Source organism: Sorangium sp. So ce1504 (genome assembly GCF_051521635.1).
Taxonomy (GTDB): domain Bacteria; phylum Myxococcota_A; class Polyangia; order Polyangiales; family Polyangiaceae; genus Sorangium; species Sorangium cellulosum_B.
The window spans coordinates 8,265,541-8,379,470 of record NZ_CP150365.1 but is presented as its reverse complement, the minus strand read 5'-3'; the positions used below and the strand labels follow the sequence as shown (position 1 = coordinate 8,379,470).

Annotated in this window: 101 protein-coding genes and 1 pseudogene (2 of these 102 only partly in view); 54 read left to right on the top strand and 48 right to left on the bottom strand. The window is 71.6% G+C overall.

Features of this window, described 5'->3' with window-relative positions:
• The 5 genes from WMF39_RS31530 to WMF39_RS31510 all read right to left on the bottom strand — a co-directional run.
• Positions 1-670, bottom strand: partial view of an SDR family NAD(P)-dependent oxidoreductase gene (locus WMF39_RS31530; protein WP_437740182.1) — the 5' portion only. It extends 383 nt beyond the left edge of the window; 670 of the gene's 1,053 nt are visible here — the first part of the coding sequence; it begins with the start codon at positions 668-670; the stop codon falls past the left edge of the window.
• 85 nt (positions 671-755) lie between these two features.
• Positions 756-2,078: a bifunctional folylpolyglutamate synthase/dihydrofolate synthase gene (locus tag WMF39_RS31525; RefSeq protein ID WP_437740181.1), complete on the bottom strand. Its 1,323-nt coding sequence runs from the start codon at positions 2,076-2,078 to the stop codon at positions 756-758.
• Entirely contained in the window at positions 2,075-2,932 is an 858-nt protein-coding gene (gene accD, locus WMF39_RS31520) for an acetyl-CoA carboxylase, carboxyltransferase subunit beta (protein WP_437740180.1), read from the bottom strand. Before accD ends, WMF39_RS31525 begins: the two co-directional genes overlap by 4 nt.
• Before the next feature lie 10 nt (positions 2,933-2,942).
• On the bottom strand, positions 2,943-3,608 hold the full coding sequence (locus WMF39_RS31515) for a CoA transferase subunit B (RefSeq protein WP_012238413.1): 666 nt from the start codon (positions 3,606-3,608) through the stop codon (positions 2,943-2,945).
• Between the two features lie 23 nt (positions 3,609-3,631).
• Complete coding sequence (locus WMF39_RS31510; protein ID WP_437740179.1) at positions 3,632-4,390, bottom strand: CoA transferase subunit A; 759 nt, start codon at positions 4,388-4,390, stop codon at positions 3,632-3,634.
• A 353-nt stretch (positions 4,391-4,743) separates the two neighbouring features.
• On the opposite strand from WMF39_RS31510, the gene WMF39_RS31505 reads away from it, so the two are divergent.
• Together WMF39_RS31505 and WMF39_RS31500 are read left to right on the top strand one after the other, a co-directional pair.
• Positions 4,744-6,069, top strand: a complete 1,326-nt coding sequence (locus tag WMF39_RS31505) for a penicillin-insensitive murein endopeptidase (protein WP_437740178.1) — start codon at positions 4,744-4,746, stop codon at positions 6,067-6,069.
• 150 nt (positions 6,070-6,219) lie between these two features.
• Positions 6,220-6,846 (top strand): hypothetical protein, encoded by a 627-nt coding sequence (locus tag WMF39_RS31500; RefSeq protein ID WP_437740177.1) that lies wholly within the window; start codon positions 6,220-6,222, stop codon positions 6,844-6,846.
• A 16-nt stretch (positions 6,847-6,862) separates the two neighbouring features.
• Here the strand turns inward: WMF39_RS31500 and WMF39_RS31495 are convergent, their stop codons facing one another.
• Positions 6,863-8,038 carry a hypothetical protein gene (locus WMF39_RS31495; RefSeq protein ID WP_437740176.1) on the bottom strand — a complete coding sequence of 392 codons (1,176 nt, stop codon included), beginning with the start codon at positions 8,036-8,038 and terminating at the stop codon, positions 6,863-6,865.
• 42 nt (positions 8,039-8,080) lie between these two features.
• Between WMF39_RS31495 and WMF39_RS31490 the strand changes: the two genes are divergently transcribed.
• Both WMF39_RS31490 and WMF39_RS31485 read left to right on the top strand, forming a co-directional pair.
• On the top strand, positions 8,081-10,951 hold the full coding sequence (locus tag WMF39_RS31490) for an ATP-binding protein (RefSeq protein WP_437740175.1): 2,871 nt from the start codon (positions 8,081-8,083) through the stop codon (positions 10,949-10,951).
• Positions 10,952-11,007: 56 nt separating this feature from the next.
• Positions 11,008-11,496, top strand: a complete 489-nt coding sequence (locus WMF39_RS31485; RefSeq protein ID WP_437293682.1) for an acyl-CoA thioesterase — start codon at positions 11,008-11,010, stop codon at positions 11,494-11,496.
• Between the two features lie 16 nt (positions 11,497-11,512).
• On the opposite strand, the gene WMF39_RS31480 is transcribed toward WMF39_RS31485, so the two are convergent.
• Positions 11,513-12,250, bottom strand: a complete 738-nt coding sequence (locus WMF39_RS31480; RefSeq protein ID WP_437740174.1) for a M15 family metallopeptidase — start codon at positions 12,248-12,250, stop codon at positions 11,513-11,515.
• Positions 12,251-12,438: 188 nt separating this feature from the next.
• Positions 12,439-12,834 carry a VOC family protein gene (locus WMF39_RS31475; protein ID WP_437740173.1) on the bottom strand — a complete coding sequence of 132 codons (396 nt, stop codon included), beginning with the start codon at positions 12,832-12,834 and terminating at the stop codon, positions 12,439-12,441.
• A gap of 146 nt (positions 12,835-12,980) precedes the next feature.
• On the opposite strand from WMF39_RS31475, the gene WMF39_RS31470 reads away from it, so the two are divergent.
• The 4 genes from WMF39_RS31470 to WMF39_RS31455 all read left to right on the top strand — a co-directional run bounded on the left by WMF39_RS31470 (position 12,981) and on the right by WMF39_RS31455 (position 17,587).
• The gene (locus WMF39_RS31470; protein WP_437740172.1) at positions 12,981-13,226 is read left to right on the top strand and encodes a hypothetical protein; all 246 of its coding nucleotides are present in this window, start codon (positions 12,981-12,983) and stop codon (positions 13,224-13,226) included.
• 588 nt (positions 13,227-13,814) lie between these two features.
• Complete coding sequence (locus WMF39_RS31465; RefSeq protein WP_231864307.1) at positions 13,815-14,399, top strand: DUF2378 family protein; 585 nt, start codon at positions 13,815-13,817, stop codon at positions 14,397-14,399.
• Positions 14,400-15,218: 819 nt separating this feature from the next.
• Positions 15,219-15,662 (top strand): gamma-glutamylcyclotransferase family protein, encoded by a 444-nt coding sequence (locus tag WMF39_RS31460; RefSeq protein ID WP_437740171.1) that lies wholly within the window; start codon positions 15,219-15,221, stop codon positions 15,660-15,662.
• A 191-nt stretch (positions 15,663-15,853) separates the two neighbouring features.
• On the top strand, positions 15,854-17,587 hold the full coding sequence (locus WMF39_RS31455; protein WP_437740170.1) for an ATP-binding protein: 1,734 nt from the start codon (positions 15,854-15,856) through the stop codon (positions 17,585-17,587).
• A 66-nt stretch (positions 17,588-17,653) separates the two neighbouring features.
• On the opposite strand, the gene WMF39_RS31450 is transcribed toward WMF39_RS31455, so the two are convergent.
• A complete protein-coding gene (locus tag WMF39_RS31450; RefSeq protein ID WP_437740169.1) occupies positions 17,654-18,685 on the bottom strand; it encodes an isocitrate/isopropylmalate dehydrogenase family protein in 1,032 nt (343 codons plus the stop codon).
• Positions 18,686-18,850: 165 nt separating this feature from the next.
• Here WMF39_RS31450 and WMF39_RS31445 point away from each other — a divergent pair, with 165 nt between their 5' ends.
• Positions 18,851-19,909: a serine/threonine-protein kinase gene (locus WMF39_RS31445; RefSeq protein WP_437740168.1), complete on the top strand. Its 1,059-nt coding sequence runs from the start codon at positions 18,851-18,853 to the stop codon at positions 19,907-19,909.
• Positions 19,910-20,027: 118 nt separating this feature from the next.
• On the opposite strand, the gene WMF39_RS31440 is transcribed toward WMF39_RS31445, so the two are convergent.
• Positions 20,028-20,894 carry an oxygenase MpaB family protein gene (locus WMF39_RS31440; protein ID WP_437740167.1) on the bottom strand — a complete coding sequence of 289 codons (867 nt, stop codon included), beginning with the start codon at positions 20,892-20,894 and terminating at the stop codon, positions 20,028-20,030.
• Between the two features lie 344 nt (positions 20,895-21,238).
• On the opposite strand from WMF39_RS31440, the gene WMF39_RS31435 reads away from it, so the two are divergent.
• The 10 genes from WMF39_RS31435 (at position 21,239) to WMF39_RS31390 (ending at position 33,296) form a co-directional block, all read left to right on the top strand.
• Complete coding sequence (locus WMF39_RS31435) at positions 21,239-21,583, top strand: sigma-70 domain-containing protein (protein WP_437708868.1); 345 nt, start codon at positions 21,239-21,241, stop codon at positions 21,581-21,583.
• A gap of 281 nt (positions 21,584-21,864) precedes the next feature.
• Positions 21,865-22,233, top strand: a complete 369-nt coding sequence (hpf, locus tag WMF39_RS31430) for a ribosome hibernation-promoting factor, HPF/YfiA family (RefSeq protein ID WP_437740166.1) — start codon at positions 21,865-21,867, stop codon at positions 22,231-22,233.
• Between the two features lie 442 nt (positions 22,234-22,675).
• Positions 22,676-23,155: a PTS sugar transporter subunit IIA gene (locus WMF39_RS31425; RefSeq protein WP_437740165.1), complete on the top strand. Its 480-nt coding sequence runs from the start codon at positions 22,676-22,678 to the stop codon at positions 23,153-23,155.
• Positions 23,152-24,453: an HPr(Ser) kinase/phosphatase gene (hprK, locus tag WMF39_RS31420; RefSeq protein ID WP_437740164.1), complete on the top strand. Its 1,302-nt coding sequence runs from the start codon at positions 23,152-23,154 to the stop codon at positions 24,451-24,453. The genes WMF39_RS31425 and hprK overlap by 4 nt, the downstream gene beginning before the upstream one ends.
• On the top strand, positions 24,450-25,511 hold the full coding sequence (rapZ, locus tag WMF39_RS31415) for an RNase adapter RapZ (protein ID WP_437740163.1): 1,062 nt from the start codon (positions 24,450-24,452) through the stop codon (positions 25,509-25,511). Before hprK ends, rapZ begins: the two co-directional genes overlap by 4 nt.
• Entirely contained in the window at positions 25,508-25,792 is a 285-nt protein-coding gene (locus tag WMF39_RS31410; protein ID WP_272094687.1) for an HPr family phosphocarrier protein, read from the top strand. Before rapZ ends, WMF39_RS31410 begins: the two co-directional genes overlap by 4 nt.
• Complete coding sequence (gene ptsP / locus WMF39_RS31405; protein WP_437740162.1) at positions 25,789-27,759, top strand: phosphoenolpyruvate--protein phosphotransferase; 1,971 nt, start codon at positions 25,789-25,791, stop codon at positions 27,757-27,759. The genes WMF39_RS31410 and ptsP overlap by 4 nt, the downstream gene beginning before the upstream one ends.
• A complete protein-coding gene (locus tag WMF39_RS31400; RefSeq protein ID WP_437740161.1) occupies positions 27,756-29,975 on the top strand; it encodes a bifunctional metallophosphatase/5'-nucleotidase in 2,220 nt (739 codons plus the stop codon). The genes ptsP and WMF39_RS31400 overlap by 4 nt, the downstream gene beginning before the upstream one ends.
• Entirely contained in the window at positions 29,972-31,417 is a 1,446-nt protein-coding gene (locus tag WMF39_RS31395; RefSeq protein WP_437740160.1) for a hypothetical protein, read from the top strand. Before WMF39_RS31400 ends, WMF39_RS31395 begins: the two co-directional genes overlap by 4 nt.
• 73 nt (positions 31,418-31,490) lie before the next feature.
• On the top strand, positions 31,491-33,296 hold the full coding sequence (locus WMF39_RS31390) for a hypothetical protein (RefSeq protein WP_437740159.1): 1,806 nt from the start codon (positions 31,491-31,493) through the stop codon (positions 33,294-33,296).
• 54 nt (positions 33,297-33,350) lie between these two features.
• Here WMF39_RS31390 and WMF39_RS31385 read toward each other — a convergent pair whose 3' ends face one another.
• Together WMF39_RS31385 and WMF39_RS31380 are read right to left on the bottom strand one after the other, a co-directional pair.
• Complete coding sequence (locus WMF39_RS31385) at positions 33,351-34,157, bottom strand: helix-turn-helix domain-containing protein (RefSeq protein WP_437740158.1); 807 nt, start codon at positions 34,155-34,157, stop codon at positions 33,351-33,353.
• A 505-nt stretch (positions 34,158-34,662) separates the two neighbouring features.
• Positions 34,663-36,351 (bottom strand): acyl-CoA dehydrogenase family protein, encoded by a 1,689-nt coding sequence (locus WMF39_RS31380; RefSeq protein WP_437740157.1) that lies wholly within the window; start codon positions 36,349-36,351, stop codon positions 34,663-34,665.
• 297 nt (positions 36,352-36,648) lie between these two features.
• Here WMF39_RS31380 and WMF39_RS31375 point away from each other — a divergent pair, with 297 nt between their 5' ends.
• From WMF39_RS31375 to WMF39_RS31335, 9 genes are all read left to right on the top strand, one after another.
• Positions 36,649-37,128: an RrF2 family transcriptional regulator gene (locus WMF39_RS31375; RefSeq protein ID WP_437740156.1), complete on the top strand. Its 480-nt coding sequence runs from the start codon at positions 36,649-36,651 to the stop codon at positions 37,126-37,128.
• 9 nt (positions 37,129-37,137) lie between these two features.
• Complete coding sequence (gene cysK / locus WMF39_RS31370; protein ID WP_437740155.1) at positions 37,138-38,199, top strand: cysteine synthase A; 1,062 nt, start codon at positions 37,138-37,140, stop codon at positions 38,197-38,199.
• Positions 38,196-39,086 carry a HesA/MoeB/ThiF family protein gene (locus WMF39_RS31365; RefSeq protein ID WP_437740154.1) on the top strand — a complete coding sequence of 297 codons (891 nt, stop codon included), beginning with the start codon at positions 38,196-38,198 and terminating at the stop codon, positions 39,084-39,086. Before cysK ends, WMF39_RS31365 begins: the two co-directional genes overlap by 4 nt.
• The gene (locus WMF39_RS31360; RefSeq protein WP_437303463.1) at positions 39,079-39,357 is read left to right on the top strand and encodes a MoaD/ThiS family protein; all 279 of its coding nucleotides are present in this window, start codon (positions 39,079-39,081) and stop codon (positions 39,355-39,357) included. The genes WMF39_RS31365 and WMF39_RS31360 overlap by 8 nt, the downstream gene beginning before the upstream one ends.
• 1 nt (position 39,358) lies before the next feature.
• The gene (locus WMF39_RS31355; protein WP_012238382.1) at positions 39,359-39,709 is read left to right on the top strand and encodes a thiamine biosynthesis protein ThiF; all 351 of its coding nucleotides are present in this window, start codon (positions 39,359-39,361) and stop codon (positions 39,707-39,709) included.
• On the top strand, positions 39,706-40,656 hold the full coding sequence (locus tag WMF39_RS31350; protein WP_437740153.1) for a PLP-dependent cysteine synthase family protein: 951 nt from the start codon (positions 39,706-39,708) through the stop codon (positions 40,654-40,656). Before WMF39_RS31355 ends, WMF39_RS31350 begins: the two co-directional genes overlap by 4 nt.
• Complete coding sequence (locus WMF39_RS31345; protein WP_437740152.1) at positions 40,650-41,222, top strand: Mov34/MPN/PAD-1 family protein; 573 nt, start codon at positions 40,650-40,652, stop codon at positions 41,220-41,222. The genes WMF39_RS31350 and WMF39_RS31345 overlap by 7 nt, the downstream gene beginning before the upstream one ends.
• Before the next feature lie 129 nt (positions 41,223-41,351).
• Positions 41,352-43,097: a sulfate adenylyltransferase gene (sat, locus tag WMF39_RS31340; protein WP_437740151.1), complete on the top strand. Its 1,746-nt coding sequence runs from the start codon at positions 41,352-41,354 to the stop codon at positions 43,095-43,097.
• A gap of 70 nt (positions 43,098-43,167) precedes the next feature.
• On the top strand, positions 43,168-44,511 hold the full coding sequence (locus tag WMF39_RS31335) for a hypothetical protein (RefSeq protein ID WP_437740150.1): 1,344 nt from the start codon (positions 43,168-43,170) through the stop codon (positions 44,509-44,511).
• 6 nt (positions 44,512-44,517) lie between these two features.
• Here the strand turns inward: WMF39_RS31335 and WMF39_RS31330 are convergent, their stop codons facing one another.
• From WMF39_RS31330 to WMF39_RS31310, 5 genes are all read right to left on the bottom strand, one after another.
• Entirely contained in the window at positions 44,518-46,491 is a 1,974-nt protein-coding gene (locus WMF39_RS31330; protein ID WP_437740149.1) for a serine/threonine protein kinase, read from the bottom strand.
• Positions 46,492-46,894: 403 nt separating this feature from the next.
• Complete coding sequence (gene trxA, locus WMF39_RS31325) at positions 46,895-47,218, bottom strand: thioredoxin (RefSeq protein WP_437522675.1); 324 nt, start codon at positions 47,216-47,218, stop codon at positions 46,895-46,897.
• 221 nt (positions 47,219-47,439) lie between these two features.
• Positions 47,440-47,886 carry an Rrf2 family transcriptional regulator gene (locus WMF39_RS31320; RefSeq protein WP_437740148.1) on the bottom strand — a complete coding sequence of 149 codons (447 nt, stop codon included), beginning with the start codon at positions 47,884-47,886 and terminating at the stop codon, positions 47,440-47,442.
• A gap of 94 nt (positions 47,887-47,980) precedes the next feature.
• Positions 47,981-49,777 carry a hypothetical protein gene (locus WMF39_RS31315; RefSeq protein WP_437740147.1) on the bottom strand — a complete coding sequence of 599 codons (1,797 nt, stop codon included), beginning with the start codon at positions 49,775-49,777 and terminating at the stop codon, positions 47,981-47,983.
• A 112-nt stretch (positions 49,778-49,889) separates the two neighbouring features.
• Positions 49,890-51,344 carry a PLP-dependent aminotransferase family protein gene (locus tag WMF39_RS31310; protein ID WP_437740146.1) on the bottom strand — a complete coding sequence of 485 codons (1,455 nt, stop codon included), beginning with the start codon at positions 51,342-51,344 and terminating at the stop codon, positions 49,890-49,892.
• Between the two features lie 160 nt (positions 51,345-51,504).
• On the opposite strand from WMF39_RS31310, the gene yedA reads away from it, so the two are divergent.
• Complete coding sequence (yedA, locus tag WMF39_RS31305) at positions 51,505-52,683, top strand: drug/metabolite exporter YedA (protein ID WP_437740145.1); 1,179 nt, start codon at positions 51,505-51,507, stop codon at positions 52,681-52,683.
• A 149-nt stretch (positions 52,684-52,832) separates the two neighbouring features.
• On the top strand, positions 52,833-53,930 hold the full coding sequence (locus tag WMF39_RS31300; protein ID WP_437740144.1) for an SMP-30/gluconolactonase/LRE family protein: 1,098 nt from the start codon (positions 52,833-52,835) through the stop codon (positions 53,928-53,930).
• A 34-nt stretch (positions 53,931-53,964) separates the two neighbouring features.
• Here the strand turns inward: WMF39_RS31300 and WMF39_RS31295 are convergent, their stop codons facing one another.
• Positions 53,965-54,249: a hypothetical protein gene (locus WMF39_RS31295; RefSeq protein WP_437740143.1), complete on the bottom strand. Its 285-nt coding sequence runs from the start codon at positions 54,247-54,249 to the stop codon at positions 53,965-53,967.
• A 347-nt stretch (positions 54,250-54,596) separates the two neighbouring features.
• Here WMF39_RS31295 and WMF39_RS31290 point away from each other — a divergent pair, with 347 nt between their 5' ends.
• Positions 54,597-56,858: a hypothetical protein gene (locus tag WMF39_RS31290; RefSeq protein WP_437740142.1), complete on the top strand. Its 2,262-nt coding sequence runs from the start codon at positions 54,597-54,599 to the stop codon at positions 56,856-56,858.
• A gap of 15 nt (positions 56,859-56,873) precedes the next feature.
• A complete protein-coding gene (locus WMF39_RS31285) occupies positions 56,874-59,165 on the top strand; it encodes a M20/M25/M40 family metallo-hydrolase (RefSeq protein WP_437740141.1) in 2,292 nt (763 codons plus the stop codon).
• Between the two features lie 87 nt (positions 59,166-59,252).
• On the opposite strand, the gene WMF39_RS31280 is transcribed toward WMF39_RS31285, so the two are convergent.
• The 4 genes from WMF39_RS31280 to WMF39_RS31265 form a co-directional block, all read right to left on the bottom strand.
• A complete protein-coding gene (locus tag WMF39_RS31280; RefSeq protein WP_437740140.1) occupies positions 59,253-60,065 on the bottom strand; it encodes a fibro-slime domain-containing protein in 813 nt (270 codons plus the stop codon).
• Positions 60,066-60,390: 325 nt separating this feature from the next.
• Positions 60,391-61,431 (bottom strand): 1-aminocyclopropane-1-carboxylate deaminase/D-cysteine desulfhydrase, encoded by a 1,041-nt coding sequence (locus WMF39_RS31275; RefSeq protein ID WP_437740139.1) that lies wholly within the window; start codon positions 61,429-61,431, stop codon positions 60,391-60,393.
• 165 nt (positions 61,432-61,596) lie between these two features.
• Positions 61,597-62,058 (bottom strand): PaaI family thioesterase, encoded by a 462-nt coding sequence (locus WMF39_RS31270; protein ID WP_437740138.1) that lies wholly within the window; start codon positions 62,056-62,058, stop codon positions 61,597-61,599.
• A gap of 73 nt (positions 62,059-62,131) precedes the next feature.
• A complete protein-coding gene (locus WMF39_RS31265; protein ID WP_437740137.1) occupies positions 62,132-63,778 on the bottom strand; it encodes a long-chain fatty acid--CoA ligase in 1,647 nt (548 codons plus the stop codon).
• Positions 63,779-64,113: 335 nt separating this feature from the next.
• On the opposite strand from WMF39_RS31265, the gene WMF39_RS31260 reads away from it, so the two are divergent.
• Positions 64,114-65,025 (top strand): glutathione S-transferase family protein, encoded by a 912-nt coding sequence (locus WMF39_RS31260; protein WP_437740136.1) that lies wholly within the window; start codon positions 64,114-64,116, stop codon positions 65,023-65,025.
• Positions 65,026-65,076: 51 nt separating this feature from the next.
• On the opposite strand, the gene WMF39_RS31255 is transcribed toward WMF39_RS31260, so the two are convergent.
• Together WMF39_RS31255 and WMF39_RS31250 are read right to left on the bottom strand one after the other, a co-directional pair.
• Positions 65,077-65,766 carry a hypothetical protein gene (locus tag WMF39_RS31255; protein WP_437740135.1) on the bottom strand — a complete coding sequence of 230 codons (690 nt, stop codon included), beginning with the start codon at positions 65,764-65,766 and terminating at the stop codon, positions 65,077-65,079.
• Between the two features lie 51 nt (positions 65,767-65,817).
• The gene (locus WMF39_RS31250) at positions 65,818-66,894 is read right to left on the bottom strand and encodes a GH12 family glycosyl hydrolase domain-containing protein (RefSeq protein WP_437740134.1); all 1,077 of its coding nucleotides are present in this window, start codon (positions 66,892-66,894) and stop codon (positions 65,818-65,820) included.
• Between the two features lie 558 nt (positions 66,895-67,452).
• On the opposite strand from WMF39_RS31250, the gene WMF39_RS31245 reads away from it, so the two are divergent.
• The 4 genes from WMF39_RS31245 to WMF39_RS31230 all read left to right on the top strand — a co-directional run bounded on the left by WMF39_RS31245 (position 67,453) and on the right by WMF39_RS31230 (position 70,761).
• Complete coding sequence (locus WMF39_RS31245; RefSeq protein WP_437740133.1) at positions 67,453-68,142, top strand: RibD family protein; 690 nt, start codon at positions 67,453-67,455, stop codon at positions 68,140-68,142.
• A 91-nt stretch (positions 68,143-68,233) separates the two neighbouring features.
• The gene (locus WMF39_RS31240; protein ID WP_437740132.1) at positions 68,234-69,202 is read left to right on the top strand and encodes a zinc-dependent alcohol dehydrogenase; all 969 of its coding nucleotides are present in this window, start codon (positions 68,234-68,236) and stop codon (positions 69,200-69,202) included.
• A gap of 22 nt (positions 69,203-69,224) precedes the next feature.
• Positions 69,225-69,623, top strand: a complete 399-nt coding sequence (locus tag WMF39_RS31235; RefSeq protein WP_437293635.1) for a 6-pyruvoyl trahydropterin synthase family protein — start codon at positions 69,225-69,227, stop codon at positions 69,621-69,623.
• A gap of 94 nt (positions 69,624-69,717) precedes the next feature.
• Positions 69,718-70,761, top strand: coding sequence for a glycosyltransferase family 4 protein (locus WMF39_RS31230; RefSeq protein WP_437740131.1), 1,044 nt, complete (start codon positions 69,718-69,720; stop codon positions 70,759-70,761).
• 67 nt (positions 70,762-70,828) lie between these two features.
• Here the strand turns inward: WMF39_RS31230 and WMF39_RS31225 are convergent, their stop codons facing one another.
• Complete coding sequence (locus WMF39_RS31225; protein ID WP_437740130.1) at positions 70,829-71,707, bottom strand: 1-acyl-sn-glycerol-3-phosphate acyltransferase; 879 nt, start codon at positions 71,705-71,707, stop codon at positions 70,829-70,831.
• A gap of 139 nt (positions 71,708-71,846) precedes the next feature.
• Between WMF39_RS31225 and WMF39_RS31220 the strand changes: the two genes are divergently transcribed.
• Positions 71,847-73,316 (top strand): cytochrome P450, encoded by a 1,470-nt coding sequence (locus WMF39_RS31220; protein ID WP_437740129.1) that lies wholly within the window; start codon positions 71,847-71,849, stop codon positions 73,314-73,316.
• A 148-nt stretch (positions 73,317-73,464) separates the two neighbouring features.
• Here WMF39_RS31220 and tpx read toward each other — a convergent pair whose 3' ends face one another.
• The 6 genes from tpx to WMF39_RS31190 form a co-directional block, all read right to left on the bottom strand.
• A complete protein-coding gene (gene tpx / locus WMF39_RS31215) occupies positions 73,465-73,959 on the bottom strand; it encodes a thiol peroxidase (protein ID WP_437323736.1) in 495 nt (164 codons plus the stop codon).
• Between the two features lie 192 nt (positions 73,960-74,151).
• Complete coding sequence (locus tag WMF39_RS31210; protein WP_437740128.1) at positions 74,152-74,523, bottom strand: hypothetical protein; 372 nt, start codon at positions 74,521-74,523, stop codon at positions 74,152-74,154.
• 252 nt (positions 74,524-74,775) lie between these two features.
• Positions 74,776-76,077, bottom strand: coding sequence for an SGNH/GDSL hydrolase family protein (locus WMF39_RS31205; protein ID WP_437740127.1), 1,302 nt, complete (start codon positions 76,075-76,077; stop codon positions 74,776-74,778).
• A gap of 106 nt (positions 76,078-76,183) precedes the next feature.
• A complete protein-coding gene (locus WMF39_RS31200) occupies positions 76,184-77,398 on the bottom strand; it encodes a hypothetical protein (protein ID WP_437740126.1) in 1,215 nt (404 codons plus the stop codon).
• A 357-nt stretch (positions 77,399-77,755) separates the two neighbouring features.
• Positions 77,756-79,126 carry an endo-1,4-beta-glucanase gene (locus WMF39_RS31195; RefSeq protein ID WP_437740125.1) on the bottom strand — a complete coding sequence of 457 codons (1,371 nt, stop codon included), beginning with the start codon at positions 79,124-79,126 and terminating at the stop codon, positions 77,756-77,758.
• Positions 79,127-79,282: 156 nt separating this feature from the next.
• Positions 79,283-79,822, bottom strand: a complete 540-nt coding sequence (locus WMF39_RS31190) for a tetratricopeptide repeat protein (protein WP_437740124.1) — start codon at positions 79,820-79,822, stop codon at positions 79,283-79,285.
• A gap of 85 nt (positions 79,823-79,907) precedes the next feature.
• On the opposite strand from WMF39_RS31190, the gene WMF39_RS31185 reads away from it, so the two are divergent.
• Together WMF39_RS31185 and WMF39_RS31180 are read left to right on the top strand one after the other, a co-directional pair.
• Positions 79,908-80,252, top strand: coding sequence for a phage integrase N-terminal SAM-like domain-containing protein (locus tag WMF39_RS31185; protein WP_437740123.1), 345 nt, complete (start codon positions 79,908-79,910; stop codon positions 80,250-80,252).
• Between the two features lie 13 nt (positions 80,253-80,265).
• The gene (locus WMF39_RS31180; RefSeq protein ID WP_437740122.1) at positions 80,266-80,844 is read left to right on the top strand and encodes a DUF6000 family protein; all 579 of its coding nucleotides are present in this window, start codon (positions 80,266-80,268) and stop codon (positions 80,842-80,844) included.
• A gap of 62 nt (positions 80,845-80,906) precedes the next feature.
• Here the strand turns inward: WMF39_RS31180 and WMF39_RS31175 are convergent, their stop codons facing one another.
• The 5 genes from WMF39_RS31175 to WMF39_RS31155 form a co-directional block, all read right to left on the bottom strand.
• Positions 80,907-81,749 (bottom strand): SRPBCC domain-containing protein, encoded by an 843-nt coding sequence (locus WMF39_RS31175; protein ID WP_437740121.1) that lies wholly within the window; start codon positions 81,747-81,749, stop codon positions 80,907-80,909.
• The gene (locus WMF39_RS31170; protein ID WP_437740120.1) at positions 81,677-82,045 is read right to left on the bottom strand and encodes an ArsR/SmtB family transcription factor; all 369 of its coding nucleotides are present in this window, start codon (positions 82,043-82,045) and stop codon (positions 81,677-81,679) included. Before WMF39_RS31170 ends, WMF39_RS31175 begins: the two co-directional genes overlap by 73 nt.
• 1,099 nt (positions 82,046-83,144) lie before the next feature.
• Positions 83,145-83,333: a hypothetical protein gene (locus WMF39_RS31165; RefSeq protein WP_437740119.1), complete on the bottom strand. Its 189-nt coding sequence runs from the start codon at positions 83,331-83,333 to the stop codon at positions 83,145-83,147.
• Positions 83,334-83,552: 219 nt separating this feature from the next.
• On the bottom strand, positions 83,553-84,782 hold the full coding sequence (locus WMF39_RS31160) for a DNRLRE domain-containing protein (RefSeq protein ID WP_437740118.1): 1,230 nt from the start codon (positions 84,780-84,782) through the stop codon (positions 83,553-83,555).
• 1,134 nt (positions 84,783-85,916) lie between these two features.
• Positions 85,917-86,045: a hypothetical protein gene (locus WMF39_RS31155; RefSeq protein ID WP_437740117.1), complete on the bottom strand. Its 129-nt coding sequence runs from the start codon at positions 86,043-86,045 to the stop codon at positions 85,917-85,919.
• A 140-nt stretch (positions 86,046-86,185) separates the two neighbouring features.
• On the opposite strand from WMF39_RS31155, the gene WMF39_RS31150 reads away from it, so the two are divergent.
• On the top strand, positions 86,186-86,368 hold the full coding sequence (locus WMF39_RS31150) for a S46 family peptidase (protein ID WP_437740116.1): 183 nt from the start codon (positions 86,186-86,188) through the stop codon (positions 86,366-86,368).
• A gap of 850 nt (positions 86,369-87,218) precedes the next feature.
• On the opposite strand, the gene WMF39_RS31145 is transcribed toward WMF39_RS31150, so the two are convergent.
• The 3 genes from WMF39_RS31145 to WMF39_RS31135 are packed head-to-tail and all read right to left on the bottom strand — an operon-like array spanning position 87,219 to position 89,975.
• Positions 87,219-88,151 carry a tetratricopeptide repeat protein gene (locus WMF39_RS31145; RefSeq protein WP_437740115.1) on the bottom strand — a complete coding sequence of 311 codons (933 nt, stop codon included), beginning with the start codon at positions 88,149-88,151 and terminating at the stop codon, positions 87,219-87,221.
• Positions 88,151-88,627 carry a hypothetical protein gene (locus WMF39_RS31140; protein WP_437740114.1) on the bottom strand — a complete coding sequence of 159 codons (477 nt, stop codon included), beginning with the start codon at positions 88,625-88,627 and terminating at the stop codon, positions 88,151-88,153. The genes WMF39_RS31145 and WMF39_RS31140 overlap by 1 nt, the downstream gene beginning before the upstream one ends.
• Position 88,628: 1 nt before the next feature.
• A complete protein-coding gene (locus WMF39_RS31135; RefSeq protein WP_437740113.1) occupies positions 88,629-89,975 on the bottom strand; it encodes an AAA family ATPase in 1,347 nt (448 codons plus the stop codon).
• 621 nt (positions 89,976-90,596) lie between these two features.
• On the opposite strand from WMF39_RS31135, the gene WMF39_RS31130 reads away from it, so the two are divergent.
• From WMF39_RS31130 to WMF39_RS31095, 8 genes are all read left to right on the top strand, one after another.
• Entirely contained in the window at positions 90,597-91,169 is a 573-nt protein-coding gene (locus tag WMF39_RS31130) for a hypothetical protein (RefSeq protein WP_437740112.1), read from the top strand.
• 248 nt (positions 91,170-91,417) lie between these two features.
• Entirely contained in the window at positions 91,418-91,942 is a 525-nt protein-coding gene (locus WMF39_RS31125; RefSeq protein ID WP_437740111.1) for an alpha-ketoglutarate-dependent dioxygenase AlkB, read from the top strand.
• A 42-nt stretch (positions 91,943-91,984) separates the two neighbouring features.
• Positions 91,985-92,626 (top strand): hypothetical protein, encoded by a 642-nt coding sequence (locus tag WMF39_RS31120; RefSeq protein ID WP_437740110.1) that lies wholly within the window; start codon positions 91,985-91,987, stop codon positions 92,624-92,626.
• Between the two features lie 101 nt (positions 92,627-92,727).
• Positions 92,728-93,207 carry a hypothetical protein gene (locus tag WMF39_RS31115; RefSeq protein ID WP_437740109.1) on the top strand — a complete coding sequence of 160 codons (480 nt, stop codon included), beginning with the start codon at positions 92,728-92,730 and terminating at the stop codon, positions 93,205-93,207.
• Positions 93,208-93,400: 193 nt separating this feature from the next.
• Positions 93,401-93,874 (top strand): hypothetical protein, encoded by a 474-nt coding sequence (locus tag WMF39_RS31110; RefSeq protein WP_437740108.1) that lies wholly within the window; start codon positions 93,401-93,403, stop codon positions 93,872-93,874.
• Between the two features lie 181 nt (positions 93,875-94,055).
• The gene (locus WMF39_RS31105; RefSeq protein WP_437740107.1) at positions 94,056-94,784 is read left to right on the top strand and encodes a hypothetical protein; all 729 of its coding nucleotides are present in this window, start codon (positions 94,056-94,058) and stop codon (positions 94,782-94,784) included.
• A gap of 241 nt (positions 94,785-95,025) precedes the next feature.
• Positions 95,026-95,535: a hypothetical protein gene (locus WMF39_RS31100; RefSeq protein WP_437740106.1), complete on the top strand. Its 510-nt coding sequence runs from the start codon at positions 95,026-95,028 to the stop codon at positions 95,533-95,535.
• A 64-nt stretch (positions 95,536-95,599) separates the two neighbouring features.
• Positions 95,600-96,457, top strand: coding sequence for a class I SAM-dependent methyltransferase (locus WMF39_RS31095; RefSeq protein ID WP_437748053.1), 858 nt, complete (start codon positions 95,600-95,602; stop codon positions 96,455-96,457).
• Positions 96,458-96,499: 42 nt separating this feature from the next.
• Here WMF39_RS31095 and WMF39_RS31090 read toward each other — a convergent pair whose 3' ends face one another.
• Positions 96,500-96,991: a DUF6368 family protein gene (locus tag WMF39_RS31090; protein ID WP_437740105.1), complete on the bottom strand. Its 492-nt coding sequence runs from the start codon at positions 96,989-96,991 to the stop codon at positions 96,500-96,502.
• 116 nt (positions 96,992-97,107) lie between these two features.
• Between WMF39_RS31090 and WMF39_RS31085 the strand changes: the two are divergent.
• Positions 97,108-97,440, top strand: a pseudogene (locus tag WMF39_RS31085) (hypothetical protein); the annotation flags it as partial.
• A gap of 311 nt (positions 97,441-97,751) precedes the next feature.
• Here WMF39_RS31085 and WMF39_RS31080 read toward each other — a convergent pair.
• Entirely contained in the window at positions 97,752-98,006 is a 255-nt protein-coding gene (locus WMF39_RS31080) for a hypothetical protein (protein WP_437748153.1), read from the bottom strand.
• A 212-nt stretch (positions 98,007-98,218) separates the two neighbouring features.
• Between WMF39_RS31080 and WMF39_RS31075 the strand changes: the two genes are divergently transcribed.
• Positions 98,219-99,400 (top strand): hypothetical protein, encoded by a 1,182-nt coding sequence (locus WMF39_RS31075; protein WP_437748152.1) that lies wholly within the window; start codon positions 98,219-98,221, stop codon positions 99,398-99,400.
• 353 nt (positions 99,401-99,753) lie between these two features.
• Positions 99,754-101,487: a CotH kinase family protein gene (locus WMF39_RS31070; protein ID WP_437740104.1), complete on the top strand. Its 1,734-nt coding sequence runs from the start codon at positions 99,754-99,756 to the stop codon at positions 101,485-101,487.
• Positions 101,488-101,533: 46 nt separating this feature from the next.
• On the opposite strand, the gene WMF39_RS31065 is transcribed toward WMF39_RS31070, so the two are convergent.
• Both WMF39_RS31065 and WMF39_RS31060 read right to left on the bottom strand, forming a co-directional pair.
• On the bottom strand, positions 101,534-102,958 hold the full coding sequence (locus WMF39_RS31065; protein ID WP_437740103.1) for a proteinase inhibitor: 1,425 nt from the start codon (positions 102,956-102,958) through the stop codon (positions 101,534-101,536).
• A 245-nt stretch (positions 102,959-103,203) separates the two neighbouring features.
• Positions 103,204-104,337, bottom strand: a complete 1,134-nt coding sequence (locus tag WMF39_RS31060) for a hypothetical protein (RefSeq protein WP_437740102.1) — start codon at positions 104,335-104,337, stop codon at positions 103,204-103,206.
• 501 nt (positions 104,338-104,838) lie between these two features.
• Between WMF39_RS31060 and WMF39_RS31055 the strand changes: the two genes are divergently transcribed.
• Positions 104,839-106,263, top strand: coding sequence for a peptide MFS transporter (locus tag WMF39_RS31055; RefSeq protein WP_437740101.1), 1,425 nt, complete (start codon positions 104,839-104,841; stop codon positions 106,261-106,263).
• Positions 106,264-106,318: 55 nt separating this feature from the next.
• Here WMF39_RS31055 and speD read toward each other — a convergent pair whose 3' ends face one another.
• From speD to WMF39_RS31035, 4 genes are all read right to left on the bottom strand, one after another.
• Positions 106,319-106,678 (bottom strand): S-adenosylmethionine decarboxylase, encoded by a 360-nt coding sequence (gene speD, locus WMF39_RS31050; protein ID WP_437293597.1) that lies wholly within the window; start codon positions 106,676-106,678, stop codon positions 106,319-106,321.
• Between the two features lie 141 nt (positions 106,679-106,819).
• Positions 106,820-107,590: a hypothetical protein gene (locus WMF39_RS31045; protein WP_437740100.1), complete on the bottom strand. Its 771-nt coding sequence runs from the start codon at positions 107,588-107,590 to the stop codon at positions 106,820-106,822.
• A 219-nt stretch (positions 107,591-107,809) separates the two neighbouring features.
• Positions 107,810-108,280, bottom strand: coding sequence for a PaaI family thioesterase (locus tag WMF39_RS31040; RefSeq protein ID WP_012238299.1), 471 nt, complete (start codon positions 108,278-108,280; stop codon positions 107,810-107,812).
• Positions 108,277-111,216 (bottom strand): 2-oxoglutarate dehydrogenase E1 component, encoded by a 2,940-nt coding sequence (locus WMF39_RS31035; RefSeq protein WP_437740099.1) that lies wholly within the window; start codon positions 111,214-111,216, stop codon positions 108,277-108,279. Before WMF39_RS31035 ends, WMF39_RS31040 begins: the two co-directional genes overlap by 4 nt.
• Positions 111,217-111,359: 143 nt before the next feature.
• Here WMF39_RS31035 and WMF39_RS31030 point away from each other — a divergent pair, with 143 nt between their 5' ends.
• Positions 111,360-112,997 (top strand): glucose-6-phosphate isomerase, encoded by a 1,638-nt coding sequence (locus WMF39_RS31030; RefSeq protein ID WP_437740098.1) that lies wholly within the window; start codon positions 111,360-111,362, stop codon positions 112,995-112,997.
• A gap of 861 nt (positions 112,998-113,858) precedes the next feature.
• Here WMF39_RS31030 and WMF39_RS31025 read toward each other — a convergent pair.
• Positions 113,859-113,930, bottom strand: partial view of a hypothetical protein gene (locus WMF39_RS31025; protein WP_437740097.1) — the end only. 627 nt of this gene lie beyond the right edge of the window; only the last 72 of its 699 coding nucleotides appear in the window; its start codon lies off the right edge, out of view; the stop codon is at positions 113,859-113,861.

Genomic DNA, 113,930 nt, shown 5'->3' with positions numbered 1-113,930 from the left:
GCATCGGCCCCGGGATCACCGTCGTGACGCGCGGACCCCTCGCGCCGCCGTGTGTGAGCTCCGCCTGCACGCTCTCCGAGAAGCCCATCATCGCGAACTTCGACGCGTTGTACCCGAGCAGGTGCGGCACGGCGACGCGCCCGCCGATGGACACCACGTTCACGATGCGCGCCGCCCGCCCATGCCGCCTCAGGTGCGGCAGCGCGCGCAGCGTCGCGTGGACCGCGCTCCAGAAGTTCGAGCGCATCGCCTCGTCGAGCTCCTCCACCCGGAGGTCCTGCATCGGCGCGACCTGGATCACACCGGCGTTGTTGACGAGCACGTCGATCCGGCCGAACGCCCTCGCCACGCCGTCGATGAACGCCTCGGCCGCGGCGCGGTCGCCGAGATCGCACGCCGCCGCGTGCACCTCGACGCCGAGCGCCTGCAGCCGCTGCTCCGCCCGGTAGAGCGCCTCCGCGTCGCGGCCGGCGATCGCCACCCGGGCGCCGTGCCGGCCGAACTCCTCGGCCAGCAGCAATCCCAGGCCGCGAGAGCCGCCCGTGATGACCACGACCCGGCCGCGCAGATCGAGCTGCCGCAGGGCGCGGAACGCCGTCCGCGCGAGCGCGGCCGCCACGAGGGCCGCCGCAGAGAAGAGCACCGGAGAACGCCGCTTTCTGAACGCCATGCCGCGGAGGACGGCATCGCCCGTGCCACCCGCCGCGCGCGGGCGGGCAGCGACGCGCCTGCACAGCGCGCCGCTCGCGCCCGCTTCAGAGCGTGACGACCGGATCCGCCACGATGCCGAGCAGCGCCGAGCGCACCTCGCCGACCAGGTAGATCGAGCCGGCCACGACCACGAGCCCGCCCGGCGCGGTGGCCTCGATAGCGCGCGCCACCGCGGCGCGCGGATCGCCGATCGCCTCGCCCGGCGCGACCCCGCGCAGCGCATCGAGCGGCGCGGCCGCGCGGCCCTTCGGCGTCACATAGAGCCGACGGTGCGCTCGTGGCGCGAGCACCTGTAGCATTTCGCCCCACCCCTTGTCGGCCATCGCCCCGAACACGAGCGTGGTGAGCGCCGCCCCCGGACCCTCGTCGTCGAGCCACGCCGCCAGCGCCTGCGCGCCGTGCGGGTTGTGCGCACAGTCGAGCAGGACATGGGCGCCGCCCGCGTCGATCCGCTCCAGGCGACCGGGCCAGCGGGCCGCGGCGAGCCCACCCGCGAGCGCCCGCTCGACCTCGGGCCACCGCCCGGCGAGCTGCCACGCGATGCCGCACGCCACGCCCGCGTTCTCGGCCTGGTGCGCGCCGCGGAGGCCGAGCTCCACCTCGATCTCGCGGCGCCCCGGCCCGGCGACGCGCGCCGTGCCCGTCCCGCGTCCGCCGCGCCCCACCGCGATCTCGCCCGCGCTCCCGCCCCGCTCCGCCGGCGCGACGCGGAGGCGAAGCCCGGCGCCGATCGCCTGCGCGGCCGCCTCGATCGCGGCGTCGGCCTCCGGATCGAGGGGGCCGAGCACCGCGGGCGCGCCCGCCTTGAGGATGCCCGCCTTCTCCCGGGCGATGTCCGTCAGCGTCGGGCCGAGCACGGCCTGGTGGTCGAGCGCGATCGACGTGATCGCCGTGCAGAGCGGCGCCGAGATCACGTTCGTGGCGTCGAGCCGCCCGCCGAGGCCCACCTCGAGGATCGCGAGGTCGACGTCCGCCTCGCGGAAGGCCACGAACGCGGCGACCGTCAGCGCCTCGAAGAACGTGAGCGGCGAGGGGACACGCTCGAGCGCGGCGGCGAGCGCGCGCTCGAGCGCCGCGTCGCCGATCATCTCTCCCCCGACGCGGATGCGCTCGGCGAAGCGAGACAGGTGCGGCGACGTGTACAGGCCGGTCCGGAGCCCGGCCTCGCGCGCGATCGACTCGACCATCGCGCACACGCTGCCCTTGCCGTTCGTGCCGGCGACGTGCACCGCCGGGAGGCCTTCGTGGGGATCGCCGAGCGCGGAGAGCGCCTCGCGGACCCGGCCGAGCCCGAGCTCCATCCCCCGCGGCGCCCGCTGCCCGAGCGCCTCGAGCAGCGCGGGCAGCCGCGGCGCCGCCGAGGTCATCGCCGCGCCCGGCGGCTGGCCGTGAGGTGCTGGAGCAGCGTCCCGATGTACGCCTTCATCTCGGGGCGCGGGACGATGGCGTCGACCATCCCGTGGTCGAGCAGGAACTCGGACCGCTGGAAGCCCGCCGGCAGCGTCTGCCGGATCGTGTTCTCGATGACCCGCGGGCCGGCGAAGCCGATGAGCGCCTTGGGCTCGGCGATGTTCGCGTCGCCCAGGAAGGCGAAGCTCGCCGCGACGCCGCCCGTCGTCGGGTGGAGCAGCACCGACAGGAACGGCAGCCGCGCCTTGCGGTACCGCTCGAGCGCGGACACGCTCTTCGCCATCTGCATCAGCGAGAGGATGCCCTCCTGCATCCGCGCGCCGCCCGACGCCTGGAGGAGCACCACGGGGAGCTCCTCGCGCGTCGCGCGCTCGAACAGGCGGGTGATCTTCTCGCCGACGACCGAGCCCATGCTCCCGCCCATGAAGGCGAAGACGAACGCGCCGTAAGCGATGTCGCGGCCGCCCAGCCTGCCGCGGCCGATCTCGATCGCCTCCTTCGCGCGGCCCTTCTTGTGGAGCGCCGCGACGCGGTCCCGGTAGCTCTTGCCGTCGCTGAACCGGAGCGGGTCGTTCGGGACGAGGTGCTCGTCCCACGCGGCGAGCTCGCCGTCGTCGAGCAGGAGCCTCCGCCACCCGTCGGCGTCGAGCTTGTGGTGGTGGCCGCACTGCGAGCATACCTCGAAGGTGCGCGCGAGCTCGGCGGCGTCGTGCGTGTGCGAGCAGCCGTCGCAGCGACGGAACACGCCCGCTCCCAGCGAGCGCTTCTCGCTCGCGTCGGTCGTCGGCAGGGTCTTTTCAGGCCAGGTCATCGGCGAGCCCTCAGGCGCTCCGCAGGTCCATCTCGTTCACGTCGGAGGGGACCCGGAGCGTTGGTTGTGTCTTCTCCTGCACCTCTCGGGCGCTCACGCCGGGCGCGAGCTCGCGCAGCACGAGCCCCTCGGGCGTCACATCGAGCACGGCGAGATCGGTGATGATCCGGTGGACGACGCCCCGGCCGGTGAGGGGCAGCGCGCACTCGTTCAGGATCTTCGGCGCGCCGTTCTTCGCCGCGTGATCCATGATCACGACGACGCGCTTCGCGCTCACCACGAGATCCATCGCCCCGCCCATCCCCTTCACCATCTTGCCGGGGATCATCCAGTTGGCGAGATCGCCCTTCTCGGAGACCTCCATGGCCCCGAGGATCGCGAGATCGATGTGGCCGCCCCGGATCTGCGCGAACGACTCGGCGCTCGAGAAGATCGCGGAGCCGGCGAGCATCGTCACGGTCTCCTTGCCGGCGTTGATGAGATCCGGGTCCTCCGCGCCCTCGATCGGGTAGGGGCCGATGCCGAGCAGCCCGTTCTCGCTCTGGAGCACCACCTCGATCCCCGCGGGGATGTAGTTGGCGACGAGCGTCGGCATCCCGATGCCGAGGTTGACGTAGTAGCCGTCCTTGAGCTCCAGCGCGGCGCGCTGCGCGATCTGTTCCCGCGTAAGTCCCATCGTGTCCCCTGTCCCCGCGCCGCCTAGGCGGCCGACGCCTTGCGCACCGTCCGCCGCTCGATCCGCTTCTCGAAGCGCTCGCCCTGGAAGATCCGGTGCACGAAGATCCCGGGCGTGTGGATGTGGTCCGGGTCGAGCGAGCCGACGTCGACGAGCTCCTCCACCTCGGCGATCGTCACCTTCGCGGCCATCGCCATCATCGGGTTGAAGTTCATGGCGGTGTGGCGGTAGACGAGGTTGCCGAACCGGTCGCCCTTCCAGGCCTTCACGAGCGCGTAGTCGCCGCGGATGGCGGGCTCGAGCACGTAGTCGCGGCCGTCGAACTGGCGCACCTCCTTCTTCTCGGAGTACCTCTTCACCGCGCCGTCCGGGCCATAGAGCACGGGCAGCCCGCCCTCGCTGATGGCCGTGCCTGCCCCGGTCGGGGTGTAGAACGCAGGGATCCCGGCGCCTCCGGCGCGGATGCGCTCGGCCAGCGTGCCCTGCGGCGTGAGCTCGACCTCGAGCTCGCCGCTCAGGTACTGGCGCTCGAACTCCTTGTTCTCGCCGACGTACGACGAGATCATCTTCCGGATCTGCCGGTTCTGAAGGAGGATCCCGAGGCCGAAGGCGTCGACTCCGCAGTTGTTGGACACGACCACGAGATCCTTCGTGCCGAGCTCCCGGAGCGCCGCGATGCAGTTCTCCGGGATGCCGCAGAGGCCGAAGCCGCCCGAGAGGATCGTGGCGCCGCCCGGGATGTCCCTCACGGCATCCAGCGCGCTCTTGTAGACCTTGTCCATGGCCGACCGAGAGGTAGCCCAACTGGCCGCGAGGCAAAAGCCTCCGCTGCCGCTGCGACATGCCGTGGCGCCGGCGCCGCAGCGCGGCACAGGGGCCGGGCGGCGCCGGCCGCGGCGCGGCGCCGCGAGGTGATCCGCGCTTCTCGGCCGCGCTTCCGGCGGGCGACGGGAACCTCGCGTGTGTCCGGGGTGCATGAGGCGCTCGTCGCGTCCGCCTGCGCTCGTTCACCGCACCTGCCAGCGCAAATTCGGCGCACGCTCTCGGCGCAGGTCTCGGGAGCGGCCCTCGGAGGGCGCGGCCAGGCGGCGCCGGCTTCTTGGCCCGGCCCGCGGAAACCCCGTAACGCACCGGTGTGCCTCGACCGCTCTCCGTGCTGTTCACGATCCTGGCGCTCTCCCTGTCCGGCTCCCGGGCGGCCGCCGCGGCGCCGGATGCGCCGGCGCGCTCGCACGCGCGCTCCACCGCGGAAGCAAAGCCGCGGGACGCCGCCGCTGCCGCCAGGGCGCGCGGGACGACGAAGCGCGCGCCGCGCGCGCGGCTCGCGAAGGACGACAGCAAGGGCCACCGCCCCCGCGCCGGCGACGCGGGCCCGCGATCGTCCGAGCCGGCCAGAGAGAAGGCCGCGCCCCAGGCGCCCGCCTCGTCGGTCGGCCATCCCAACGAAGGGCGCCTCGATGGCGGCGTGCGGCTCGACACCTCGCGCAAGGACGTGCGCGTCGTGCCCGCCTACGCCGGCGCCGACGTCCGCTGGGGGCTACCGGCGCTCGTGGGCATGATCGAGCGCGCGGCGCGCGGCGTGGCCAAGCGCTTCCCGGGCGCCGTGCTCGACGTCGGCGACCTGTCGCGCCAGCGCGGCGGCGAGGTCCACCGCCACAACTCCCACGAGAGCGGCCGCGACGTCGACCTCGGCTTCTACGCGCTCGACGCGCGCGGCAAGCAGGTCCACGCGCCGATCTTCCTCCGGTTCGACGCCCGGCTCGCCTCGACCAACGTGCCCGGGGCGCGCTTCGACCTGCCGCGCAACTGGCTGCTCGTCCAGCACCTGCTCACCGATCCTCGCGCCCGCGTGAGCCACATCTTCATCGCCGATCCGCTCCGGTCCGCGCTGATCGCGCACGCCAAGCGGATCGGCGTCTCCCGCGCGCTGCTCGTCCGCGCGCAGCTCGCGATGATGCAGCCCACGGGCGCCGAGGCGCACGACGACCACATGCACGTGCGCATCTCCTGCCCGGCGGCCATGCACGGCAGCTGCATCGAGCTCGCGAAGAACGCCCCCTCCCGCGCCCGCGCGCGCATGGCGAGGAAGACGGACAGGGCGCTCCGGACACCGCCGCCGTCCGCGCGCGCGGAGGCCGCGCGCCCGCCGAAGGCCGCCGCGGCGCCAGCGCCGGAGCGGCCCCGCGAGCCCGGCGCCGGCCGGCGCGACCCAGCGCAGCCCTCGCGCCGCGACGACAAGCGACCTGAACGGGAAGCGCGCCGCGCCGCCCCGCACGCCGCTGCCGACGCCGAGGCGCTGCCGCTCGCTGCCACGCGCGCGGCGGCGCAGCAGCCCATGGGCGGCCTCGATCTGTCGTTCCTGCGTCCCGCTTCGTCCGAGGCGGAGATCGAGGCAGATTCGGACGGCGCCGACGCGAGCGGCGCGCTCGACGACAGCGGCGTGCTCAAGATCACGGACTGAGATCCGTTGCGCGCCGTTCACTACAAAAGCGGCAAAGAGCCGGTAACGCGACGCATTGCAGGAAGTTCCGCAATCTCCGACCGGGGCGCCATCACGCCTGGACCCCGAGAGAAGACCTCGGGCAGACTGGGGCAGAGCAAAGGGGTGTTCATGCCGCAAGAGGACTCCCACACCTCGATTCCCACGCTGCCGTCCGCGGTATCGCTCGTCGCCAGCGATCACGAGCGCCGCGCGCTGCTCGCGGCGCTCACGTTCGTCGGCAGGCCTCCCCGGAGCGCGGCGGCGCTCGGGATCTGGTTCGAGAAGCACCTCGTGGCCGCCGGGAGGATGCAGCGACCGGGCTACGTGACCGAGGGCTTCTCCAAGCAGGTGGCGCTCGGCCATCAGGCCCCGACGGCCCCGGATGCGTCCGAGATCGAGCAGCTCGTCGACGCGGCGCGGCTCCGGGTGCTCGCCTCGCTTCGCGCCTTCATGCCGCCCACCGCGGACGATCGCTTCCTCGCAGCGGCCATCGACAGCGGGCGCGTGCGCCGCGCCGGAGGCCTCGGGCCGTGGGAGCCGTGCCCGCGCGAGGAAGACCTGCTCAGCGACATCGTCCTCAGCCTCTTCGCCGCGGACATCCTCAACTTCCGCGCGTTCCACGACGCCTATCTCTGCGTCTGCAAGACCTGCTTTCGCATCGACTTCGACCCGAGCCAGGCCGGTCGCACCGGCTGCCCCGAGCACGAGCCGACCGTCACGGTCAACGTGATGCGCCGCAGCCGACCGTCGCCCTGACGCGTCGCCCTGAGGCTCAGAGGCAGCCGAGGCGGCACTTGGACGCCTGCTCCAGACAATCCGACAGACAGCCCTGGTAACGCTGGTACTGCGTGCTCTGCGTGGGCTCTTTACCGCACTGCGTCGCCCTGCACGCCTGGTGTCGCCGCTCGCACGCCCCGACGCACCCGGCATTGCCGCCGGCGGGCGCAAGGCCGGTCGCGGCCGCCGCACGCGGCCCCGCCCCTGGAGACGCCGGCAGCGCGCCCGGCGCCTGTGTGGCAGGCGGATCGCTCCGCTGCGCCGGCGTCGTCCGGTGCCCCGCCGAGGCGGGCGGCGGCCCGCAGCGCTCGAAGGCGCGGCGCATCACGTCCTCCGCCGAGCCAGGCGGGATCTCGCACGCCCGCGCCAGGCTCTCGAGCCTGCGGTCGATCGCGGCGGCAGCGCGTGACGCGACCCCGTCCGGCCGCGCCGCTGGCGGTGGGGCGCCCTTCTGCGCGGCGCTCGCGGACGCGGCGCTCCCGCGCGCCGCGTCGTCGCCCGGCGCGCTCGACGCCCTGCCGATGAGGAAGGCAACGATGAGGCTTACCGCCACGAGCCCCAGGGCGGCGAGCGCGAGCCGCGAGTCGATGCGGCGCGGCCGGCGCGCCGGCGCGCCGGCGCGCGGGGAGCCGGCCGGGAGCTGCGCCGGCCCCGCGGCGCCGGGCGGCCGCGCATTCGCGGGCTGCGGCCCGGTGACGTTCGGTGTCCGCGGGGTAGGCGAGCTCGCCGGCGGCGCCAGCGTCGCGACCTCCAGGGGAGGTGATGGGGCCACCATCGGCGAGAGGTTCGGCAGCGGCGCCGGCCTGGGGATGTCGGTGTGCGCCGGTTCGCTCGACGCGGCGGACGGCACCGTCGGCGTGTCGGGCCACTCCACGAGCGGCCTCGCCGCGCGGAGGCGCTCGACGAGCGGCCCGAGCTCGCGCCGCTGCTCGAAGCGGCGGACGAGCTCGTACGCCGCTCCCTGGATGCCCCGCTCCCACGGGATGTCCGGCACGCCGAGCTCCTCCGCGAAGCGGCGCAGCTCGGCCATGCTGAAGCAAGCCGTGATACGCCCGCGGATCTCCGCGGCGCTGCGCGCCGTGCTCCCCGACGTCCCCGTGCCCTCGCCGTCCACGCCCGGCAGCTTACCGCACACGCCACCGAAGCCGAACCTGGTATAGGCTCCGGACATCGTGTCCGGCGCTGCGGCACCCGGGGACGTGGAGGCCAGGAGATGAGCCGAGAGGACAGTGCAATTGGCGCGGCGCCGCCCGCGCTCGCGCCGCTGATCGGGCGCGAGGCGGAGCTGTCGGCGCTGGCCCGCGCGCTCGACGCGGTGGAGCGGGAGCGCTCCACGCGGACCGTGACGCTCGTCGGCCCGCCGGGCATTGGCAAGAGCAGGCTCGTGCGCGAGTTCCTCGAGCGGCGGCGCCAGGGCTCCGCCGCGCTGCGCGTCACCTCGGGCAGCACCGGCGACATGGCGTCCGCGTACGGCGTCTTCACGCGGCTCCTGCGCGCCCGCTTCGGCCTCTCCGACGGCATGGACAAGGACGCGGCCCGCGCCGAGGTCCGCTCGCAGGTCGCGCACGTGATGGGCGACCGCAAGGTCGGCGACGTCATCTACTTCCTCGGCCAGTTCATCGGGCTCGCGTTCGGCGACAGCCCGCTCACCCGCGCGGTGCAGGACGATCCTGCGCAGGCCGACCTCATCCGCCGCGCCGTCCTGAAGGCGTTCCTCGAGGCGGACGCCGTCCACGGCCCCCTGTGCCTCATCTTCGAGGACCTCCACGCGGCCCACGACGACTCCCTCGCGCTCCTGCGCTACCTCATCGAGTACCTCACGGGCCCGGTCCTGATCGTCTGCGCCGCCCGCCCGGAGCTGCTCATCCGCCAGGACGACTGGGGCAAGGTCGGCGACCGGCGCCACGTGCTCCTGGAGCTCACGCCGCTCGGCGAGGCCGCCGCGGCCGAGATGGCGAGGGCGCTGCTCGCGCCCTGCGCGCCGCGCGGGAGCGACGATGTCGTCATCATCGACGTCGTCGACGTCGCCGACGGCGTCGACGGCGTGGACGTTAAGCGCCCCGAGTCGCAGTCCCAGCCGGGCGTACCGGCGGAGCTCGTCGAGGCGGCCTGCTCCTTCGCGAACGGCAACCCGGCGCTGCTCGAGCAGATGGTCCGCATCTGCCACGAGCAGGGCGTGATCGAGGAGCTCTCGCCCGACTCCGCGGGCGGGCCGCGCTGGCGCGTGCACCTCGGGAAGCTGTCGACGGCGCGCCTGCCGATGACGGTCGAGGACGCCGTGAACGTCCGCCTCGCCGCGCTCGATCACGACGGCCGGCAGCTGCTCGAGCAGGCCGCGACGATCGGCCCGGTGTTCTGGAGCGGCGCGCTGTTCGTCCTCGGCAGGGCCGGCAGCCAGGCCCCCGACCTGTGGGGGGAGGAGCAGAGCGACAAGGATCTCGACCGGATCAACGCCGCGCTGCGCTCGCTGTGCGACCGCGGCTACCTGCGCAAGCAGAGCGAGTCGAGCTTCGCGGGCTCGGACGAGTACGTGTTCGTGCACGCCAAGGAGCGCGAGGCGCTCCAGAAGCGGATGAGCGCCGCGGCCCAGCGGCGGTACCACCACGCGATCGCCGAGTGGCTGGAGCAGCAGGTGGCGGTGCGCGCGAGCGAGGAGCTCCTCGCCGAGCTCGCGACGCACCGCGAGCGCATCGGCGACGCGGTGCGGGCGGGGCTCTCGCTGCTCGACGCCGGGGACGTGGCGCGCGGGCGCTACTCGAACGCGAAGGCGGCGGAGTACTACGCGCGCGGGCTCTCGCTGCTCGGCGACGCGCACGTCGCGCGGCGCATCGACGCGCTCCACGACTACGGCGACGTCCTCCAGCTCGCCGGGCGCATCGACGACGCGCTCGCCGCGTTCCGCGAGATGCTGACGCTCGCCTACCGGCTCGACAACCGGCGCAAGGGCGGGGCCGCGCACAACCGCATCGGGCGGCTCTACCGCGACAGCGGCTCGCTCGACGAGGCCGGCAAGCACCTCACGACCGCGCTCCGCCTCTTCGAGGGCGCGCGGGACGAGCGGGGGATCGCCTCGACGATCGACGACATCGGCAAGCTGCACTGGCTCCGGGGCGAGTACCAGGAGGCGCTGAAATGGCTGCGCGACGCGCTCGCCCGCCGCGAGCGGATGGGGGATCGCCGCTCGATCGCGCTGTCGCTGAACAACCTCGGCCTCGCCCTGCAGGACTCGGGCGAGTTCAAGCAGGCGCTCAACACGTTCGAGCGGTCGCTCGCGATCCGGCGCGAGATCTCGGACCTGCTCGGCGTCGTGATGAGCCTGAACAACCTCGGCATGATCGCGCAGGACCAGCGCGATCACCGCCACGCCCTCGAGCTCTTCGAGGAGGCGCTGGAGGTGGCGCGGCAGGTCGGCGATCGCAACCGGACGGCGCTGATCCTGACGAACATCGGCGGGACGCTCTACCGGAGCGGCGATCCCGACGAGGCGGTGCGCGTGCTGCAGCAGGCCGAGGAGCTCTGCGACGAGCTCGGCGACCGGCTCGGCCTGGCCGAGGCGCGGCGCGCCCTCGGGAAGGCCTACATGCTCCGGGGCGATCTGGAGAAGGCGCGCGACTCGATCAGCCGGGCGGTGGACCTGTTCGCCTCGGTCCGGAGCAAGGTGCACCTCGGCATCGCGCTACGGACGCTCGGCGAGATTACGGCGGCGGGCGGCTGGGGCAGCGCGCACACGAAGAGCGCGCGCGCATATTTCGCGCGCTCGGTGAGCATCTTCGAGGAGACGGGGAACGAGCTCGAGCTCGCGCGCACGTTCCAGGCCTACGCGCGGTTCCTGACGACCGATCGCAGCTTCGTGGCGAACATGGCGGCGCGGCGCGAGGCGGTGGCGATGAACGAGAAGGCCGAGGCGATCTTCGCGCGGCTGAAGGTCACGTCGGTGCGCCTGGAGGACGAGCCCACGCTCCCGACGGGCCCGCCGGGCCAGTCGGTCCCCACGAAGTCGTCGGTCAGCGCGAGCCCTGGCCGCTCGCCGGCCCCCGAAGAGCCGTCGTTCCCGAACCCGGGCAGGGCCTCGACCTCCAGCTGACGCCGGGCGACCCGGCGTGCTCTGGCGCGGGGGGGCGCCCGTGATACGCATGCCGGGTGAAGGCCCCGCACGAGAAGCGCGTCTCCGAGTCGGTCACGACGATGACCGAGTACGTCCTGCCGACGCACGCGAACGCGCTCGGCTCGATCTTCGGCGGGCAGGTGCTCGCGTGGATCGACCTGTGCGCTGCCATCTGCGCGCAGCGGCACACCGGCAGCGCGGTCGTCACCGCGGGCATCGACGACCTCTCGTTCGATCATGGGATCAAGGTCGGTCAGGTCGTCCGTCTGGCCGCGCGGGTGACGGCGACCTTCCGCACGTCGCTCGAGATCCTGGTGTCGGTCGAGGGGGAGGACGCGATGACGGGCGCCATCTGGCCCATGGTCACGGCCTTCGTGACGTTCGTGGCCGTCGACGCGTCGCTCAGGCCGACCTCGGTGCCGCCGATCCTCCTCGAGACGGACGACGATCGCCGCCTCGCCGAGGCCGCGGCGGAGCGGCGCGCGCGGCGGCTCTCGCGGCGCGGGGGCGGCCGCGGCGCGTGATCGTGATCGCCGCGCGCTACTTCTTCTTGATCCGGTCGGGATCCCCGAGGAACTCGAAGTGCATCGTGTCCTCGAGGTCGTCGTGGCCGAGCCAGTCGAAGCCATAGCGTTCGAACGCCTTGATCCAGCAGCGGGACAGGGCCGTGCGCTCGTAGGCAGAGCGCTTCTTCTCCTGGCACAGCGGGCTCGTGGGCCACGGGTCGACGCAGCCGCAGCACGGGTTCCGGTCGGGATCGATGTCGATGGCGATGCCGAAGAGGTGGTTCGAGATCTCGGCGCCGCGGTAGCTGTTCGCCGTGCGGAACCCGCCGACCGCGCGCGGCGTGTAGCGGCGGGACTTGCGGGTGCACGTCGAGCGGATCCGCTTCTCGACGCAGTGGAGCGCGGGCGCGATCTTCTCGTGGACGGAGAGCGGGAGGCCCATGAACTGCACGGCCGTCGCCTGGGAGTGGGCGCTCTCGGAGTTGTGGCGCCGCGTCTCCTCGGTCTCGACGTGGCCGTAGTGCTCGGCCAGGTAGCGGACCGCTTTGGCGTGCTTCTTCGGGTTGAGCATCCCCTTCTGGACGAAGGTGCGCCGCTTCAGGAACTTCTGCGGGCTCTGGACGCGGCACTCGTAGCTCTTCGCCTTCTTTCCCCGGGCCGGCTCCTTGGCCTCCGCGACGGGCCCGCCGCCGAGCCCCGAGGGGCCGGCCGCGAGCAGGGCGATCGCTGCTGCCACGAGCAGGTGCACCCGTGTCCGTCCGTTCGCGTTCACGGCCGGAGGTTAAGCAGGCCGCGTCAGGCGCGGCAAGGACTTGCCGTAAAAGCCTGTCAGGAGAAGCACCGTCAGGGGCACGAGCGCATTCTCGCGGCGGACGGCGCGCCGCATCGCTCGCGATCGCACGGTCGGTGTCAGCTCATGGGGTGAGCTGCGGCGAGCTCATGAGGTGAGCTGCGGTGAGCTCATGGAGAGGTCCACGGCGAGCAGATCTCCACGAGGACGCCGTTCAGGTCGCGCACGTAGGAGACGCGCTGGCCCCACGGCTTGTCGTGGGGTTCCGACACGGGGGCTGCGCCGGCCTTCACGGCGCGCGCGAACGCCGCGTCGACGTCCTCGCTGGTGACGATGATCTCGAACCCGGCGGGGCGCTCTCCTGGCCTGTTCTTCGCGAGCTCCGGGAGGCCCTTCTGGGCGAAGTCCTCCTGCACGAACCCGAGCGGCACCCTGCCCTTCAGCTCGCAGTATTCGTTGTCGCTGGAGACGAAGCTGCGCTCGAAGCCGAACGCGCGCTCGTAGAACGCCGCGGCTTCCACCGCGTCGGGCACATAGACGATCACGCCACCCAGTCCTGTGTTCATGAGGTCCTCCTCGGGGGTCCTGCCCCACGCGTCGGCATCCTAGGGCGGCGCTGCTGACAGCGTCCGGTCAGCAGCCTCGCTCGATGGACGGCGCGAGCGAGGCGCGGAGCTCTCGCGCGTGAACCGCCCTCACCACGTTTCGATCGATGGCAGAGCGCGACGCCTGGTCGAACCAGAGGCTGCCCACGCTCGACGCCGAAGTGCGGCTTCTGCGCGGCGAGGTGCGGCTTCTGCGCGGCGAAGTGCGGCTTCTGCACGCGTCCCACGTCCAGGTCGAGCGCGTGGGGAGCGCGCAGGTCCACCTCGTCGCCCACCCGATTCATCGTGGGCAGGCGCACGCGATGCTCGCCGCCGCTCGACGGTTCTTCTGGGCCGAGGAGCGTCCGTGGTGAGAACGGAGCTCTCCGCGAGCTCGGCACTCCCGGTGCGTCAAGGCGAGCCTCACGGCCCGTCGAGGCGAGTCTCGGGGCGTATCGATGCGAACCTCAAGGCACATCGGGGCGAGCCGAGAGGCATATTGACGCGGGCCTCACGACGCGTTGACGCGGTGTTCCTTCGGCTCGGGACGCTGGCGGGTGTGTGCCGCCGCAGACGCGTGGACCGGCCTTAGCGGAGATGAACACCGTCCCGGTCGTCTCCGCGCGGTTGCACCGCTGAACCAGCGTTTCATCCATGCAAGGGAAATCTGGCATGAACCCCGTGTTCACGCGGTGACTCGTTCAGTGAGCGGTCGGCATGGCCGTTGCTAGGTGGATCGTGTGCCCTTCGCTGCGGTGGTTGCCGCAAGCGGCCTTTGTGTTGAGTCTTTTTTTTGCGGCGAGCTCCCTATGAAAGAGGTCCGTAGCGACCAGCGCCGGCAAGCGAACGAGACGCCCATCCCCAAGAGCGGTGTCATGCGCGCCGTGCCCCGAAGCGTCGCGCCGCCGAGCGCACCGTCCACAGAAGGGCTGCTTGTCGGGCCGAACGGAGCTTCGTTCGAGGTGCGTCCTTCCGATCCGCTCCTCGGCAACATCGACATCGACGCCGTTGTGGCGGGGGTCCCCGAGTCCTACGCGATGAAGGGGATGTTCTTCAACGCGCTGGCGGCGACGCTCGGGGAGCGTTTCGCGCAGGTGGTGTCGACGTTGTCGAGCCCGCCGAGGGGTGGGCTCTACCTGCCGTTCTCGGACTATCCGACGCGCGACTTCTTGCGCCTCTACGACGCGGCTGCGCGGCTCTCACACCCGAACCGGAGCTCGCGGGAAGGCTACCGTCGCCTCGCGCGGCAGCAGGTCGGGGCCTTCAGGGAAAGCGCGCTCGGCCGGATCACGATGCACCTGGCGACCGACCCGGGCGCCGCGCTGATGCGCTACACGGGCAGCCTGGGCGCGCTCGTGAAGGGGCCGTTGGCCAGGGCGCGGCAGCTGGGGCCGTCGGAGGTGCAGATCGACATCAGCAGCCACCGCGGTACGCTGGAGTACCCGCTGGGGAACTTCGAGGCGCTCGTCATGGGGTACGGCGCCAAGCCGACCATCTCGGTCGAGGTGCGAGGGGCGGAGACGCTTCAGTTCCTGGTGAGCTGGTAGCCCGCCGCAAGCGGGTCGCCCGCGCCGGCGGGAGGGTCCACGCGGCGGGGGCGGGTGGGCGCTCGGCCATCCGCCAAGACGGGGACCGAGGCGCTTGCGCTGAGAACACCACCCGGCATGTCTCCCTTCGGGCCATGCCTGCTGGGACGTTATGTTGCGCGCCACACAAGGCGCGCCTGAGACGTGGAGCCCCCTGCGACCTTATGGCACCTCGGTCGGTGCTCGCCGCGCCCACCCGCCCCCGCCGCGTGGACCCTCCCGCCGGCGCTACGGTGGTGGGGGAGGGGGGAGCGAGGGGGGCCGACGTCGATGCGCGTTTTCCGTGCGCGGTTGCGGTAAGGCGAGTGCAGGATCAAGGCGGGCAATTCGAGACCCATGGAAGTGCGGTGATTTGAGTCGGCTTGCGGCCTTCTGAGCGAACCTGGCGACCATAGAGATCATCGTTTCAACACGAGTTGATCGAGAATCGCTGTTGATGGATCGAGGTCGCCTTCCGAGAAGGTGAATGCTCGGTTGGATGAAAGCCGCACTCGCGCCGGGCAGGAGAACATCGGGCTGCAGCGCAAAATTGCGCTCGAACTCCTATCGAACGCGAGCGTCAAGCGAGCATGAGGCACTGTGGGCACTGGTGGACGTGCCTTGGAGTTGGCGAGCCCTCCGCAAGAACGGCGGCTTACCATGGGCGCGCCGGTGCAATATTCCTCTGGGGCTACAGCTCTCCACGGCTTCGCTGACGTCGCTCCGACCAGCCTTGCGCTCGCGCCCTCCCTTTGCGAGCGTCTGAGCCGGGCCGCAGAGGCCGTCCCGAGGACCATGCCAATGACTACCCACGAGATCGTCCTCTTCGTCTACGACAACCTCATGAAGGGCGAGGACCAACACGAATGGCTCGCGTCAGCCCGCTCGCTCGGTGTGGCGACCACGACACCGCAGTACGCGCTCGTCGACCTCGGCACCAGCGGCGCCCTCGTCCAGGGAGGGCTCATCGCCGTGACCGGCGAGCTCTATGCCATCGCTCCGGCTGCGCTGGCCGCGCTCGACGTGCACCGCGGACACCCGGTCTTGCACCGGAGAGCAGCCATCCGCCTCGCCGACGGCCGCGAAGCCCAGGCCTACCTCCTCTCCATGGAGCAGGCCGCTGGCTGCCGGCGCGTCCGCGAGGGCGACTGGCGGAAACGCCGCGGCGCGCCCGGCGCCGTGCGGACCCGGGACAACAGCCCGCTCGTGAGCTGGGCGAAGCGCCGCTTCGACACCTCCCGCTGACCAGCCTGCGCGCTCCTCTCTACCCCGATGGCGCTCGGCGCGCGCCGCGCCGTGCGAGCCGTCGCTGCGCAGGCGCACAAGCCTTCCCTCGGCACACAGCGCATACTGTACCCTTGGAGCAGGCATGGCGCGTCGCTCGTGGAACGGCGCGTGCGAGCGCAGGTGCTATGGGCATGGCTGCAGGGGAAAGCGTGGCGAAAATCTCGGCGCACGACCAACTCGGCCACGACGACGGCGAGCCTGAATCCGCCACTGCCCAGCTCGCCGAGGTCGTCGTCGAGGCGGCCGCCGCGCTTTCTGGGAAATTTCAACCGCAAGCGCTCCGCGAGGTTGTCGCCGAGCAAGCCGCCCGGTTGCTCAGCGCAGACCTCTCGCTCCTGTACGGCGCCGCAGTGGAAAAGCACGCGCGCCCGATCCGGCTGGTCGCCTCCTCCAACCTGCCGAGCGCGTTCGCCGCGCAGCTCACGGACCTCACGGGCACGTCGTCCCTCGTGCTGCGCGCCGCGGAGAGCCGCCGCATCGAGCATGCCTTGGTCGACCAGGCCGCCTGCGAGCGTTTCTCCGACCTCAGCGCGCTCGCGGCCAGCATGAGGCCCCACTGGGCTCTGTCTGCGCCCCTGCTCAGCGCAGACCGGCTCTTCGGCGTCCTCTTTTGCGCGTTCGGGAGCCGCAGCGCATCTTTCCAGGAGATCCTCCCGCGCGTGCGGGCCCTCGGCGCGCTGTTCGCGCTCGCGCTCGCGAGCGCTGAGCCCACCGCGAGCGCGCGAATGCGCCCCCGGGGCGCCGACTACGTACGGGACCGGGGCGCGGACGCGCTGGAGCCCACCGAAGCTGCTTTCCGTGAGGTTGAGTGGGGCCTCGCGGAGGAGCGGCGATGGCTGCGGAGCGTGATCGAAGACTTCCCCGTCGCCATCGCCGTCTTGGACGAGCGCGGCGGCCCCTCGCTCCTCGCGAGCCGCCGCTGCCAGGAGCTCTGCGGCGGGCCGCACCCGCTCGAGGCGCTGGACGTGGGGCGAGGCGCGCTTTTGTGCGAGCCAGGGGGACGGCCGCTCCTGCTGCCTGAAATGCCCCTCGTTCGCGCGGCGCGTGGCGAGGGGACGACGTGTAAAGAGCTGTGGTTTCGAAGGACGGACGGGAGTTACGTCCCCGTTGTGGTGAGCGCTGGCCCCATCCGGGGCGAGGACGGCGCGATCCACGGGGCCATCGCGAGCTACGAGGACGTCACCAATTTCAGGGAGATCCAGCGGCTCCGCGAGGAGTGGACCTCCCTCGTGGCGCACGACCTCAAGCAACCGCTCTCCGCCATCTCCGCCTACGCGGGCATGCTGTCGCGGCTGCCCGAGTCCGCCGGTGCGACGGCGTGGGGCCAGAAGATCCTGTCGAACGTCCAGCGCCTCGATCGGATGGCCGAAGAGCTGCTCGATGCCTCCAAGATCGAGGCGAGGCATCTCTCCCTCGATCCGCAGCCGACGGACATGCGCGCCCTGCTCCACGCGATCGTCGAGCTCGCTGCCGCTGAGAGGCCGGATCACGCGATCGTGCTGACGGCGGACGAGGACGTGCCGCCCGTCCTCGTGGACGCGGCGCGCATGGACCAGGTGCTCGGGAACCTCCTTCTCAACGCCGCCAAGTACGGCGATCCCGACGCGCCGACCCGCGTGACGCTCTCTCTCCGCGACGCCGAGGTCGAGGTCGCGATCGAGAACCGCGGGCCGGGCATCCCCCCGGACGAGCTGCCGAGGCTGTTCCAGCGCTTCCAGCGGCTCTCGTCAAACCCGTCCCGGGGCCGACCGCCCGGCACTGGCCTCGGGCTCTACATCTGCAAGGGCATCATCGAGGCGCACGGCGGCCGGATCTGGGCGCAGAGCGAGCTAGGCAAGACGACGTCCTTCCACTTCGCGCTCCCGCTCTCGCGCGGCGGCTGACCCCGCGGACCCCCGTGGCCGCGCCCCGGCGAAAGCGCGGGATCCGCCGCACCGACGGCGCCTCGCTCAGCCGTTCTTGATGCGCGCCACGATGGCGTCGGTGAGCGTCTTCGTGTCCGCCTTGCCGCCGAGATCGCGGGTGCGGACCCCGTCCAGGTTCAGCGCCCCGTCGATGCCGGCGCGCAGGCGGACGGCGAGCTCCCGGTGGCCCACGTGGTCGAGCATCATCGCGGCGGCGAGCATGAGCGCGATCGGGTTCGCCACGCCCTTGCCGGCGATGTCCGGCGCCGAGCCGTGCACCGCCTCGAAGATCGCGGCGTGCTGGCCGATGTTCGCCCCCGGCGCCATGCCGAGGCCGCCGATGAGGCCCGCGATCTCGTCCGAGAGGATGTCCCCGAAGAGGTTCGTCGTGACGATGACGTCGAACTGCCACGGGTTCAGCACGAGCTGCATCGCGCACGCGTCCACGATCCGCTCGTCGGTCGCCACGCGGCCCTCGTAGCCCTTGCTCACCTCGCGCGACGTCTCCAGGAAGATGCCCGTGAGCGCCTTCATGATGTTCGCCTTGTGGACGATGGTGACCTTCTTGCGGCCGTTCTTCTCGGCGTAGTCGTAGGCGAACTCGGCGATGCGGCGCGAGCCGACCCGGGTGTTCACGCCGGAGCCGATCGCCACCGCGTGCTCGTCGCTGCCGATAGGGATGTAGTGCTCGAAGCCCACGTAGAGGCCCTCGAGGTTCTCCCGCACGAGCACGATGTCGATGTTCTCGAAGCGGCCGCCCGGGATGAGCGTCTTCGCGGGGCGCACGTTGGCGAAGAGCTTGAACTCCTGCCGTAGGCGCACGTTCGACGAGCGGTACCCGCCGCCGATCGGCGTCTCGAGCGGCCCCTTGAGCGCGAGCTGCGTGCGGTGGATGCTGTCGAGCGTGGCCCGCGGCAGCGGGTCGCCCGCGTCCTTGACGCCGGCCATGCCGGCCACGCACGTCTCCCATTCAAAGGGCGCGCCGAGCGCGTCGAGGGCGCGCAGCGTCGCGTCCACGATCTCGGGGCCGATGCCGTCGCCGGGGATGAGGGTCGCAGGGTGCTTCTGTGAGGTCACGGGCTGTCTCTCGATCTCGGGGTGAATCGTCGCGTCGACGAGGAAAGGCGCACGCATAGCCGAGGTGCGCGCCGCGATCCACCTCGCCGGGAGCGGCGCCGCGCGCCGCCCGCCCGCAAGTCCCTTGAGGATCCCCGCCCCCGCCGCCATCATGACCCGGGTCCCATGATTTGCCCGCGCTGCCACCGCGCGTACACCGATCGCTCGTACGGCTTCTGCCCCGACGACGGCGCGCGCCTCGTCCAGTCGCTGTCGGCCGCGCCGCCGCCGGCGCAGCCGACGCGGCAGTTCGGCGCCATCCTCGAGGATCGCTATGTGATCCAGGGCTTCATCGGCGCCGGCGGCATGTCGCGCGTGTACCTCGCGGCGGACAGCCGCACGAAGGAGCAGGTCGCGATCAAGATCCTGAACCGCAGCTTCGCCGCCGATCGGGCCCAGCGCGAGCGGTTCCTCCGCGAGCTCGAGGCGGCGGCCGAGCTCGGGCACCCCAACATCATCCGGGTCCTCGACGCGGGCGAGCGCAAGGACGGGTCCCCGTTCATCGTGCTCGAGCTGCTCACCGGCGAGTCGCTCGGCGTCCTGCTCCGCCGCGAGGTGGCCATGAGCGAGGCCGTCGCGCTTCCGCTGATACGGCAGGCGGCGTCGGCGCTCGCTTCGGCGCACGCGGCCGGCGTCATCCACCGCGACGTGAAGCCGGACAACCTGTTCCTCGTCCGCTCCCAGGGCGGCCCGCGCGTGCTCAAGATGATGGATTTCGGCTTTGCGAAGCTGAAGACGGGCCCCACCACCGCCGCCGGTCTCGTGCTGGGCACGGTCCCCTACATGGCCCCGGAGCAGGCCCTCGCCGATCCCATCGACGGCCGCACCGACATTTATGCCCTCGGTGTCACCATGTTCCGCATGCTCGCAGGCCAGCTGCCGTTCTCCTCGCCAGACGACGTGGTGGTCGTCGCCCAGCACGCCTGCACCCCGGCCCCCCGGCTCAGCTCGATCCGGCCCGGCATCGATCGGCGGATCGAGGCGCTGGTCGCCACCGCGCTCCGCAAGGCCCCCGGGAACCGCTACGACTCGATGCAATCGCTCCTGGAGGACGTCGAGCGCATCCTCGGCGTCCGCCCGGGCGAGCCGATCGGCGCGCCGCTCAGGACGACCCCGGACGTCTACGAGCCGGTGAACCGCGCTGCCCGGGAGGCGCTCAAGTTCCTGCGACGCCAGCTGCCCTGAGGCGGCAGGCAGCCTTGAGCCGGCGGGCAGCCTTGAGCCGGCAGGGCAGCCTTGAGCCGGAAGGCAGCCGCTCGCCCGGCGCGGCGGCTGGGCTCGCCGGCCCGTGGAGCTGCGCCGGTCACCGCGCGCCGAGATCCTCGATACGGTAGCCGTCCGGGTACGTGCGGTTCCTCAGCTGAGTGAGCAGGCGCGGCGAGCGCCGGCGCGGCATGGCCCGCAAGAGCGGGCCGCGCGCGCGGAGCGCCGCCTGCACGAGGCCGCGCAGCCCGGGCGGAGGCCGCGGCAGCCCGACGGCGTCGAGCATGCGATCATCGATCATCGCGTGGAGGACCGGCGCCCCGAGCGGCCATAGCGCTCTCGGCAGCGCCCAGCCCAGCACGAGGTCCCGCGTCGCCACGGCGAGCGTCCGGTTGTCCTCCGAGAACCGCAGGTGCTCCGCCTCGTAATCGAGGTTGAACCGCTCGAACGCCTCGTAGCTCGGCGGGATATCCTTGATGTTCATCAGCGTCCCGACCTGCTTCCAGTAGTGGTAGGCCGCGAGCTTCTCCTTTTCGAGCAGCGCGCGCCAGGCGAAGCGCTCGTTCCAGCGGATGGGCTCGAAGATGAACGTCGACAGCGTGTACAGGTACTCGTCGTTCGGGATGGCGTAACGCCCGTGCTGCCGGTTCATGCGCCGCAGCGCCGCCCGGCCGCGCTCGCTGTCGTATCCGTTCTCCAGCATCTCGGAGAGGATGAGGACGGTGTCGTCGTAGCGCTTCTGGGTGCGCTGGAGGAACTCCCCTGTCTGCACCAGGAGAGGTGTGCCCTTGGCGATCCCGAAGACACGGAACAGCGCGAGCTCGAGGGCGTGCTGCGTGTCCCACGGGAAATCATAGCACGTCGAGAGAAATGCGATCTCCTGATGATCCTTGACCGGATCCAGGTTTGCTTCGATATGGTCGCGGATCGCATAGCGCGATCGCGATTCGGGAGGGGCCCAGCGCATGGAAGATCTCCTGATGTGTATCCGCCCGATGACGCGTCCATTTCTATCATGCCTCGCGCAGCCTGGCGGAAACATCGCTGAACAGATGAAGACGTCGATCGTGGCCATCGTGGCGAGGCGAGGTGAGGTGCGCCGTGGCGCGCCTTGAATGAGGAGCTGTGATGCGGCGGCGGGCTCGCGCCGGGCGAGCCGGCTGGCCAGGCTCCGCGCGGCGAGGCCGCGGGGAGGGCCGGGGAGCGCGGCGCCGAGACGCTCGATCAGCTCGGTCTCGCGCTCGGCTTTCGGGCCCGCTTTTGCCCGCGCAGGCGCGTGCGCGGCCTGCGCGAAGGTGGCACGCTAGCGCCGTGCCGCCTGTCATCGACGACATGATCCAGGAGCTCCTTACACGCCATCGGTCGACCGGTCGGGTGGACCTCAACGACATCGCCGAAGTCGTCGACCGCCGAGCGGTCTCGTACGAGGAGGTCGAGTACATCATCGACCGGCTCGAGTCCGAGGGCCTCCGCGTCGCCGAGCCGCTCGATCGGGGCGATGTCGAGGTGCTCCGCGCCGTCGTCGCGAGCGCGAGGCGGCTCGCGGCCGAGCTCGGACGCACACCCACGATCGGCGAGATCGCGCTGGCATCGGGCCATGCCCCGCACACGGTGCGCCGGGCGCTGGAACAAGCGGGGCGTGCCAAGGCTTGTTGAAGAGGAGGTGCGCTGGCCGCGCAGGACGCAGCGCGGCAAGCCACGGTGACGCGCGGGCACGACGAGGTGCGCGAGAGGTGGCAAGCTGCGGCAGGCTGGCGCAAGACGCGGCAACCCGCGGCAAGAAACGCAGAAGCGGAACGACGCCAAACAAAACGAAAGCGCTGCGCCGTTGAGTGCAGACCAGAGCTCTACATCAGTGTTACGATGGAGATGGAGGGGTGCTCTGTAGCCGTAGTCGATTGTTTCATCTACGCATCAGGGAAGGAAGGCTGGACCCGATGAACATCACGATCACGTTCCGCCATATGGTGGGTACCGACGCCGTGAAGAATTACGCCCATGAGAAGGTGGCCAAGCTTCAGAAGTTCCTTAGGCAGGCGATGACGGCGCAGGTCACCCTCTCCGTCGAGGGTCTGACGCACGTTGCCGACGTTCGCCTCTCCTCCGGCAGTCTAGCCTTCCATGCGACCGAGCGGGGTGAGGACATGTACGCGTCGATCGACATGGTCCACGACAAGCTCGAGCGGCAGATCCGGGATGGGAAGGGTCACACCATAGCGCGGAAGCGCGGCGGCACGAGCGCCGGCGAGTACGCCGTCGAGGTGGAGCGCGAAGCGGTGGCCGCGACGGGACGCTCCCGATCGTGAGCCGCCGCGCGCGTCGCCGAGGCGCGACGCGCGAGCCGGAGCGAGGGCAGCCGCGCCCGCCGGCGCGGCGCGCTCCCATCCTGTGAGCCACCGCTCGCGGGCGAGGCGGCGCGCTCCCTCCGCGTGAGCCGCCGCGCGCGTCGCCGCGGCGAGCGCGGCGGCGAAGAGCGCTCGTCTCCATCAGCTCACCCCTGCGCATGGCCAACCTGCCGGGGGGCCCGCCTGGAGCGGCGCGGCGGTCGCCCAGCGATCGCGACGCGAAGAACGCGAAGAACGCTCCCTCCGGGGCCGCTCGCCGCGATAGCGTCCTTGAGTCGCGCACCCGAAGTCCCCAGGGTACGATGGCCACATCGGCTCGCTTGGCCCTGGCCGAGCGCCGCGCCGACCGTGCCACGTGCGCCGTTCCAGAGCCCTCTCACCTCGCCCGAGCGCCGAAATCAGCATGCAAGTCCGCGACATCTTGACCGCGCACCAGGTATCCGTCGCCAGCGAGCAGGAGGGGGTCGTCCGCTCCAAGACGGACGCGCTCCGCCGGCTCGCCGCCCTGCTCGCGGCAGGACAGCCGGGGGTCAAGGCCGATGACATCGAGCGGGTGCTCGGCGAGCGCGAGCGCCTGCAGTCCACCGGCGTCGGGAGCGGCGTGGCCATCCCCCACGGCGCGATGGAGGGCGTCGATCGGCTGATCGGCGCGGTCCTGATCTGCCCGAAGCCGATCGACTTCGACGCGATCGACGGGGCGCCGGTGGCCATCCTCGTCGCCGTGATCGGGCCGAAGCGCGCCACGGGCGAGCACCTCAAGACGCTGGCGCGCATCTCCCGCCTGCTGCGGGACGAGACGTTCAGGCGGCGGCTGCTCGGCGCCTCGACCGGGCGCGCGGCGTTCGAGCTCATCGCGGCCGAGGAAGGGAGGTCGGTGTCATGAGCGGCCCGCGCAGCGGCGGACACGAAGGGGAAGGGGGCGGCCGGATGCCCCCCTCGACCCGCGGTGGGCGGGCGGACCGCCCCGCCATCGCGGTGCGGAGCCTGATGGCCGACGAGGGGCTCGGCATCGACCTCACGCTCATCGCCGGCGCCGCGGGCCTCGACCGGCCCATCATGAACACCCGCATCCAGAAGTCCGGGCTCGCGCTCGTCGGCCACTTCCACGGCATCGTCCCGACGCGGGTGCAGATCCTCGGGCAGACCGAGCTCTCGTTCCTCCACAAGCTCTCCCGCGAGGACCGGCTCCTGTCGCTGCGCGGCTTCTTCGAGCTCGGCCTGTGCTGCGTCATCCTCACGCAGGGCGACCAGCCGTTCGAGGCGAACGGCTCCGGCATCGGGTTCGTCCCTGTGCCGGAGCTCGCGCAGTGCGCCGAGGAGAGCGGGACGCCGCTCCTCGTCTCGGCGGTGCGGTCGAGCGCCACGATCACCGCGCTGCACGCGCTGCTCGACGATCGCCTGGCGCCGCGCCTGCGGCTGCACGGCGTGCTCGTCGACGTCTTCGGCGTGGGCCTCCTTCTCATGGGGTCGAGCGCGATCGGCAAGAGCGAGTGCGCGCTCGATCTCGTGATGCGCGGCCACCGGCTCGTGGCCGACGACGCCGTGGAGTGCGATTACCGCCCTCCCGGCATGGTCTTCGGGGCCCCGGCGGATCTCCTCCGGTACCACCTCGAGGTGCGTGGCCTCGGCATCCTCAACGTGAAGGACCTCTTCGGCGTCACGTCGATCCGCGAGCGCAAGCGGATCGACGTCGTGGTGAAGCTTGTCGAGTGGTCGAAGGACACCGAGTACGATCGGCTCGGGCTGGACGAGCGGTACCACTCCATCCTCGGCGTGAAGATCCGGGAGCTCGTCATCCCGGTGCGCCCGGGCCGCGACATGGCGTCGATCCTCGAGGTCGCCGCCCGCAACGAGCTCCTGAAGAACGCCGGGTTCCACGCGGCCCGCGAGTTCTTCGGCAATGTCGAGGGCGAGCTGCTCCGCGAGCGCTCGCCCGAGGAGTCGTCGATCCCGCCGCCGGCGAGGCTCGCCGAGGAAGGCGCCTCGCGGATCGCCGCGCCGCCCGGCCCGCCCCGGCCGCCGCCGCCGCCGCCCGGCCGCGGCGTGGACGCGCCGAACCCCCCGAGCAGCGCCTTCCGGCCGCCCGTGGATCGGGGCAGGCCGCCCCCTGATCGCCCGAGCTCCGGGTTCAGCCCCACGGAGTCGTCCGTGAGCCTGCCGCGGCCGAGGAGGCGAGGGTGAGCAACGGAGGCGATCAGCAGCAGCACGGCCTGCACGGGCCCGACGGCGCGCCGGGGCGCGTCGTCGTCGTCACGGGCCTCTCCGGCGCGGGCAAGTCGACGGCGCTCCACGCCCTGGAGGACCTCGGCTTCTTCTGCGTGGACAACCTGCCCACGTCGCTCGTGCAGCCGGCGGTCGAGGCGTGCGAGTCGGGCGGGATCACCCGGATCGGGCTCGGCATCGACGTCCGGGTGGGCTCCTTCCTGGCGGGCGCCACGGCGGCGCTCGACTCGATACGGACCGGACGGGACGTGGTGATCCTCTTCCTCGACGCCTCGGACGAGACGCTGCTCCGGCGCTTCAGCGAGACGCGGCGCCCGCACCCGCTGACGACCGGCGGCAGCGGCGCCATCGCGATGCTCGACGGCGTCCTCCTGGAGCGCGAGCGGCTCGCGTCGCTGCGGGCCAGGGCGACGATCGAGCTCGACACGACCCGGCTGTCGACGCACGACCTGCGCCGCGTCGTCATCGAGCGGCTGCGCCCCGCGAAGGTCGAGGTGCCCCGGATGTCCACCCGGTTCATCTCGTTCGGTTACAAGTACGGCATCCCGCTCGACGCCGATCTGCTCTTCGACGTCCGCTTCCTCGACAACCCGTATTTCGTCCACGGCCTCCGCGAGCTCACGGGGAACGACGAGCCCGTGCGGGAGTACATCCTGAAGAACCCGGATGCCCTCGAGTTCATCTGCAGGACAGAGCAGCTCCTCTCGTTCTGCATGCCGCGCTACGCCAGCGAAGGAAAGAGCTACCTCACCGTCGGCATCGGGTGCACCGGCGGCCGGCACCGCTCCGTCGTGCTCACCAACGCGCTCAGCGACAGCTTGCGGCGGAAGACGGGGCTCCCGATCACGGTCGTGCACCGGGACGTCGCCCGGGCGAGCACGAGTGGTGTACCCTCGGGGGTGGGAGAGGGCATGGCCGGGGCGCCCGGCGTGGATCTCCGGCTGGCGCAGCCGGGAGCGCCCCCGTCGGAGCCTCGCCCGGCGTCGGACACGAGCGTGACGGGGGGCGAGCGGTGACGACCGAGGCGGTAACGAGGCGGTTTACCATCATCAATGTCCGCGGGCTCCACGCGCGCGCCGCGACGAAGCTCGTGCAGCTCGCGGGGCGTTACGACTGCGAGATCTCGCTGACCGGGCCGGACGGGCAGTCGGCCAACGCGAAGAGCGTGATGGGCGTGCTCCTGCTCTGCGGGTCGATGGGCACCCAGATCGAGGTGAGCGCGACGGGCGATCAGGCCGCCGACGCCGTCTCCGCCATCGGCGAGCTGATCGCCGCGCGCTTCGGAGAGCACGAGTGACGCGCGGCCCGAGCGCGCTCTCGTCGGACGCCCCGGACGAGCATCCCGCCCCGGCGGACGCCGTCCGGAGCGGCTCGGCGGCGCCCGGCGCCCGGGTCGACTCGATGCCGCCCGGCGCCCGGACGGAGACGCTGCGGGGCATCGCTGGGTCCCCCGGGGTCGCCATCGGCGCGGCCGTCGTGATGGGCGGCCACCGGACGAACCACCCGCGCCGCCGCGTCGGCTCCAGCGAGATCGCGGCGGAGCTCGAGCGCTTCGAGGCCGCGGTCGAGCGCGCGCAGGACGAGCTGCGCGACATGGCGAAGCGCATCGGCGACCACCGCGCCGAGGCGTCGATCCTCGAAGCCTACCTGCTGATGCTCGGCGACGAGGCCCTCGCCGACGCCGTGAAGCGCCAGGTCACCGAGGAGCGCCGCTGCGCCGAGTGGGCGGTGGTGATCGCGTGCGAGGCGATCGCCGGCCGCTTCGCCGCGCTGGACGACCCGTACCTGCGCGAGCGCAGCCACGACGTCCTGTTCGTCGGCGAGCGCCTCCTGCGCGCGTTCAGCCTCCCGCCCCAGGAGCCGCCGTCCTCGCGCGACACCTCGCCCCTCTCCACGCGCAGCCTGATCGAGCTGCAGAACTCGATCGCCATGCCGGCGACGTTCGGCGCGGCGCTCCCGCGCTTCTCCGGGCCGACGATCCTCATCGCGCACGACCTGTCGCCGGCCGACACCGCGGCGATGGTCGACGAGCCGGTCGTCGGCTTCGTCACCGAGGTCGGCACCCGCACGAGCCACACCTCCATCATGGCGCGCGCGCTGGAGATCCCGGCCGTGGTCGGCGTCAGCGACGTGCTGCAGCGCGTGATCACGGGCGACATCGTGGTGATCGACGGGCTGCGCGGCACGGTCGTCGTTCGCCCCGGCCCGGCCGAGCTCGCGGACGCGCGCGCCCGCGCCGAGCGCTACGTCGCGCTCGGCAAGGAGCTCTCGGAGTCCAGGCACCGTGCCGCCCAGTCGAAGGACGGCGTCAAGGTGTCGCTCCGGGCGAACGTCGAGCTCCCGGCCGAGGCGATCCTCGCGCGCGACCAGGGCGCCGACGGCATCGGCCTCTACCGGACCGAGTTCCTCTACATCGACCGCACGTCCCCGCCCTCGGAGGACCAGCAGTTCGAGATCTTCCGCGCCGTCGTCGAGGCGCTCCGCCCGAAGCCGGTCACGCTGCGCACGTTCGACATCGGCGGCGACAAGTTCGTCTCCACGTTCCAGGTGCCGCCCGAGATGAACCCGATGCTCGGCCTCCGCGCGGTCCGGCTCGCGCTCTCGCGCCCCGACGTCTTCCTCGAGCACCTCCGCGCCATGGTGCGCGCCTCCGCCTACGGCGACGTGCGGATCATGATCCCCATGGTCGCGGGCCTCGGCGAGCTCCGGCAGGTGCGCGCGCTGCTGCGCCGCGCGCAGGAGCAGGTGCGCGCCCGCGGCCAGGCGTGCGCCGACGAGATCCCGCTCGGCGTGATGATCGAGGTGCCCTCGGCGGCGATCATGGTCGACCATTTCGCGCGCGAGGCCGCGTTCCTGAGCCTCGGGACGAACGATCTGATCCAGTACGCGCTCGCGGTCGACCGGACCAGCCGCTCGCTCGCCTACCTGGCCTCGCCGTTCGACCCGTCGATCCTGCGGCTGATCACGAAGGTGATCCAGGCAGGCCAGGATTTCGGCAGGCCGGTCTCCCTCTGCGGCGCGATGGCGAGCGATCCGCTCGCCGCCCTGCTGCTGCTCGGCCTCGGCCTCCGCGACTTCTCGATGGAGGCGGCGGCGATCCCGGAGATCAAGGAGACGCTCCGGCGCGTGACGGTCGCCGAGGCCGAGGCGGTCGCGGCGGAGGCGCTCGCCTGCGCGACGGCGGAGGAGGTCGAGTGCTGCGTCGCCGCCTCGTTCGCGCCGGACCTCTACGACCTGCTCACGGGAGAGCGCGCCACGCGGTGAGCGGCGCGCTGGGTGCGGTGGGGCCGACGCCTGCGGTGCCGGTCGCGTCCGGGGTGGCGCGCGCGCTGGCCGCCTGCGCGGTGGCGCTCGGCCTGTGCGCGGCGGGCTGCGAGGAGGAGGCGCCGCCGACGCGGCTCGTCGGGCAGGTGCACCTGACGCTGCTCCACACGTCGGACATCCACTCGCGGCTCTTCCCGTACAACCTGCAGCTCGGCCAGGTGGACGCGGGGCTCGGCCTCGGCGCGGCGGCCTCGATCGCGAACGTCGGCGGCGCCGCGCGCATGTCCCATCTCCTCGGGCGCGAGCGCGCCCGGTCGTCGCGCGCGCTTCACCTCGACGGCGGCGACTGCTTCCAGGGGGCGCCGATCTTCAATTTCTACTCGGGAGAGGCGGAGATCCGCGCCCTCGGCGCCATGGGCGTCGACGCCATGATCGTCGCCAACCACGAGTTCGACCGCGGCGCGCTGAACCTCGGTATCCAGCTCCAGCAGAACGCCGGCTTCCCCGTCCTCGCGGCGAACTACCAGCTCGAGGACCCCGCGCAGCCCGGCGCCTCTCCGCTCGGCGCCATCCTGCAGCCGTTCACGGTCTTCGACCTCGAGGGCCTCCAGGTCGGCGTCGTCGGGATGGGCAACCTCTCCAGCCTGACGTCGATCTTCGAGGCGCCGAACCGGCTCGGCGTCACCCCGCTGAACACGACCGAGGTCGCCCAGTTTTACGTCGACCTGCTCCGCCCCACGGTGGACGTCATCGTCTTCGTGACGCACCTCGGCCTGGACGGCGACGAGCGGATGATCGAGACCACGACGGGCATCGACGTCGTGCTCGGCGGGCACAACCACATCGTCCTCCAGCCGCCGAAGCGCGTCCGCGACTGCTCGCGGTACTACGACGAGGAGGAGCAGCGGCACTACATCCTCCTGAACGACGAGCGCTCGCCCGGGGAAGGCGCGAAGCGCCGGCGTTACTGCACGCCGCGCGACGTGCTGCTCGCGCACTCCGGCGCGTTCGCGAAGTTCGTCGGGCGGCTCGACCTCGTGCTGTCCAGGGACGCCTCCGAGCTCGGGGGCGGCTACGACCCGCTGAACGGCTTCGAGGTGCTCTCGGACCGGTACGAGCTCTTCCCGGTGACCGAGGACGTGCCCGCCGATCCGATCGTCGCCTCGGCGCTCGAGCCGTACGCGCAGGGGCTCGACGCGCTCGCGAACCTCGATCTCCTGGTCGGCTACGCGCCGGGCGGCTCCCGCCGCGCCTCGGCGAGCGGCGGCGACTCGCCGCTGGGCAACCTCATCGCCGGGGCGATGTGGCTGCGCCTCGGCATCCAGACCGATTTCGCGCTCACGAACACGACGGGCATCCGCGCCGACCTCGTGCCCGGCCCGGTGACGGTCGAGCAGATGTTCAACGTCTTCCCCTTCGACAACTCGATCTCGAAGATGCAGCTCTCCGGCCTCGAGGTGCAGGAGCTCTTCGACTTCGTGGCGCGCCGATCGAGCGGCCGCGGGTGCGTCTCGCAGGCGCAGATCGCGGGCGCGCGGGTCGTCATCGACTGCGCCGCGCGCTCGGCCGACGGCGCCGCGTCCGGCGTCGCGACCCACGTGTACATCGGCGCGCGCCGGCCGGCGATCGCGTGCCCGAACGGCGACGCCGACTGTCCGGGCGGCGAGGTGGGCAGCTGCGACGTCGAGGCGAGGCGCTGCTGGCAGCCGCTCGATCCGATCGCGACCTACGAGCTGGCGACGTCGAGCTACCTCGCCCAGGGCGGCAGCGGGTTCCGCGTGCTCCAGCGCAACACGACGCAGCTCGACACCCAGGTGCAGCAGCGCGACGCGCTGATCGACGCCATCCGCGCGGGCAGCCCGTGCGGCGCGGACGAGCGCGGCGAGCTCGCGTCGTGCCGGCGGGACGCCGATTGCGCGGGCGAGGGCGAGGGCTTCGTCTGCGCGTGCCCCGAGTCGGTGGTCGAGGGGCGGGCGTGCAAGACCGGCGAGGCGCCGTGCTCCCGGGGCGCGTGTGTGCTCGCGCGCTGCCGCGATGACGTCGCCGCCTACCAGCGCGACGTCTGCGCCGAGGCGCCGACCGACTGGGTGCGGGAGCAGTGCGAGAGCGCGCTCGCCCCGTGCAGCGCCGCGGGCGAGCAGTGCAAGCACCTGGCGTGCGTCGACCGGCGGCTCGGCAACTTCTCCGACGGCCGCTTGCGGATGGTGGGCCAGTGACGCCGCGGGCGAGGCGCCGAGCGGCGCTCGCGGCCGCCGCGCTCGCCGGGTGCGGCAGCGACGGCGGGACGCCCCGGGGCGTCTCGAGCTTCTGGGTCCAGGTCGTGCAAGTGAACGGGGAAGCGCCCCCCTCCGCCGAGGCGCCGCTGCCGGCCAACCGCGGCGACACGGTGGACACCTGGTCGTTCAGGATCGAGGCGCGCGACGCTGCCGGCCGCCGGACGCCCTTCGACGGCATGGTCAGGCTGAGCGTCGATCCCGGGGCGGTGCTCGACGTCGAGGCGGACGACGAGGGCATCGCGGTCGGCCGCAACATCCGCCTGCGGGACGGCGTCGCCGAGGGGATCGCCCACGTGACGGCCGTCTACGGGCCCATCCGGCTGTGGGTCGAGGACCTCGGCTACCGGCCCGCGTCCCGGGGCGACCGCCCCGCGTGCGCCAACGGCGTCAACGACGACGCGCCGGGCGACATGCTCGTCGATTTCCCCGCCGATCCCGGGTGCGCCTTCGCGGACGACGACACCGAGGAGGGCGGCTCCTTCAGCGCCGGCGTCTCGAAGCCGGTCGCCTACGCCTCGCCGCGCATCGCCGACGTGCAGGGCGGCGGCTCGGCGACGCCCTACCCGTCCGAAGCGATGCGGATCGACACCGCGGCTCCCCAGCAGGTCGTCGTCACGCGTGTCTCGAGCGACGGCTTCTACGTCACCGATCTGGCCGGCCAGGGCAGCGGCTTCAACCACCTCTTCGCGTACAATTTCAGCACACCTGCCAACCTGCGTGTCTGCGATCGGCTCGAGTACCTCGCGGGCACCGTCGACGAGTTCTTCGGCTTCACCCAGCTCTCGTTCCCTTCGTACGAGATCGCGCGCGCGCAGGAAGGAGCGGAGTGCCTGGTCCCGGAGCCGACGGTGCTCGACGGGCCGACGATCGCCGGCGCCCTGGCCATGGAGCGCCTCGAGAGCGGGCTCGTGCGCGTCGAGGGGTTCCACATCGGCGAGCGCTTCGGTCCGAGGCCCGCGAGGGACAACGTCTTCGCCGCGGAGCAGTCGAACTGCGATCTGAACGGCGACGGGCAGGTCGATTTCGACAGCCAGGCCGAGCGGAGCTGCGCGAACGCGTGCTCGGACGACCCCGAGTGCAGCGAGTGGACGAGCTACTCCGCGCGCGGCAACTACAAGATCACGGACGGGTCGAGCAGGATCCAGATCCAGACGGGCACGGTGAGCGCCTTCGATCCGACGTCCCACCGGGGCGAGGTGATCGACGCGGTGACTGGCACGCTCCGGAGCTTCTCGGGCGGCTCGCTGAACTGGACGATCGAAGCCCGCTGTCCGGACGACCTCGTCTGCCGGGCGCCCGGCTGCGCGCCCGCCACGAAGCCATCGAAGGAGGCCTGCGTCCGGACGCGCAGCCTCGACGACGACGACGCCGAGACCAACTAGCCACCTCCTCGCCTTCGCCGCGGCCGCGCCGCGCCCGCCGGTTCACCCAGGCCCAGGAAAGCCACCGCCCGCCATGCACCGAAGCGCGCTCCTCGCCCCTGCTGCCTCCGCGGCCTTGCTGTTCACGCTCGCGCCGCCGGCGCTGGGCCAGCCGCAGCCGCCGCCAGCGCCGGCTGCGCCGAGCCCGGACCAGGCCGCGCCGGCCCCGGCGCCCGACGCGCCAGCCTCGGACCAGGCCGCGCCGGCCCCGGCGGCCGCCGCGCCGCCTCCGATCTCGCAGCCCGCCCCCGCCGCCGTTGTCCCCACCCTCCCGCGGATCGAACCCTACCTCCCGCCAGCAGCCACCGAGCCTCTCGTCCGCGTGGGAGACGCGATGGACACGCGCCTCACGTGGACGCTCGGCGACGACGACCTGCTCCACGACACGGGTCAGGCGCAGCCGCTCTCGCCCAACCTCAGCGTCGGCGATCGAAAGCAATTCCGGCTCTTCTTCGACAACCTCAACTCCCGCTTCAGCGGGCGCGAGAACCTGACGCACCTCGCGCTCTACAAGAGGATGCCGGGGTTCATCGAGCGGCTGGACACCGAGGCTTCTCTCGTCCTGCGCATCGATCTCGCCGCGCTGTCCAGGAACAACAACAACGTCAATCAGGCGTTTTACGACGCCGGATCGTTCATTCGCGCCTTCTATCACATAGGCGGCAGGGCAGAGGGGAAGACCGGCGTCGGTGTCACGCTCTGGCCCATCGACACGGACCGGTTTCGTCTCGGCTACCTCTACGACATCTCGTGGGGCGGGACGAACGGCTCCGCCAATCAGTCCATCTTCCCGCGCATCATCGGAACCGCGCCTGGCGCGAAGGTCCAGCTCGATGCCGACCGGTTCAGCGTGTACGCGGGGTTCAAGGTCGCGAGCCTCACCCAGGTCCAGGAGGTGCTCACCCCCGGCACGAGCGAGACCGAGGAGATCCGAATCGCTCAGACCAACTACGGCTTTCTCCTTGGCGGGGGCGCCGATCTCCACCCCCAGGTTCACGTCGACCTCGGCGCCGGCTACTTCCAGCAGGGCCGCTTCGACTTGCCCGACGTCGCCGGCGACCCGGTCTACACCTACGGCGCCTCGGCCCGGATCGTCGCGCACGCCAGGAACGAGCCCATCCCGCAGTCGGTCGACTTCCTCCTCTATCGCAACGATCCCACCAAGCCGCAGATCCTCTTCAAGCCCGAGACGTACGCGCCGGGCAAGACGACATGGGCGGTGAGCCTCGAGGCGACGAACCTCTTTCAGAACCTCAAGGACTTCGAATCTGCCGGCACCACCACCCACCAGCCGGCACGCGCCGGCGCCCTCCAGGCGGTCGTCAAGTCCGGGTATGCGCGCGCGAGCGTCACGGGCGTCTACCGCGACCTGCCGTTCGTGCTGCGCAACCAGCCGAGCTTCATCCCCTTCCAGACGATCCCGAAGACCGCCCAGACCTCGACCGCCGACGAGCTGTTCTTCGCGCTCGCGGCCGATTACCACCTCGCGTCCGCGCGGCTCACGCCCGGCCTCGGCGTGGGCCTGCAGTTCCCCGCCGCGTTCAGGACGATGTCCATCGACGCCATGAGCGCGGTGATCGCGCGCACGTCCGTCGTCCGAGAGCAGGGCAATGTGTCGATCCTCCCCTTCAACGCCTCCGCCGTCCCGATCTTCCAGCTCCGCGCGAGCCTCAAGTGGGATATCAGCAAGATCCTCTCCGCCGTCGCGTGGGCTCAGTACGTGCGTGACAACAACGGCACCTTCATGGAGCGAGATCCCTCCGAGGGCACCGTGGCCCTGCGCACCTTCGTGAACCCCGACTTCTTCGGCCTCGGCACGAGCTTCCAGGCCCGCTTCTGATCCGGCGACCGCGCCGCGCGCTCGTCGCGCTCCGCTCGCCGCGCCTGCCCGCGCTCATCGCGGCTGGAAGTCCTTGAACGCCGCCACAGCCCGCGGCGACGTGCTCACGGTCTCCACGATGCGGAAGCCGCCGCGCAGGTAGAAGCCCTCGAAGTGCAGCACGCTCTCGCCCTCGGCGGGCTCGATCTCCCAGTAGCGCGAGCGGTCCTTCGACGTGCCGAGCACCGCGATCCGCCGCCACCCCGCCGGGATCATCCCCGTCCACTCGGGGCCGCGCTTCTCCGACAGCTCGAAGTCGTCGCGGCTGTGCTTCACGCGGAAGCTCGCGTCCGGCCCCGAGCCGATGCGCGCGTCGAGCGTGGCCCCGGGCGGTCCCTTCGCCATCTGGTCCTGGCGCCGCGGCCCCCGCTTGCTCACGCGGTAGCCCGCCACCGAGTGCGGATCGAGGTAGTAGGTGCCTCCTTCCTTGCTCGCGCGCAGCCGCCCCGCGTAGATCGCCTGGCGCACCGCGCTCTCCGAGATGCCGAGCTGGTGCGCGGCGTCCGGCACCGTCATCGTGAACCGCGTCCGCGGCGTGACGACCGCCGAATCGGGCGGCAGCCGCTTCCGCGCCACGCAGTCGAGCATCACGTGGAAGGCCGGGTCGCGGTACACGTCGGCGGTCGCGACGCTCCGGCCCGCGACGGCGGTCCTGTCCAGCAACGGGTTCTCCGGGCCGAGCACGAGATCGAGCAGCTCTGCATCGGACACCGACGGATCCCTGGCCGCCGCCAGGACCCGGGACAGAAAGGCGCCCAGCTCGCCCGCCGGCGTCGGGAACTCGACCGTCTCGCCGGACAGCAGCGTGTATTGCGTCTTCATCTCGCCTCTTCGCAGCTCGCAGCTCGTCGTGTGCGCTCACCCACACCGCGCGCCGCGCGCGTGCCCGGGCCCACGCGAGCCCGATCCGTCCAGGAGGCGGACGAAGTCCCACGCACGCGCCGGAGGCGCGCGCAGGCGGATCTCACCCCACCGGGGACGCCGCGCCGGCGGAGCCCGCCTCGATGGACGGGCCCGCCCGCACGTCGCCCACGTCGGGCACGCGTTCAGCGCCGCAGCTACGCATTACTGTAAGCCCGTTCAGGTTGTCCCGTCTAGTGCCTTCGCATGCCGCTAGGACAAATGCCGTCCGCTTCCAGGACGGCGGTGTGTTCGCAACCGTCCGAAATCAAACGTTAATTCTGTATGATCAGAACGCGGCGCGACCACGGAAAAATCGTCGAGGGTCGCGGACGGGGCGCGGATCGCGGCGCCACGCCCGCCTCGCGCTGTCGCCGCGCCCGGGTTGCCGGAGGGATTTGTTCAGTGGGTAGGCCCCACCTTTTGTTCAGGTATCGGGCCGCTGTCGCGTCTCGGCGAGGGCCTCGATCGTGTCGCGATCGTGGTCCCGGATGCAGTCGACGCCGTTGCGCTCGAACTGGATGGCGGCGGCCAGCGCGCTCCGGCTTCGCTCGCGGTCCATGGCCCACGCGGCGTGTCGCACGAGCAGGGCGAGCTGCAGCGCCCGGCCCAGGGTGATCGCGACCCGGCGGGCGCCCGCCTCGAGGCCGGGGCGGTCGGCGGCGGCCATCTCCTTGATCCACGCGCGGGCGTGGGACACCGCGCGCGACGCGGACGTCTCGGCCTCGGCGAGCTTCGGCTCGACCACGCCGGTCAGGAGGCGCGCCACCTCGGCCGCGAGGATGTCGAGCGAGCCGTCCTTCAGGATCACCCGCAGCGCGTCGAGGGCGAGCACGTTCGTCGTGCCCTCCCAGATCGTGAGGACCTGCGCGTCCCGGAGCAGGCGCGGCAGCCCCGTGTCCTCGACGTAGCCGGCCCCGCCGAACGCCTCGAGCACCTCGCTCAGCACCGACACCGCCTGCTTGGCGGTCGTGAGCTTCGCGAGCGGGATGATCAGCCGCAGCAGCTTCGCCTCCGAGTCGGTGAGCGAGCCCGTCTCCTCGCGCCCGAGCAGCTCGATCGCGCGGAAGGTCAGGTGGAAGGCGCCCTCGAACTCGGCCTGGAGCTCGGCGAGCGTGTCCATGTGCAGCGGCTTCTCCGCCAGCGTCGTGCCGAACTGGACTCGGCTCTGGGCGTACGAGCGCGCCAGCGCGAGCCCCCGGCGCATCCCGGCGATGGCGCCGATCGCGTTCCAGGTGCGCGTCACGTTGAGCATCGGCGCGATCGCCCGGACGCCGTTCGACAGGCCCGCCACCGGCGTGGCGAGGACGCCGTCGAGCGTGAGCTCGGCGGTCGGCACCTTGCGGGTGCCGAGCTTGTCCTTCAGCCGGTTGATCAGCACGCCCTCGCGGCGCCCCGCCTCGCCGGCGAGCTCCACGTAGAAGAGCGCCAGCCCGCGGCTGCCCTCCGGGTTGCCCTCGGGGCGCGCGAGCGTGAGCGCCATCTCCGACGTGGTCGACGAGGCGAACCACTTCGTCCCGTGGAGCCGGTAGGCCCCGTCGGGGTCGAGGCGCGCCGCCGTCTCGCTCCGCCCCACGTCCGAGCCGCCGGTGCGCTCGGTCATCCACTGGCCCGAGGTCCACGCGGCGGCGGGGTCGCGGCTTGTGAGCCGGGGCACCGCGCGGTCGATGAGCGCCCGGTTGTCGCTCGCGAGGAGCGTCCGCGCGGCGCCGTCGGTCATCGCGAGCGGGCACGTGTACACGTCGCTCGACGCGTCGAAGAGGTACGCCAGCGCGAACTGATGGACGCGCGAGAACGCGCCGTGCGCCCGCTCGTAGGCCGTCGCGACGACCCCCCGCTCGCACGCGATGCGGGCCGCCTCCTTCCAGAGCTGGGTCACCTCGACGTGGTCGATGCGCCTTCCCCAGGCGTCCCACGACGTGAGCTTCGGCTCGTTCGCGCGATCGGCGAGCTGCAGCTCGTACAGGCGGCCGCCGGCGAGCTCGCCCATCTCCCGCAGCGAAGGCGTTATCGACGCGGCCACCTCGCGCGGCAGGGCCCGCGCGAGATAGGACCGCAGCACGCGGTCGTCGTCGTACTGGTTCCCGAGTGTGGGGGGGTCTTGATAGAAAGCCACCGGCCGACTCCTAGGTTGGTGCGCCGCAACCCGAACCGTGCGACGCCCGCGCGCCGATCACGTTCCGCGCGCCCCTCCGTGCACGCGCGGCGACTCGCAGCCTCGATAGAGCTCGAAGCTACTGAACCCGTCCCACCCGGTTCAACAGGAAGCCGGAGGCTGCGTCGCGCCGACGCGGCGAACGGTGAACCTCTGCTGGTAATTTCCCCGCGACGCCCGGTTTTTGTGGGCTGTTCGGGTGCTGTGTCGCACGGAAAGAAGCGGAAGTCGCTGAATGTGCAGTTCTTGACTTCTCCGATGCACCAATGCATATGGCTGGCGGTGAAGCTCTCGAACAAGGGTCGCTACGGTGTGCGCGCATTGTTCGATATCGCATTCCACAACGACGGGCGGCCGACCCAGATCCGCGAGATCTCCGAGCGGGAGCTCATCCCCGCGCGTTTCCTGGAGCAGATCTTCCAGGACCTGAAGAAGGCCGGGCTCATCAGCTCGAAGCGGGGGCCGCGCGGCGGCTACCACCTCGCGCGGCCCGCGAGCGAGATCAGCCTGGGCGACGTGGTCCGCGCCCTGGAGGGGCCGGTCGCCGTGATCGCTCCGGATGACGACGGCAGGCCGGAGGGCTCGCCGCTCGACCCGCCCACGGCCGTGTTCCAGGATCTGGCGCTCGCCATCGAGCGCTGCTTCGACTCGGTGTCGATCGCCGACGTCTGCGAGCGCGGCGTCGAGCTCGGCGTGCACCGCAAGGGGCGGCCGGAGCGCTCGACCTACGTGATCTGAGCCGACACCATGAGCAGCCCCGAACGATCCGCACAGTCCACCGGCGCCCCCCGCACACCCGCGGAACCCGCGAAGGGCGCAGCGCAGCTCCCGCCGCTCCCGTCGCACCCGCGCGTCGTCGACAGCCTCCTCGACCTCGTGGGCGACACGCCGCTCTTCGAGATCCGCCGCGTCGACGCGGCGACGCCCCGGGGGCGCGTCTTCGGGAAGGCCGAGCAGCAGAACCCGGGCGGCTCGCTGAAGGACCGGATCTGCCTGGCGATGATCGAGGGCGCCGAGGCGCGCGGGCTGCTCGGCGCGGGCGGCGTCGTCATCGAGCCCACGTCGGGGAACACCGGGATCGGGCTCGCGATCGTGTGCGCGGCGAAGGGGTACCGCTGCATCCTCACGATGCCGGCGAGCATGAGCCTGGAGCGGCGCCAGCTGCTCGAGGCCTACGGCGCGGAGGTCGTCCTGACCGAGCCCGAGCTGCAGATGGAGGGGGCCATCGCGCGGGCGCGCGAGCTCGCGGCGGACATCCCGGGGGCGCTCATCCTCAGCCAGTTCGACAACCCCGACAACCCGCGCGTCCACGCGGAGACGACCGCGCGGGAGATCCTGCACGCGATGGCCGGCCTCGACGCGCCGGGGCGGCCCGGTCCCCGGCAGTCGCTGACGATCGACGCGTTCGTCGCCGGCGTGGGGACGGGCGGGTCGGTGAGCGGCGTCGGGCGGGTGCTCAAGCGGATGCGCGCGGCGACGCGCGTCATCGCGGTCGAGCCCGAGTCGTGCGCGACGATCTCGCGCGGCGAGCGCGGGCCCACCAAGATCCAGGGGCTCGCCGCCGGGTTCGTCCCCGCGAACTACGATCCGGGCGTGGTGGACGAGGTGCGGACGGTCAGCGATCGCGCCGCGTACGACACGAAGGTGGCGCTGGCCCGGCAGGAGGGGCTGCTCGTCGGCATCAGCGCTGGCGCGGCGGTGCGCGTCGCGCTCGACGTCGCCCGCGAGCTCGGCCCCGACGCCAACGTGGTGACCGTCCTCTGCGACACCGGCGAGCGCTACTTCAGCCTGGACGAGTATTTCCGATGAGCGGCGGCGGCGAGGCGATCCGCGGGTGCGTCCTCCTCGTCGGGGCGGGGGGGATCGCCGCGCCCGCCGCGCTCGCGCTCGCCGCCGCCGGGGTGCGGGAGCTCCGGGTCGCGGACGACGACGAGGTCGAGCTGACGAACCTGCATCGTCAGATCCTGTTCGACGACGACGACGTCGGGCGGCCGAAGCTCGATGCGTTCGCGGAGGCGCTGCGCCGCCGCTTCCCCGGGCTCCGCGTCGACCGCCGTTACGGCCGCTTCACGCCGAGCGCGGCGGCGGGGCTGATGCCGGGCGTCTCCGTGGTGGTCGACGCGACCGACAACTTCGCGTCGCGGTTCCTGATCGCCGACGTGTGCCGCCTCACGAGGACGCCGGTGGTCCATGCCGCCGCGATCCGCTGGCGCGCGACGGTGATGGCGGTCGCGGGGGAGGGGGCGCCCTGCTACCGCTGCCTGTTCGAGGACCTGCCGACCGGGAACGCGCCGGATTGCGCCACGGCCGGGGTGGCGGGCCCGGTGTGCGGCGTGGCCGGCGCGATCGCGGCGGATCGCGCGCTGGCGATCCTCGCGGGCGACGCGTCGATCTTCGGCCGGATCGCGACGTACGACGGCCGCACGGACACGCTGCGCAGCGTCCCTGTCTCCGCGCGGCCCGCCTGCGACCTGTGCGGAGCGCGCGCCGCGATCGCGACGATCGACGCGTCCCGCTACGTCGTCGCGTGCGCGGCCGAGAGCGGATCCCCGACCCACGTTGAAGGGGACCGCGAGAGCGGATCCCCGACCCACGTTGAAGGGGACCGCGAGAGCGGATCCTCGACCCCTGCTGAAACGGACCGCGAGAGCGGATCCTCGACCCACCTCAAGACTGGAGAGCAAGACCATGGCTGACACCGCGACCGTCCGCATCCCGACCCCGCTCCGCACGCTCACCGGCGGGCAGGACGAGGTCAAAGCCGCCGGCGGCACCGTCGGCGAGCTGATCGAGAACCTCGAGAAGAGCTACCCCGGCATCCGCGACCGACTCCTCGACGACAAGGGCGTGCGGCGCTTCGTGAACATCTTCGTGGGCGACGAGGACATCCGCTTCCTCGACGGGCTGAAGACGCCCGTGAAGGGCGGTGACCAGGTGGCGATCGTGCCCGCGATCGCCGGGGGCTGAGGTGGACGACCCGCGCTATCTCCGCCAGGTGTTGCTCGCGGAGATCGGTCCAGAGGGACAGGCGAGGCTCGGGGCGGCGACGGCGCGCGTGCTCGGCGGCGGCAGCGACGCGCCGCCGCTCGCGCACGAGGTGGCGGAGCGCTACGCGCGCGGCGCCGGCTTCGGCGCGCTCGCGGACGGCGCGATCGACCTCGCCGCGCTCGCGCCCGCGGACCTCGTCGCCTCGCCCGCGGCGCGCGCCGTGCTCGCCGGCGCGCGCGCGGCGCTCGCCGAGATGCGCGCCGCGCTGGCTCTGGGCAGCGCCGCGGGGAGCGCGGGGCAGGGGAGCGCGGGGGAGGTCGACCCGTCATGAGGCACTCGCTCGCCCGCTCCCGCCGCCTGGGATCGGTCGTCGACGCGGTGGGCGACACGCCGCTCTTGCGCCTCTCGCGCGTCGGCCGCGACACGCCGTCGGTCGAGGTCTACGCCAAGCTCGAGTTCGCGAACCCCGGCGGCTCGGTGAAGGATCGCGCCGCGCTGCGGATGATGACCCGCGCCGCCGCGGACGGCCGCCTCACCAGCCAGAGGACGCTCATCGACTCGACGAGCGGCAACACCGGGGTCGCCTACTCGCTCTTCGGCGCGGCGATGGGCTTCAAGGTGGCGCTCGTCATGCCGTCGAACGTGTCGAAGGCGCGCAAGGACATCGCGCGCGCGTTCGGCACGGAGCTCATCTTCAGCGACCCGATGGAGGGCTCCGACGGCGCGATCCGCCTCGTGCGCTCGCTGGTCGAGAAGGATCCGGAGCGGTACTTCTACCCGGATCAGTACTCGAACGAGGACAACCCGCTCGCCCACTACCACGGCACGGCGCGCGAGATCCTGGAGGCGGTCGGCGACAGGATCACGCACTTCGTGGCCGGCATCGGCACGAGCGGCACCATCGTCGGGACGAGCCGGCGGCTGCGCGAGCACCATCGCCCGATCCGCTGCATCGCCGTGGAGCCCACGGAGGCGCTCCACGGGCTGGAGGGGCTCAAGCACCTGCCGAGCTCGCTCGTGCCCGCCATCCACGACGAGGGCGCGTACCACGAGACGATGCGCATCGCGACGGAGGACGGCTGGGACATGTCCGATCGCCTCGCGCGCGAGGAGGCGCTGCACGTGGGGCACTCGGGCGGCGCGGCCGTCTTCGCGGCCTTCGAGGTGGCGAAGCGCCTGCACCGCGAACAGCAAGGAGGGTGCGTCGTGGCGATTGTCCCGGACCGGGGCGACCGCTATTTTGCGCCCATGAAATGGGAGAAGCGTTACTTATGGTGATGTCTCCACAGCCGTGGACCGCCGGTGGGGTCGTCCTCAAGGCGAGCGTGCTCAAGGCGGTCGAGGACGAGGCGCTCGCGGGCTACGCGCGCGACGAGGAGGCCTGCGGGTACCTGAAGGGGCCCGCGGCCGAGCCGCTGCTCTGCGACGAGCACGTCCGGATGGACAACATCGCGAACAAGCTTCACGCCATCGATCCGGAGCGGTACTTCCGGACGGCGCGGACGTTCTTCGATTTCAACGGCAAGCGCTTCTCCGACGCTGTCGAGAAGGGCGCCTCGGCGGGGCGCCCGGTGAAGGTGCTCTATCACTCGCACCTCGACGCCGGCGCTTACTTCAGCCCGACGGACGCGGCCATGATGAGCGGCGGCGAGCCGCCGGCCGAGGAAGGGGGCCAGATCGTGCTGGGGCCCGGGCCGGCGTTCCCGCTCGCGTTCCTCGTCACCAGCGTGCGCGGCGGCTCCGGCGAAGGGCGCCCGGAGGAGGCGCCCCGCATCGCCGAGCACCGCCTCTTCGTGTGGGACGGCGCCGCGTTCGTCGCGTCGACGTTCTCCGTCGTCGATTGAGCTCATCGCGCCGGGGCGCGCGTCGACGCGCTCTCGCGCAGCCCTCATCCGCTCGTTGAGGGATCTGAATCCGAGGCCCGGAGAGGCCGAGTCCGTAGTCGTCACTTCATCATCGAAGGAGTTGCCTAAATGTCAGGTTTTGTTGTCTGGTTCACCGGTTTGAGCGGCGCCGGCAAGAGCACGCTCGCGGCGATGCTCTCGGCCGAGCTCCGCGCCCGCTCCGTCCATGTGGAGGTGCTCGACGGCGACGAGGTGCGCACCAACCTCTCGAAGGGCCTCGGGTTCTCGAAGGAGGACCGCGATACGAACATCCGGCGGATCGGATACGTGGCGAAGCTCATCGCCCGGTCGGGCGCGTGCGCGATGACGGCCGCCATCAGCCCTTACAAGGCGATCCGTGACGAGCAGCGGGCCCAGATCCCCCACTTCGTCGAGGTGTTCTGCTCCTGCGAGATCCCCGTGCTCGCCGAGCGCGACGCGAAGGGGCTCTACAAGAAGGCGCTCGCGGGCGAGATCAAGAACTTCACGGGCATCGACGATCCGTACGAGGCGCCCGAGAGCCCCGAGGTGCTCGTCGACACCGGCAAGGAGACGAAGGAGGAGAGCCTCGCCAAGATCCTCGCCAAGCTCGAGGAGCTCGGCTACGTCCCGCGCCGCGGAGGCGCGGTCGCCGTGTCCGGCGCGGCCGCCGCGGGGGCGGCCGCGGGCGGCGCGCGCGGGCTGATCGCGCCGCACGGCGGCGAGCTCGTGAACCGGTGGGTCGAGGGCGCGGCGAAGGCGTCGCTCGCGGAGCGGGCGAAGGGGCTGCCGGTCATCGAGCTCGACGAGCGGACCGAGAGCGACGTCGAAATGATCGCGATCGGGGCGTTCTCCCCGCTGCGCGGCTTCATGAACTCGAAGGACTACCTGCGCGTCGTGCGCGAGATGCGGCTCGAGAGCGGCCTGCCGTGGTCGATGCCGATCACGCTCGCCGTCTCCGAGCAGGCGGCCGAGGGGCTCCGCGTGGGCTCCGAGGCGGCGCTCCGCGCGCGCGACGGCCGCATCGTCGCGGTCATCGAGCTGAGCGACAAGTGGCGGCCGAACAAGGAGATCGAGGCGCAGGAGGTGTTCCGGACGACCGAGACGAAGCACCCGGGCGTCGCGTACCTGATGAGCACGGGCCCCGTGTACGTCGGCGGCGAGATCCGCGTGCTGGAGCGGCCCGTCGACTCGGCGTTCCCGGCGTACGACCGGAGCCCGGCGACGACGCGGGCGTACTTCGCCGAGAAGGGCTGGCGCCGCATCGTCGGGTTCCAGACGCGGAACCCGATCCACAGGGCGCACGAGTTCATCACCAAGACGGCGCTGGAGATCTGCGACGGCCTGATGATCCACCCGCTCGTCGGCGCGACCAAGTCGGACGACATCCCGGCGGACGTGCGGATGCGTTGCTACGAGGAGCTCATCGCGAAGTACTATGTGAAGGACCGCGTGCTCCTCTCGATCTACCCGGCGGCGATGCGCTACGCGGGGCCGCGCGAGGCGATCTTCCACGCGCTGGCGCGCAAGAACTACGGCTGCTCCCACTTCATCGTGGGGCGCGATCACGCCGGCGTCGGCAGCTACTACGGCACGTACGACGCGCAGGAGATCTTCAATGCCTTCAGCCCCGGAGAGCTCGGCATCACCACGCTCAACTTCGAGAACGCGTTCTACTCGACGGTGGTCGGCGCGATGGCCACGGCGAAGACGGCGCCTGGTGATGCGTCGACGCAGGTCAACCTGTCCGGGACGAAGGTGCGCGAGCTGCTCCAGCGCGGCGAGCTGCCGCCGCCTGAGTTCTCCCGTCCGGAGGTCGCGCGCATCCTCATCGAGTCGATGCGCAGCTCGTCGTAGCCGCGGGCGCCTGAGGGCCGCGGCGGGCGGCGCCGCCGAGCGGGGCCGCGCGGCATCAGACGGGGCGCGCGTGGCGCGCGCCGCGCGCGCCGCGGCCCTCTCCCTCCTCGCCGCGCTCGCCGGCGTCTCCGCGGGGACGACGGCGCGCGCGGATCTCAGCGACGACGCCGCGCGCGTCGCGCGGATGTGGTCGCTCTCGGGCGCGCGCGTCGCGCGCCTCCCCCCCATCTTCCTCGAGCACGGCCGCGCCCGGGTCGTGGCGATCGATCCGCCCGCCGGCCCGGCCCGCGTGGCTGGCGCTGCCGGCGCGGCGGCGGACGAGTGCCTCACCGCCGCGTTCCTCGCGCCGCGCACGGCGGAGTTCACGCTCTCTCCCGAGGGGCCATCGGGCGGCGTCCCCGCCCTCGAGGGCCTCATCCAACAGCTGCGCGGCGCGGAGCCCGAGGACGACCGCCGCGTCCTGAGCGTCGCCGGGGTCGCGGCCGTCACGCGGTGCGGGGCCGAGCGCGAGGGGCTGCGCCGCGTGGCGATCGAGGTGCTGTCGACGCGCAGCGCGTTCGATGTCGTCGTCGCCGCGTCGAGCGGGCCGCTGGAGCGCGTCGAGGCCATCCTGCCGGAGCGCGCGTCCGGGCCCGTCGCGCCCCGCGGCGACCCTGGGCGGCCCTCCGAGCCGGGGCCGCTCGACGCCCGGGTCGCGCGGGCCGCGCGGCGCGCGCTCGCGGAAGGGGCGCCGCGCGTCGCTCCGACCGACATGCGCGCCTCGTCGATCGGGACGGGGCAGTTCTCGGTCAAGCTCCCCGAGGGCTGCCACCGCCTCGACCTGATGGCCGAGGTGCCGAGCGCCACGTTGCGCCGCGCGACCGACCTCGACGCCGAGGCGCGCGAGGGGACCACGGGCAGGCTGCTCGATCGCGACAGGTCCGACGCGCCCGACGCGCGGCTCGATTTCTGCCTGGGCGAGCAGGGGGTCGTCGAGGTGCCTTTCCTCGGGGCCGCGGGGCCGGTGAAGGTCGTGCTGTCCGACGCGCAGTGGCCGATGTCCGCGTTCGTGCCGGGGCACTTCGGCGCGCGCGCCCGGGGCAACCTGGCCGCCGCGCTGCGCCGCCGCCACGCGCCCGCGCCGCGCGCGCAGGCGATCGCCGAGGCGATCGGCGCGCAGGGCGACACGCTCGTCCCGGTCCAGGTCGAGCCGGGCCGCTGCTACTTCGCGGCGGCGGCGCTGGCCCGGGGCGAGCTGCGCGCGCTCCGGATCTCCGTCGAGCTCGGCGACCGCGCCGGGCGCGACGACGCCGGCGAGAACGGCGAGAGCGCCGGCGTGGCGTTCTGCTCCGAGATCGAGGAGAGCGCCGCCCTCCGCGTGTCCGCGCGCGGCGGCTCGCCGGTCTGGGTCGTCGCGGTCTGGCCGATGGACTGACCCCGCTCACTCCGCGGCGTGGGGGCGCCTCGGGCGGCGGCGCGGGGCCTGCTCCGGGCCTGGGCTGGCCGCGGCGCCGGGCTGGGCCCGCTCCGGCAGCAGCTGGCGGAGCTGCCAGGCCTGCAGGAACGCGCGTCGCTCCGCGGCGCGCAGCGCGTGCTGGTGCTGGCCCATCATGAACGCCGGCACGACAAGCATGAACAGGGTCGTCAGCGTCAGCGCCGTCATCGTCGCGATCTTCGAGTGCTCGACGGCCTGGGGCAGGATGACCATCGCGCCGCCCGCGAACTCGTACGAGCGGGGCAGGACGCCCGAGTACTCGATCCACGCGGCGGCCAGCACCGCGATGCAGCTGGTCACGACGACGGCGACGCGGTAGGCCGTCCGGTACGTGAACGAGTTGCCGTACGTGAGGATGACGAGCAGCATCGGCATGAAGAGCAGCGGGCCGAAGCCGCGCCCGATGCACAGGAAGCTGAGCACGTTGAAGACGAAGCCGGCGTAGGCGTACCACTCCGCGGCCGGGCGGTGGACGACGCGCGCGGCGAGGAACTTCATCAGCGCCGCCAGGGCGGTGAAGCCCAGGATGAAGGCGAAGACCTGCCACTCCCGGATGCCGAGCCACACCGCGGCGACCAGCGTCGCGATCGCCGTCGCGAGCAGCTCGGCGCGCATGCCCGCGCGCAGCTGCAGCCGGTGCCGCGCCGCCGCGGCCGCGTCCAGCTCGGCGAGCACCTCCCCCGGCATCTCGCGCGGCGGCTCGGTCAGGACGCGCCGGAGCGTCTCCAGGGCGCGCTCGTTGGACGGATCGAAGGCGAGCGCCTGGCCGACCTCGCTGAGCAGCGCCTTCCGCGCGCCCTCGGCTTCCTTGCCGCCGGCGAGCGCCTCCGTCACGCGCTCCTCGGCCAGCCCCGCGTGCCGCGCCGCGAGGTCGCGGCGGAGCTCCACGTCCTTGTCGCCGTCGAGGAACCGCTCGACCGCCTCGTAGAGCGCGCGGGCGGACGGGTAGCGCTCGGAGGGCTCGCGCCGCGTCGCCGTCACGCAGATCGCGTCGAGCTCCGGCGGCACCTCGCGCTCGGGCGCGCGCACCGACGCCCGCGCGTCGGCGCCGTGAATGAGCGAGTCGAGCATCTCGGTGCGGTCCTTCTTCGGGTGCAGCGGCTTGAGCGTGAGGAGCTCGAAGAGGATCGCGCCGAGCGAGTAGATGTCGCTGCGCACGTCGAGCGTGTCGACGCACCCCTGCGCCTGCTCCGGCGACATGTACCCGAGGGTACCGAGCACGTCGCCCGGGATGGTCCGCGTGCTCATGGGATCTTCGCCCATGTCGATCGTCTGGAGCGGCGTGTCGATGAGCTTCGCGACGCCCCAGTCGAGCAGGTACACCTCGCCGAAGTCGCCGAGCATGATGTTGGCGGGCTTGAGGTCGCGGTGGAGCACGCCGCGCGAGTGCGCGAAGTCGACGGCGATGCAGACCGACGAGAAGGCGGTGAGCAGCCTGCGGCGCGAGAAGCTCTGGAGCGCCGTCGGGTCGCCCTCGCGGAGCTCGTTCAGGATCCTCGCCAGCGTGAGGCCCCGGAGGCGCTTCATCGTGAAGTACGCCGAGCCCTTGTTGTCCACGCCGAGGTCGTAGACGGGCACGATCGACGGGTGCTCGAGCTGGCCCTGCACCCGGGCCTCGCGGAGGAACCGGTGGCGCAGCGTCGTGTCGCCCTGGTGCTCGGCGCGGATGACCTTCATGGCCACGTCGCGGCCGATGCGGCGGTCCCTGCAGAAGTGGACCTCGCCCATCCCCCCGACGCCGAGCAGCGACCGCATCTCGTAGCGGGGGCCGTCGCTGGACAGATCCGTGAGCTCCGCGCGGGCGCGGCCGAGGCTCACGGGGGTGGGGCTCTGGCCGTGCGAATCTCCGCCCTTCCCGCGAGATTTTCGCATCTCGGGGAGCTGCTCGAGCGTCTCGAAGTCGTCGTCGAACAGGGCCATGGCGTCCGGGAAGCCAGGCTCGGTCGCGCCGTGCCAGAAATACCCACACCGGCAGGGCTCCGCGTGGCGACCCTCGACCGCCACGACGGACGGCAGCGAGCGGCGTTGCGGAGTGCTGGGCTTCCTCGGACGAGAAAATCTCGTATCGGGTGGTCATGTCAACGGGATGCTGCGTCCGTAGAAGACGGCCGGCGCGCAATGCGACGGCCGCGCGCCGCGCACATCCCGTGCGGTCGGGGTGAAGGCGGGAGCCGCTCGCGAAATGAAGGTCGATGTCGGGTGTCCAGCGGTCCTGGCGCGCGCTGTGGTGGCGTCTCCGTCGCGCAGGGGGCGCGATGTGGGGCACGTCACGGCGCGGACGATCGCCGGCGGAGGCTCGATGCGCTCGAGGTTCTCGGCGCGCTCAACGTCCGAGGAGCGCGAGCAGCGTCTTCTTGTTCGTGAGGCCGACGTGCCGCCCGACGGGCTCGCCCTTCTGGAAGGCGACCACCGTCGGCAGGCCGCGGATGCCGAAGCGCTGCGCGGCCTCGGGCGACGCGTCGACGTCGAGCTTGACCACCTTGACCTGGCCCGCCGTCTCGGCGGCGATCTCATCGACGATCGGCGCGAGCCGCTTGCAGGGGGCGCACCAGGATGCCGAGAAGTCCACGAGCACCGGCGTGTCCGTCTGCAGGACCTCCTGCGCGAAATTCAGGTCGTTGACTTCGATGACATTGCTGCTGCCCATGGCGCTGTCCTTTCGGTTTTCTCGGGAGTGAGCGGGCCCTGGCTGCGACGCGCCGGCCCGATGCCGGCCCGATCCTCGACAGCCACGCTCGCTCCAACTGTTATATGCACGGTTTCAGTTTCTGCCAGGGGAGCGGCTCGGCCGCCCGCAGGGATGGCGGCCTCGCGTGTGCCCGGGGCAGGAGGCCGGCGGCGTCGCCGCGCGGCCAGGCGCCTCCGCGATCAGCCGGCCTTGATCGGCGCAGGCGCAGGGCGGCCGAGGTGCTGCGCCCGGAGCGCGATGTCCGCGACGGTCTTCTGCGCGAGGCCGCGCAGCAGCCCTGCGTTGGCCGCCTCGGCGACCTCATCGAACGCCCGCTGGATCCCCGACCCGATCGGGCACCTCGCGTTCGGCTCGCACGGGCTCGGCGCGATGGCGCCTTCCGGCTCGACGGCGGCGTACACCTCGCTCAGCCGGATCTTCTTGGCCGGCCTCGCCAGGCGATAGCCGCCCGAGCGGCCCTCCCGCGCCTCGATGAGCCCGGCCTGCGACAGCCGCGCGAGGATGCGCCGCAGGAAGGCCGGGTTCGTGTTGATGCTCGCCGACAGCGCGTCGCTCGCGCAGCTCTCGTCGGACTGGGCGAGCAGCGCGAGGGCGTGCGTGGCGATGGCGAAGCGACCCGAGGACATCGAACGGCCCCTCGGCCGTCATCTGAGGGCTCGGGGGGTTCCGCTGTCAAGGCGCGGCGGGCGGTCGAGCGTTCTCGCCTCGGCGCCTGCTCGCTCAGCGCGACCTGGGCGAGGTGCGGATCAGCACGAGGGCGTCTCCCTTGCCGTGCGCGAGGCGCAGCTCGATCGACGCGGGGACGGCGGCCGGGCCGGCGCAGCGGCTGTCGGACACGACGTGCCGCGCCCTGGCGAGCGAGCTCTCGCCCGTCGAGGTGTCGACGAGCCGCAGATCGACGCCCGCGCCGTCGGCGTCGAGCGCCACGATCACCTCGGCGCACGTGTTGGCCGGGATCGGGAGCGGGAGGATCTTGAGGCGCGCGGCGTCGAGCCCCACCGCCTGCGCGCCGGCCGCCCCCGCGGCGTCGGCGGGGCCGGCGGCGCTCATGCGCCCGAGCAGCCTCGCGGCGGCGAGCGGATGGGCGACGAGCGCCGGCGGGGCCTCGGGCTCCTTGCGGACCTCCACGGCGAACGGGCCAGGCTGCGCCATCGACTCGACGTCGACGCGGGCGGGTCCGCCGCGCCCGCAGGTGAAGAGCGTCGCCCGGGCGCCGCCCCGGGCGCGGCCGAGGAGGGCGTGGCCCTCGCTCCAGAGCTCCGCGAGCACGTCGGCGAGCGGCTTGCCGGCCAGCACGTCGATCCGCGCGCAGCCGGCCGGCAGCTCGATCGGCAGCGTCGTCCGGCTGCCGAGCCGCGCGGCCCCGGTCGACACGCGCGGCGCGCCGTAGCCCCGGCCGGCGAGCGCGCGGGCGTGGTCCACCCGCGCCTCGGCGAGGTCGCGGCCCTCGGTCACGCGCTCGATCGGCGTGGCGCCGGAGATCTCCGCCTCGGCGCCCGGCTGCGAGCGGCCCACGACCACGGCCACGAGGCCCTGCGTGCCGCGCGAGCGGATCGCGATCGAGAGCTCCACGGAGACCGCCGAGCAGAGGAGCAGCGAGCGATCCTGGCCCCGCTCGCGCGCGCGCGCGACGACCCTGCCGGTCTCGTCCTCCGCGACCACCTCGAGCGAGGCGACCTCGTCGCTCGGGGAGACGAGCACGTCGAGGCAGCGGCCGCCGTCGAGGGTGGCGCCGATCCGGCTCGCGGTCCTCGATCCGACGGGCAGCGCGACGCGCCGGACGTCGTCCCAGCGCGCGCCGACCGCGGCGCGGCGCGCCCTGATCTTCGCCTCCAGGCCGGGCCACGACTCGAGGCGCCCGCTCTCGTCGCCGGACCTGCCGCGCGCGCCGACGGCGCGGGCGACCGCGTCGGCCGCCTTGACCGGGACGCCCTGCACGCCGACGCTCACCGCCCCGGCGCCCGACATCACGCGCGCCATGACATAGAGCCTCCGCGGGTGCGGCGGGCAGACGAGGATGGACGCGCGCGCGTCGGCGGCCTCGTCCGTCGAGAAGGCGCTGCCGTCGTCCTCGAAGGCGAACAGGTCGACGTCGCTGATCGTCGGCGAGACCCGCGCCATCGCGAGCATGCACTCGCCGGCGGGCACCTCGACGAAGGCGCCGAGCCGATCGCCGTCGGACGCCATGTCCGCGCCGATCACCCGGAGCGCGCTCGCGCCCGCCTGCGCTGCGCGCTGCGCGTCCCCGCCGAGGAGGGTGCTGCCGTCGATGCGATCCGGCAGCGCGCGCAGCGTCTCCGGCGCTCGCGTGCCCGGCGACGCGATCGCCCCGGCGCCGCAGGCGGGCAGGGCGGCGAGCGAGGCCGCGAGCGCCCAGGCGGCGCGGGCTGGCGATGGAGCTGCAGCGCGGGCGGGCTCGGGCGGGCGGTGCGCAGGCAGGATCGGGAGCGCAGGCCGCAGCGCGGGCGTCGGCGGGGGCGCGGGCGAAGGAAGGGACGCGGGATGTCGGGGGCGCAAGGGCGTGGGCTCGTCGGGGCGGGCGCTCGATCGAGAGGGAAGGTTCTACTTCAGCGCGGGTACGGCATCCAGGGCGCGCCGGCCGCCGCCGGGGCCGCGGCCGTCCACCGCGTCATCCCTCGGCGGTCTCGGCGCAGATCCGTCCGAGCGTCCGGACCGCGTGCTCGCTGAGCTCCGTGAACGGGTAGCCGCAGTTCACCCGGATGTAGTTCGAGAAGCGGTGCTTGGCCGAGAAGATCGGCCCCGGCGCGACGCTGATGCCGTGCTCGAGCGCGCGCTCGTGCACGTCGAGCGCGCTCGTGCCGGGCGGCAGCTCGACCCAGAGCACGAAGCCGCCGGCGGGGCGCGAGACGCGGGTGCCGGGCGGGAAGTGCTCGGCGATCGCCTCGCTCATGCGCGCGACCTGGGCGGCGAGCCGGCGCCGGAGCGTCCGCAGGTGGTGGTCGTACCCGCCGATCTCGAGGAACTCGGCGATCGCCATCTGCGGCAGCGTCGCGGTCGCCACGCTCTGCGCGAACTTGAGCTGCTCGACCTCGTCGAGGAAGCGGCCGGGCGCCGTCCAGCCGACCCGGTAGCCCGGCGCCACCGTCTTCGTGAACGACGAGCAGAGCATCACGAGGCCCTTCTTGTCGAACGCCTTGGCGGGGCGGGGGCGGACGTCGCCGAAGTGCAGGTCGCCGTAGATGTCGTCCTCGATGAGCGGCACCTCGCGGCGCGCGAGCATCGCGACGAGGCGCTCCTTCGCCTCGTCGGGCATGGCGCTGCCGAGGGGGTTGTTGAAGTTCGGGATCGCGAGGCACGCCTTGATGCGGTGGCGGCCCAGCATCTCCTCGAGGACGTCGAGGTCCATGCCGGTGCGGGGGTGCGACGGGACCTCGATCGCCTTGATGCCGAGGCTCTCGATGAGCTGGAGGAGCCCGTAGTACGCCGGCGACTCCAGCGCGACCGTGTCGCCCCGGCGGGCGACCGCGCGCAGGCAGAGGTGGAGCGCCTCCATGGCGCCGACCGTCGTCACGATGTCGTCGGGGGAGAGCGCGACGCCCCACTCGACCGAGCGCCGGGCGATCTGCCGCCGCAACGCCGGCAGGCCGGGCGGCGGATCGTACGAGACGCCGGCGCCGCCCGCGCTCCGCGCGATCGCGCTGAGGATCCGGTTCAGCTTGTCGGTCGGCAGGAGCTCCGGGCTCGGGCACGCCGCGCCGAACGGGACGATGTGCGGGTCCCGGCACGCCCGGTAGACCTTGGAGACGAGGCTCTTCACGCTGACCCGCGTGGCGGTGGTGCAGGCGCGCGCGGCCCGGGGCTCGGGCAGCGCCGTGCCCCGGCGGGCGCGGACGTAGTGCCCCGACTGCGGGCGCGCCTCGATGAGCCCGCGGTTCTCGAGCTGCATGTATGCCTGCAGCACCGTCGCGACGCTGACCCCCTGCTGCCGGCTGAGCCGCCGCACCGACGGGATCCGGTCGCCCGGCCGCAGCGCGCCGCGCGCGATCAGATCCGCGACGTGCGCGGCGACGCGGTCGTAGAGGTGGGCCTCGTCCTCCGCTTCGATGGGCGCCTGCACCTGCACGAGACGAAGTGTACAGCCGGGCGGGCCCTGCGGTACCGGTACAGCTGCCGGGCGTGAGGACCAGCACAGTCGCCTGTTCCGGAAACTGTACCGGCCTCAATTACCAACCGACTGCCTCTGTACCGGTCGCTCGCTTGGCCCCACCCTTCAGGGCATGAAGTTGACCTCACTTGTTTCGGAGCCGCCATCGCGCCTCCGGGAGGCGTCGCGGATCGAGCTCGGGAAGGGGCGCCTGTGGACGCACCGCCTGCGGGGCGGCCCGCTGCTCCTGAGCTGTACCGCCGGCGCGGTCTGGATCACCCGCGAGGGGGAGCCGGAGGACGTGGTGCTGGAGGCCGGCTCCAGCTATGGCGGCGAGGGGCGCGGGCTCCTCGTGGTGGAGGCGCTCGAGCCGGCGCAGATCGCGGTGGCGAGAGGCGAGGCAGGGAAGAGGGCGCGCGCGGCGCTGGCGAGGGCGCGGGGGAGCTGGCTGGTGCTGCTCTCGCTCCTCGCGCTGTACGTGATCTGGGGCTCGACGTACCTGGCGGTCTCGGTCGCGCTCGAGACGATACCGCCCTTCTTGCTGGCCGGGACGCGCTTCATGACGGCGGGCGCGCTGCTCTACGGCGTGCTCCGGCTGCGCGGCGCCCCGCGGCCGACGCTGCGGCAGTGGGGTGCGGCGGCGCGGGTCGGGGTGCTGCTGCTCGTCTTCGGCAACGGGTTCGTCGTCGTCTCGCAGCAGTGGGTGAGCTCGGGCGTCGCCGCGGTCGTGGTGTCCACGATGCCGCTCTGGCTTGCGCTCTTCGCCACCGCGCGAGGCCGGGGCGCCGCCGGCGGCGCGCCCGCCGGCGCCCCGGCGGTCTCCCGGCGCGAGTGGATCGGGCTCCTCGTCGGGTTCGCAGGCGCGGCGCTGCTCCACCTCGGCGGCGATCTCCACGCGGCGCACGCCGGGGCCCTGCTCATCTTGCTGGCCCCCGTGTCGTGGGCGCTCGGCTCGCTGTACAGCCGCTCGCTGCCGCTCCCGGAAGGGCCGATGGCGGTCGCGGCGGAGATGCTCGCGGGCGGCGCGGTGATGCTCGGGGTGAGCGCGCTCTCGGGTGAGCACCTCGCGGCGGCGCCCTCATCGCGGTCGCTCCTCGCGCTCGCCTATCTGGCGGTGTTCGGATCGATCGTGGCCCTCAGCGCGTACACGTACCTGCTCCGGAGCACGCGCCCGGCGATCGCGACGAGCTACGCGTACGTGAACCCGATCGTCGCCATTGCGCTCGGCGTCCTGCTCGGCGGCGAGCGGGCCTCCGCGACGACCTGGGCCGCGGCGGCCATCGTCGGCGCCGGCGTCGTCATCGTCTCGCGGCGCTAGGCGCGCTGCGCTGCGCTCACGGGCCACCCCCACCCCGCCCCGCTCCCACGGCGCGTCGCGCCGGCCGCCTTCGCGCCCCGGGCGCGCGCCGTCGACCGTAGGCAATGCGGGAGGCGGCGTGTAGTGTGCGCGGCGAGGAGGCGAGCTAGATGAAGAGAGGGTACCGGCTGCTCGGCTGGGCGCTGCTCCTGTTCGGGGCGCCGTCGGCGTGCAGCGGCGGCCACGTCGGCGCTGCGTCGAGCAGCGGTGCGAGCGCGAGCGCCGGAGAAGGCGGCGGCGTGGCCACGGGCACCGGAGAGGGCGGCGGCGCGGCCACGGGCACCGGAGAGGGCGGCGGCGCGGCCACGGGCACCGGAGAGGGCGGCGGGGTGGCAGTCGGCGCGGGCGCGGGGCCGAGCGGCGAGTGTGCGGCGCTCGCGCCCGGGCCCTTCGAGCCGGCGCTGGTCACGGACGGGTTCATCGGCAGCGAGGACTTCGCGTTCGATGGCCGGGGCTACCTCGTCGCCAAGCAGGGGCCGAACCTCGTTCGCTTCGACGCCACGGGTCGGACCTCGAACTTCGCGTCTCTGCCGGGCCCCCCGGGCCCCGTGCCCGGGCTCCGGTACCGGCCCGACGGGACCCTCGTGGCGGCGCTGCCGAACCAGGGCGCCGTCGTCCAGATCTCGGCGACCGGAATGGTCGACGACTACGTGACAGGCCTCACGGACCCGAACGGCCTCGCTCCGGACGCGCTGGGCAACGTCTGGGCGACCGACCTCGCGGGCGATCGGGTGATCCGCCTCAACCCCGATGCCACGATCGACGAGATCGCGAGCGGCGCCCCCGAGGTGAGCGAGCCGAACGGAATCGTCTTCGACCCGGCGCGATGGGCGGTTTTCTACACCAACTCCTCTGCCGGCGAGATCCGCAAGATCGACCTGAACAACCCGGGCGAACCCCCCTCGCTCGTGGTCACGGTCGCCTCGTCCGTGCTCGACGGACTCGTTCTCGATACGTGTGGTCACCTCTACACGGTCGATAACGAGAACCGGACGCTCTATCGTGTGAGGCTCGACGCGGGCGGCGCCGCCCTGGGGGAGGCCGAGCTGCTGGCGCGCCTCCCCACCGGGGTGGCCAATGCGCAGTTCGGAGCGGGCCCGGGGTTTGATGCGAGGACCCTTTACGTCGGAGGCGCAGCCGGCTCGATCTATGCTGTTGCCGTCGGCATCGGCGGCGCGCCGGTCCCGGCGCCGCCAGAAGCGCCGTGATGGACGCTCCTCGGCGGCGCGCAGGAGGGGAGGCTCAGCGGGCGCCTTCCGCTGCGGCCACTTCGCCCTTCTTGAGCTTCCCTTGAAGCTCGCCGAGCTTGCCCGCCGACCGCTCGAGGGCGCGCGCGGCGCCCTCGAGCGCGATCCGCCCGTAACCGATGGCCACCCCTGCCCAGGAGGTGCCCAGCTCGCGCAGCGTCTCGACGAACGGCGGCTTGACCGCCGCCCCGGCGCTGGCGTCCGCCGCCTGCGCGGGCCCGGCGCTCCCGTTCACGCTGTTCTCGGCCTTCGGCTCCGTGATGCTCTGGGTCTCACTCATGGTCTGCCTCCCACTTCGATATGTCCCCCCGCGACGACCGCGGGCGTACAGAAATGATGAATCCAGCGTTGACCCCCGTGCCCCGCGCGTCGCCCGCTCTCGCGGGCTCGCCAGACGCGATGTGCACTGGAGCGAGGGGAGCCCCGCCGCACGGCCGTGCCCGCGAACAGAGCCACCTTGTGGCTTCGTCGGAGGCACAATCGCGACGCCTCGACACTGCGACGCGACGCGTTAACTGTCAAGGCCTCATGTCGATTTTGTTGCCGTCGTTTTTCCCTAGGTTGTTTGATGAGGACGCTGCGGCGGCCATCGCGTTCGCTCGGCAGGTCAAGGAAGGGAGTTACCCTATGTCGCTCGCGCGCTGGAACAAGGCCACGCCACCAACGCTGTTGTGGCTTCTCGTGGTGCTGTCGCTGCTCGTCGTTCCGTCGCTCTCGATGGGGCAGGCGCCCGACGCGCCGACGGCGGCGCCTGCCGCGGGCGCGGCGCCAGCGACGCCCGCGGCGAAGGGCGCCGCGGCGCAGGCGCAGGCGCACGGGCCTCCGCCGGACTCGTGGGCTGGACAGCTGGAAATGCTCTCTCGCTGGGTCGACCAGCGCGGCGGCTCGGGGGGCTGCGAGGAGCGCTGTTACGCGCTCGATCGGCTGCGCATCACGGGCGCGGTGGGCGAGGGGCCGCTCCAGTTCGAGCTCTCGGGCGGCGTGCTCACCGACCGCCCCGTGGCCGTGCCGCTCTTCGGGCCGCCGGCGCACCTCCGCATCGAGGCCACGCTCGACGATGGACGGCCTGCGTCGCGCCGCGAGGCCGCGCCGATCAGCTTCGAGGACGACCACTACTACCTCTGGACGGCCGCGCGCCGCTTCGTGCTCCGGGGCTCCCTGTGGCTCGAGGGCGACCTCACGCTCCTGGTCGCCGGTCCGCTCAACACGTTCGAGGCCGACATCACCGGCGGCTCCGTCGCCGAGGGCGCGCGGCTCTCGGGGCTCAGCGGGGCGACGCTCCACTTCACCCCCGACGGGGGCGCGGGGTCGCAGAGCGCGGGCCCCACGGTCTTCCAGCTGTCGCGCGCGGTGCGGGTCGGTCGGGAGATCGGCTTCGAGTACCGGCTCGTCATGCGGTCGGGCAGCGACCTCGGCGTCGTGCGCCTGCCGCTCGCGTTCGGGGAGAAGGTGCTCGACGTCGCGGGCGCGAGCGGCTTCCGGGTCGAGGGCGGCGAGCTCGTGCTGCCCACCTCGGGCCGCGCCGCGGAGATGAAGATCTCGGGCACGCTCCCGAAGGTCGGGGCCTTCTCGCCCGATCCGCGCTCCGCCTACGAGTGGTGGCTGTTCGAGTCGGACGCGGAGCACCGCCTCACGGTGAAGGGCGACGCGCGCCAGGTCGACGCCGCCGAGTCGCCGATCCCGCGGACCCAGGCGACGTCGCGGCTCCTGCTCGTGCAGCGAGGGCAGCGCGTCGAGGTCGCCGTCGAGCCGCTCTCGGGGGTCGAGGTCCTCGCCGCGGTGGTGCGCGACCACCGCCGCACCCTGGTCCTGACCGAGCGCGGAGACCTCGTCGCCGACGACGCGCTCACCTACGAGAACAACGGCATCGATTACCTGACCTACGCGCCGGGCGGGCGGCCGATCTACCTCGCCACCGACGGGAAGGCGCAGCGGATCATGCACCAGGGCAAGGCCGCGGAGGAGGTCCTCGTGCCGCTGCAGACGGGGAGCCACACGATCCAGGTGCAGTCGCTGGCGCAGGCGGCGGTGCACTCGCTCGGAGGAACCCTGGAGCTGCCGATGCCGAGCTACCCGCTCACCGCGAGCGAGGTGGCGCTGACGGTCGGGCTGCCCGATCGCGTGGTGCCGCTCGCGCTGCTCGGCGGCGACCGGCCGGTGTGGTTCGCGGACGCGGGCGACGCCTTCGCGGTGGCGATCGGCTTCGTGGCCGCGTGGATCGCCGTCCGCCCCGGCGGGGCGGCGAGCCGCGGGCGCGTGCGCGCGCTGCGCGCGCTGGGCGGGCTGCTCATGGCGGGCCTGTGGTTCCTGGCGCCCGCGACGTTCGTGGCGCTGCTGGTCGGCATCGCGACGGCCGTGGCGGCGTGGCTCGCGGGGCGGCTCCTCGGAGGCCGTGGCCGCGCCGCCGCGATGGTGGTGCTGCTCTGCCTGGGCGGCCTGGCGCTCCTGGTCGGGCTCTTCGCCGTCTCGGCGAGGAGCTACAGGGCGGAGCGCTGGAACTCGACGTACAGCGAGTCGGCGGCGCCGGCGCCCGCCGCCGTGCGCAGGGCGAAGGACGACGATCTGCCCAAGGGCGGCGGCGCGCTCGCCCCTGGAGGCGCGGTGCTGGAGGGGGTGACGCCGGTCGCGCTGTCGCTCCCGGACTACGAGCGGGCCGTTCGAGCGCGCCGCGAGCTCGTCACGCGCGAGCGCGCCTTCCGCCCCGTGCTCGTCTACACGACCTCCTCGGCGCTCGTGCCGCTCGTGCTCCTGTGGCTGGCCGGGGTGACGGTGCTCCTCGCCGCGCACCGCGCGCCGCTCACGGAGCTCTACCGTCGCGCGGCCGCGCGCCTCGCGCGCAGGCCCGAGGACGACGTCGCCCAGGGGGAGCCTCCGGCGCCGCTGCGCTGAGGCCGACCGACCGCCATGGCGTGGTCTCCTCGCCTCGCAGCGGCCCTCGCGCTCCTCGCGCTGGTCGCGCTCCGCATCGCGCAGCTGAGCCCTCCCGACGTCGTCCCGGCGAGCGCGCCGCCCGAGGTGTTCTCGGCCGAGCGGGCCAGGGCGCACCTCGCGCAGATCGCGGCCGAGCCGCGCCCCACCGGCTCGGCGGGCCACCGGCGGGCGCGCGACTACCTGCTCGCGGAGCTCTCGAAGCTCGGCGTGCAGCCCGAGGTGCAGCGCGCCTCGGTCCTCAGCCGGCAGTGGGGCCTGCCGTACGACGCGGCGCACGTCGAGAACATCGTGGCGCGGCTGCCGGGCGCGGACAGCACCCGGGCGGTCGCGCTCGTCGCGCACTACGACTCGGTGCCCGGCAGCCCGGGCGCCGCCGACGACGGCAGCGGGGTGGCGGCGCTCCTGGAGGCGCTGCGCGCCCTGAAGAGCGGCCCTCCGCTGCGCAACGACGTGCTGCTCCTGTTCACCGACGCGGAGGAGGGAGGCGTCCTCGGCGGCAAGGCGTTCATGGACGAGCACCCGCTGCGCGGCGAGGTGGGGATCGCGCTCAACTTCGACGCCCGCGGGGCCGGCGGCGTGGTCGCGATGTTCGACACCGGGCCCGGCGACGCCTTCCCCGTCCGCGAGCTCGCCAGCGCCGCGGCCTACCCGGTGGCGTCGTCGCTCTTCCCCGAGGTCGCGCGGCGCATGGGCCACAGCACCGATCTCAGCGTCTTCAAGCGGGCCGGGATCCCCGGGCTGAACTTCGCCTTCACCGACGACGCCGCGCACTACCACGCCCCGTCCGACACCGTGGGCAACCTCGACCTCCGGAGCGTGCAGCACGCCGGCGACTACGCGCTCTCGCTCGCGCGGCGCTTCGGCGCGCTCGACCTGCGGGATCCCGGGCGCGGAGATGCGGTGTACTTCAACACGTGGGGCGCCCACCTCGTCTCGCACCCGATCGGCTGGACGCTCCCGATCGCCGCGCTGGTCACCTGCCTGTTCGCGGGCGTGGTGCTCCACGCGGGGCGGCGGCGGGCCGCTTCGCCGGGCCGGATCGCCGCGGGGCTCCTCGCCTTCCTGGCGCTGCTCGCCGGCGTCGCCGCGGCCGTGGGCGGGCTCGCGTGGATCCTCCGCAGCGTGCACCCGGCCCTCCGGGTGATGCCGTTCGAGCCGTACAACGCGCCCGCGTACCGGCTCGCGCTCGCGCTCGCCGCGCTCGCGGCCTCCGCGGCGGGCTACCGGTTCTTCCGGCGGCGGCTCGGCGCGTGCGAGCTCGCCCTCGGCGCGCTGCTCTTGTGGCTGTTGCTCCTCGTCGCGGCGAGCCTGCTCATGCCGGGCGCGAGCTTCTACTTCGCCTGGCCGCTCGCGTTCGCCCTGCTCGGGCTCGCGGCGGTGACGATCCGGCGCGGCGACGCCCCGCCCACGCTCGCGGACGCCGCGGTCCTCGTCGCGACCGCGGTGCCGGCGGTCGCGCTGGCCGTGCCCGGCCCGTACCTGTTCTTCGTCGCGCTGGGCCTGCCGAAGGCGGCGGTGCCGGCCCTGGCCGTCGCGCTCGTCTTCGGGCTCTTCCTGCCGCACGCCGAGCTGCTCGGCGGCGGCCGCTCGCCGCGGCTCTCGCTCGCGTTCGGCGTCTCCGGCCTCACGGCGCTCCTCGTCGCCTGCGCCACCACGGGCTTCACCGAGGCGCGGCCCCGACCGGCGAGCCTCGCCTACGCGGTCGACACCGCCGCCGGGGAGGCCCACTGGCTCTCGGCCGACCGCGACCTCGACCCGTGGACCGCCGCGTACTTCCCGGACGATCGCGGGCAGGCGCCCTCGTTCGCCGTGCCGTTCGTTCGCGTGACGCGCCAGGGCGAGGCGCCGGCCCTCGCCCTGCCGGCGCCGTCGCTCACGGTGCTCGGCGATGTCCGGCGCGACGGCGTGCGGGCGCTCCGGCTCCGCGTCGCCTCATCCCGGGGAGCCCCCTGGCTGTTCGCGGAGGTGACGTCCCCGAACCGGGTGATCCGCGCCGAGGTGGACGGAAAGGGCGTGGAGGAGCGCGGTCGCGTGGCCGACGCGAAGCGCGATGTCCGCTGGGGGTTCACCTACATGGGTTTACCGCCGGGAGGTATCGAGTGGTCGCTGGAGGTCGAGGACTCCGGGCCGATCGAGATCCGGCTGATGGACCAGACCTACGAGCTCCCGCGCGAGCTCGTGCGCGGGTCGCGGCCCAGGGAGATCATGGGCGCGCCGTACCGCCTCGCCGATTCGACGTTCGTCAGCGGGTCGTTCCAGCCTTAGCCCCGGCGGGCTCGCGGAAGCGGGCCCGCCGCCCTCGCTGGGCAGGAGAGGTGGAGCGGGATCAGTCGAGCGGATCAATCGAGCGGATCAATCGACAAAGATGGGTTCGCAGTTCGTGAACGCGAGCGTCGACTGGATGGTGAAGTTCGATTCGGTCGTGTGCCGCTCGGCGTGGAAGAAGTCGAGCGCGTACTCCTGCCCGGGCGTGATCCCCAGCTCGCTCGCCATCGCGTCGAGGTCGAGCCTATCGTCCTGCGGGCCGTGGAGGCCGCCCAGATCGATGGCGAGCCGGTTGTTGATGAACACCCAGAGATCGTCGTCGCCGGAGAACCTGAACTCCTCGCCGCCGTTGTACACGAACGTCATGTGGAGCTCGAACGTGAAGTGGAAGTTGTGCTGTCTCCCCTCGTTCCCGAAGCCCCGCTCGTCGATGGGGAAGAAGGCCCGGTTCTCGTAGGTGGCAATGCCGTCCGCGCCGACGACGGGCGTGATCGTGAACTGGATCGGCATGTTCACGCCGTCGACGTCGCGGTACCACTGGTTGAACTCCTCGGGCCCCGTCGTGTGCGCGGTACCGCCGTCATGCGCATAGATGGGCTTCTGATCCGGGCCCAGCTCGCGCTCGACGATGCCTTTCAGGCCCTGGCCCGTGAACGTCTCGAAGTCAGGGTGCCCCTCGCCGTCTTCGTAGGCGCGGAAGTCGCGCACGATGCCCGTGAGGCTCGCGTTGCACCCGTCGCCGCTGCCGCTGCTGCCGTTCCCGTTGCCTGCGCCCGCCGACACACCGGACCCGAAGTCGCTGCCGCCCGTGCCCGAGCCGTATCCGGCGCCGGCGCTGTTGCTGGAGTCGCTCGATCCATCGGTGCCGCCCCCACACGCGACCCCGGCCAACACCAGCATGGTTGCGAGCGGAGCACACCAGTTCGACTGTAGCGGCCTAAGCATGTGAAGACTCCTTCTGTGGGGAATATCGCGCGTGGTCTGCGCGTCCGTTGTGCGTGGTTTGCGCATGTTTTGCGCGTTGTGTGCGCGCGGGCCGCGGCGTTACGAGCGCCGGGATGGGCGGTCGCCGAGGGCGCAAGCGAGACAGCAATTCTATCGCGTCGCAATGGCGGTGCGATCCAGAAAATTGCCGCCGCGCGCTGGCAGCACGAGGCCGGCGTGGAGAAAAGTGCAGCCGAGCGACAGCGCACGAGCGCCGGGGAGGCGCCGAGATGTAGGTCGTTTATCGAGATCCGCCGCCGCAGTGGGCGCCGAGGCGCCGCGACAGCGCGGCCGGGAGCCGCTCGCAAAAACCGTCGTGCCGGGGCAGGGGCTCGCGCCGCGCGGTTTGCCAGAACAGCACCGGGCCGAGCCGGCGTTCCCGCGCGTGCGCCATGAGCGCGGCCATGGCCTTGCCGGTGTAGACCGGCTCCAGCGAGATCCCCTCGGCGGCGAGGGCGTCGCAGGCGGCGAGCGACGCGGGCGTGGGTGATCCATACCCGCGGCCCAGGTAGCCGTGCACGACGTCGATCGGCGCCGCGGGGGGCACGGGCGCGACGCCCCGCCGCGCGAGCGCGGCGCGGAGCTCGGCGGTGAGGGCGCGGAGGCGGAAGCGCGAGGCGAGGAGGCGCTCGACCACGGCGACGGCCACGACCCGCGAGCGCAGGCCGCCCAGCGCGAGCCCGACGGCGAGCCCGGCGGCGGTGCCGCCGGAGCCGAGCGGCACGTAGACGCGCGCGGGCTCGGGGAGCTCGCCGGCCCGGATCTGCGCGCCGAGCTCGAGCGCCGCGCGCGCGGCGCCCAGCATGCCGAGCGCCGACGTGGCGCCGAGCGGCACGATCGCCGCGCCGTCGTCGTCCCGGGCGCGGAGCGGCAGGAAGAGCGACGGGCGCGCGAGCGCGAGCTCGACGCGCGACGGGTAGAAGCGGATCGAGGCCGGGCCCGAGGCGGTGAACGCGAGGTTGTCGAGCACGCCCCTGGAGAGGTCGGTCCAGAAGAGGTGCGCGTGCACCCTCCGGCCGAGCCGCTGCGCCGCGGCGACGAGCGCCGCCACGTTGCCCGAGCCGATGCCGCCCGCCGCGGACCACGCCGCCGCGGTCGAGAAGGGCGGCGCGGCGAGCACGTAGTCGAGCTTCCGCATCTTCATCCCGCCGTGGAGGGGCTCGCAGAGGTCGTCTCGCTTGACGCCGAGGAACTCGACGCCGAGCGCGGAGGCGAGCCGCGGCAGCGCCGTGACCGGCGAGGGCGCGCCGACCCAGCCGAGCCGGGGAATGGGGTCGATCATCCGAAGGGCGGCTGCGTCGCGCAACGGGGGCACCTCGCGAAGGGTGTAAGGCGCTCGGGCGATCGGGCAATCGGGCGAGCGGGCAATCCGGGGGTCAGGCGAGCCGGCGATCGGGCAATCAGGGGTCAGGGGGAGCTTTCGGTCAGGCGCGCGCGCGGCCTTCGATCACCCGGGCGTGCCGGCGCGCTGCCCTGCGAGCGTCGCGTCCGGCTCCAGGACGAGGAGGCGCACGCGCCCCGAGGCGCAGAGCCGGCCCTCCTCGTCGTAGACCGAGCCCTCCCAGACCTGGGTGCGCCGCCCGCGGTCGAGCGGGCGCGCGGTGGCGCGCAGCCGCCCCGACCGGACCGCGCGCAGGAAGCTCGTGTGGTTCTCGAGCCCGACGACCGAGCGGCCGTCCGGCAGGGCATGGAGCGCGGCGCCGATCGACGCCAGCGTCTCCACGATGCCCGCGTGGACGCCGCCGTGGACGATGCCATAGGCCTGCCGGTGCTGCGGCCCGATGTCGAGCTCGGCCTCCACCTCGTCGCGCGTGGCGCGGATCAGCCGGAGACCCATGGCGCTGATCCAGCCGTCGATGGCCGCGTCGTTCAGCGCGGCGGCGAAATCCTCGGGTTCCCCTTCGGCCATGGCGGCAGCGTAGTACACGCTTTGCCGGGAGCTTCCGGCGATTTCTCCCAGGGCGCGCGGGCGCGTCAGCGCGTCATCCGGATGCCTTCTTCTCCAGGAGATCGGCGAACTCCTCGCGCAGCCTCGACTTGAGGAACTTGCCGGTCGAGGTGCGCGGGATCCGCTCGAGGAAGAGGTACTCGTCCGGGAGCCAGAACTTCGCGAAGCGCGGCTCGAGGAGGGCGTGGAGCTGCTCCTTCGAGGCGCTCTGGCCCTGCCGCAGGACGATCGCGGCGAGCGGGCGCTCGCCCCAGAGGGGGTGGCGCGCCGCGAACACCGCAGCCTCCAGGACAGCCGGGTGGCTCATGAGCGCGTTCTCCAGCGCGACCGAGCTGATCCACTCGCCGCCCGACTTGATCACGTCCTTCGTTCGATCCGTGATGCGCATGTAGCCCTCGCCGTCGATCGTCACGACGTCGCCGGTCTTGAACCAGCCGTCCTTCGTGAAGCGGTCCTCGCCCTCGCCGCCGAAGTACGATGAGGCGACCCAGGGGCCCCGCACCTCGAGCTCGCCCATCGTCCTGCCGTCCCAGGGCAGCGGCCGATCGTTCGCGTCGACGTGGCGCTGATCGATGAACGGGACCGGGTAGCCCTGCGACGCGCGCGTCTGCAGCGAGGCGGCCGGGTCCTCGTGGAGGCGGCCAAGGCTGCTCCGGACGTGGGCGACGGTGCCGAGCGGGTTGGTCTCGGTCATGCCCCAGGCGTGGAGGACCACGAGCCCGTGGCGCGCGCGGAAGCCGTCGATGAGCGCGGGGGGCGCCGCCGAGCCGCCGATCACCATGGCGCGCATCGACGAGAGATCCCAGCGCTTCGGGTGCTCGTCGAGGAGCGCGAGGATCCCGAGCCAGATCGTGGGGACGCCCGCGGCGAACGTGACGCGCTCCCTGGCCATGAGATCGAGCAGCGACGCGGCGTCGAGGTGCGGGCCCGGGAGCACGAGCCTCGCGCCGGTCGCGATCGCCGCGTACGGCAGCCCCCAGGCCATCGCGTGGAACATGGGCACCACCGGAAGGACGATGTCGCGGTCGCGGAAGCCGAGCGCGTCGTGCATGCAGGAGACCAGCGTGTGGAGCACGATCGAGCGGTGGCTGTAGGCCACGCCCTTGGGGTTGCCGGTCGTCCCCGACGTGTAACAGAGCATGGCGGCGGCGCGCTCATCCAGGCTCGGGAAGTCGAAGTGCTCCGGCTCGGGCGCGAGCAGCGCCTCGTAGTCGAGCCCGTCGCCCGCCGCTGGATCCACGGGCCCGTCGTCGTCGAGGACCAGGACGCGCTGGATGCTGCGGACCTCCGGCGCGAACTTGCGGAAGAGCGGGAGGAGCGAGCGGTCGACGACGACGACCTTGTCCTCGGCGTGCGAGGCGATGTACCCGAGCTCGCTCGGGTGGAGGCGCAGGTTCAGGGTGTGGAGGACCGCGCCCATGGCCGGGACGCCGAGGTAGAGCTCCAGGTGCCGGGCGTGGTTCCAGCAGAGCGTCGCGACGCGGTCGCCCGCGCGGACGCCGAGCCGCGTGAGCGCGTGCGCGAGCTTCGACGCGCGGCGGTGGAGATCGGCATACGTGGAGCGGGAGACGGTCCTGTCCGGGTTCTGGGTCACGATCTCGCAGCGCGCGTGGTACGTCCGCGCCCGGTCGAGGAAGTGGGTCAACGTGAGCGGGTAATCCATCATGCGGCCGGCGAGCATGGGCGGTGCCTCCTCGTCCCGCGCGAGGCGCGGGGATCCGTCGAGTCAGGAGGGCTGTTCGAGGCGCCGCGAGACAGCGGCGCCGCCCCCCCGAAACGGAGGCTAGCGGCTCGCGGGCGGCGCCGCGCAGGGAATGCGGCGCACGCGCGAAATGCAGGGCGAACGGCGCCCGGGCGAGCGGCGCCTGGCTCCGCGCCGGCGGCCTGATCCGGGGCCCCCGGAGCTCCCGAGAGAGGGCGGGGATCGCAAGATCTGCCAAGAGCGACGCGCGGCGCCCTCGTTAGATTCGAGAGCGAACGCCGACCCGAAGAGGTCGCCAGCGCACGAGGTCGTCCATGGCCGAGCTCATCCTGCACCACTATCCCTTTTCGCTCTTCGCGGAGAAGATCCGCCGGATCCTCGCGTACAAGAAGATCGCGTGGAGATCGGTCGAGCAACCGATGATGGCGCCGAAGCCGGAGCTGACGCCGCTCACGGGGGGGTATCGGCGGATCCCGGTCTTGCAGATCGGCGCGGACATCTATTGTGACACGGCGTGCATCGCGCGGCGCCTGGAGCAGATACGGCCGGAGCCTTCGTGCATCCCGCCGGGCCAGGCCGGGCTGGTCGAGCTGATCGAGGACTGGGCGGATCATCGGTTGATGTCCCAGGCCGTGCCGCCGGTGGTCGTGGAGATATTCCCTGTCCTGCCGCCCGGCATCCTGGTCGATCGCGCGGCGATGTCGCCGGCGCTCGGCAAGGACGCGATCTTCCAGGCGGCGCCGCACGCCCTGAGCCAGGTGCTGCTGTCGCTCGATCGGCTGGAGGGTCAGCTCCGCGGCCGGCGTTTCCTGCTGGGCGACGCGTTCTCGATCGCGGATGCGGCGTGCTTCCACCCGGTCTGGTTCCTGAATCGGAGCGCCACGCTGTCCGCCGCGATCGAGGCGCGGCCCGCGCTCGCGGCGTGGTTCGCGCGCATCGAGGCGTTCGGCCCCGGCGACGTCCGAGCGATGACCGCCGCCGAGGCGCTCGCGGCGGCCCGCGCGTCCGAGCCGGCCGACGTCGCCGGCGGGGAGAGCGCGACCGGAGAGGGCCTGTCGCCGGGAGACGCCGTGACGATCACGGCTGACGATTACGGTCCAGAGGAGACCCGGGGCGTGGTCGCGCGGCTCTCGGCCGCCGAGATCACGATACGACGCAGCGATCCGGACGTGGGGGAGATCGCGGTGCACTTCCCGCGCGCCGGATATCGCATCAGGAGGCAGTGAGCCGCGCCGTGCGCCGGGGCCAGCGCGCTCTGCGTGCCGCCGCGGTCCTCGCTAGCCGCCCGTGCTCGACATCGCGCGCCGGAACGCGCGCATGTGGAACTCGCGCTGCTCGTCGGGATAGATGTGCTCCTGCCCGATCGGGCAGGCGCGGCGCGACAGGCACCCTCCGGTCATGCACGTTGCGCCAGGCCCGGCGTCGAGGTGGCCGACGCACGCGGCGACATCGTAGCTGCCGGGGGAGAACGCGGACACGGGGCAGGCGCTCAGGCAGGGCTGGCCGGCGCACGAGACGCAGGGGCTCGCCAGATCCTCGTGCGGCGGGAGCGACAGCCGCTCCGCGAAGACGAGGGCGGCGCGGTACCCGTGCCAGAGGCCGAATCGCGGGTGGATGAGGATGGCGAGGGGCGACGGGGACAGCGCCTCGGCCTGCTGCGCCCAGCGCTGGAACGGCCAGTAGGGAGGGCCGGTGAAGGGAAACAGGGCCGTCGCGCCGAGCTCCGCCGCGAGCGGGGAGACGACCGCGGCGGTCCAGTCGTCGAGCGCGAGATCGGGGGTGTCCTTGCGGGCGCGCGAGAACGCGCGCCACATCGACGGACCGGCGTTGCCGAGCAGGACGAGCGTCCCCGCCGGGAGATCGCCCGCCGCCGGCACGCCGTCGCCTTCGCGCGGATGGAAGCCGCCGCGGAGCGGGAGGCCAGCGCGCTCGCAACGCGAGGAGAGATCCGGCCAGCGGATGGGCATCGCGCCCAGCGATAGGGCGCCTGGGCCTGCGCGGCAAGCGAGCGGCGGCGCTCAGTTCACGTCGACGTAGAAGTCGAGGCTCTTCAGGTTCGTGATCGGGCCCTCCCAGATCTCGAACCCGACGGCGACCGCGTTGACCGTGTTGCCGGGCACGCTGATGCCGCGCGTCTGCGCGTCGCGCACGAAGTCCATCACGTCGAACTCGATCTCCGAGCTGTCTTGCCCCTCGGCGCGCACCCAGTTCACGATCGGCAGGCCGTTCACCATGCCGTTCCAGATGTTCCACTTGCCGGGGACGTTCGCGACCTCCACGCCCTGGTGCGCGGCGTTCGGCTGCCCGGCGGGCTGAAAGCGCGTCGGATCGCGCAGCCACACCATGAGATAGCCCTGGAGCTGCGTGCCGTTGCCCATCCAGATGTCGAACGCGGCGTTGTACTGGCCCTCGTTACCATTCTTGGCCCAGCGCCAGCCGGTGCGCAGGCTCTTGATGGAGCTGCTCGGCGCCGGCAAGCCGCAATCCGGCACCTCCCTCACCGAGTATCGGCCGCAAAAGACCGTCGGGTACGAGGCGGGTTGCCCCATCGAGCCGGCCGAGCCGCTCATGCTCTCCACCGTGAACGACGTGCCTTCCCACGACACGGTGTGGTTGCCGAACCCGGGGCCCCAGCCGTTGGTGATGAGCACGTACGGCGTGCCGTCGCGCGAGACGAGGCCCGTTTCGTACCGCTCGCTCGATTTGCCGGAGCCTTCCATGGCGCCGTTGCCGAGCTCGGAGCCCGGGTTCGCGGTGCCGCCCGTTCCTGCCGCGGTGCTGCTCGCGTCGCCGCTACCCCCGGTACCTGCCGCCGCGCCGCCGCCCGTTCCCGCCATGGTGCTGCCGGTGCTGCCCGCGCCGCCGGCGCCGCTGGTGACGCCGGCGCCGCTGGTGACGCCGGCGCTGCCCGAGGTCGAGCCGCCGCTGCTGCTCGCGGCGTCGCCCGTCGAGGCGCTCGCGCTCGGTAGCCCGCCAGAGCTCGCCGCTGCGCCGGGGTCTCCGTCGTCAGCGTCAGAAGATCCAGAGCAACCGGCGGCGAGAGCCGCCGCCAGCGTGAGAAGTGCAAAAGATTCGGTCAAGGTATGGGCGCGCATGGCGCGCAACATACACTTGCACACAGGCACACGGCGGTGCGCGGCATCGCCGTGCGCAAAAAGCAGAGCGTGACTTGAACAATTGCAGCAACAGCGATGGCATCACCGCTCGACTCGAAAAGTGTGGCGTGCGCCGCGTCACGCGCTTCGTGGACTCGACGTCGCTCCGGCGACCTCGACGCCTGGCGTGTTCGCGTCGGAGCACCGCTCGACATATCGTCTTTGCGCCCATCGAGGGGCGGAGTCGCCAGAGAGACGATCGAACCGTGTCTCGCTGATCTTCATCGATGCTTCGAGTCGCCCGATGGCGCTACTGCAGCAGCGCGATCGGCGCGCCGGACGGAATGAGCTTCGGATGAGGCCGTTGAGCGCGGAGATGAACGCGTTGCTAGAAAGCGTGGAACTGGGTGATCGAGTGCGCGCGCTCCTCCCCGGTTCCCACGTTCTGGTCTAGAGTGCCGTCGTGCCCCGGAGGCTCCACTGTCGGCTCGGGACGGCGGCAAAGTCCCCTCTCCCCTGCGCGTTCGCTCGCGCCGGACGCGCACCCGCGGGCGCGCCATGAGCTTGCCGCGCCCGCGGGTCACGCTCCACTTCGCCCAGACGCTCGACGGCCGGATCGCGGCCCGGGACCAGCGCGTCATGCTCAGCACACCCGCCGGGATGGTGTGCGCCCACCGGGCGCGCGCGGAGCACGACGCGGTGCTCGTGGGGATCCGCACCGTCGTGATCGACGATCCGCGGCTGACCCTGCGCGGGTGCGAGGGGCGCCAGCCGATGCGCGTGGTGCTGGCGAGCGCCCTCGGCGTGCCGGAAGGGGCGCGCCTGCTGCAGCCGCCCGGCAGCGGGCAGCCGGCCGGCGGGCGCGTGGTCGTCTTCGGCGCGGCGGGGCGCGCGTCGCGCGCGGCGCAGGCGTGGCTCGAGGAGCGCGGCGCAGAGGTGATCGTCGTGCCCGCGGACGACAGCGGCCTCGTCTCGCTGCCGCACGCGCTGGCCGAGCTGCACGCGCGCGGCGTGCGGCGGCTGCTCGTCGAGGGGGGCGGCGCCGTGCTCACCTCGTTCCTGCGCGCGCGCCTCGCCGACCGCGCGGAGGTCGAGATCGCGCCGCGCTTCCTCGGCGACACGGCGATCCCCGCGGTCGGCGCGCTGGGAGAGGCGCCGCTCGCGTCGGCGATCGACCTGCGCGAGCCGGCGGTCGAGCTCCTCGGGGGCAACGTGCTGTTGCGAGGGGAGGTGCGTTATCCCGACTGACGCGCCCGCGCCGCCCGGGGCCATCACGCCGAGCGACGCCGCCCCGCCCCTCGCCCGGGAGCTCTGGTTCGTCCGGCCAGGGCTCGTCGAGGTGCGTCCGGGGGCCCCGCCGCGCGCGCCCGGGCCCGGCGAGGTCGTGGCGCGCGCGCTCGCGTCGGGCGTGAGCCAGGGGACGGAGCTGCTGCTCTTCCGCGGCGAGGGGCCGACGCCGTTCGACCCGTCGCTCGACGCGCCCGACGCGGAATGCGCGCCGACCTACCCGCGCCGCTACGGCTACGCGTGGGTCGGCGAGGTCGTCGCCCGCGGCGAGGGCGCGGCGCTCGGGCCGGGCGACCGCGTCTTCGCGCTCGCGCCCCACGGCGATCTCCACCTGCTCGGGCCGGGCGCGGCGCGCGGCCTGCCCCGCTCGATCCCGGCCGAGCGCGCGGTGCTGGCCGCGAACCTCGAGACGGCGATCACGTGCGTGTGGGACGCGGGGGTGGGGCTCGGAGACGACGTGGTGGTGCTCGGCGGCGGGGTCGTCGGGCTGCTCATCGTGGCGCTCGCGCGGCGCGCCGGGGCCGTGGTCCGGCTCGTCGAGCCGAGCGAGCGGCGGCGCCAGGTCGGCCTCGCGCTCGGCGCCGCCGCGGCGCTCCGGCCCGAGGACGACCGGCCGCGCGGCGACGCGGACGCCGTGATCGCCGCGACCGGCCATCCGGAGGAGCTCGACCGCGCGATCGCGCACGCGGCGCGCGAGGCGACGGTGACGGTCGCGTCGTTCTACGGGGCGCGGACGAGCCCGGTCGCGCTCGGCGCGGAGTTCCACCGCCGGCGCCTGCGCCTGCGGGCGAGCCAGGTCTCGACCCTCCCGCCGGAGCGCGCCCCCCGCTGGGACCACGCGCGGCGCTTCGCGCTCGTCCGCGCCCTCCTCGAAGACCCGGCGCTCGACGCGCTGCTGGACCCGTCCGTCCCGCTCGACGCGGCGCCGTCCGTGTACGCAGAGCTCGCGGCCGAGCCCGGGGCGCGGCTGCAGACGGTCTTCCGGTACGGCGCGCGATCGGCTACGCGAGAGGCAACCTAGAAGTCAGAGGCCCGCTACCGCCATGTTCCTCCTCGGCGTCAGCGATCACGTGATGATCGCGCACAGCTTCTCCGATCCGTTCTTCGGCCCGGCGACCCGGATGCACGGCGCGACGTACTCCGTCGAGATCGAGATCCGCGCGAAGGCGCTCGGCCCGCACCACGTGGTCATGGACATCGGCGCGCTGCACGCGTCGCTGCGCCGGGTGCTCGACACGATCGACTACACGAACCTCGACGAGCACCCCGCCTTCCCCGGGCGCACCTCCACGACCGAGCGCGTGGCCGAGCACGTGGCCGGGCTCCTCGCCGAGGAGATCGCGAGGCTGCCCGCGGGAGAGGCGCCGCTCCCGGGATCGACGCTGAGGGTGCTCGTCCGAGAGTCGCCGTCGGCGTACGCGGGCTTCGAGCGCGACCTGTAGCGCCGGCCGCCGCGGTGTGCAGCGCGGGCGCGCGGCGGGGCTCGTTGCCGCGCGCCGCGAGGGAGGCTATCAGGCCGGGCCGCTCCCCTGACCCATGCGCATCGCCTGGATCGTCTACGGCGCCCTCGACCAGACAACGGGCGGCTACATCTACGATCGGCTCGTCGTCGAGCGGCTGCGCGCCCGGGGCGACGCCGTGGAGGTCGTGTCCCTCGATCCGGCGCCGCGGTCGCGGGCGCTCGCCGGCCTCGTTCTCGCGCGGCGCCTCGCCCGGATCGACCCCGCCGTGGTGGTCGGCGACGAGCTCTGCTTCCGGGAGCTCGGGCCGGCGTTCGTGGCGCTGCCGCGGCGGATCGCGCGCGCGCTCCTCGTGCACCACCTGAGCGCGTGGGAGCTCCCGCCCGGCCCGCGGCGCGCGGCGCTCTCGCTCGCGGAGGCGGCGGTGATCCGCCTGTGCGACGCGCACCTCGCGACGAGCGCGACGACCGCGGCGCGGCTCCGGCGCGAGCTCGGGCTCGCCCGGGTCGACGTGGCGACGCCGGGCGCGGACCGGCTCCCCTTGCTCCCCCGCGCCCGGCGGGACGGCGGCCCGCTGCAGCTCCTGTTCGTGGGGAGCTTCATCCCGCGCAAGCGGCTGCTGGAGCTCCTCGCGGCGTTCGAGCGGGTCGGGAGCGCGCATGCCACGCTCGTGCTCATCGGCGACGCGGCGCGCGACCCGGCCTACGCCGGGCGGGTGCGCCGCGCGATCGCCGGCTCTGCGTTCCTGCGGGCGCGCGTCTCGGCGCCCGGCGTGCTCGGGGACGAGGCGCTCGCGGCCGAGCTCGCGGCGGCGGACGCGCTCGTCCTGCCCTCGTCGCTGGAGGGCTACGGCATGGTGCTCACGGAGGCGGTCCGGGCCGGCGTTCCGGTGCTCGCCGCCCGCGCCGGCGCGATCGCGGAGGCGGTCCAGGACGGCGCGGAGGCGCTGCTCTGGGACGACGTCGAGGGCCCCGCGCCGGCGCTCGCCCGCTTCCTCGAGGACGGCGCTCTCCGGGCGAGCATGAGCCGCGCGGCGGCCGTCCGGGCCGCGACGCTGCCCACCTGGGACGGCACCGCGGCCGCGGTGCGCGCGGCGCTCGCGCACGCGGCGCGCGGATGAGCGGATGAGGGGATGACCGGCTCGGCGAAGAGCGGGCAGGATCGCGCCGCGCCGGGGCGCCGGGCCGTCACGCCCCCGCGAGCAGCGACGCCGCCTCGTCCTTCAGCCGTCGCGTGAGCGCCGCGTCGTCGCGGGCCCCGCCCGCCACCTCCGCCGCGTCCCGCGCCTCGCCCAGGCGAACCCGCACCTCGACGTCGTCGAAGCCCGGCAGCGCCGCCTGCAGGAGCGGCGCCAGCGTGGTGATCCCGCGGCGCTCGGCCCACCGCGTGATGGCCAGCCGCTTCGCCCGCGGCGAGTGCACCCCCGAGACGATCGCCACGGCGGCGCGCCCTCCCGCCGCCGCGGCCGCGCGCAGCAGCGCGCCGGCGCTCGGCTGCCACTCCGCGAGCAGCGCGTCGCCCTTGCCCGCGAACGCCGGATCCGCCTCGATGCGCCCCGCGGGGAAGTGCAGCAGCGCGCCCCCGCGGCGCAGGTGCCGCAGCGCGCGGCGCACGCCGGCCGACCGCGCGGCGAGCGCGAGCGCGCCGCCCTCGTCGATCGGCACGAAGAGCAGCCGCCGGCTCACGTGGGGCAGCGCCCGCAGGAACCGCCGATCGGCCGCGACGATCATGAGGTCTTCCCGGCCGAGCGCCGCCATGAGCGCGAGCGCGTCGTAGGCGCCGGGGTGGTTGGACACGACGAGCAGCGCCCCGCGCGACGGCGGCGCCGCGTCGGCCGTCCAGCGCGCCCCGAAGCCGGCGAGCGCCTCCCGCGCCGCGACGTGGAGCCCCGCCTCGCCGGTGCGCCGATCGAAGCGCGCGAGCACGCGCCCGAGCGGCCACGAAGGGACGGCGAAGGCCGCGCGCCCGGCCCGGCGCACCCAAGCCGGCGCCCCGCCGAGGCCGAGCGCCTCCACCATCTCCGCGCCGGACAGGTTCGCGAGCTGTCGCTCCAGCGGCTCCGTCATGTCCGCGTCTTACTCCGTGTCGACGCCACCTCGCCAGCGCCGGCGCTCCGCCCGTCCGACATCGTCCAGCGCGGTGGGGCGCGTCCTCTGTCGCCTGTCGGGTTTGCGTCGGGGCGCGCCGCCTCTGTATGAAGGGGGCATGAACGCCACGCTCCCTGCCATGGAGGACGCGATCGGCCGCGGCGACGCGGCTGCGCGCCCCCGGCGGACGCTCGCGGATCTCCCGGGGCCGCCGGGCTTGCCTGTGCTTGGCCATCTGCTCGCGCTCCACCCCGACCGCTGGCACCTCGAGTTCGAGCGGTGGTGGCGCGCCCATGGAGACCTCTTCGTCGTGCGGATGGGCCGACAGCCGGTCCTCGTCGTTGTGGACGGCGAGCTCGTGCGCGACGTGCTCCAGCGCCGGCCCGCGGTGTTCCGGCGGGTGCGCGCCATCGAGGCCGTGTCGCGCGAGGCGGACATGGTCGGCCTGTTCTCCGCGGACGGCGACGCGTGGCGGAAGCAGCGGCAGCTCATCCACCCGACGTTCCACCCGAGGCATGTCGAGGGCTTCTTCCCGAGCATCCGCGACATCACGGGCCGGCTGCGCGAGCTCTGGGCGCGGGCGGCCGACGAGCGCGCCGCCCGCGACGTGCTCGGCGATCTCATGCGTTACTCGGTCGACGTCACCTCGTCGGTCGCCTTCGGCCGCGATCTCAACACGCTGGAGCGCGGGGCGGACGCGCTCCAGGAGCACCTCCAGCGCGTGTTCCTCGGGCTGAACCGGCGGATGCTCGCGCCGCTGCCCTACTGGCGCTACCTGGGACTGCCCGCCGACCGCGCCTACGACCGCGCCCTGGTCGCGGTGAAGCGGCTCATCCTCGATCTCGTGACCGCCGCGCGGCGCGAGCTCGAGCGCGGCGCGGACCGGCCCGCGCGCCCGCGGACGCTGCTGGAGCTCATGATCGCCGCGCGGGACGGCGAGGACCCGAGGGCGCGCCTCTCGGACGCCGAGGTCTACGCGAACGTGCTCACGATGCTGCTCGCGGGCGAGGACACCACAGCGAACACCCTCGCGTGGATCCTCTATTACCTGGGCTCGCGCCCCGACGTGCAGGCGCGCGCCCGCGAGGAGGTCGATCGCGTGCTCGGCGGCGGCCTGATCCCGACGCTGGAGCAGTGCAAGCGCCTCGAGTACACGGCCGCCGTCACGCAGGAGACGCTGCGCCTGCGCTCCGCCGCGCCGCTGCTCTTCCTCGAGGCGAACCACGACACCGCGGTGGGCGACGTGGCCGTGCCCGCTGGCGCCGGCGTCGTGGCGCTCACGCGCGCGACGGGGAGGAAACCCGAATATTTCGGCGATCCGGAGTCGTTTCGCCCCGAGCGCTGGCTCGGGGGCGCGCCGTCGACGCTACCCCACGAGCCGAGGATGGCGCTCGCGTTCGGCGGCGGGCCGCGCGTCTGCCCGGGGCGCGCGATGGCGCTCCTGGAGTGCGCGGTGACGGTCGGCATGGTGCTCCGGAGCTTCACGGTGCACCTCGCGGATCACACCGCGCCGGTGCGGGAGCGGATGGCGTTCGCGATGCAGCCGGAGGGGCTGCGCATCCGGTTCACGAAGCGCGCGAGCGCGTGAGATCACGAGGCGCGCCAGCGCGTGAGATCACGAGGCGCGCCAGCGCGTGAGATCACGAGGCGCTCGCGCGCGGGGCCTCACGAGGCGCTCGCGCGCGGGGCCTCACGAGGCGCTCGCGCGCGGGGCGGCCAGGCGCCGGCGCTCCGGCTCACTGCACCTTGGCGAGGGCCGCGTCGTAATCGGGCTCCTGCGCGATCTCCGGGACGAGCTCGACGTGGAGCACCTTGTTCTGCTCGTCGAGCACGAGGACCGAGCGCGCGAGCAGGCCGGCGAGCGGCCCGTCGACGAGCGTGACGCCGTACTTCTGGCCGAAATCTCCCCGGAACGTCGACAGGCCTTCCGCGTTCGAGATTCCCTCGGACGCGCAGAAGCGGGTGTGCGCGAACGGCAGGTCCGCCGAGATGTTGAGCACCGTCACGCCCGGGAGCTTCTCGGCGCGCTCGTGGAACGTGCGCACGGATCTCGCGCAGACCGGGGTGTCGACGCTCGGGAAGATGTTGAGGATCTTCTTGCCCGAGTAAGACGAGAGCTTGCGCTCGGAGAGGTCGGTCTTCACGAGCGTGAAGTCGGGGGCGGTCGCGCCGACGGACGGCAGCTCGCCGGCGGTGTGGATGGGGCTTCCCTTGAACTTGGTCTGAGCCATGGTCACATCCTCCTCTGTGCTCTGTGCAGCTGTGCGGCAGCGCCTCTCGTAGGCGCGCCGAGGGCGGACGCCAAGCAGAACCAGCCAGACCGCCTCGGTCGGAGCTCCGCTCCTCTGGCGCGCGGGCGTTGCGCTGGCCGGGTGGTCTTGCCCGGGCGAGCGTCGATCGCCCGCGCGCCGAGGAACGCGCGATCAGCGGAGGGGCGAGCGATGCACCAGCGGAAACGGCTCGATCTCGCCGTCATCGGGGTTCGTGGAGTCCCTGCTGTACCCGATCTCCTGTGCTTCCGTCGTGATGACGAAAGGCCCCCCGATCTCCTCCGGCTCCATCCTGTCTTCGTAATCTTCGGTGGTGTCGCCCCTGCCCGATGTCGCCGATGCGACGTACTGCTCGGCGATCTGCTCGGCGAGCTCGTCGACCACCTCTGTGGGGCCGTCTCCCGGGTCGGGGATGAACGCATCTCGGCTCTCCGCGCGCCCGGCGCTCCTGCGCGCCGCCTCCATGAAATCATGGCTGTGATGCCTGCTGGTGGCCCGCAGGGAGCTGTCTCGCTTGGTCTGCATGGATGATCTCCTCGCTCAGCGGCGCGCTCTCACGCGCTCTCGGCGCCGCCGCCCTTCCGCTGTTCTGATGGCGAGAGATGCACCGCGTGTACCATGACTCTGGATGGCCGATCCGCGCGCGCCGCGGCGAGCGGATGGGACCGGCGCTCGCTGCCTGCGAGGTGTGCGCTGCGCTTGCGTGGGATGCGTGGTGCGTCGTGCCACAGCGGTCGCGATGGGCCGGTGGCACGATGCCCCGGCCCTGCGCCGCCCTCACCAGTCGAGCTCTTCGCGGATGGCCTCCGCGAGCTGCTGGGCCATGAGCGCGTTCGTCTTGACGCTCGGGTGGTAGTCGCAGCCGAGCCCGTTCGCCGCGCCGTCCTGCGCAGGGAACTCGAGGACGCGCACCTTGTCGTCGCCGCTGTCGTTCCGGTCCTCCACCACCTGGCCGATGTAGGCGCGCGCCCTGGTGAGCGCCTGGGCGCCTTCCGGGTACGAGTCGCTCAGCATGGGCCCGATGGTGCAGAAGATGAACGCGTCCGGATAGTTCGCTCTGACCGTCTCGACGAGGCCCGCGTAGGCATCGGTGAACGGCGCGCGGAACTGGGCGTCGCCCGGGACGTTGATGCTGAAGTCGTTCGTGCCCAGGTTGATCACCACGACCTGCGGCACCCAGGACGAGAAGTCCCATGCGGGCTGCTCCTCGTCGGCGATCGTCCGGCCGTAGATCTCGGGCATCGTGGGCGCGACTTCACCGTCGTAGTTCCGGTAAACGCCTCTGCCGGACCAGGCGACGATCGTTGTGTCGGCCCCGACGAGCCGGCCTGTCAGGGCGCTGTAGGCGAGGTAGTTGTTCTCCGTATCGCTCGTGAACGGGCAAGTCTCGTTGGCGCCGTCGACGCCGTAGCCGGCGGAGATCGAGTCGCCGATCACCTCGATCCGGCGCGCGGGCGCCGCCGGGACCGGCAGGAGCGCCTCGCCCTGCTCCGGGACGAACTCGAGGAACTGCGACACGCCGACCAGCGGCTCGGTGCGGCGGTGGAGCACGAGGTCGTGCTCGCCGTCGGGCAGCCCTTCTGCGACCGTGTAGAGATCCTCCTCGCTGTTGACCTTGAGGACGCCCTTCGCCTCGCCGTCGATCACCACCTGGAAGAAGTTGGATTGCGCCGCGGTCGACTCGTCGTTGAAGCGGACGCCGAGCGACGTCCCCGAGAACCGCGTGACGATCGCGCTGCCGGCCCAGGAGAAGCGGGGGCCCTCGGCGTTCGTCGTATCGAAGCGCCCGATGAAGCGGATGGTGTCGCCGGAGGGGTCTCCGCCGCCGGCGCCGCTCGTGCTCGACGAGGACGAGGTCGTGCCGGGATCCGCGCCACCGCCGCCGCCGCCGCCTTCGCCCGTGCCGCCGCCGTCGCCGCCTGTGCCGGAGGCGCTGCTCGAGGTGGATGAGCCACCGCCCGAGCCCGTCGTTCCACCCGTTGAATTCGAGTCGTCGTCACCGCACCCGGCCAGCGCCGACCAGGCGATGCAGCAGATGGAAGCGAGCCTCGGGAGATTGGAGTAAGCTTGTCGTTTCATGCGCGCGAGGATGCTCTAGGTCCGTGGCGCGGACAACTCCAATCTCCTCCTGCGCGCAGGGACAGACACCGCAGCGCGGGCGTCGAGCTGTGGAGATCGGTTGATCTCAGTTCCAGGTCCGGTCCTGGCGCTGGTACCTGGAGCGGCCGCCGTCCTCGGCGGGGGAGCGCTCGTGGCCCTGGCCTTGCGAGGCGCGCACGTCGTCGCGCTCGTGGACGCGGGTCGAGTATCCCTGCGGGATCTCGTCGCCCATGAAGCGGCCGAACCCGGGCCGGCGCTCCGGGCGATTGTAGATGCCGCCGTATCCGCCGCGTTCCTCGCTGCGACCGCGGTCCTCGCGCTCCTCGCCGCGGCCCTGGTATCCGCGACCGTGGTCGCCTCGAACGTCATGGTGGCCAGGGGCGTTTCTCTCGTCGCCGCCTCGATATCGATCCTGGTCCTCGCCGCGCCCGTAGCCGTGGCTGCGATGCTGATCCTCGCGGCCCAGGTGGTCGCCTCGTGTGTTGCCGCGGCCCTGGTAGCGCTCGCGGTCCTGGTAATCGTCTCGCCCGTAGTCGCGGCCCTGGTAGCGCTCGCGGCCCTGGTAGTCGTCTCGCGCATAGCCGCGGCCCTGATAGTCGTCTCGTGCATAGCCGCGGCCCTGATGGTCGTCTCGCGCATAGCCGCGGTCCCGGTCGTCGTCTCGCCCGTGGTCGTCGCCCTGGTAGCGCCGGCTCTGGCCCTCCTCGTCGCGGCCGCGGTCGTGGCGGCCGTAGGCGCCGCGGCCCTGGTCCTCGTCCGGTCCGGAGAAGCCGCGGCCCGCGTCGCGGCCGTAATAGCCGCGGTTCTCGTCGCGCCCTCGCTGCATGGAGCCGAACCCTCTTCGCTCGTCCTCGGCGCCCCGCCCGCTGAAGTGATCGTCACGCCCGCCGATCCGCTCCCACGAGGGGCTGTCCTGTCCGTAGGCGCGGCGCTGCTCGGGCTCGCGGTAGCCGTGCGCGCCGGCGCCACCCTGCTCTTGCCAGCGCCTCTCGGAGCCGCCGCGGTCGTCCCGTGCGTGCTGGCCGCCCGCCCTCCACGGGTCTCTGCCGTCTCCCCGCCCTTGCTGATCGTACGGCCGCGGCAGCTGGCCCAGCTCTGCCTGCCGGCTGCCGCCGCTCTGGTTCGCGTAGTTGCCGCGGCTGTACGACCCTCGCTCGAACGCGTCGCGGTCCCCCTCGTGACCGCGGAATCCGCGCTGATCGTCGTCCCGCGGCGCGCGCCACCGCTCGTCCCGGTGACGCCAGTCGCCGCGCGGCCCCTCGTCACGGAAATCCCGGCCCTCGTAGCGATCTCGTGCCATCTCGCTCTCCCTCCTCTGGGTGCTGGTGAACGACTCTCGAGCCTCACGAAGGCGGTCACCTCCGTGAGCAGCGGGCTCACCCGTTTCCACCCGTTTCCGCCCGTTCAGCAACCGACGTGCCCAGTTGAAACCCGGTCGAGAGCGCCGGCGCCCCGACAGACGGCCTCGCGGCCGGATCGCGCCGCCGCGCGACAATGCGCCACACGCTGGGGCAAGCTGTCACGCTGGCGCGGCTCGTGTCGTCGAGGACGAGCTCGCTGGGCCGGCTCGGCGGCCCAGCTCGGATCCGGGGCAGGGAAGCGGGGAACAGGGAAGCAGGGAAGATGAGCACCGCAGGCAGCGGCGCTCACCCGGCGCTCAGTAGCGCGTCTCGCAGGGGTGCTGATCGGCGAACGCCTTCACGGCGGTCTTGTTGGACGACCACGAGAAGTTCGGATCGGTGATCGACCACGAGAGGGCGCCCGCATACCCCATGTTGTAGAGGTCGCCGACGAACTTGTCGTAGCGCACGTCCATCTCGGCCATGTTGATGGGGAACTCGCCCATCACGACCGGCTTGTCCGTGAGGCCGTACTCGGAGAGGGGCTTGTTGTACGGGAAGTAGTCGTTGACCCAGCCGTACATGTGGACCTGGTAGAAGTCGACGTCCGAGCGCGTCCACGCCTGACCCCACTTGATGGCGGCGCTGCCGACGCTCACGGGCGCGCCGGTCTCTCGCCTCAGCACGGCGGCCGATTCCTTGGCGAGCGCTTCCATCTGCTGGTGTGTGACGAGATCGAACTTGCTGGAGTCCCCCTCGAACGCCGGGTCGCCGCCGTAGAGGCTCGGCCCGGTCATCGCCCACTCGGGCTCGTTGATGACGTCCCAGGCCAGCATCCGGTCGCGGTGCGGGCTCGACGCCACCGTCCGAGCGATGGGGCGGACGACGTTCTCGATGAGCTTGGCGCGCCGGCCCGCGTCCGCGACGAGGGGCCCCATGCTCGCGACCGACAGGCCGTTCGGCGGGTTGTGCGATGTCTTGTAGAAGCCGTCGAAGGAGAACAGCGTGAACATCACGTTGACCTGCGCCTGGTCCGCGAGCTCGAGCGCCGCCAGGATGTCCTGCGTCGAGGTGCCGCCGAGCCCGGTCGGGTTGCCCTGTCCATCGAAGTTGATCTGGTCCCCGTAGAAGCGGGGGTAGATCCACCAGCGGACCACGTCCACGCCGTTGGCGCGCATGTCCTGCAGGTCGGCGAGCACCTGGCTCTTCTTGCCCGAGATGCCCGCCTGGCTCCACTTGGACTGACCGCCGAAATCGGCGCCGAAGTCGCGCCAGGCGTAGTTCACGCCGTACATGAAGCGAAGGCGGCAGGCGATCTCGACCCCTGGCTCGAACGGACATTCGTCCTCGTCGGCGCCGGCGCATTCGCTGGGCTCTCCCCCGCTGCTGGTGCTGCTGCCGGCCACGGGATCGCCGCTGCCCGTGCTCGCGGGCCCGCCGGTGGGCTCGCCGGCGCCCGCGCCGGAGCCTGTGGATGTGCCGGCGCCCGCACCCGAGCCCGCCGGAGTGCCGGCGCCCGCGCCCGAGCTCGCCGGAGTGCCGGCGCCCGAGGAGTTGCTCCCGGCGGGGCCGCTGTCCCCCGCTTCGCCGCCGGCGCCGCCCTCGCCGCCGCCGTCCGATCCGTCGCCACAGCCGAATCCAGCCACGGAGAGCTGGAGAGCCCCGAAAAGAAGAAGCCAGTTGCGCATGCCCGATTATCACCAGAAACGCGCGCCGGACCAGCCCGAACTCTTAATCGGTTCAGTGACTCACTGCGCAACGTTCTGCTCTTGCTACAAGATCGTGGTCGCAGCGGCCCTGATGAAGATCACGTGAACTTCGAAGGGCACCCGCGGTATCGCTGCTTACCTGGACGGCCCGCGCGGCCTCGGGTGGATCCCCATGTACGCGGCCGCACTCTTCGCCGAGGGATCGTCCGGGTAGCGCTCGATGAGGTCTTCCGCGAGGCTGCGGGCCTGGCCGATCCGGTCCAGGCGCACGAGCGCCCGCACGCGGAGCAGGCCGCGCTCGGCGGCGCGGGGGCTGTCGCCGAAGTCGCGCGACGCCTCGTCGTCGAGCCGGAGCACCTCCTCGGGGTTGGTCGTCAAGGCGGCGCGCATGCGGTCGATGATGCTGGCCTCGGGGTCGGTGTCCGGCGCCGGCTCCGACTCCTGTGCTGCGGCGCTCACGGTGGCAGCGGCCGGCGGGGGAGCGGGGGGGACGACGGGCGCCTCATCGCGGCGCTGCGGCTGGCGGGCTGCGCGGGACTCGGCGCTCGGCGGGCGCGCGTTCGGCGCGGGGCGCTCGTCGCGATCCACGAAGAGGAGGGCCACCGCGGCGAGCGCGGCGACGGGAAGGCCGATGAGCAGCGCGCGGCGAGCGCCGGACGGTCGGGGGGCGTCCACGCGGCGAACGTAGCGCGGAGGAGCGGCCGGCGGTAGCGGGCGGAGCGAGCGCAGAGCGAAGGAAGGGGAGAGCCGCCCAGGTGCGATGGCCGCCGCCGTCCGCGCGACGTTCCTCACGCGACTGGCGACCGACCAGCACGTCAGCGCCTCGACGCAGAGCCAGGCCCTCGCCGCCATCAACTTCCTCTACACCCACGTCCTAGCGCTCGCCCCTCGCGCAGCACCTCGATTTCACCCGAGCGAAGCGCCCCGCGCGCCTCGCTGCGGTGCTGTCGGCGGTGTTGGACAGTCTACCCTGTGGCGCTGGGTGGCATTTGGGCCTTGCAGCGCAGCGCCGACACGTGAGATTTCTCGTGAGGGGGGCACAAAAAGCGACGAGCTGGACAGACCTGGTCTGCCGGCTTCGGTTGGCCAATCGATTGATAGTTAGCCGGACTTTCCCGATGGACGCTTGGTCAAGGTACGGATCCCCACTCTACCTGCTCCTTCTGCACGCGAATTTCCTCGACGAGTCGCCGGAGCGGCGGCATGCGTTCGCGCAGCAGTTCTTGGATGCGGCGACGTCTCTCCCCGAGCGCGAGCTCGGCTACTGGCTCAACGGATCGTGGCGCGAGCAGCTCACGGCGGCATGGATCATCGCGGCCCGTCGGCTCCCCGCGTTTCGAGGCGTGATCGGCGAGAGACTGCTCGCCAGCGCGACTTGCTATGCGGGACAGGGCTTCTCTGTCGCGACCGCGCGCTACCAGGATCTACCTGCATCCGATGCGCTGACACTCTATCTCCAGTCGTACTTGCCGGTCGGTGATCGCGAGTACGATCAAGAGTGGGCTGTGGGATCCTTGGTATGGCTCGACGCTCGCCTGGCCGCGCATCGCGCGGCGCCCTTTCTGAAGGCTCCTGAGCTCTGGAGAGTGTCCGAGCACGGCCGGGAGTTGGGTGCCTTGGATCCAGGACGCGGCGTGGCGCGGGTAGCGCGTGCCATGGCCTTCCTGGACGACCTCGGCGCCAGCGACGTCAGCTGATGCGCGCGCGTTGTCCGCTGGCCGCGCGCGCGCACGTCCCCTTCGGAGCGCCACATCAGCCGTCAGTACACGGCCGTGAGCATGGGCAGCGCCTCGTACCGCAGGCCGATGTTTGACTTGATCGCGGGATCCTCGCTCTGGAATGTACGGAGCTCGGCTTCGTCGCGGACAGCAACGATGCCGACGCCCCATCCGCCCGCCGGGTCGGCGACCGGTCCGAAGGCGATCACGTGGCCCTCGGCGAGCTTGCCGCGCCAGTATTTGCCGTGCGCCTGCATGACCGCGCGCTCATCAGCCGTCATGTCCTGCATGAAGGTCGCGCGCGACGGGAGCAGCCGACAGAGAAAGAAGCGCGGCTCCGGTTGCGGTGCGACGTGGTTCGTGAGCCAACCCAAAACGCGCTCCCAACCTGTCGCGTGGCTCTCGCACGATGTCACACGAGCGCCAAATCCAGCGTGTCGGACAGTGAGGCGCGTACCCGTCTCGATGGAGTCGAGGAGATAGGAGACCGTCGTCGGGGGCGCGTCCGCATCCCATGACGGTTCCCATGTCTGGACGAGCCTTCGAGGCGGATCGAATTCGAGAACCTTGCCGCCGACATGGAATGGCTTCCCGTCTGCCCCCACGCCGTCGGTCCGCCAGGCCCCTCCGGCGCGAAGGTCGATCGTGAAGGCGGTCGTGCGATACATCTCCGCAGAACCCCACCACTTCGTCAGCTCGTCGGTCGTCAGCGCGCGGAAGACGCGCTCTGGCGGCGCGGCGATCTCGATGCGAGCGAGGATCGTCCCTTGCGCGACATCGGCGATCGAACGGGCTCGGGAGTTCTTGGCTGTCATGTATCCTCCAGGTAACGCTTCAGCGACTCGAGATTGCGACCCCAGAACGCGCGGTAGCCCTCGAGCCAAGCCATCGCCTTCTGCAGCGGCGCGGGTCGCAGCGTGTAGAGCCGCTCGCGCCCGACCTTCTCCTCGGTCACCAGCCGCGATGCCTTGAGCACGCGCAGGTGCTTCGAGATCGCGGGGCGGCTCTGAGAGAAGTCGGCCGCGATCTCGTTCACCGGGGCAGGACCCGCGCGCAAACGATCGAGGATCGCGCGACGGGTTGGATCGGCGATGACATAAAACACATCGATGTCGGCTTTCGCGGGCGACATATAGGTAACCAGTGGGTTACTGGTATCGCCGTGGCCTGAGCTTGTCAAGCGCTTCGAAAACTCCCCTCACGCCGGTAGTGCGCCGCGCAACGCCGGCAGAGCTGCCCCCTGCTCCCGCACCGGCTCGCCTAGCCTGGATTTTCACAGAGATAGTTCGGCTAACAGCGCAACCAGTGGCCGCTCGCCCGGCATGATCGCTGATAATTGCGGCGCTGGCTCGATCGAGCTTGCGGACGGGCGGGCCAGTCAAGGCTGGCGCGGAAGCTGAACTGGTGCGCATACCGTCAAATGTACGATCGGTAAATCTTACCGATGCTCCAGGGCACTCTGGACGCCTGTCGCGCCGATCCACTACAAAATACGGTACAGGTGGCGCTTCTCTCCTGCCTGTTGGCGCCCGGCTCGACACGTGGCCCAGATGCCTTATGTAGCAGTGGGATTCTTCGTGATGGGCGCACCAGCTCGACTAACGGGCCCAACTCGCTTCTTCTTGGAACCCGGGAACCCGAGCAAGTTCGATACCGCCAGTACGAAGCGTTGCGCGACCAGTTCGTTGCGATGCCCGTCGTGGTCCCCTGGTAGGGACGAGTTTCGCTCCAGGTCGCGTTCCCCTGCCCGGCGTCAGATCGCCTTTGTGTTAACCGATCTTCTGCTGTGAAAATCCAGGCTAGCGCAACGACGTGCAGGTGCACGAAGCTACCGAGTGGGCTGTTGAATCGCTGCACGAGGGTCACAGAGCCCGTCTCGCCACCGATGATGCCCAGCGACTTCGCTTTCTGCTTTTGCCATCGTGCGATCTCCTCCACAAACAGGCGATTCTGCGCCGTCAGCGCGTCGGGGCGCAGCGAAAGCCATTCCATGGGTGCGTGTGGGGCTTTTGCCGAGGTTTTTCGGGCGGATGAAGTGATCCGTACAGTCGCACGATGATCGGGGAGTTCACCCAGGGTAGCTCGGTCGGGTCGGCCGGCTCTTGCTCGCCGCGGATAAGTTCGCAGAGATGGGCACGATGTACGGTCGGGACCACGCCATGCAGGTCATCGAAGAGTCCGTCTCGGCCTACCGGGCGATGAGCGGGTGGTCGAAGGGGTAGCAAGGGAGTGCGGGGCTCCGCTTGGCCCGCTTCCGTGGATCCCCTGACAGGCGGAGCTCACGCCGGATCGACATGGATCTCCGCCCGGACCTCGGCGAGCGGACGCTCCAGGTACGGCTTGTGATCCCAGCCGTCGGAGAGATCCGTCGTGACCTTCGCGCCGCGCTCCACCGCGCCGAACACGCGCTCGGGCAGGTCGTCCTCGGCGAGAATGCCTCGCGTGTTGGGCTGAGGGAGCGGCGTCACGTTACAGGAGCATGAAGAACGGATTGTGCTTCTTGAAGCCGGCCTCGAACGCCGTGCTGCCAGACGGGCAGCAATGCCAAAACAGTAGCTCCGCGGCATCCTGAATCGCCTCAACGAGGGCAGGGCGCTGAGCTTGGCGACTCTGCCTCGTCGATGCGAAGCGCCCGTGCCCAAACATTCGACAGAGCTTGCTGCGCTCCGCCCTCCGGCCCGGCGCGGTTACTCCGCCGCGTAGTAGCAGACACCGAGGCTCGGCCTGCGCGCGACCGACGTATGTTCGCTTGCCCGAAAGTCGGTTCTGCCGCTCGTGTCCCGCAGCGCGATGCCGTGGTTCGCCTGAGCGTCGTCCACCCAGGCTTGGACGAGCGGCGCCACATCGACCGACACGGTCGCGTCCGCCTGCGCGAGCGTGGTGAGCGAGGCAAAGGCCGGCTCGTCGTACCCAGGTAAATTGGCTGCATTGAGGGTCGATTCGTCCCACGCGCCGCTCATCCGGTGCACCTCGACAACGCTGCTGCTCGACTTCCAGCTATGAGAGAGCGACAGGGACGCAGACGTGATGCGGGACCCGAGCGGGATGAACGACACATCGAAGGCAAGCGCCGCCAGCTGCGGTGCCTGCGCGTCCCATCTCGTGATGAGGTACGGATACGCGCCATACGCCCAGCCCGAGACCTGGGGCTGTACATGCGAGTCCTGTACGTTCCCATAGGTGCCCCGCTGCACGACCACGCACTCGAGGTCGCACGCGTTTCCAGCGCCGTCACCGTCTGAGTCGAGCTGGGTGGGGTTCGCCACGGTCGGGCAGTTGTCGCACGCGTCGAGGACGCCGTCCGCGTCCGTGTCGGCGGCGACCAGGGAGACATTGTCGAGGAAGGTGCCTTGGGTGCTCGGAATGCCATGATCTTCGAACTGCACGCGCGTGGTCGCGCCGGAGGCGATGACCGGATAGGTGTAATAGGCCCACGCAGCGCTGCCCGTAGAGAGGGTGTCGATCAATTGACCGTCCCAGACGACGGCGAGGACGTTCTCGTCCGGGCCGCTGCCGGGGCGCGCGGCGAAGGCAAACCTGAGCTGGTAGGTCGCGCCCGGGACTGTCGCAATCTCTTGATAGATGGCGCTGGGACCTTGGGCGTCGAGCTCCACATGCTGGTTGCCGCTCGCGGCGCCGCCCACAACATGATTTTGGACCTCGATCGCACCGTACGCCGCGCTCCAGCCAGGGATGGACGGCCGGGTGGCCCAGCTGCCCGACCACAGCGCCGGCGACTCGAAGCTTCCGTTCGTCACGCGGTTGCCGGTCGGCACGTCCCACGTCACGAGCGCAGCAGATTGTTCGCCCATCGCGTTGTCGAGCTCGTCGGTCGGGCCGCTCGCCGCTACGCAGCCGGAGGTCATGCAAGCCAATGCAAACGCAGGGACGATGGAATGGTGCGCCTTGATCTTCATTCGAGATCTCCTTCGTTAAGTCGCCGGGGTCGCGGGCACCTCGGCCTGCGACTCCCCGGCATTGGTTGGCACTTGGACGTGCGTGCCGGCCGTGCGATCTCATCGCCTCACCGATTTTTGCGGAGCTGAGCAGATCCCTGGCAAATACGCCCGTCGCCACGGGCTGAACGGCGCCGCCGCGTGCGGTCCGTGGGCGCTCCGAGCTGGCGGTCCGCGTGCCGTGGGTGGCGCCGCTGCCCGCCTCGACGCGGCGGCGCGCTCGCCACGCGCGCTCGCCACGACCGGGTGCTTGCACGCCTCGTAGGCCTCGCGCTCCTCGGGCGGGGGCTCAGCGGCTTGCGCGGTTCGTCAAAGCGCCGCCTGCGAGCCGCCGCGTATACCGTGGCGAAGGTGCCCTGGTGGACGTAGGGGGTCGTGCCGCCTGTCCAGTTGGGCGCCATCATGCCGGGCACCACGGGTGGCCGCCTGGAGAGGATAGGCATGTTGGGAACGTGGCGTCCGCAACCTCGTCCCCGCAGATCCTCGCAGGTGCCGACCGCACCGGTCCCACCGGTGACGTCGGCGCATCTCCGCCGTCGCCTGCGGGCGGTGGCACCGTGCTCGCTCGTGTCCAGGCGCTTCGCCCCGCTGCGCGGGCGCCTGCGGCGGCCCGGACACGAGCTGCGCGCGGTGCCTCACGTGAAACGTGGGCGACGGCGGAGGGGCGCTCCGCTGGGGGCTCGAGCTCGGGGCAGGTGGACCAGGCTGGCCGTGAGGGCGAGGTCGAGCCGAGCGAGCTCATGACAGCGAGCCTGCGGAAGGGCTGGCGCCCTGCTTTCGTCGAGGCGAGCCTTGGATTGCAGAGCAAAACCCGCGCAAAGCCATTCCGACCTGTCAAGAATTTCCCGCCAACGACCGGCAGTTGACATAACGTCCAGAAAGTACGATCCACTGATCCGCCTACAAAAAACCAACAGATCCAACGAGGTCACTCGGCTGTGTAATATTGTCTACACCACGCTGAGCTCGTCCAAACGCCGTCACGCACGACCCCGCAGCGCACCGTGTCCGGCATCGACGGCTCCTCGGGCGGATCTCGCCACCCGGGCCTGCTCGAGAGCGTTCCGCCTGACGCGCGGCATGCCGGGTCGTCGTCTACATGTCGGCCCCGATCGGCGGGGCCTCGCTCCAGGTAGGGTCTCGCCCTCGCTTGACCGGCGGAGGGTCCACCGGCATGCCGAGGTGCTCGAGGATCTTCGTGATCGTGGCGCGCTCGGTGATCACGCAGAGGATGCGGATCCGCGCGTGACACTTTCGGCACCGAGTTACATCGATTTCGAGGGGATAGGACGAACAAGGGCGATCGCGGGGAGCAGGGGCAACGGCTGCGAAGTTGCACGAAGCGTGCTTCTAAGGATTTCGCTGTGCCCGAAGCGCCGGAACGCCGCGGGGCCGGTACGGCGGACGCAGGCCCGCCTTGGCTCTTCATGCCGTCGATCACCCGGACCATCCACGTCGATCACCGCTACATGGAGTGGGTGATGGACGCGGTGTCGGGCGCGGACGCGGTGCTCAAGGAGATGGGCGGCAAGCCGGCCATCGACTGAGCGCAGCCGCGGCGTCGCCGGCGCAAGTCACGCGCCGGCGTCGCCGGGCGAGCGCCGGCGCGTCATCGACTGAGCGCCGCTAGCCTGGATTTTCACAGCAGAAGATCGGTTAACACAAAGGCGATCTGACGCCGGGCAGGGGAACGCGACCTGGAGCGAAACTCGTCCCTACCAGGGGACCACGACGGGCATCGCAACGAACTGGTCGCGCAACGCTTCGTACTGGCGGTATCGAACTTGCTCGGGTTCCCGGGTTCCAAGAAGAAGCGAGTTGGGCCCGTTAATCGAGCTGGTGCGCCCATCACGAAGAATCCCACTGCTACATAAGGCATCTGGGCCACGTGTCGAGCCGGGCGCCAACAGGCAGGAGAGAAGCGCCACTTGTACCGTATTTTGTAGTGGATCGGCGCGACAGGCGTCCAGAGTGCCCTGGAGCATTGGTAAGATTTACCGATCGTGCATTTGACGGTATGCGCACCAGTTCAGCTTCCGCGCCAGCCTTGACTGGCCCGCCCGTCCGCAAGCTCGAGCCAGCGCCGCAATTATCAGCGATCATGCCGGGCGAGCGGTCACTGGTTGCGCTGTTAGCCGAACTATCTCTGTAAAAATCCAGGCTAGAGCGACAAACGGGTTGAAACTGCCTGGAAAGCGCAGAATTTCGAACCGCCAAGACGCCATGAGACGCCAAGATTTTTGTTTTTTTGGCGTCTCATGGCGTCTTGGCGGTTTATTTCTCGCTTGATCAACGTGGTCGGTATTCTAGCGAGCTGTCATGCGTTGTGCCGATTGCCCAACAGGCGTCGGGTGCCGGCCGCGCTTCGCCCTGCGGCGGACCGCGACGGCCGGCAGGTCAGAAGTCGTCGCGGAGGCGCACGGTGTCGAGCTCGCGCCGGAGCATTCGCTGAAAGATGCCCGGCGCCACCCACGAATAGACGCATATCCCGAGCCAGGCATACCCGATGAGCTGGGCGCCCGCCGGGCGGTCGAGGTCCTCGAGGGCGAGGCGGAGGAAGCGCTGCGCGACGTACGCGGCGAGCAGGACGAGCATCGCGCTCGGACCGAGCCCCGCGAGCACCGAGCTCACCCGGAACCAGAGGCCGAGGAGCAAGCTCTCGCGCGCCTTGATGGCGGCGAGGAGCCTCAGCGCGTCCGGATCGCTCACGTCGGCGCGGATCGCCCAGACCGCGTGCTCGCGCGCGCCGCTCACGTCCCCGCGCCGGAGGAGCACGTGCCCCATGAGGACGAGCGCGTCGGCGTGCTCGGGCTCGGCCTCCAGCGCGGCGCGCGCCCAGCGCTCGGCGTCGTCGACGCGGCCGCGCGCGAGGTGCGCATCGCCGAGGGCGACGAGCGTCTCGATGTCCTCCGGGTCGAGCTCGAGCGCCTGGGTCAGGAGCTCGGCGGCGCGATCGTCGCGATCATGGTACCGCTCGACGGCGGCGAGGCCGCGCAGCGGCGCGGGCTCCGACGGATCGAGGCCACGGGCCGTCTCGAAATGCTCCCGCGCCTCGCTCGGCCTCCGGTGCGCGAGCAGGACGCGGCCGAGGACCAGGTGCGCGAGCGGCGACTCGGGGGCGAGCCCGCGCGCCGTCTGCGCCTCGATGAGCGCCGCCCCGAGCCGCTTCAGCCGCAGGAGGGCCACGGCGAGCAGCGCGTGCGCGCGCGGCGCATCCGGATCGAGCGTGAGCGCCCGGCGGAACCAGTCGATCGCGGCTGGCAGCTGCCCGCGATTCAGCGCGCTCACCCCCAGGTCGGTCGCGCGGTCGGCGTCGTCTTGCCCCTCCATCACATCACCACGATCCCGAGCCAGTTCGAGGCCTCGAACGCGGCGCGCACGACGTGATCCCGGGCGATGGCGGCCGCGATGGCGACCGCGGCGCCCTGGCGGACGCGCCCGCCGAAATACTCGTAGATCCCGAAGCTCCGGTGCTGCGACGTATAGAGCCAGTACGCTGCGCCGAGCTTCGCCGCGGTGATGATCACGAACGCATAGGCGAGCGATCGATCGGGCAGGTGGAGCGCCGAAATGACCGAGGCGCTCACCTGGGCGAGCACGACCGCCGCCGCCGGCGTGAGCGCGGCGATGAGCGCTTCTCGCCGGAAGCCCGCGCTGCCCATGGCCTTGCCGTTGAAGATGAACCACGGCAGCCCGGCCCAGCTCCCCGCGAGCATCGTCGTGAGCAGCGGCCAGAACGGGTTCACCGTGTACTCGGCGAGCCGGCCCGGGCGGGGCTCGTCGGCGATGGTGTAGGCGGCGCCCACGTCAGCCCTTCCCGTGGCGCTTGAGGAAGTCGAGCACCTCGTCGTATTGCCCGGCCTCGTTCGCATAACGCGCGTAGTTGCGCGCCGTCGTGAGCCACTCCAGGGTGGTCGGCTTCACGTCGCGCAGCGCGGCCACGAGGTGAGCCTCCGCGATGGGCACCTCGGCCTTCTCGCCGAGCGAGGCCTCGATGGCCTCGTCGCTTGCCGTCTCGACGAGGTGCTCGAGGTCTGCGCCCGAGAAGCCGGACGTCCTCGCGGCGAGCGCCGCCACGTCGATATCGCGCGCTGCAGGGCGGACGTCGAGGAGGCGGCAAAGGATCGCCTCGCGCCCCTCTCGATCGGGCGGCGGCACGAAGAGCACGCGGTCGAAGCGACCGGGGCGGCGGAATGCGGCGTCCACGGCCCAGGGGACGTTCGTCGCGCCGACGATGAGCACGCCCGCGTTGTTCTGGGCGAAGCCGTCCATCTCGGCGAGGAACTGGCTCACCAGCTTGGCGCTCGTCGCCTCGCGCGTGTGCTGGCGCTTGCCGGCGAGGGCCTCGAGCTCGTCGAAGAAGAGCACGGCCGGCGCGCTCGATCGGGCCTTCTCGAAGATGGCGTGGAGCTTTCGCTCCGACTCGCCGATGTACATGTCGAGGATGTCGTGGATGGCGACGTTGAAGAACCCGGCCTTGCACTCGCCGGCCGTCGCGCGCGCGAGAAGGGTCTTGCCGCAGCCCGGCGGGCCATAGAGGAGGATGCCGCCGCCGACGCGCTTCTTGAAGCGCTGGAAGAGTGAGGGCTTCTGGAAGGGCATGATGATGCGGCGCTCGATCTGCTTCTTGACGTCCGCGAGGCCGCCGACGTCGGCGAACGTGACCGCCTTCGCCTCCGGGTGGAGCAGGCGCGCCATGACCGGCGCGTCGGTGTCGTCATTCGAAATGACGCGCATGCGCGGGCGCTCGCCGGCCGGAACTATCTCGCGTATGCGCGCCCCGAGCAGCGCCTTGAGGTCGACGTCCTCGAGCGTCGGGTTCTCGGCGACGGCATCCTGGTATGCCTGAACCGCCTCTTTGGGGCGGCCGAGCGCGTGGAGGACGCGCGCCCGGAGCATCTGCGTCTCGCCGTCCTTCGCGTCCGCGAGCTCGAGGGACCGCTCGAGATCTCCCGCCTCGAACAGCGCGCGGGCCGCGGCGCGCCGCTGCTCGGAGCGCTCGAAGAGTGATGCTCCGGCTTCGCGTACGAGCCGAGCCGCCTCGGCGGCCTCGCCGCGCTCGACGAGGGCCGCCACGACGACCGTGAGGAGATCCACGTTGCGAGGGGAGGCGGCGAGCGCCGCCCGGAGCGAGGTCAGAGTCGCGTTGTCCACCCGGCTATGACCCGTACCGCAGCGCGTTCGAGATTGCTATGGGCTCCGCCTTTGCTCCCTCGTGCGGGCGCGCCGCTGTGTCGGGGGCGGTGGAATCATCCGCACGAGACGGTGCTCCAGCGCGCGGTGCGAGAGGTCGCCTTCGCCGCCGGTCTATCGAGGTGCGCGAGCTGCCACACCCCTGCGTCACTCCTTCGCCGCGCATCTGCTGGAAACCTCCCGATCAGGCGGCCGCGCCGCGTCATCCAGGCGCGACGCCGCGCGACGCCTCCGGCTGCGCGTCCGCCGCGCCCCCTCCAGGCGCCCGCGGCCTCCAGAAAAGGCGGCTGGCGCCGTTGTTCGACGGATCTTTATATCCCCTCCGAACCGAAGTTCCTACCCTGCGGCGCTGGACAGCATTTGGGCCTTGTGACGCAGCGCCGATCCGTGAGACTTTTCGTGGGGGAGGGCACGAAAGGCGACGATCTCTACAGACCTGGTCCGGCGGCTCCGGTTGACCAATCGACGGATGGTTCGGCCGACAGAGGCGCGACGACCAGGTGGAGCGTATCGAATGGCCACGCGTGCCACGTTGAACCGGAATCGCTCTGCGCAGGTGAGAGACATTTGACTGGCCGACGAGTGCTCGCGGTATCCCTTGCGGTCGGATGCGTCGGCTTTGCCGGACTGGCCTTCCTGGCCCGCTCGGGCCGCCTGCCCTCACTCGCGCCTGGCTCGCGCCCGTACCGCCCGGTGTCGGACCAAGAAGCCGCGGTCTTCGATCGAGCAACGAGGGATATTCATCCGGACGACGTCCGCGGCAGTCCTGACCGATACGGCAAGACACTGGTTGCCTGGGCGGGCGTCTTGCGATCGTACAAGGTGTCGAAGGAGAACGACGCCACGGTGCTGCGGTTCGACATCGAGCATCGGTACTTTGACTGGATCGAAGACTCTGGCCTTCAGCGGGCTCGTTACTTCCTCTCCCCGAGAGGGGAGGGGACCATCAGGGCAGCATGGTCCATGCCCCTTGAAGCGTTTGAGTCCATTCCCGAGAAGATCCATGAGGGTGACATGTTCGTCGTGTACGGCTATCCTGCCGATGTGCGGGGGCAGATCGTAGGAATATTCCCCACGGAATACGTGCGGTTGATCCAAGCGGATCTCTACACTGATCGGCAGCTCGACTACGGCCGAACGGACGCGGCGCCATGAGGGGTCACCAGGCGCGTACGTGGACGCCGCGCGCTTCGAGGGCGCGCTGTACGACGAGAGCACGGTGTCTCCCTGCCGCGTCGTGCCGCCCGGCGCGGTGCGAGCGCCGGCGCTGAGCCCCCCGCTACGATGTCCCCCGCGCCCGTAGACGGCCCTGGGCAGCGCCGCCGCGCACCGCTGCGCGCCGCGAGCGGAAGGCCGTTGGACGGGCGGGGACCACTTCTGTACTCTATCGATCGCTGCGACTCATGCCGGAAGACCTGGACGTTCAGTACCTGGAGGGATTCGTCGCGGATCCCGCGGCCATGTTCGACATGGCGGAGCGGAATCTCTCGTGGGACGACCGGATGCATTCACGTCGAACCGCCTCGTGCGGGGTGGCGTACAACTACTCAGGCATCTCTTACCCGGACTGCGAGATGCCGCCCTTCGTGCAGGACCTCGCGGCCCGCCTCGCCGGCGTGGTGGGGCATCCGATCAACAACTGCCTCGCCAACTTCTATGCCGATGGGACGGCGAAGATGGGCTTTCACTCGGACTCCAGCGCCGGCGTCGTCGCTGGAACGACGACCTCGATCCTGTCGCTGGGCGCGCCTCGCGTCCTCACCTTCCGCCGGAGCCTTCGCCGGGACGAGACGCACGACATGGCCCTGGCGCCCGGCTCGCTCCTGATCATGCGCGCCAGCGTTCAGGAGGGGTGGCAGCATGCCGTCCTCGCCGTCGACGCCGCGGGCCCGCGGATCAGCCTCACATTCCGATTCCTATCTCGTTGAAATGGCGGTAGCCGCCGGGGCGCGCCCCCGAAGGAGGAAGACGTGGCGAGAGGACGAACGCAGCGAACCGCGACCGTCGGCGTCGCCGAGCACGGCAACTCGGCGGTGCTCGTCACTCTCGCGCCCGGCGGCGAGCTCCTCGATCGCCGGCGCATCGACCTCACCGAGGGCTTGCCGACGCACCCGCATCACCACGAAGGGTCGTGGGCGGTGGGCCGTTACCTCGACACCCCGGGAGCGCGAGCGCTCTCGCTCGCCGACGCCGTGGCGCTCGTCGACCGCGTGCGAGCGTCCGCCGCGCGCGGCGCACGCGAGGGCCTCAAGGCGCTGGCCGCGGCGGTGCCCGTGCCGATCGCGAGCATCGCGATTCGCGTGTGCCCCGAGCTCCCGCCGACGACCGAGGAGCGGATCGCCGACAATCGCGCGCAGACCGTCGCCGACTCCGTCATGTATCGCGAGGCCCTCGCGGCCGCAGCCGAGGCGCGCGGCTGGTCCGTTCGCTGGTACGACCGCGAGCGCGTGTTTCGCGACGCTGCAACGGCGCTCGGCCGCGATGACGTGAACGATCTTCTGCACGCGATGGGCCGATCGATCGGGCCACCTTGGCAGGCCAACCACAAGCTCGCGGCAGCTGCGGCGATCGTGGCGACAGGGCATCCAGCGTCGCGGGCAACCAGCGGATAACATGCAGTTGCAGCGGACGGTGTACGGTATTGTACATGACTCCTCGTTGAGCCGCCGCTGAACTGCGGCGTTGACCTTGGGGCGAGGGTGAGCAGGTTCCGATGAACAAGCTACCGAGGCTTGATGTCGCGTTCGATGAGCCCTCGGCGGGATGGCTCGCAGTAGAGATTCGGACCGCGGATCAGCGGGTACACGAGAAGTTCTCGCACATCTACCCGACGTTGCCGGATCTCTGCTCCGCCCTCTGCGACGCGCTGGGCGGTAGACCATCGCGCCGCGTCACGTTCCTTCTGGAGCCAGCGGAGCTCGAGCTGACCATCGTGCCGGAGGGCCCTACGGTGTCCGTCCTGAGCCTCCGGATGTTCCGGGATCGATTTCGGACGCTGACTCCGGCGCCAATCCTGGAGTTCCACGGAGCGGCGACAGCGATCGTCCTGACGTTCTGGCGCGCACTTCGGCGACTCCAGACGTGCTTGCCGGCGTCACAGTTCAGCGAAAGGTTTCGCGAGCCCTTCCCAGAGCTTGAGATGGAAGCGCTGACCCGGCTGGTCACAGCTCAGAAAGCGCAGGTCGATCGATGACGACCAAGAAGGCCGACCCGCCGCTGGGCAACAGAGGGATTGATGCCGAGAATGTGCTACACGCTCCCTTTGGCCGGACACGCACTCCGCAGCGTCGATCGTGTCGGTTGAATGGTAGAAAAGGCGGCCACCCAGCAGGCCGGCCAGCCGTCAGCGCGACCTACGTCGCCCACCTGGAGCCAGACCGTCCCCTATGCCGCCCTCGAAGCCATACTCCATCGCGCGCGCCGAGCTCATCGCAAAGCAGGTCGGCCGGTTCGCGACCCAGCACGTTCACCAGTTGGCGGGACATCATGCAAATCTTGCTTTCTGGATCGCTGAAGCGGCGGCAGCGGTCCGAGCCATTGACGAGTATCAGCATCGATTTCGACAACTCCAGGACGCGCAGCGCTCGTGGGTGCGGCAGCACGACACAAAGATCACGAGATACTGCCCAGTCTGCCGCGGCGCATGTGAATTCGGTCCGCAGACCCCGGACCGTCCGCGTCGTGTCCCATCCGAAGACCTCGCCGCTGCGCGCGAGGCTGTTCGAAGCGCGGTCCGGCAGTTTCTCGTTCGGCTCTATCACGCGGGATTCGTCGCCGAAGCCGAGGTCCGCCGGTCGGCTGACCTCGTTGGCGCTTCGATCGAGCCAGAGGACCTGGAGCGAGGTGACGAAGCTCGCTGACCTGGCGGTGCACCCGACGCCTGATCTCGGTCGCTTCACTTCCTCGGCCCGGCGCGGGTGAACGCCGACCCGTCAGGTCCGCGGAGTGCGAGGAATGCTCGTTGTCGCGTCGGGGAAGAGGCTGGACGGAGGTTGCCAGATGACAGAGGCGGAATGGCTGGTGTGTACTCGGACCAACCCCATGCTCCGCTTCCTGCTCGGACTCGGTCCGAAAGAGCTGCGGGTCGTGGACATCAAGACGTTTCCGGCCTGCAGGGGGAGCGACCGCAAGATGCGTCTGTTCGCCTGTGCATGTTATTACCGCGTGCGCGCCCTGCTCCCCGATGAGCTCGCAGAAGCAGCAGTGGAAACAGCGAGCCGTCACGCCGATGGCCTGGCCACGCTGGAGGAACTCCAGGCAGCCGAGGCTCTGGTCCGGCAGGCGCTCGACTCTCTGGAGGGTAGGTGGCGGGCGTCCCATGGGGCCGAGCGTATCTCGCTCCAGCCGACGCACGACGCGCTGACCCTGAGCTTTCAGGTAGTTCGGCCACAGGCTCCGAAGGCGGCGTACTACGCCTCGTCCAACGCTCATCTGGCAGCTGCTGCCATGGCCAATCCTGGCGCCGCGTCTGGGGATGCTTCCTACGCTGCCAGCAGCGCCGCCGAAGAGCACGCCCAGGCGGACGTACTCCGCGACATCTTTGGCAACCCGTTCCGCGCGGTGGCATTCGACCCGCGCTGGCGGACCTCGACGGCCGTCGGGCTGGCTCGGCAGATGTATGAAAGCCGCGTTTTCGGGCCGATGCCGATCCTGGCCGACGCCTTGCTGGACGCCGGGTGCGACGACGCCGACGTGCTGGCCCACTGCCGCGGCCGCGGGCCGCACGCCCGCGGCTGCTGGGTGATCGATCTGCTGCTCGGGAAGGACTAGGCTGAGCCGCCAAGCATCGCTGAGCACACTGGTCATGACGCTGGCGATCGCCGGCCCGGTTCGCGCCGAGATGAACCGCGGAGGACCCGCGCTCGATCCCGGATGGGCCCGCCTCGACGACCGGCAGGTCGCCCACGCCGAGCGGTCCTGATCCTCCCGAGTGTGCCGCGCACTACGAGGACGGGTCGGGGCGACCTGGGCGCGCGCTCCTGGGCCTGGTATGCTCCACATATCGAGACCGATGCCCCTGTCAATCTCCAACGTCCGCGAGTTGTTGCGCCGCGCAGATGCGGAGCGCTGGTGTGCTCAGACAATCGACGGCTCGGGCGAACCGTGCAAGTGGCTGCCTGTTGTGAAATATTCCGCTCGATTCAATCCGACTCAGCACGCGATCGGCTTGATCGATTCTGGCGAGTGGACATCGCAGTACGCGGATGGCCTGCGTGTTGCGCCGCCGAAGAACCTTGTGGGATTCATGCCGATGCTCGAGTTCGACCGCCCGGCGGTCCTATCTATGATGGATCAGGGCCTCGCAAGCCAGGGTGTCCCATCGAAGGTCCTTCGCACATTTCCGTTCGACCATCTCCTCGTCCTCGCACTCGAAAGTTCGTCGCATTGGCGACAGCATGCCGAGGCATGGGTCGACTCAGGCTACCCGCCGAACGACCGCATCGCCGCGCTGCTGCCGCGAAATTCCCGCGTCCGGGAGTGGGCGGAGTCCCGGATCGACGCCATTCTCCGAGGAACGTAGAAGCTCCGCACGTTTTTTCATTTTGTTAGACCGCCAACAATCAGAAACCAGGAGAGAGTACGTCATGCAGGATGAACAAGCGGCGGCGCCAGACGACACGGCGGTTCGGGTCGCCTTGTGGCGTGCGCTGCACGTGGAAGCCGATGCGCCGCCGCACGTGTTCGAAGACGACGTCGGGTTGAAGCTGGCGGCTCCGGACGACGGGTGGCGCGGCCGTCCGGACATGAGCCCGTTCACGCGGCCCTTCCGCGCCTCCATCCTGGCCCGCGCCCGCTTCGTCGAAGATCTCGTCGCGGAGCAAGCCGCCCGTGGCGTCGGGCAGTATGTCATCCTCGGAGCGGGCCTGGACACCTTCGCCCAGCGTCGGCCGGAGCTTGCCTCCCGCCTGCTCGTGTTCGAGATCGACCGGCCCAGCCCCCAGGCGTGGAAGCGCCAGCGCCTCCTCGACCTCGGGCTCGGCGTTCCATCGTTCCTGCGGCTCGTGCCGGTCGACTTCGAGGCAGGCGACGCGTGGTGGGAGCGGCTGGCGGCCTCGGGCTTCGACTCGGGGCGGTCGGCGGTCGTGGCGTCGACCGGTGTCAGCATGTACCTGACCAGGGACGCCATCGCGGCGACGCTGCGCCAGGTCGCGGCGCTCGCCCCGGGCTCCACGCTCGCCATGTCGTTCATGCTTCCGATCGAGCTGGCGGATCCGGAGGTGCGTCCCGGGATCGAGCGAGCGGCAGCGGGGGCCAGAGCCAACGGCACGCCGTTCATCAGCTTCTTCACGCCGGCAGAGATGCTGGCGCTGGCCCGAGATGCCGGTTTCAGAGAGGTCCAGCACGTATCGGCCGCTGCGCTTGCAGAGCGCTACTTCGCGGGCAGGACGGATGGCCTTCGGCCGCCGAACAATTCAGAGGAGCTGCTGGTGGCGACGACCTGAATCAAGCGGTCTAACCAGTCGTTGGACCGATCCGAGTTGCATCTACTTCACCATGCGGAAGCTCGCGTGCCGTAGCCAGGAGCGCGCGAGCGCCGCGTCTCCGTAGTGGGAGCGCGCCGTCGCGAACAGCACGCCCGTGACGCCACCTGGATTCTCGATCCTGACGGGCTTGTCATCTTGAAGGCCGTCCAGCTGTGGTCCGATCGCCAGCTGCCCACCGAAGTCGATAACTCCACCTTCCGCCTCGGCCAGGTCGATGCACAACCTGGCGAGCAACCGATGATCTTCGTCGTCGTTGCACATCGCGGCGAATGAAACGACGTCTTCTGGCGACCATCCGAGCACCTCCGGGAGGCCCGCATCGAGGATCTCGGATATGGCCTCGGGATATTCGGGCCCAACGGTCAGAATGAACGGGCGTTGGTCAAGCCAGAAGTCATCCCCACGAACATCATCGGCGATGCGCGAGATCCCAGTTTGAAGCGCGGCGACTCGCTCCACGGTCATCTTCGACGGCAGCAGAACGGACGCCACGGGACCGGCCATTCCCGGAGCGTACGCTCTCGATCCATGGCCGTCCACCGAGGCGTCGCATCCGCCGAGCTTCGAAGCTTCGTCCGTCGTCCTGAGGAGTGCTATCCTGAACGAACATGGGCAGGTGGCGTCGGACGGCCTCCGGTGAACGGCGGACACCTCGTATCGCGGGTGCCGCCGTCATGGCGCTGGCCGCGCTGCTGTTCGCACCCGCGGCCGGCGTGCGCGGCGATCCGCTGCCGCCGCTGCCGGGACCGGCGCCGCAGGGGAGACCGCAGGGCTTCTCCGCGCGCATCGAGAACCAGCGTTGCGAGGCGTGCCACGAGGACATCGCGGCCGAATGGCGCGCCTCGTTGCACCGGCAGGCGTTCACGGATCGCGTCTTCCAGAGGTCCTACGCGATCGAGCCGCTGCCCTTCTGTCGTGGCTGCCATGCGCCCGAGGCCGATCCGGCCCACCACCCCGGCGCGGACGCGCAAGCGGTGGGCGTGGGGTGCGTCACCTGCCACCTCGTGGCCGGCGAGGTCGTCGCCGCGCGCGGCCGGGACGCGCGCGGCGGCGCGCACGCGGTCCGTGGCGACGCGCGGCTCTCGACCGATGAGGGCTGCGCCCGCTGCCATCAGTTCGATTTTCCGCGAGCGCCCGGCGTCGCCATGCAGGACACCGTGGCCGAGCACCGCTCCGGTCGCTTCGCGGAGCGACCCTGCCGCGATTGCCACATGCAGCTCGTTCAGGGCATCGCCGGGAGACCGCACCGCGATCATCGCTTCTCGGTGGTCGGGGATCCGGCCGTGCTGCGCTCCGCGATCGACGCCAGCGCGTCGCGGAGCGGCGCGAACGCCATCGAGGTGAGCGCGCGCGTGGTCGCGGCGGGGCACGCCGTCCCCACGGGCGATATGTTCCGCCGGCTCGAGGTCCGCGCCTCGGCCGTCGATGCGGAGGGCGCGACCGTGGCCATCGCCGCGCCTGTGATCCTCGAGCGGAGGTTCTCCGTGCGCCCGGTCGAAGGAGGCATCGAGCGCGTCCCGGCCGGCGATACGCGCCTTCCCGCCTCGGGGGCGCCGCGCGTCCTGCGGCTCGTGTTCCCGGCCGCCATCGACGGGCTCGCGGTGCGCTGGGAGGTGGTCTATCAGCGCATGGGCGCCGCGATGGGCGCGGCCGCCGCCGCCACGTCCTCCGCGGCCCGCGCGTGGGGAGAGCGCGCCTCCGCCGCCCTCGACCAGCGCGATGGATGCGCCTTCGCACGTCGCCCTGGTGCTCTCCAGCGCGGGCGTCACCCTCGCGGCGGAGCTCGACGAGGGATCACAGGGCGGGATCTGGCTGGGGCTCGGCTTCGGCGCGCCGGAGCTGCCGCCCATCGGCTACTTCCAGCGCGGGGGCGGGGTGATGCCGCTCAACTGCGAGACCGACATGGGCGGCGAGCCGCTCCCGGCCGACGTGCAGAAGGCCTGCCATGAAACGCTGGCCCAGCATGACGCGTTCACCGCCGGCTACGAGGCGCGCTTCGTGCGGTTCTTCCGGCTGGATCGCGGCGGCCTCTCGGGGATCGGCGAGGACGGGAAGGGACGCTTGATCGAAGGTGCGAAGGCGGCGGTGAAGGGCGGCGAGGGGAGGTTCACCATCGAGGCCACGCTGCCGACCTCGGCGCTGCCCCGCGCCTCGTCGGCGCCCATCGACAGCATCCGGCTCTTCGCGCGGGCGGCGGACGCGCCGCGCCCGCCGGCGCCGGCGGACGAAGAGTGGGTCTGGCGGGAGATCCCGGAGCCGGTGAGCTACGAGCCCTTCGCAAACCTCCGCGCCCTGGCGTTCCAGGCGTCGGAGCCGATCGGCGGCGCCCCCATGTCGTACCAGCCGGGAGATCCGCTCGAGCTCGAGGTCATCGGCTATGCGCGGGGCTCGGACGGTACCGCCCTGGAGCCCATGCGCCAGGGACTCTACAGCCCGATATCCACGATAGGGGACGTCGAGATCGGCGAGCTCTTCCTGCGGCGGCCTGCCCTCGCCATCCTGCGCAATGGCGAGATCGTCGACACCATCGAGACCTCCGGTGCGCCGACGGGCATCGAGAGGCGCAACAAGGAGCTTCACATGTTCTTCTACGATCAGTACACGTCGACGGACATCTGGGCCGAGAGCGCGGACTGGCGGGTCATCGGCATCAAGCCGAGCGGCGAGTACACCGAGCTCCTGGAGGGGGCCGTGAACAACGGTCCCTGGGAGAAGGACGTCGAGGAGTTCCATTCGACGCGCTTCGACCGCTTCGGGATCCGCGGTACGCCGTGGCGCCACGACGCCGAGGGTGAAGCGCCGCGCCCCGTGGAGATCACGTGGCGCTACGACGCGACGACGCGGATGTATCGGCCGAGCACGCGCGTGCTGCCAGCCACGAAGGCGAAGAAGGCGCGGTGAGGCGGAGAGCGCGTGACGCGCGCTCGACCGGCTGGAGCAGGGTACCCGGAGCGATCGACGGCGCGCGGTGGGAGCGTGGGTGCGATCCGCGGCCAGACGAATCGACGCCGCGTCGCGGCGTTGGCACACAAGGACGAAGCTCCCGGGCAGTGTGCCAGCCTCTGACCCTCGTGTCATGAGGGGGCTCCGGCGGCGCGTCCACGCACCGCGGCACCGACGGCACGAGCTCCTCGACAAACTCGCCGGACCCGCAAGGGCCGACCTGTCTCCAGGGCACCGACACCGACGCGTTACAATTTCGCCGTGAACGGTACGTTATTTGCAATGGGCGTGAAGCGGAAAGGTTGCGCTTCATGTCCAATCAGCTGCCGTCGTCTTCCTCTGCTCGATCATGGTCGTCCCGCACGCGAGCCATCTCGCTGTTCGCCCTGCTTGCCCTCCCGTCTGCCGTCTTCGCGGCGGGGTGCGCTGACAAGCCGGACAACATCTACAACTACTATTACACGGACGGGGAGGGCGGCGCCGGGGGCGCCGGCGGCGCCGGGAGTGCCGGTGGCGCCGGCGGCGCGCCCGAGCCGTACCCGGGAGCGCCGGTGGCGGACACCGAGGTGGCCGAACTCGCGCTCGACGTCTTCGGCACCGTCGGCAACCGCTACTGGTTCGCCGTCTCGGAAGAGCAGCTCGAGTACATGAACGAAGGGCTCGGCGGCATCGGGGGCCCCATCAAGAGGGACGCATTCGGGGACATCTACTCACCGACCGGGGAGGACACGACCTTCGCGGATCATCTGTGGGTGACGACGGCCGGCGCCGAGGGCAAGACGGCCGACTACGGCAAGGTCCAGGTGGGGGTCGCCGGCCAGTCGACGCAGCGGCCCTGGACGAAGCGAACCATCCCCAACCTCAACATCGACGCCGACGAGTTCGTCGAGAAGCAACGGCTCGGCGGCTTCGAGCACGTGCGCTTCAACAACGGCCAGGTCGGCAGCATCTTCCGCGAGCGCCTCACGCTCGATCTCTATGCTCGCCTCGATTATCCAGCTCCCCTGACCAACTACGCCTGGCTGTCGAGCAACGTCTGGGGCGCGGAGGTGGCCATCCCCTACATCGTGGTCGAGCGCTACAAGAAGGCGTTCTGCGCCCGCCTCGAGGGCAAGCTCGGCGGCGGCTGCGCCAACATCTGGGAGTTCGCCGGAGACTTCGCCGTCGACGTCCCGGGGGGCGGCGGGATCCCGCTCCCCATCGACATGGTGCCGTTCGGCGCGAGCGTCTTCGACGATTCAGAGAACTGCCAGCTCAAGGAGTGTGACAACACCCGCGCGAAGGAGCTCGAGGAGCTGATCGCCGAGACGCCGCCTGGCGAGGGCTTCAAGGCCGCGCTCGAGGGCTGGATCGACTGGCCGGCGTTCCACCGGTTCCAGTGCCTGTCGTGGGTGCTCGCCACCGGCGACGACGCGATCCACAACAGCAACAACGTCGTGCTGGTCGAGCGGGCCGATGGTCTGTTCCAGTACCTGCCGTACTCGGTCGACATCAGCCTGGGGCAGAGCTGGTATCCGGTGGTCCCCCTGGCCGGCACGAACACGCTGGCGCGCGGGTGCCAGAGCGAGCCGGCCTGCTGGGCCGACACGATCGCGGCGTGCGAGGAGGTGATCGAGGAGTTCACCGCGCTGGACCCGAACGCGGTGCTGAAGGGTCTCTACGAGCAGCTGTCGGACGAGGGCATGCTCCGCTCGGGCGACGAGCAGCGATACGAGGAGCTGGACGCCTGGCTCACCCAGCAGCTCGAGGTCCTGCCGGTGGAGCTGGAGAGGAACCGCGAGCAGCCGCAGCTCTGCATGCCTCCCCAGATCGATTGCGGCGGCTACTGCGGCTTTCCCCAGGACTGCGGCCTCTGCGTTCCTCCCCTGGTCGACTGCGGCGGTTACTGCGCCTATCCCAAGGAGTGCGGCGGCGGCGGAGCGGGCGGCGAAGACCCGGGTGCTGGAGGCGCGGGCGGAGCCGGAGGGGGCGGCGGCGACGGGGGCGCCGGAGCAGGCGGCGGCGACGCGGGTGCGGGCGGAGCTGGCGGTAAAGCAGCGGACTGACGCCGGCTGAACCCCGAGGGAGGGGGCTTCGCCGTGGAGCTCCCTCTCAGGGCGAAGCCTCGAACAGGCACCGCGTGATCGGGATGGCGACGTCTTCCCAGACATACAGGTAGTATTTCGTGCCCGGAACGAGCTCCTCGGGGCTCCCCTCGGCCGGATAGCCCTGCTTCGTGCCCGGTGGGACCTCGCCGTAGGTGATCCCGCTCTTGACGGGCTCGGCGCTCGAGGGCACGTCGAGCCGCCAGATCGTCCCCTCGGGCAGGTCGAGGTTGGGCGGAGCGCCCGGGTTCTCGGCGTTCGCCGACAGGACGTAAACGTAGCGGGCGTCGCCGCCGCTCCACGTGATCCTGCCTGCGGCGTCCACGCCTTCTCCTGCCGCGCAGTCGCCTGGCACGTAGAGGCTCTGTTCATGGAGCGGCCCGCCGAACGGGGTCTCGTCCGCGAAATCCTCCTTCGTGAATCCGCGGCGCAGGAGCTCGCCCTCGAAGAACGCGACCATGCGCGCCGGGTCCGTGGAGGGCAGCCCGCTGACGTCACGGGAGAAGCCGTTGTTCTGGTCCGGCGGATACGCGCCGAGCGCCGCCGAGGAGACCCAGCCGGCGGCCAGCGCGAGGCCCGTTGGATAGAAGCTGTCGGTCCAGACCGGGCCGGCCTCGATGTACCAGTTCGACGGCCCCGCGGCCGGCGCGGCCTTCTCCGAGTGACAGCACACGCACCCGCACGCCTCGGTCTGCTCCGTGACCCAGGCGAGCTCGCCGAGCCATTGCGGATCGGAGAGGCGTGGATCGTCGCTCGGCGTCTTGTAATCGGAGGGGGGCGCCGGCCAGTACGGGCGCTGCGTGAGGACCGGCTCGCACGACGCGTAGTCGGTGAACAGGCGGCCGGGCTCGGTGCAGCCCGAGATCGCGCCGAACGTGCAGACCTTCCCGCCGCTCTGCCCTGCCGGCTCGCCGGCCATCGGGTCGACGCAGACCTGCTCGGGCCACTGGAAGACGGCGCCGCCCGTGCCCACGCCGCCGCCGGGCTCCTCGGCCGCGCCCTCGCAGGCGTCGGGCTCGAACCGGCCGCCGCCGAACATCTCGCAGCCGCGCTGGGTCGAGGCGCACTGGCTCGTGTCGCCGCCGGGGAAGATGAGGGTGTACGCGTCGTCGGTCCCGCCGCCGAGCACGCACCGGCCGAGCGTCTCTGGATAGGCGCAGCTCTCGCCCCCGGTGAAGGTGGAGCCCTGGAGCGCCTTGCAGTCGGCCTCCGCGGCCTCGGCGGTCCAGCCCGCTCCCGTGTACTCACGACACTCCTCGGCCTGCCTGAAGGGGCTCGTATAGACGCAACGACCCGGCGACCCGGAGGCCTCCGGGGCCCCGGATACGGCGTCTTCCTCTGTCTGCCGGCAGGCGCCCAGCCCTCCCAAGGCCGAGACGACGAGCGCTGCGCCCAGCATCACGTGCGGTGAACGGAGGAGCTCTTGCTTCACGGTCGAATCTCCTGAACGTCGCTTTTGGACGACGTTGATTGTGATCTGTCACACATATCTTCCCGGCGAGCGTCCGTCGGTTTACTGTTCGTTCATGGTTGTTCAACTGTCGTCCAATCTTTTTTGCGTGAAATATGTATGCAAGAATACGTTTCTGCGCATGCGCCATTCGCTTGGAGGAGGCGGAGGCGTGTCCAGGGGCGTTGGCCCGCGCCCGCGCGGGGATCAGGCGGCGACGAGGCTCCTCACCGGAGCGCGCCGAGGCCGAGCGAGATGCAGGGCTCCCCGTCGCGCAGCGAGATCCCCGCCAGCTGCTTCTCGGGCGGGTACATGTACCCGAACAGCATGCACATCTCGTTGTCCCCGTAGCCGAACGTGAGATCGTGGTCCGACGTGTTCCGGAACCTGCACGCGTACCGGAGGGAGTCGCCTTCGCCGAGCGTGAGCGCCGGCCGGTAGACCTCGATGTCGCTCTCCAGATCGAACGCCCCGCCCTCGTAGATGCGCGCCTCGCCGCCGTCCGCGCGGACGACGTCGACGTCGAAGGCATCGGCGTAACGGTGCGTGTGCGGCATCAGAGAGACGATGTTCCCGCCGAACGTCGAGCACGTCGTGCCGACGGTCTGCGTGGCGCGCGGCGGGACGAGGAAGTCGTTGACGCTCAAGACGAACGGCACGAGCTCTTCCGTCCGCTCCGAGAGAGGCATGGTGAAGAAGTCATAGGCGAGCTCGACGACCGCGGGCTCGGGCGACGTGTTGAGCAGGTGGACGCTCGTCGCGATCTCGCGGGACGGTTCGAGGGTGAAGCCCATCCCCTCCGGGAAGACGAGCGTCTCCTCGCCGACGACCTGCGTGGAGCTCGCGAAGAGGACGTCCGGGATGGCCGTCGGCAGCGTACCGAAGGGATCGTCGGCGCCGGGATGGCAGCCCGGGTAGGGGTTCGGCCCGAACGATGGATTGACCGGCTTGGCGATCACGTTGCTGTGATGCAGCCCGGCCGTCGCGTAGACGCGCGCCGCGTGGACGGTCGTGCTCTCGATCGCGGGGAAAGGCCATGAAACGCAGAAGGTCGCCTCCTCGCCGGGCGCCATGAGCCGCGGCGGCGCGATGATCCTGAAGCCGCTGCGCGGCGGCTCCGGCAGCGCGAGCCGGGTGAGCTCGGCGCCGAAGGCGACGACGTTGTCCCGGTCGACGCGCTCCTCGGGCTCGTAGCGGGCGGCGGGCTGGACGCACCGCCCGCGAAAGCGCTCCTCGCCAGGAGCGCACGCGTCCGGCGGCGACGGCTCGACGCCCGCGCAGGCAGGGAGAAGAAGAATCCACAGGAGACCCGTCGAACGTGCGATGTCCCTCGGGACATAGCGAGTTTGGGGATATTGCATCACGAATCATTTGCGGCCGACAGCCTCTCACCGGAAGCCTCGACTGCGGATCTCGCCTTCAGAGGGAGGGCGCCCTCGCGCGGCCAGGGCGGAGCCCGGGGCGAAGGGGACGCTCCCGGCACAACCGAGGACGGCTCGGGCTGACGCGGTCCATCCGCGGCGGCCGGCGGCGTCGGGCGGCGCCGGGCGGCGTCGGCGCGGCGACTGGTCCGCCAGCACCGGCGCTCGCTCCGCCCGCGGCAGCGGCCGCTCGCCGGCCCGCGACCGCGTCGCCTATCGCAGAGCCGATCGGAGCGTCCCGCCCACCTGTCCTCCGGCCGTGGCCGAAGGGCCGCCTACGTGGACACCCTGTTCACCCGGCTCGACGCTGTGCACAACATGGGGGTGACGTGGTCGTCGCGGATCGTCTAGCATCCCCGTGCCGAGGGGCAGCGCGCCCCACGATCCCCCGCATCGCCCGACCACCACGCAGCGTGGTCCCAGCTCGTGGAGAAGACAGCATTGAGCGAGCAAGCAATCGAGCCGGCCCTCCCCGTCACCGCTTTCGAGAGGCGCTTCAAGCACCCGCCGGGGCTCGTGATCCTCTTCTTCGCGGAGATGTGGGAGCGCTTTTCCTATTACGGCATGCGCGGCCTCCTCAAGCTGTATATGGCGAACTACCTGTTCGTCACCGCGCGAGAGGCCTACCAGGGGTGCCGGCAGCACACGCCGCCATGCGATCTCGTCCCCGGTGATCCGACCACGGTGTTCGCCTGGGAGTTCATCAAGGGCCTCCTCCCGAGCGCGCCCGGCGAGCAGGCGTCCATGCTCTACGGGCTGTACACGGGCCTCGTGTACCTCACGCCGTTCTTCGGCGGCATCCTCGCCGACAAGGTGTGGGGGCAGCGCAAGACGGTGGTGATCGGCGGCGTCTTGATGGCCATCGGACACTTCGTGATGGCGTTCGAGAACTCGTTCTTCATCGCGCTGCTCCTGCTCATCCTCGGCAACGGCGCGTTCAAGCCCAACATCTCGACCCAGGTCGGCAGCCTGTACCCGAAGGGTGATCCGCGCCGCGACGGCGCCTTCACCATCTTCTACATGGGCATCAACCTCGGCGCCTTCATCTGCAACTTCGTGTGCGGCACCCTGGCCGCGGTCTACGGCTGGCACTACGGCTTCGCCGCCGCGGGCGTCGGGATGTGCCTTGGGCTCGTCGTCTACCTGGCGGGGCAGAAGTACCTCGCCAAGGACAACCTGATGAAGACGGCGGAGGGCGTCGGCGAGCAGAAGCAGCCGCTCTCCAGCGACGAGTGGCAGCGCGTCGGCGCGCTCGTGGCGCTCTGCGCTCTCAACGTCGTCTTCTGGGCGGTCTACGAGCAGCAGGGCAACACGATGCAGAGCTGGGCCGACGAGAAGACGGTGTGGCCCACCGTCCTCGGCTTCCAGATCCCGTCGACGTGGTTCCAGTCGGTGAACCCGCTCTGCATCATCCTGTTCGCCCCCCTGCTCGACGTCTTCTGGCGCTGGCAGGCGAAGCGCGGCACCGAGCCGACCAGCGTCTCGAAGATGGCCCTGGGCTGCACCATCCTCGGGCTGTCGTTCATCGTGATGATCCTCGGCGCGCAGGCCGTCGGCGACGGCAAGGGCAGCCTGTTCTGGCCGGTCTTCTGCACGCTGCTGCTCACGATCGGCGAGCTCTACCTGTCGCCCATCGGCCTGTCGCTCGTGACCAAGGTCTCGCCGGTGCGGATCGTGTCGATGATGATGGGCATGTGGTTCGTCTCGAGCTTCCTCGGCAACACGCTGAGCGGCTACCTCGGCATCTTCTACGAGCGCTGGTCGAAGGACATGTTCTTCCTGATGCTCACCCTCCTCGGCCTCGGCGCCGGCGCCGCGATGTTCGCGTTCAACAAGCCGCTCCGCCGCGTGCTCGGCCAGCACTGATCCGCACCGCGCCCGGCGCGGCCGCGCGCCCTCTCCGCGAGGGCGCGGCGCGGCGTCAGGGCGCCCGCGCGCCGGCGGGGTCGACGATCCGCTCGTCGAGGGTCGCGAGCCGCCCCTCGGGCAGCGCGCTCCCGATGGCGGCGACGGCGCGGCGGACGCTCTCCAGCGTGCTGCACGAGGCGACGTCGACGAAGAGCCGCCCCGACTCGGGCCAGGAGTGCAGGGCGACGTGCGATTCGCCGACGACGGCGCACGCGGTGATGCCCTGCGGAGAGAACGGAACGACCACCATCTCGAGCAGAGTGAACGAGCCCGCGGCGACGGCCGCCTCCAGCGCCCCGCGGAGCGCGGCCGGGCTGTTCAGGAAGTCGGAGGGACAGCCCTCGAACAGGGCAAGAGCGACGAAGAGCTGCATCGGTGAGCGGGCGCGCGCGACGGCCCGCGCCGGCCGCCCAGGGTAGCCGAGCCCGGGCACCGCGGAACCTGAATCGGTTTCACGAAGGGGGCAGGCCCTCCTCGGGCTGGGCCGCTCGGCACGCCCTTCCCCCCCGCCGCGCTAGGGCCGCCGCGCGACCTGGACGACCTCCCGCACGCGCTGCCCACCCAGGTCGAAGCGCCCCTCGAGCCCCGCGAACACGAAGCTGTTCACGCGCCTGCCCGGGACCTCCCAGCCGCGGATCGACCCCTCGGTGTTCTCCCAGAGGAACAGGTTGAGCCCGCCGCCGATCGTGGGCCCCAGCGCGACGCTCTCGGACATGCGGACGTCGATCACCACCTGGAGTCGCCCGAGCTCGATCCCGTGGGTCACCGTGTCGCCCCTCACCCCCGCCGGCGCCGCGATCCACACCCCCGCCGGCGTCGCGGTCCACACCCCCGGCCGCGCCGCGGTCCACAGCGCCCGGTAGCCGGTGCCCAGCGAGATCACCGGATCGACGCGCTCGAACGGCGCCAGGTGAAAGCTCGCCTCCGCGCCCAGCGTCACGCCGCGCACGTCGGCCCCGCCCTGCTCCCCGCCCTGCGCCATGTACTGCTCGTACCTCGACGTCAGCCCGAGGCCGACCTTCGGCACCGCGCGGTAGACGAGCTTCACGCCCACGCCCGCCCCCGGCCCCGCCACGTCGCGCAGGCGCCGCTCGCTCCCGATGTCGCCGAACCCCTGCGCGTATCCGAGGTTGAGGCCGAGCTCGAGCGCGTTGGCAGGCGCCCCCAGCGGAGAGCGCAGGTAGCTCGGCGGGACGTCGCCCCCGAAGTCCTGCGCAGCGGCGACGCTCCCGCAGAGCACGGCGACCGCTCCCGCGGCGATCGCGACCCCGGTGTTTGCCTTCATTGCGGATCCTCCTCGCTGCGCGGCGCCGCGAGGACGGCGGATCCGATCCGCGCGCCACGCCGGGAACGCCGCGCGCCGAGGCGCGAGCATCGCGTGTGCCACGGAGGCGGCGAGCAACACCTTCCCGGTCGCGGACGGGCCGCCCGCGCCGCGCGTCAGCCGGCGTGTGCGTGTGTCGACGAGCGGCGGCAGCCGCCCGCGCCGCGCGTCAGCCCGCGCCTACCAGCGGTGGAAGGCCGGGTGCCCTTCCTTCACCGCCACGAACGTCCCGCGGCACGTCGCCGTGACCCGCCCGCCCGCCTCCAGGGTCGCCTCGACCACGACGCGGTCGCCCTCCGCCTCGGCGACCTGCGCCCGCAGGTGCACCGGGCCGCCGAGCGGCGTCGGCTTCTTCAGCTTCACGTGGAAGTCCGCCGTCACCGTGCACGGCGGCGCGTCGGCCCCCCGCGCCTTCATCAGGTGGTAAGCCGCGGTCCAGTTGGAGTGGCAGTCGAGCAGCGCCCCGATGATGCCGCCGTTGAGCATCCCGGGGAACGCCTCGTGGTGCGGCTCCGGCGTGAAGTCGCAGACCACCGCGTCGCCCTCGACGCGGCTCTTCAGCCGGAGCCCCCTGTCGTTCGCCGGCCCGCAGCCGAAGCAGCGGCCCTGCGGCGAGTACCTGTCCTGCAGGCTCGCCGCGTCGCCGCTCACCGGGTGCCCCCGACGAACGCCTCGTCCATCAGCATCTTCTGCTCGAGGAGGTGGCTCGCGCGCGAGCCGGTCGCCGGGCTCGCGCTCGGCGCGCGGCTCACGCACGAGAGCGGCAGCCGGTCGCCGATGCGCTGCCGGAGCACCGCGAGGATGTAGTACCAGGCGCCGTAGTTGCGCGGCTCCTCCTGCACCCACACGAGCGGCGTGCCGTCCTTGTAGGGCGCGAGCGCGTTCACGATCTCCTCGTTCAGCGGGAACAGCTGCTCCAGCCGCAGGATCGCCACGTCCTTGAGCCCGCGCGTCTCCCGCGCCAGCGCGAGGTCGTAGTAGACCTTGCCCGAGCAGAGCAGCACCCGCTTCACGTCCGCCGGATCGACCCCGCTCGTGTCGGGCAGCACGCGGTGGAACTTGCCCTCGGAGAGATCCTTGATCGTCGACACGGGCCGGTGCGGGCCCTTCGACGTCGCCGGGACGCGCAGCAGGCTCTTCGGCGTCGCGATGATGAGCGGCTTGCGCCACGGCCTGTGCACCTGCCGCCGCAGCACGTGGAACAGCTGCGCCGGCGTCGTCAGGTTGCACACCTGGATGTTGTCCTCGGCGCTGTTCTGCAGGCAGCGCTCGATGCGCGCGCTCGAGTGCTCCGGCCCCTGGCCCTCGTAGCCGTGCGGCAGGAAGAGCACGATGCCGCTCAGCCGGTGCCACTTGTCCTCGCTCGACGTGAGGAACTGATCGACGATGACCTGCGCGCCGTTCAGGAAGTCGCCGAACTGCGCCTCCCAGATGACGAGCCCGTCCGGGTAGTCGAGGCTGTAGCCGAAGTCGAAGCCGAGCACGCCCGCCTCGCTGAGCGGGCTGTTGAACGCCTCGAAGCGCGCCGGCCCCTCGGCCACGCGCGACAGGGGCGCGTAGCGCGCGCTCGTCTCGACGTCGCGAAGCACCGCGTGCCGGTGGCTGAAGGTGCCGCGCTGCACGTCCTGACCGGAGAGCCGCACCGGCGTCTTCTCGGCGAGCAGCGACGCGTAGGCGAGCATCTCGCCCGTGCCCCAGTCGAACGGCTCGCCGGCGACGAGCTTGTCGTGCCGCTGCTGGAGCGTCGGCAGCACCTTCGGGTGCGCCTTGAAGCCCTCGGGCAGCTCGAGGAGCTTCTCCGACAGCGCGATGAGCTTCTCGGCCGGCACGCTCGTCGGCACCTCCGGCGTCGCGTGGTCGGCGCCGCCGCGGTAGTGCGACCACACGCCGCCCATCGAGTACAGCACCGGCGCGAAGCCCTTCTGCTTCACCTCGTCGAGCGCGGCGGCGAGCGCCTCGCGGCGCCGCACGACGATCTCGTCGGCCTTCTCCTCGGTGACCTGCCCGAGCTCCATGAGGCGCCGGACGTACACCTGCCGGACCGTGGGCTTCTTGTCGATCGCGGCGTACATCCGCGGCTGCGTGTAGCGCGGCTCGTCGCCCTCGTTGTGGCCGTACCGCCGGTAGCAGTACATGTCGATGATCACGTCGGAGCCGAAGCGCGTGCGGTAGTCGATCGCGAGCTGCGCGACGTGCGCGACCGCCTCCGGGTCCTCGCCGTTCACGTGGAACACCGGGACCTTGAGCATTCGCGTGATGTCGGACGCGTAGCGGGTCGAGCGCCCTTCCATCGGATCGGTCGTGAACCCGACCTGGTTGTTCACGATGACGTGGACCGTGCCGGCCGTCGTGTAGCCCTTCAGGTTCATCATGTTGAGCGTCTCGGCGACGACGCCCTGCCCGATGAACGCCGCGTCGCCGTGGATGAGCAGCGGCATCACGCGGCGGCGCGCGTCGGCGGCGCCGTCGGCGAGCCGGCGGTCCTGCTTCGCGCGGACGCGCCCCTGCACGACGGGGTTCACGAACTCGAGGTGGCTCGGGTTGAACGTGAGCGTGAGGTGGACGTTGCGCCCGTTCTCGAGCGTGCGATCGGTCGAGTAGCCGAGGTGGTACTTGACGTCGCCGCTGCCGAGGTGGCGCTCCGCGTTCTTGTCCTCGAAGGCCGCGAAGATCTCGCGCAGGCTCTTGTCCATGATGTTCGCGAGGACGTTCAGCCGGCCGCGGTGCGCCATGCCGACCACGATCTCGTCGACCTCGTGCGCCCCCGCGCGCTCGATGATGAGGTCGAGCAGCGGGATGAGGCTCTCGGCGCCCTCGAGCGAGAAGCGCTTCGTCCCCGCCTCGTAGGACTTGTGGATGAACTGCTCGAAGATCTCGGCGTCGGAGAGCTTCGTGAGGATCCGGAGCTGCTTCTGGCGGTCGAGCGTGAGCCGGTTGCGCGTCGACTCCATCTGCTGCTGGAGCCACTGGCGCGCCTCGGGCTCCTCGATGAACGTGAACTCCACGCCGATCGAGCGGCAGTACGTCTCCTCGAGCCGGCGGATGATCTCGCGCAGCGTGAGGACGGGCGGCACGCCGGCGAGGTCGGTCGTCGGGAAGGGCAGCTCGAGGTCCTCGACCCGGAGCCCGAAGTTCGTGAGGTCGAGCTCGGGCGGCGTGGCGGGCGGCAGGCCGAGCGGGTCGACGTGCGCGAAGAGGTGGCCGCGCACGCGGTAGGCGTTCACGAGGGCGTAGACGCGCGCCTTGATCGCGGCCTCTGCGAGCACCTTGAGGTCGCGCGAGGACTCGGGCGAGCTCGGGTGCTCGCTCAGCGTCCGCGCGAACGCGGCCTCCAGCGTCTTCGCGGCCTCGCCGTTCGTGTTCGTCTTGCCATTCCCGTTCCCGTAGCCGTGCCCGTTCCCGGGCCGCAGCACCTGGTGCGGGATGGTCGGCGTCGCCGCCGGAGCGGGCAGCCTGCTCGGCGTCGCTCCGCCGTTCTTTCCCTCGAAGAACGAGCGCCAGCCGGGGTCTACCGACTCCGGGTTCTCGAGGTACTGGGCATAGAGCTCCTCGACGAGCCCTGCATTGATTCCGAAATCAAGCTGCATCGTGGTCGGCGTGCAAATAACGCGTGTCGGGCCGGCACGCTAGAGTCGTTTTCCGATGACTTCGCCTCGTGGGGCGGAACATCGTCCGGGCAAGGGGTTCGACCGCCTGGAGAAACGGTAGGGAGAAGCGGTAGAAGGGGGCCATGGATCAAGATCGCAGAACCCCGGGTCGAGGACCGGCGCCCGCCGTCCTCCCCTTCGATCGCTTCCGGGACCACCTCTTCCACGAGCCCAGCCTCGGCCTCTGGCTGGACGTGAGCCGGATCCGCTTCGGGAGCGACTTTTTTACCACGATGGAACCGCGAATTCAGGCGGCGCTCGCGGAGATGGCGGCGCTCGAGGGCGGGAGCATCGCGAATCCCGACGAGGGTCGCCGGGTCGGTCACTACTGGCTGCGCGCGCCGGAGCTCGCGCCCGAGGCGGCGCTGCGCGCGGCGATCGAGGAGACGAACGCGCGGATCCTGAGCTTCGCCGCGGACGTGCACGCGGCGCGGGTCCGGCCGGAGCGGGCGGCCCGCTTCAGCAGGGTGCTCGTCGTCGGGATCGGCGGCTCGGCGCTCGGGCCTCAGTTCGTCGCCTCGGCGCTGGGGACGCCGGCCGATCGGATGCAGATCCATTTCTTCGACAACACGGATCCTGACGGGATCGATCGCACGCTGGACGCCATCGGGGACGATCTCGGCGCGACGCTCGCGGTGATCATCTCGAAGTCGGGCGGGACGAAGGAGACGCGCAACGGGATGCTCGAGCTCGAGGCGGCGTACCGTCGGCTCGGCCTCTCGCTCGGCGCGCACGCGGTCGCGGTGACGGGGGAGGGCAGCGAGCTCGACCGGTATGCGACGAAGCACGGCTTCCTGGCCCGCTTCCCGATGTGGGACTGGGTCGGCGGGCGCACGAGCGAGCTGTCGGCGGTCGGCCTGCTGCCCGCGGCGCTCCAGGGGCTGTCGATCGTCGAGATGCTGCAGGGTGCGCGCGAGACGGACGAGGTCACGCGTTCGAAGGAGGTTCCCCGGAACCCCGCGGCGCTGCTCGCGCTCGCCTGGTACTCGGCGACGGGCGGCGCGGGCCGGAAGGACATGGTGCTCTTGCCGTACAAGGACAGGCTCGAGCTCTTCTCGCGCTACCTCCAGCAGCTCGTGATGGAGTCGCTCGGCAAGCGGCTCGATCGGCAGGGCAAGGAGGTCTTCCAGGGCATCGCCGTGTACGGCAACAAGGGCTCGACGGATCAGCACGCGTACGTGCAGCAGCTCCGTGACGGGCTCGACAACTTCTTCGTCACGTTCATCGAGGTGCTGCGGGATCGCGCGCCGTCGCGCGGCGTGCTCGAGGTCGACCCCGGCGTCACGACCGGCGACTACCTCGACGGCTTCCTCCAGGGGACGCGCAAGGCGCTGACCGAGAGCGGGCGCGAGTCGATCACGCTCACGATCGACACGGTCGACGCGCGCGCCGTCGGCATGCTGATCGCGCTCTACGAGCGCGCGGTGGGCCTGTACGCGTCGCTCGTGGGCATCAACGCGTACCACCAGCCCGGCGTCGAGGCCGGCAAGAAGGCCGCGCAGGAGGTGCTCGATCTGCAGGCCAAGGTGCTCGCGGCGCTCGGCGCGAGCGCGGGCCGCGCGCTGTCGCTCGCCGAGGTCGCGAAGGCGGCGGGCGCGGACGACGTGGAGACGGTCTTCTGGATCCTGCGCCACCTGGCGGCGAACCCGGAGCGCGGCGTCGCGCGGGAGGTTCCGCAGGGCGGCTCGCCGTTCGACGCGACGTACCGTCTGGCGCGCTGAGGGGGCTCCCGCGCGGCGCGGAGCGACGCCGGCTTGGCCCGGCGGCGCGCGCCGCGCGGGCGTGACATGGGCGAGGGCCTCGTGGATGAGGCGGCCGGATGTCGGACATGGGCAGGTGCGTGGCCGAGCAGGCCTGCGGGGAGGTCGGACATGGGCGCGTGCCTCGCGGAGCAGGCCCGCGGGGATGTCGGACATGGGCGTGTGCCTCGCGGAGCAGGCCCGCGGGGATGTCGGACATGGGCGTGTGCCTCGCGGAGCAGGCCCGCGGGGATGTCGGACATGGGCGTGTGCCTCGCGGAGCAGGCGGCGGGCATGTCGCGACATGGTAGCGCAGCCGGCCGGTCAGCTCGACCTGATCTCGTCGAGGCGGAAGCTGCGAGCACCGGTGCAGCCGTCGCTGTTCGGGGATCGGCCAACCGACACCGAGTGATCTCCTGGGCCCGGCTGCCTGCAACGTCCGATGGTTTCACGGAACTGGACTCCTGAAGAGGCTCATGACCAAGAAGTCGCTGTCTGATGCGTGGAATATGATGCCGGCCAAGGCACAGGAAAGCCGGCCGCTGGGGATCAGTGAAAAATACACGCAGGGACTGCTGGTCATCACGCAATTGCCATGCATGCAAAAGTTCCTCAGCTGCCGGTCCCTGGGGTGCGATAGCGACGTCCTCAACAGGGTTGCCGGCGAGAGGCGACTTCTGGGGGACGTTTACGTTCACGAACGAGCCGTTGACGACCACGACCACGACCACGACCACGGCCGCGTTGGGGACCAATGGTGGGGGGAGGGGGGCAATCTGTCGCGACGAGCGCGGCTGGGGAACAGCAGAGCGCCCGTTTCGCTAGCTCACGCGAGCTCGATCCTCAGAAGGTCACGCGCAGGGTCGCGCCCGTCGGGCCGACGGTGAGCTCGGGGGCCTGGACCGACACGTTGCG

Excerpts from the sequence above, each read along its gene's own strand:
- WMF39_RS31030 (WP_437740098.1), top strand. The coding sequence starts at position 111,360 with ATGGATCAAGATCGCAGAACCCCGGGTCGAGGACCGGCGCCCGCCGTC.
- WMF39_RS31075 (WP_437748152.1), top strand. The coding sequence starts at position 98,219 with ATGGATGCGCCTTCGCACGTCGCCCTGGTGCTCTCCAGCGCGGGCGTC.
- WMF39_RS31300 (WP_437740144.1), top strand. The coding sequence starts at position 52,833 with ATGAAGAGAGGGTACCGGCTGCTCGGCTGGGCGCTGCTCCTGTTCGGG.
- WMF39_RS31245 (WP_437740133.1), top strand. The coding sequence starts at position 67,453 with ATGAGCTTGCCGCGCCCGCGGGTCACGCTCCACTTCGCCCAGACGCTC.
- WMF39_RS31280 (WP_437740140.1), bottom strand. The coding sequence starts at position 60,065 with ATGCTGGTGTTGGCCGGGGTCGCGTGTGGGGGCGGCACCGATGGATCG.
- WMF39_RS31235 (WP_437293635.1), top strand. The coding sequence starts at position 69,225 with ATGTTCCTCCTCGGCGTCAGCGATCACGTGATGATCGCGCACAGCTTC.
- WMF39_RS31225 (WP_437740130.1), bottom strand. The coding sequence starts at position 71,707 with ATGACGGAGCCGCTGGAGCGACAGCTCGCGAACCTGTCCGGCGCGGAG.
- WMF39_RS31375 (WP_437740156.1), top strand. The coding sequence starts at position 36,649 with ATGCACCAATGCATATGGCTGGCGGTGAAGCTCTCGAACAAGGGTCGC.
- WMF39_RS31080 (WP_437748153.1), bottom strand. The coding sequence starts at position 98,006 with ATGCCTCCTTCGACCGGGCGCACGGAGAACCTCCGCTCGAGGATCACA.
- WMF39_RS31260 (WP_437740136.1), top strand. The coding sequence starts at position 64,114 with ATGGCCGAGCTCATCCTGCACCACTATCCCTTTTCGCTCTTCGCGGAG.
- WMF39_RS31185 (WP_437740123.1), top strand. The coding sequence starts at position 79,908 with ATGGCCGCCGCCGTCCGCGCGACGTTCCTCACGCGACTGGCGACCGAC.
- WMF39_RS31490 (WP_437740175.1), top strand. The coding sequence starts at position 8,081 with ATGAGCCGAGAGGACAGTGCAATTGGCGCGGCGCCGCCCGCGCTCGCG.
- cysK (WP_437740155.1), top strand. The coding sequence starts at position 37,138 with ATGAGCAGCCCCGAACGATCCGCACAGTCCACCGGCGCCCCCCGCACA.
- WMF39_RS31230 (WP_437740131.1), top strand. The coding sequence starts at position 69,718 with ATGCGCATCGCCTGGATCGTCTACGGCGCCCTCGACCAGACAACGGGC.
- WMF39_RS31095 (WP_437748053.1), top strand. The coding sequence starts at position 95,600 with ATGCAGGATGAACAAGCGGCGGCGCCAGACGACACGGCGGTTCGGGTC.
- WMF39_RS31115 (WP_437740109.1), top strand. The coding sequence starts at position 92,728 with ATGAACAAGCTACCGAGGCTTGATGTCGCGTTCGATGAGCCCTCGGCG.
- WMF39_RS31265 (WP_437740137.1), bottom strand. The coding sequence starts at position 63,778 with ATGCTCGCCGGCCGCATGATGGATTACCCGCTCACGTTGACCCACTTC.
- WMF39_RS31320 (WP_437740148.1), bottom strand. The coding sequence starts at position 47,886 with ATGTCCTCGGGTCGCTTCGCCATCGCCACGCACGCCCTCGCGCTGCTC.
- WMF39_RS31290 (WP_437740142.1), top strand. The coding sequence starts at position 54,597 with ATGTCGCTCGCGCGCTGGAACAAGGCCACGCCACCAACGCTGTTGTGG.
- WMF39_RS31220 (WP_437740129.1), top strand. The coding sequence starts at position 71,847 with ATGAACGCCACGCTCCCTGCCATGGAGGACGCGATCGGCCGCGGCGAC.
- WMF39_RS31460 (WP_437740171.1), top strand. The coding sequence starts at position 15,219 with ATGACTACCCACGAGATCGTCCTCTTCGTCTACGACAACCTCATGAAG.
- sat (WP_437740151.1), top strand. The coding sequence starts at position 41,352 with ATGTCAGGTTTTGTTGTCTGGTTCACCGGTTTGAGCGGCGCCGGCAAG.
- WMF39_RS31200 (WP_437740126.1), bottom strand. The coding sequence starts at position 77,398 with ATGGCACGAGATCGCTACGAGGGCCGGGATTTCCGTGACGAGGGGCCG.
- WMF39_RS31330 (WP_437740149.1), bottom strand. The coding sequence starts at position 46,491 with ATGGCCCTGTTCGACGACGACTTCGAGACGCTCGAGCAGCTCCCCGAG.
- accD (WP_437740180.1), bottom strand. The coding sequence starts at position 2,932 with ATGACCTGGCCTGAAAAGACCCTGCCGACGACCGACGCGAGCGAGAAG.
- hprK (WP_437740164.1), top strand. The coding sequence starts at position 23,152 with ATGAGCGGCCCGCGCAGCGGCGGACACGAAGGGGAAGGGGGCGGCCGG.
- WMF39_RS31495 (WP_437740176.1), bottom strand. The coding sequence starts at position 8,038 with ATGTCCGGAGCCTATACCAGGTTCGGCTTCGGTGGCGTGTGCGGTAAG.
- WMF39_RS31510 (WP_437740179.1), bottom strand. The coding sequence starts at position 4,390 with ATGGACAAGGTCTACAAGAGCGCGCTGGATGCCGTGAGGGACATCCCG.
- WMF39_RS31350 (WP_437740153.1), top strand. The coding sequence starts at position 39,706 with ATGAGGCACTCGCTCGCCCGCTCCCGCCGCCTGGGATCGGTCGTCGAC.
- WMF39_RS31425 (WP_437740165.1), top strand. The coding sequence starts at position 22,676 with ATGCAAGTCCGCGACATCTTGACCGCGCACCAGGTATCCGTCGCCAGC.
- WMF39_RS31500 (WP_437740177.1), top strand. The coding sequence starts at position 6,220 with ATGCCGCAAGAGGACTCCCACACCTCGATTCCCACGCTGCCGTCCGCG.
- WMF39_RS31250 (WP_437740134.1), bottom strand. The coding sequence starts at position 66,894 with ATGCGCGCCCATACCTTGACCGAATCTTTTGCACTTCTCACGCTGGCG.
- WMF39_RS31205 (WP_437740127.1), bottom strand. The coding sequence starts at position 76,077 with ATGAAACGACAAGCTTACTCCAATCTCCCGAGGCTCGCTTCCATCTGC.
- WMF39_RS31180 (WP_437740122.1), top strand. The coding sequence starts at position 80,266 with ATGGACGCTTGGTCAAGGTACGGATCCCCACTCTACCTGCTCCTTCTG.
- WMF39_RS31035 (WP_437740099.1), bottom strand. The coding sequence starts at position 111,216 with ATGCAGCTTGATTTCGGAATCAATGCAGGGCTCGTCGAGGAGCTCTAT.
- WMF39_RS31360 (WP_437303463.1), top strand. The coding sequence starts at position 39,079 with ATGGCTGACACCGCGACCGTCCGCATCCCGACCCCGCTCCGCACGCTC.
- hpf (WP_437740166.1), top strand. The coding sequence starts at position 21,865 with ATGAACATCACGATCACGTTCCGCCATATGGTGGGTACCGACGCCGTG.
- WMF39_RS31275 (WP_437740139.1), bottom strand. The coding sequence starts at position 61,431 with ATGATCGACCCCATTCCCCGGCTCGGCTGGGTCGGCGCGCCCTCGCCG.
- WMF39_RS31045 (WP_437740100.1), bottom strand. The coding sequence starts at position 107,590 with ATGAAGGCAAACACCGGGGTCGCGATCGCCGCGGGAGCGGTCGCCGTG.
- WMF39_RS31105 (WP_437740107.1), top strand. The coding sequence starts at position 94,056 with ATGCTCCGCTTCCTGCTCGGACTCGGTCCGAAAGAGCTGCGGGTCGTG.
- trxA (WP_437522675.1), bottom strand. The coding sequence starts at position 47,218 with ATGGGCAGCAGCAATGTCATCGAAGTCAACGACCTGAATTTCGCGCAG.
- WMF39_RS31385 (WP_437740158.1), bottom strand. The coding sequence starts at position 34,157 with ATGAAGACGCAATACACGCTGCTGTCCGGCGAGACGGTCGAGTTCCCG.
- WMF39_RS31160 (WP_437740118.1), bottom strand. The coding sequence starts at position 84,782 with ATGAAGATCAAGGCGCACCATTCCATCGTCCCTGCGTTTGCATTGGCT.
- WMF39_RS31515 (WP_012238413.1), bottom strand. The coding sequence starts at position 3,608 with ATGGGACTTACGCGGGAACAGATCGCGCAGCGCGCCGCGCTGGAGCTC.
- WMF39_RS31470 (WP_437740172.1), top strand. The coding sequence starts at position 12,981 with ATGGCAGAGCGCGACGCCTGGTCGAACCAGAGGCTGCCCACGCTCGAC.
- WMF39_RS31070 (WP_437740104.1), top strand. The coding sequence starts at position 99,754 with ATGTCCAATCAGCTGCCGTCGTCTTCCTCTGCTCGATCATGGTCGTCC.
- WMF39_RS31270 (WP_437740138.1), bottom strand. The coding sequence starts at position 62,058 with ATGGCCGAAGGGGAACCCGAGGATTTCGCCGCCGCGCTGAACGACGCG.
- WMF39_RS31125 (WP_437740111.1), top strand. The coding sequence starts at position 91,418 with ATGCCGGAAGACCTGGACGTTCAGTACCTGGAGGGATTCGTCGCGGAT.
- WMF39_RS31445 (WP_437740168.1), top strand. The coding sequence starts at position 18,851 with ATGATTTGCCCGCGCTGCCACCGCGCGTACACCGATCGCTCGTACGGC.
- WMF39_RS31255 (WP_437740135.1), bottom strand. The coding sequence starts at position 65,766 with ATGCCCATCCGCTGGCCGGATCTCTCCTCGCGTTGCGAGCGCGCTGGC.
- speD (WP_437293597.1), bottom strand. The coding sequence starts at position 106,678 with ATGCAGCTCTTCGTCGCTCTTGCCCTGTTCGAGGGCTGTCCCTCCGAC.
- WMF39_RS31110 (WP_437740108.1), top strand. The coding sequence starts at position 93,401 with ATGCCGCCCTCGAAGCCATACTCCATCGCGCGCGCCGAGCTCATCGCA.
- WMF39_RS31440 (WP_437740167.1), bottom strand. The coding sequence starts at position 20,894 with ATGCGCTGGGCCCCTCCCGAATCGCGATCGCGCTATGCGATCCGCGAC.
- WMF39_RS31100 (WP_437740106.1), top strand. The coding sequence starts at position 95,026 with ATGCCCCTGTCAATCTCCAACGTCCGCGAGTTGTTGCGCCGCGCAGAT.
- WMF39_RS31060 (WP_437740102.1), bottom strand. The coding sequence starts at position 104,337 with ATGCAATATCCCCAAACTCGCTATGTCCCGAGGGACATCGCACGTTCG.
- WMF39_RS31345 (WP_437740152.1), top strand. The coding sequence starts at position 40,650 with ATGGTGATGTCTCCACAGCCGTGGACCGCCGGTGGGGTCGTCCTCAAG.
- WMF39_RS31365 (WP_437740154.1), top strand. The coding sequence starts at position 38,196 with ATGAGCGGCGGCGGCGAGGCGATCCGCGGGTGCGTCCTCCTCGTCGGG.
- WMF39_RS31145 (WP_437740115.1), bottom strand. The coding sequence starts at position 88,151 with ATGGAGGGGCAAGACGACGCCGACCGCGCGACCGACCTGGGGGTGAGC.
- WMF39_RS31525 (WP_437740181.1), bottom strand. The coding sequence starts at position 2,078 with ATGACCTCGGCGGCGCCGCGGCTGCCCGCGCTGCTCGAGGCGCTCGGG.
- tpx (WP_437323736.1), bottom strand. The coding sequence starts at position 73,959 with ATGGCTCAGACCAAGTTCAAGGGAAGCCCCATCCACACCGCCGGCGAG.
- WMF39_RS31295 (WP_437740143.1), bottom strand. The coding sequence starts at position 54,249 with ATGAGTGAGACCCAGAGCATCACGGAGCCGAAGGCCGAGAACAGCGTG.
- WMF39_RS31390 (WP_437740159.1), top strand. The coding sequence starts at position 31,491 with ATGCACCGAAGCGCGCTCCTCGCCCCTGCTGCCTCCGCGGCCTTGCTG.
- WMF39_RS31195 (WP_437740125.1), bottom strand. The coding sequence starts at position 79,126 with ATGCGCAACTGGCTTCTTCTTTTCGGGGCTCTCCAGCTCTCCGTGGCT.
- WMF39_RS31210 (WP_437740128.1), bottom strand. The coding sequence starts at position 74,523 with ATGCAGACCAAGCGAGACAGCTCCCTGCGGGCCACCAGCAGGCATCAC.
- WMF39_RS31285 (WP_437740141.1), top strand. The coding sequence starts at position 56,874 with ATGGCGTGGTCTCCTCGCCTCGCAGCGGCCCTCGCGCTCCTCGCGCTG.
- WMF39_RS31475 (WP_437740173.1), bottom strand. The coding sequence starts at position 12,834 with ATGAACACAGGACTGGGTGGCGTGATCGTCTATGTGCCCGACGCGGTG.